The sequence below is a fragment of the Gemmatimonas sp. genome (assembly GCF_021298855.1).
In the GTDB taxonomy this organism is placed as follows: Bacteria; Gemmatimonadota; Gemmatimonadetes; order Gemmatimonadales; family Gemmatimonadaceae; genus Gemmatimonas.
Genome location: NZ_JAJTHI010000010.1, coordinates 172,037 through 287,379 on the forward strand (window position 1 = coordinate 172,037; position 115,343 = coordinate 287,379).

General features: G+C 68.2%; 89 protein-coding genes and 1 riboswitch (2 of these 90 running past the window's edge). Of the genes, 49 read left to right on the top strand and 40 right to left on the bottom strand.

Annotated elements, in window-relative coordinates:
- On the bottom strand, positions 1-290 hold the beginning of the coding sequence (locus tag LW840_RS04805; protein WP_291268154.1) for a polysaccharide biosynthesis tyrosine autokinase. The gene continues 2,149 nt to the left of window position 1, outside the view; 290 of the gene's 2,439 nt are visible here — the first part of the coding sequence; it begins with the start codon at positions 288-290; its stop codon lies off the left edge, out of view.
- A 386-nt stretch (positions 291-676) separates the two neighbouring features.
- Between LW840_RS04805 and LW840_RS04810 the strand changes: the two genes are divergently transcribed.
- The 4 genes from LW840_RS04810 to LW840_RS04825 all read left to right on the top strand — a co-directional run bounded on the left by LW840_RS04810 (position 677) and on the right by LW840_RS04825 (position 5,578).
- Positions 677-2,170 carry a sigma-54 dependent transcriptional regulator gene (locus LW840_RS04810; protein WP_291268153.1) on the top strand — a complete coding sequence of 498 codons (1,494 nt, stop codon included), beginning with the start codon at positions 677-679 and terminating at the stop codon, positions 2,168-2,170.
- Between the two features lie 116 nt (positions 2,171-2,286).
- Positions 2,287-3,018: a HAMP domain-containing sensor histidine kinase gene (locus LW840_RS04815; RefSeq protein WP_291276508.1), complete on the top strand. Its 732-nt coding sequence runs from the start codon at positions 2,287-2,289 to the stop codon at positions 3,016-3,018.
- Positions 3,019-3,098: 80 nt separating this feature from the next.
- Complete coding sequence (locus LW840_RS04820) at positions 3,099-4,496, top strand: MBOAT family O-acyltransferase (protein WP_291268152.1); 1,398 nt, start codon at positions 3,099-3,101, stop codon at positions 4,494-4,496.
- Positions 4,496-5,578, top strand: a complete 1,083-nt coding sequence (locus tag LW840_RS04825) for a hypothetical protein (protein ID WP_291268151.1) — start codon at positions 4,496-4,498, stop codon at positions 5,576-5,578. The genes LW840_RS04820 and LW840_RS04825 overlap by 1 nt, the downstream gene beginning before the upstream one ends.
- A 250-nt stretch (positions 5,579-5,828) precedes the next feature.
- On the opposite strand, the gene LW840_RS04830 is transcribed toward LW840_RS04825, so the two are convergent.
- Positions 5,829-7,691 carry an Ig-like domain-containing protein gene (locus LW840_RS04830; protein WP_291276509.1) on the bottom strand — a complete coding sequence of 621 codons (1,863 nt, stop codon included), beginning with the start codon at positions 7,689-7,691 and terminating at the stop codon, positions 5,829-5,831.
- A 25-nt stretch (positions 7,692-7,716) separates the two neighbouring features.
- Positions 7,717-7,805: riboswitch (cyclic di-GMP riboswitch) on the bottom strand.
- A 346-nt stretch (positions 7,806-8,151) separates the two neighbouring features.
- Here LW840_RS04830 and LW840_RS04835 point away from each other — a divergent pair.
- Entirely contained in the window at positions 8,152-10,500 is a 2,349-nt protein-coding gene (locus LW840_RS04835; protein WP_291276510.1) for a PQQ-binding-like beta-propeller repeat protein, read from the top strand.
- Here the strand turns inward: LW840_RS04835 and metH are convergent.
- A complete protein-coding gene (gene metH / locus LW840_RS04840) occupies positions 10,475-14,203 on the bottom strand; it encodes a methionine synthase (RefSeq protein ID WP_291276511.1) in 3,729 nt (1,242 codons plus the stop codon). The two genes, LW840_RS04835 and metH, sit on opposite strands and share 26 nt — an antisense overlap.
- Positions 14,204-14,252: 49 nt before the next feature.
- On the opposite strand from metH, the gene LW840_RS04845 reads away from it, so the two are divergent.
- The 3 genes from LW840_RS04845 (at position 14,253) to LW840_RS04855 (ending at position 18,423) form a co-directional block, all read left to right on the top strand.
- On the top strand, positions 14,253-15,419 hold the full coding sequence (locus tag LW840_RS04845) for a glycosyltransferase family 4 protein (protein WP_291276512.1): 1,167 nt from the start codon (positions 14,253-14,255) through the stop codon (positions 15,417-15,419).
- A gap of 52 nt (positions 15,420-15,471) precedes the next feature.
- On the top strand, positions 15,472-17,349 hold the full coding sequence (locus LW840_RS04850; RefSeq protein ID WP_291276513.1) for a bifunctional homocysteine S-methyltransferase/methylenetetrahydrofolate reductase: 1,878 nt from the start codon (positions 15,472-15,474) through the stop codon (positions 17,347-17,349).
- A gap of 72 nt (positions 17,350-17,421) precedes the next feature.
- Complete coding sequence (locus LW840_RS04855; protein ID WP_291276514.1) at positions 17,422-18,423, top strand: polysaccharide deacetylase family protein; 1,002 nt, start codon at positions 17,422-17,424, stop codon at positions 18,421-18,423.
- A 21-nt stretch (positions 18,424-18,444) separates the two neighbouring features.
- Here LW840_RS04855 and LW840_RS04860 read toward each other — a convergent pair whose 3' ends face one another.
- From LW840_RS04860 to LW840_RS04880, 5 genes are all read right to left on the bottom strand, one after another.
- A complete protein-coding gene (locus tag LW840_RS04860) occupies positions 18,445-19,326 on the bottom strand; it encodes a hypothetical protein (protein WP_291276515.1) in 882 nt (293 codons plus the stop codon).
- Between the two features lie 2 nt (positions 19,327-19,328).
- Positions 19,329-20,141 (bottom strand): alpha/beta fold hydrolase, encoded by an 813-nt coding sequence (locus tag LW840_RS04865; RefSeq protein WP_291276516.1) that lies wholly within the window; start codon positions 20,139-20,141, stop codon positions 19,329-19,331.
- Positions 20,138-25,891, bottom strand: coding sequence for a type I polyketide synthase (locus LW840_RS04870; protein WP_291276517.1), 5,754 nt, complete (start codon positions 25,889-25,891; stop codon positions 20,138-20,140). The genes LW840_RS04865 and LW840_RS04870 overlap by 4 nt, the downstream gene beginning before the upstream one ends.
- A gap of 37 nt (positions 25,892-25,928) precedes the next feature.
- The gene (locus LW840_RS04875) at positions 25,929-30,641 is read right to left on the bottom strand and encodes a MupA/Atu3671 family FMN-dependent luciferase-like monooxygenase (RefSeq protein WP_291276518.1); all 4,713 of its coding nucleotides are present in this window, start codon (positions 30,639-30,641) and stop codon (positions 25,929-25,931) included.
- Positions 30,642-30,807: 166 nt separating this feature from the next.
- Positions 30,808-32,691 (bottom strand): hypothetical protein, encoded by a 1,884-nt coding sequence (locus tag LW840_RS04880; protein WP_291276519.1) that lies wholly within the window; start codon positions 32,689-32,691, stop codon positions 30,808-30,810.
- 355 nt (positions 32,692-33,046) lie between these two features.
- Here LW840_RS04880 and LW840_RS04885 point away from each other — a divergent pair, with 355 nt between their 5' ends.
- The 4 genes from LW840_RS04885 (at position 33,047) to LW840_RS04900 (ending at position 37,632) form a co-directional block, all read left to right on the top strand.
- Positions 33,047-34,216: an acyl-CoA dehydrogenase family protein gene (locus LW840_RS04885; protein WP_291268007.1), complete on the top strand. Its 1,170-nt coding sequence runs from the start codon at positions 33,047-33,049 to the stop codon at positions 34,214-34,216.
- A 20-nt stretch (positions 34,217-34,236) separates the two neighbouring features.
- On the top strand, positions 34,237-35,508 hold the full coding sequence (locus LW840_RS04890; RefSeq protein ID WP_291276520.1) for a VanZ family protein: 1,272 nt from the start codon (positions 34,237-34,239) through the stop codon (positions 35,506-35,508).
- 42 nt (positions 35,509-35,550) lie between these two features.
- Positions 35,551-36,855: a UDP-glucose/GDP-mannose dehydrogenase family protein gene (locus LW840_RS04895; protein ID WP_291261417.1), complete on the top strand. Its 1,305-nt coding sequence runs from the start codon at positions 35,551-35,553 to the stop codon at positions 36,853-36,855.
- A gap of 180 nt (positions 36,856-37,035) precedes the next feature.
- Positions 37,036-37,632 carry a YggT family protein gene (locus LW840_RS04900; protein ID WP_291268005.1) on the top strand — a complete coding sequence of 199 codons (597 nt, stop codon included), beginning with the start codon at positions 37,036-37,038 and terminating at the stop codon, positions 37,630-37,632.
- 26 nt (positions 37,633-37,658) lie between these two features.
- Here LW840_RS04900 and LW840_RS04905 read toward each other — a convergent pair whose 3' ends face one another.
- The gene (locus tag LW840_RS04905; RefSeq protein ID WP_291276521.1) at positions 37,659-38,585 is read right to left on the bottom strand and encodes an endonuclease/exonuclease/phosphatase family protein; all 927 of its coding nucleotides are present in this window, start codon (positions 38,583-38,585) and stop codon (positions 37,659-37,661) included.
- 223 nt (positions 38,586-38,808) lie between these two features.
- Between LW840_RS04905 and LW840_RS04910 the strand changes: the two genes are divergently transcribed.
- Positions 38,809-39,297 carry a fasciclin domain-containing protein gene (locus tag LW840_RS04910; protein ID WP_291268003.1) on the top strand — a complete coding sequence of 163 codons (489 nt, stop codon included), beginning with the start codon at positions 38,809-38,811 and terminating at the stop codon, positions 39,295-39,297.
- 111 nt (positions 39,298-39,408) lie between these two features.
- Here LW840_RS04910 and LW840_RS04915 read toward each other — a convergent pair whose 3' ends face one another.
- Positions 39,409-40,158 carry a PEP-CTERM sorting domain-containing protein gene (locus LW840_RS04915; RefSeq protein ID WP_291268002.1) on the bottom strand — a complete coding sequence of 250 codons (750 nt, stop codon included), beginning with the start codon at positions 40,156-40,158 and terminating at the stop codon, positions 39,409-39,411.
- Between the two features lie 326 nt (positions 40,159-40,484).
- Between LW840_RS04915 and LW840_RS04920 the strand changes: the two genes are divergently transcribed.
- The 3 genes from LW840_RS04920 to LW840_RS04930 all read left to right on the top strand — a co-directional run bounded on the left by LW840_RS04920 (position 40,485) and on the right by LW840_RS04930 (position 44,179).
- Positions 40,485-42,188: an amidohydrolase gene (locus LW840_RS04920; RefSeq protein ID WP_291276522.1), complete on the top strand. Its 1,704-nt coding sequence runs from the start codon at positions 40,485-40,487 to the stop codon at positions 42,186-42,188.
- A gap of 163 nt (positions 42,189-42,351) precedes the next feature.
- Complete coding sequence (locus LW840_RS04925; protein WP_291276523.1) at positions 42,352-43,131, top strand: PEP-CTERM sorting domain-containing protein; 780 nt, start codon at positions 42,352-42,354, stop codon at positions 43,129-43,131.
- A 145-nt stretch (positions 43,132-43,276) separates the two neighbouring features.
- Entirely contained in the window at positions 43,277-44,179 is a 903-nt protein-coding gene (locus LW840_RS04930; RefSeq protein WP_291276524.1) for an ABC transporter substrate-binding protein, read from the top strand.
- A 152-nt stretch (positions 44,180-44,331) separates the two neighbouring features.
- Here the strand turns inward: LW840_RS04930 and LW840_RS04935 are convergent, their stop codons facing one another.
- Positions 44,332-44,688, bottom strand: a complete 357-nt coding sequence (locus tag LW840_RS04935) for a sulfite exporter TauE/SafE family protein (protein ID WP_291262251.1) — start codon at positions 44,686-44,688, stop codon at positions 44,332-44,334.
- 29 nt (positions 44,689-44,717) lie between these two features.
- Between LW840_RS04935 and LW840_RS04940 the strand changes: the two genes are divergently transcribed.
- Positions 44,718-45,791 (top strand): M42 family metallopeptidase, encoded by a 1,074-nt coding sequence (locus LW840_RS04940; RefSeq protein WP_291276525.1) that lies wholly within the window; start codon positions 44,718-44,720, stop codon positions 45,789-45,791.
- Between the two features lie 36 nt (positions 45,792-45,827).
- On the opposite strand, the gene LW840_RS04945 is transcribed toward LW840_RS04940, so the two are convergent.
- Positions 45,828-47,471: a HEAT repeat domain-containing protein gene (locus LW840_RS04945; protein WP_291268400.1), complete on the bottom strand. Its 1,644-nt coding sequence runs from the start codon at positions 47,469-47,471 to the stop codon at positions 45,828-45,830.
- Between the two features lie 65 nt (positions 47,472-47,536).
- On the opposite strand from LW840_RS04945, the gene LW840_RS04950 reads away from it, so the two are divergent.
- From LW840_RS04950 to LW840_RS04975, 6 genes are all read left to right on the top strand, one after another.
- Positions 47,537-48,400: an alpha/beta hydrolase gene (locus LW840_RS04950; RefSeq protein ID WP_291262254.1), complete on the top strand. Its 864-nt coding sequence runs from the start codon at positions 47,537-47,539 to the stop codon at positions 48,398-48,400.
- A 349-nt stretch (positions 48,401-48,749) separates the two neighbouring features.
- Complete coding sequence (locus tag LW840_RS04955; protein WP_291268399.1) at positions 48,750-50,504, top strand: PHP domain-containing protein; 1,755 nt, start codon at positions 48,750-48,752, stop codon at positions 50,502-50,504.
- 111 nt (positions 50,505-50,615) lie between these two features.
- Entirely contained in the window at positions 50,616-51,440 is an 825-nt protein-coding gene (gene nth, locus LW840_RS04960; protein WP_291268854.1) for an endonuclease III, read from the top strand.
- Positions 51,441-51,522: 82 nt separating this feature from the next.
- Entirely contained in the window at positions 51,523-51,984 is a 462-nt protein-coding gene (locus LW840_RS04965; RefSeq protein ID WP_291262257.1) for a peptidylprolyl isomerase, read from the top strand.
- Positions 51,985-52,099: 115 nt separating this feature from the next.
- Entirely contained in the window at positions 52,100-52,282 is a 183-nt protein-coding gene (locus tag LW840_RS04970; RefSeq protein WP_291262258.1) for a hypothetical protein, read from the top strand.
- A gap of 135 nt (positions 52,283-52,417) precedes the next feature.
- Positions 52,418-53,791 (top strand): TolC family protein, encoded by a 1,374-nt coding sequence (locus LW840_RS04975; protein WP_291276526.1) that lies wholly within the window; start codon positions 52,418-52,420, stop codon positions 53,789-53,791.
- A gap of 386 nt (positions 53,792-54,177) precedes the next feature.
- Here the strand turns inward: LW840_RS04975 and LW840_RS04980 are convergent, their stop codons facing one another.
- Positions 54,178-54,549, bottom strand: a complete 372-nt coding sequence (locus LW840_RS04980; protein WP_291268396.1) for a four helix bundle protein — start codon at positions 54,547-54,549, stop codon at positions 54,178-54,180.
- Between the two features lie 538 nt (positions 54,550-55,087).
- On the opposite strand from LW840_RS04980, the gene LW840_RS04985 reads away from it, so the two are divergent.
- From LW840_RS04985 to LW840_RS05010, 6 genes are all read left to right on the top strand, one after another.
- A complete protein-coding gene (locus LW840_RS04985) occupies positions 55,088-55,708 on the top strand; it encodes an HDIG domain-containing metalloprotein (protein ID WP_291276527.1) in 621 nt (206 codons plus the stop codon).
- A gap of 80 nt (positions 55,709-55,788) precedes the next feature.
- A complete protein-coding gene (locus LW840_RS04990) occupies positions 55,789-56,352 on the top strand; it encodes a sigma-70 family RNA polymerase sigma factor (protein WP_291262262.1) in 564 nt (187 codons plus the stop codon).
- Positions 56,349-56,786: a hypothetical protein gene (locus LW840_RS04995; protein ID WP_291262263.1), complete on the top strand. Its 438-nt coding sequence runs from the start codon at positions 56,349-56,351 to the stop codon at positions 56,784-56,786. Before LW840_RS04990 ends, LW840_RS04995 begins: the two co-directional genes overlap by 4 nt.
- Positions 56,787-56,797: 11 nt before the next feature.
- The gene (locus LW840_RS05000; RefSeq protein ID WP_291266291.1) at positions 56,798-57,193 is read left to right on the top strand and encodes a hypothetical protein; all 396 of its coding nucleotides are present in this window, start codon (positions 56,798-56,800) and stop codon (positions 57,191-57,193) included.
- Positions 57,194-57,201: 8 nt separating this feature from the next.
- Positions 57,202-58,593, top strand: a complete 1,392-nt coding sequence (locus tag LW840_RS05005; protein ID WP_291266292.1) for a TolC family protein — start codon at positions 57,202-57,204, stop codon at positions 58,591-58,593.
- Between the two features lie 131 nt (positions 58,594-58,724).
- On the top strand, positions 58,725-60,848 hold the full coding sequence (locus tag LW840_RS05010) for a KUP/HAK/KT family potassium transporter (protein WP_291276528.1): 2,124 nt from the start codon (positions 58,725-58,727) through the stop codon (positions 60,846-60,848).
- 24 nt (positions 60,849-60,872) lie between these two features.
- Here LW840_RS05010 and LW840_RS05015 read toward each other — a convergent pair whose 3' ends face one another.
- From LW840_RS05015 to LW840_RS05035, 5 genes are all read right to left on the bottom strand, one after another.
- Entirely contained in the window at positions 60,873-64,040 is a 3,168-nt protein-coding gene (locus tag LW840_RS05015) for an efflux RND transporter permease subunit (RefSeq protein ID WP_291266294.1), read from the bottom strand.
- On the bottom strand, positions 64,037-65,218 hold the full coding sequence (locus LW840_RS05020; RefSeq protein ID WP_291276529.1) for an efflux RND transporter periplasmic adaptor subunit: 1,182 nt from the start codon (positions 65,216-65,218) through the stop codon (positions 64,037-64,039). The genes LW840_RS05015 and LW840_RS05020 overlap by 4 nt, the downstream gene beginning before the upstream one ends.
- A 201-nt stretch (positions 65,219-65,419) precedes the next feature.
- A complete protein-coding gene (locus LW840_RS05025; RefSeq protein ID WP_291276530.1) occupies positions 65,420-66,562 on the bottom strand; it encodes a PDZ domain-containing protein in 1,143 nt (380 codons plus the stop codon).
- 102 nt (positions 66,563-66,664) lie between these two features.
- Positions 66,665-69,097, bottom strand: coding sequence for a leucine--tRNA ligase (gene leuS / locus LW840_RS05030; protein WP_291276531.1), 2,433 nt, complete (start codon positions 69,095-69,097; stop codon positions 66,665-66,667).
- 40 nt (positions 69,098-69,137) lie between these two features.
- Positions 69,138-70,175: a N(4)-(beta-N-acetylglucosaminyl)-L-asparaginase gene (locus LW840_RS05035; RefSeq protein ID WP_291263473.1), complete on the bottom strand. Its 1,038-nt coding sequence runs from the start codon at positions 70,173-70,175 to the stop codon at positions 69,138-69,140.
- A 157-nt stretch (positions 70,176-70,332) separates the two neighbouring features.
- On the opposite strand from LW840_RS05035, the gene LW840_RS05040 reads away from it, so the two are divergent.
- On the top strand, positions 70,333-72,234 hold the full coding sequence (locus LW840_RS05040; RefSeq protein ID WP_291263474.1) for an aspartate ammonia-lyase: 1,902 nt from the start codon (positions 70,333-70,335) through the stop codon (positions 72,232-72,234).
- A gap of 125 nt (positions 72,235-72,359) precedes the next feature.
- On the top strand, positions 72,360-76,103 hold the full coding sequence (locus tag LW840_RS05045; RefSeq protein WP_291276532.1) for an Ig-like domain-containing protein: 3,744 nt from the start codon (positions 72,360-72,362) through the stop codon (positions 76,101-76,103).
- Positions 76,104-76,125: 22 nt separating this feature from the next.
- On the opposite strand, the gene dacB is transcribed toward LW840_RS05045, so the two are convergent.
- From dacB to coxB, 9 genes are all read right to left on the bottom strand, one after another.
- Entirely contained in the window at positions 76,126-77,799 is a 1,674-nt protein-coding gene (dacB, locus tag LW840_RS05050; RefSeq protein ID WP_291263476.1) for a D-alanyl-D-alanine carboxypeptidase/D-alanyl-D-alanine-endopeptidase, read from the bottom strand.
- A 4-nt stretch (positions 77,800-77,803) separates the two neighbouring features.
- On the bottom strand, positions 77,804-79,087 hold the full coding sequence (locus tag LW840_RS05055; RefSeq protein WP_291266300.1) for a hypothetical protein: 1,284 nt from the start codon (positions 79,085-79,087) through the stop codon (positions 77,804-77,806).
- Positions 78,997-79,608, bottom strand: a complete 612-nt coding sequence (locus tag LW840_RS05060; RefSeq protein WP_291266301.1) for a hypothetical protein — start codon at positions 79,606-79,608, stop codon at positions 78,997-78,999. Before LW840_RS05060 ends, LW840_RS05055 begins: the two co-directional genes overlap by 91 nt.
- An 88-nt stretch (positions 79,609-79,696) precedes the next feature.
- Entirely contained in the window at positions 79,697-80,257 is a 561-nt protein-coding gene (locus LW840_RS05065) for a hypothetical protein (protein WP_291263479.1), read from the bottom strand.
- The gene (locus tag LW840_RS05070) at positions 80,254-81,156 is read right to left on the bottom strand and encodes a cytochrome c oxidase assembly protein (RefSeq protein WP_291266303.1); all 903 of its coding nucleotides are present in this window, start codon (positions 81,154-81,156) and stop codon (positions 80,254-80,256) included. The genes LW840_RS05065 and LW840_RS05070 overlap by 4 nt, the downstream gene beginning before the upstream one ends.
- 264 nt (positions 81,157-81,420) lie before the next feature.
- Positions 81,421-81,753, bottom strand: coding sequence for a cytochrome C oxidase subunit IV family protein (locus tag LW840_RS05075; protein ID WP_291263481.1), 333 nt, complete (start codon positions 81,751-81,753; stop codon positions 81,421-81,423).
- Between the two features lie 4 nt (positions 81,754-81,757).
- A complete protein-coding gene (locus tag LW840_RS05080; protein ID WP_291263482.1) occupies positions 81,758-82,450 on the bottom strand; it encodes a cytochrome c oxidase subunit 3 in 693 nt (230 codons plus the stop codon).
- A gap of 1 nt (position 82,451) precedes the next feature.
- Complete coding sequence (gene ctaD, locus LW840_RS05085) at positions 82,452-84,335, bottom strand: cytochrome c oxidase subunit I (RefSeq protein WP_291263483.1); 1,884 nt, start codon at positions 84,333-84,335, stop codon at positions 82,452-82,454.
- 38 nt (positions 84,336-84,373) lie between these two features.
- Positions 84,374-85,699: a cytochrome c oxidase subunit II gene (gene coxB / locus LW840_RS05090; RefSeq protein WP_291276533.1), complete on the bottom strand. Its 1,326-nt coding sequence runs from the start codon at positions 85,697-85,699 to the stop codon at positions 84,374-84,376.
- A gap of 472 nt (positions 85,700-86,171) precedes the next feature.
- Between coxB and LW840_RS05095 the strand changes: the two genes are divergently transcribed.
- Complete coding sequence (locus LW840_RS05095) at positions 86,172-87,254, top strand: branched-chain amino acid ABC transporter substrate-binding protein (protein ID WP_291276534.1); 1,083 nt, start codon at positions 86,172-86,174, stop codon at positions 87,252-87,254.
- On the top strand, positions 87,251-88,966 hold the full coding sequence (locus LW840_RS05100; protein ID WP_291266306.1) for a methyl-accepting chemotaxis protein: 1,716 nt from the start codon (positions 87,251-87,253) through the stop codon (positions 88,964-88,966). The genes LW840_RS05095 and LW840_RS05100 overlap by 4 nt, the downstream gene beginning before the upstream one ends.
- 60 nt (positions 88,967-89,026) lie before the next feature.
- Here the strand turns inward: LW840_RS05100 and LW840_RS05105 are convergent, their stop codons facing one another.
- Positions 89,027-90,175, bottom strand: coding sequence for a saccharopine dehydrogenase C-terminal domain-containing protein (locus LW840_RS05105; protein ID WP_291266307.1), 1,149 nt, complete (start codon positions 90,173-90,175; stop codon positions 89,027-89,029).
- Between the two features lie 39 nt (positions 90,176-90,214).
- Between LW840_RS05105 and LW840_RS05110 the strand changes: the two genes are divergently transcribed.
- A complete protein-coding gene (locus tag LW840_RS05110; protein ID WP_291263488.1) occupies positions 90,215-90,679 on the top strand; it encodes a CoA-binding protein in 465 nt (154 codons plus the stop codon).
- Here LW840_RS05110 and LW840_RS05115 read toward each other — a convergent pair whose 3' ends face one another.
- From LW840_RS05115 to LW840_RS05135, 5 genes are all read right to left on the bottom strand, one after another.
- Entirely contained in the window at positions 90,680-92,155 is a 1,476-nt protein-coding gene (locus LW840_RS05115; protein ID WP_291266309.1) for a diguanylate cyclase, read from the bottom strand.
- 114 nt (positions 92,156-92,269) lie between these two features.
- Positions 92,270-94,855, bottom strand: a complete 2,586-nt coding sequence (gyrA, locus tag LW840_RS05120; protein ID WP_291263490.1) for a DNA gyrase subunit A — start codon at positions 94,853-94,855, stop codon at positions 92,270-92,272.
- Between the two features lie 298 nt (positions 94,856-95,153).
- Positions 95,154-96,032, bottom strand: a complete 879-nt coding sequence (locus tag LW840_RS05125) for a hypothetical protein (RefSeq protein WP_291263491.1) — start codon at positions 96,030-96,032, stop codon at positions 95,154-95,156.
- Positions 96,033-96,074: 42 nt separating this feature from the next.
- Positions 96,075-96,371 (bottom strand): hypothetical protein, encoded by a 297-nt coding sequence (locus LW840_RS05130; protein WP_291266311.1) that lies wholly within the window; start codon positions 96,369-96,371, stop codon positions 96,075-96,077.
- A gap of 4 nt (positions 96,372-96,375) precedes the next feature.
- On the bottom strand, positions 96,376-97,446 hold the full coding sequence (locus LW840_RS05135; protein WP_291276535.1) for a zinc-binding dehydrogenase: 1,071 nt from the start codon (positions 97,444-97,446) through the stop codon (positions 96,376-96,378).
- A 301-nt stretch (positions 97,447-97,747) separates the two neighbouring features.
- Here LW840_RS05135 and odhB point away from each other — a divergent pair, with 301 nt between their 5' ends.
- The 3 genes from odhB (at position 97,748) to LW840_RS05150 (ending at position 101,226) form a co-directional block, all read left to right on the top strand.
- Entirely contained in the window at positions 97,748-98,986 is a 1,239-nt protein-coding gene (gene odhB, locus LW840_RS05140; protein WP_291276536.1) for a 2-oxoglutarate dehydrogenase complex dihydrolipoyllysine-residue succinyltransferase, read from the top strand.
- A gap of 386 nt (positions 98,987-99,372) precedes the next feature.
- The gene (lpdA, locus tag LW840_RS05145) at positions 99,373-100,785 is read left to right on the top strand and encodes a dihydrolipoyl dehydrogenase (RefSeq protein ID WP_291266313.1); all 1,413 of its coding nucleotides are present in this window, start codon (positions 99,373-99,375) and stop codon (positions 100,783-100,785) included.
- Between the two features lie 12 nt (positions 100,786-100,797).
- The gene (locus tag LW840_RS05150; RefSeq protein WP_291267817.1) at positions 100,798-101,226 is read left to right on the top strand and encodes a hypothetical protein; all 429 of its coding nucleotides are present in this window, start codon (positions 100,798-100,800) and stop codon (positions 101,224-101,226) included.
- A 125-nt stretch (positions 101,227-101,351) separates the two neighbouring features.
- On the opposite strand, the gene LW840_RS05155 is transcribed toward LW840_RS05150, so the two are convergent.
- From LW840_RS05155 to LW840_RS05185, 7 genes are all read right to left on the bottom strand, one after another.
- Entirely contained in the window at positions 101,352-102,023 is a 672-nt protein-coding gene (locus LW840_RS05155) for a hypothetical protein (RefSeq protein ID WP_291267816.1), read from the bottom strand.
- A 48-nt stretch (positions 102,024-102,071) separates the two neighbouring features.
- Positions 102,072-102,953, bottom strand: a complete 882-nt coding sequence (locus LW840_RS05160; RefSeq protein WP_291267815.1) for a hypothetical protein — start codon at positions 102,951-102,953, stop codon at positions 102,072-102,074.
- Positions 102,954-102,960: 7 nt separating this feature from the next.
- Positions 102,961-103,563, bottom strand: a complete 603-nt coding sequence (locus tag LW840_RS05165; RefSeq protein ID WP_291276537.1) for a hypothetical protein — start codon at positions 103,561-103,563, stop codon at positions 102,961-102,963.
- Between the two features lie 26 nt (positions 103,564-103,589).
- A complete protein-coding gene (locus LW840_RS05170) occupies positions 103,590-103,754 on the bottom strand; it encodes a hypothetical protein (protein WP_291276538.1) in 165 nt (54 codons plus the stop codon).
- Positions 103,755-103,905: 151 nt separating this feature from the next.
- Complete coding sequence (locus tag LW840_RS05175) at positions 103,906-104,247, bottom strand: hypothetical protein (RefSeq protein ID WP_291276539.1); 342 nt, start codon at positions 104,245-104,247, stop codon at positions 103,906-103,908.
- On the bottom strand, positions 104,247-104,807 hold the full coding sequence (locus LW840_RS05180) for a sigma-70 family RNA polymerase sigma factor (protein WP_291262871.1): 561 nt from the start codon (positions 104,805-104,807) through the stop codon (positions 104,247-104,249). Before LW840_RS05180 ends, LW840_RS05175 begins: the two co-directional genes overlap by 1 nt.
- Before the next feature lie 167 nt (positions 104,808-104,974).
- Positions 104,975-106,120 (bottom strand): CoA transferase, encoded by a 1,146-nt coding sequence (locus LW840_RS05185; protein ID WP_291262872.1) that lies wholly within the window; start codon positions 106,118-106,120, stop codon positions 104,975-104,977.
- Between the two features lie 285 nt (positions 106,121-106,405).
- Between LW840_RS05185 and LW840_RS05190 the strand changes: the two genes are divergently transcribed.
- The 12 genes from LW840_RS05190 to LW840_RS05245 form a co-directional block, all read left to right on the top strand.
- The gene (locus LW840_RS05190; RefSeq protein ID WP_291276540.1) at positions 106,406-107,254 is read left to right on the top strand and encodes a hypothetical protein; all 849 of its coding nucleotides are present in this window, start codon (positions 106,406-106,408) and stop codon (positions 107,252-107,254) included.
- Between the two features lie 6 nt (positions 107,255-107,260).
- The gene (locus LW840_RS05195; protein ID WP_291276541.1) at positions 107,261-108,190 is read left to right on the top strand and encodes a hypothetical protein; all 930 of its coding nucleotides are present in this window, start codon (positions 107,261-107,263) and stop codon (positions 108,188-108,190) included.
- A 32-nt stretch (positions 108,191-108,222) separates the two neighbouring features.
- A complete protein-coding gene (locus LW840_RS05200; RefSeq protein WP_291262875.1) occupies positions 108,223-109,362 on the top strand; it encodes an ArgE/DapE family deacylase in 1,140 nt (379 codons plus the stop codon).
- A gap of 61 nt (positions 109,363-109,423) precedes the next feature.
- A complete protein-coding gene (locus LW840_RS05205) occupies positions 109,424-109,639 on the top strand; it encodes a hypothetical protein (protein ID WP_291266321.1) in 216 nt (71 codons plus the stop codon).
- Positions 109,636-110,262, top strand: coding sequence for a ribonuclease H (locus LW840_RS05210; RefSeq protein ID WP_291262877.1), 627 nt, complete (start codon positions 109,636-109,638; stop codon positions 110,260-110,262). The genes LW840_RS05205 and LW840_RS05210 overlap by 4 nt, the downstream gene beginning before the upstream one ends.
- A 49-nt stretch (positions 110,263-110,311) precedes the next feature.
- A complete protein-coding gene (locus LW840_RS05215; protein ID WP_291266322.1) occupies positions 110,312-110,491 on the top strand; it encodes a hypothetical protein in 180 nt (59 codons plus the stop codon).
- Positions 110,488-111,198 carry a zinc ribbon domain-containing protein gene (locus LW840_RS05220; protein WP_291262879.1) on the top strand — a complete coding sequence of 237 codons (711 nt, stop codon included), beginning with the start codon at positions 110,488-110,490 and terminating at the stop codon, positions 111,196-111,198. Before LW840_RS05215 ends, LW840_RS05220 begins: the two co-directional genes overlap by 4 nt.
- A 93-nt stretch (positions 111,199-111,291) precedes the next feature.
- Positions 111,292-112,437 carry a hypothetical protein gene (locus tag LW840_RS05225; RefSeq protein WP_291276542.1) on the top strand — a complete coding sequence of 382 codons (1,146 nt, stop codon included), beginning with the start codon at positions 111,292-111,294 and terminating at the stop codon, positions 112,435-112,437.
- Between the two features lies 1 nt (position 112,438).
- The gene (locus LW840_RS05230; protein ID WP_291276543.1) at positions 112,439-113,260 is read left to right on the top strand and encodes a hypothetical protein; all 822 of its coding nucleotides are present in this window, start codon (positions 112,439-112,441) and stop codon (positions 113,258-113,260) included.
- A 179-nt stretch (positions 113,261-113,439) separates the two neighbouring features.
- A complete protein-coding gene (locus LW840_RS05235) occupies positions 113,440-114,015 on the top strand; it encodes a prepilin-type N-terminal cleavage/methylation domain-containing protein (protein ID WP_291266325.1) in 576 nt (191 codons plus the stop codon).
- A complete protein-coding gene (locus LW840_RS05240) occupies positions 114,012-114,407 on the top strand; it encodes a prepilin-type N-terminal cleavage/methylation domain-containing protein (RefSeq protein ID WP_291266326.1) in 396 nt (131 codons plus the stop codon). Before LW840_RS05235 ends, LW840_RS05240 begins: the two co-directional genes overlap by 4 nt.
- Positions 114,404-115,343: the 5' portion of a type II secretion system protein gene (locus tag LW840_RS05245; RefSeq protein ID WP_291276544.1), read on the top strand. Its footprint extends 260 nt past the window's final position; the window shows 940 of its 1,200 coding nt (coding positions 1-940); its start codon is at positions 114,404-114,406; its stop codon lies off the right edge, out of view. The genes LW840_RS05240 and LW840_RS05245 overlap by 4 nt, the downstream gene beginning before the upstream one ends.

Here is a 115,343-nt window from a genome sequence, read left to right on the forward strand (position 1 = left end):
TTCTGCCCGTTCACGGCCGTTCCCTGCTCCAGCAGGACGGTGGCCTGCACCTCGTACTCCGGCGTGATGAAGCGCGTCGCGGCCACACCCAGACCCGCCCCAAGAGCCGTCAACAGGAGGATGAGCCACTTGAAGCGGTTGATGGCCGCCAGATACCGCCCCAGCGAAGGCCCCTTGGGTTCGCTGGCGGACTCTTGCTCGCTCCCCCAATCAGCGGGAGGTGGCCCCTCCTGATAAGGGGCCGGCGCAAGGTCTCGCGATTCTACAGGCTGGATCTGCTGTCCGGACATTGAGATGACGGCGTAGGGATCTGGCGCAACAATCGTGCTAATGACGGCTCATGAATCTCGTCCGCAACACGGTGCTGCGTAAGCGCACGGGTAGCGCAGCGCTGAGGCAACAATTGCGTGACGTTTTGCCCAGTGTTGCAGTCACGACACGAAGACTGTTGAGGAAAAGCCACGGAAATGCATTGACGCGCGACGCGCGTCACCGTATTTCGCAGGCGTTGGCGCTCGCGAATACATGGACGGGCGCCACAGGTAGTCGCTGTATAGTAGTAAGGGCGCGACGTCATGTGTCGTACTGCTGCACCACTGTTCAAGCCACCAGCGGCGGCCCCAGCCATTGAGACCGCGCGCGACCTCGGTGACGGATGTAATCGATACCCTACGCAATGACCGATCCATTTCTCCCTGACTCCGGCGCTGCCGTCATTCCAGACAAAGGAACCGGTCTGCGCATTCTCGTGGTCGACGATGACCGTACGCTACGGGAAGGGTGTGTCTCCGTGTTGCAGATGGACGGACACAGCGTCGTCAGCACCGGGCGCGGTGACGAAGCCCTCGACTTCGTCCGGCGCCGTCGGTTCGACCTCGTTCTCGTGGACCTCTTCCTGAACAATGTCTCGGGAATGGAGGTCCTGAAGGCGGCCGTGGAGGCGCACAAGGGGATCATCGTGGTGGTGATGACCGGCAATCCGTCGGTACAGTCGAGTATCGAGGCGTTGCGAGCCGGTGCGTGGGATTATCTGCCCAAGCCGTTTTCGGCCAGCCACCTGCAGGTGCTGGTTGGCCGGGCCGCCCATGCGGCAGCCGCCACGCGCGAAACACGGGAGAGTATCAAACCCTCCGCCCTGATGACGCAGAACGGCGCGGGCGAGTCGATGGAACTTCTCGGCATCTCCCCCACCTTCCGCAAGGCCGTCGAACTGGCGCAGAAAGTCGCGGCCACCGATGCCAGCGTGATGATCAGCGGCGAGAGCGGTACCGGCAAGGAAATGATCGCGCAGTTCATTCACAAGCACAGCCGCCGCACGCAGCGCAAGCTGGTACCCGTGAACTGCGCGGCCCTGCCGGACAATCTTCTCGAGTCCGAGATGTTCGGATACCGCAAGGGCGCCTTCACGGGGGCCGATCGCGACAAGGCCGGACTGCTCGAAGTCGCCAACGGGGGTACGCTCTTCCTCGACGAACTCACCGAGATGACCATGCCGCTGCAGGCCAAGCTGTTGCGGGTGCTGCAGGATGGGGTCGTGCGTCGCCTTGGCAGCGAAACACAGGATGCCGTGGTCGACGTGCGTTTCATCAGCGCCACCAATCGCGATCCGCAGGAGAGCGTCCAACAGGGACTCCTGCGCGAGGACCTGTTCTATCGGCTGCGCGTGGTGCCCATCAAGTTGCCGCCCCTGCGCAAGCGGCTGGAGGACATCCCGCTGCTGGCCGACTTCTTCCTCAAGCGATCCTGGGAGCGCCACCGCGCCAGCGGGGCGCCGGCGCCGGTGTTCGAGGCGGAGACCATCGCCTTCCTGCAATCGCGTCCGTGGCGGGGCAATGTGCGTGAGTTGCAGAACGTCATCGAGCATCTCGCGGTGATTGCGGATGCGGGACGCAGCATCACGCCCGACGACATTCCGGTCTACGACGACCGCGCCGCGGAAGAGACGATGGAGCCGGGCCTCCCGACCGGGATCATGAACGAGGCCTTCCATATCGCCAAGGACAACCTCATCACCCACTTCGAGAGGGAGTACCTGCTGCGTCTGACGACGCGCGCCGGCGGCAACATGTCGAAGGCCGCGCGGCTCGCCGGCATCGATCGGACCACGCTCTATCGCCTGATGGAGAAGCACGGCTTCAAGCGTGATGCGCTCTCCGGTACCCACGAGTGACCTCTCGCCATCCCGCCGGCCTGCCTCCCGTACCACCACCGGCCCCCGCCGCCGCGTCCGTTCGTGAGGGCGCGGATGCAGACCTCGACACGAGCCCCGAAGCCGTCCACGCATTGATGGCGGCCGGCACCGCCGCCCTGCCATGGTCTCGCCGTGACGCCCCGCTCCCCGACGACAGCGATCATGATCTGCTGCTGCTCAGCCTGACGCACGATCTCAAGTCGCCGCTGGGTGGGCTCCTGCTCGCCCTCGATCAGCTGGATTCCGGCGTGGCGGGTCCGCTCACGCCAGCGCAGGAGCGCCTGTTGGGCCGCGCACGGAGTGCCGCGCACGGCATGGCGATTCTCATCGGCAGTACGGGAGAGGTGGCCGCACAGGGCCCGACGCTGGCCTCCGTCGATCGTGTCTTCTCGCTCCGCGACGTTCTCGAAGATGTACGGGCCGCCACGCGCCAGCTGATGGAAGACCGGCAGCTCTATCTGCGCGCGACCATCGACAGGGCGGATCACTGCCGAAGCAATCCGCTGATCTTTCACCGGGTCCTGCTCAATCTGGTCGTGAACGCCATCACGTTCACCGACGGGGGTGGCATCACCATTACGGTGGGTGATGACGGCAACGGGACACTCGTCACCGAGGTCATCGATACGGGCGTCGGACTGTCGGGCAGCCGCGATCTGCGGAACCGTCCGCGCGAGGATCGCGGCATCCCCGTCATGCCCTCGGGGATCGGGTTGGGCATCTGTGTACGCCTCCTCGATCTGGTTGGCGGCACCCTGTCGCTCCGGGGCAACGCCGGTGCCGGAACCACAGCGACCTTCCGTTTGCCGCTGCGCTGCATGTCCTAGGACGACGCTCAGGTCTCCTGTTCTCATGGCGGGATGTTCTCGCGTTCCCGGCCTTCCGTACTTCGCCCGGTTGAGACGGCGTGCTCTTCAACAGCATAGAATTCATCTTCGCGTTCCTCCCCATTGCGTACGTCGTCTTCTGGATGCTGCCGACGGCGTCGTGGCGGTACCGGTGGCTGACGCTGACCGGCTATGTGTTTTACGGGTGGTGGGATCCGCGATTCTGCCTGCTCATGGCCTTCTCGACGCTCGTGAGCTACGTGGCGGGCCTCGGCATGCTGCGATCGCCCGTGGGTTCGCGGGCGCGCACGATGTACCTCGTGGTTCCCATCGCCATTGACCTCAGTCTGCTGGCGTTCTTCAAGTACACGAATTTCGCCCTCGACACGGTCCGGTCGCTGTCGACCGCCGCCGGCGCGCCCATCGCGGTGCCGCATCTCGACATCATCCTGCCGATCGGCATCTCGTTCTACACGTTCCACACCATCAGCTACATCGTGGATGCGTACCGGGGCACCATCACCCCCACGCGCAACGTGTGGGAGTTCGCCACGTACGTGTCACTGTTCTCGCAACTGGTGGCGGGACCGATCGTGCGCTTTCGCCAGATCGAGGAGGATCTCGAGGCGCTGGGACGTAGCAGTCGCACGCGCTGGCTGACCAAGGGCATATCCTATTTCTGCATCGGTCTCGTCGAGAAGGTCCTTGTCGCCGACACGCTGGCCGCGCTGGTCGATCCCTCGTTCGCCAACTGGCGGGAACTCTCCTCGAGCGGGGCGTGGCTGGCGGTGATCGGCTACACCTTCCAGCTGCTGTTCGATTTCTCCGGCTACAGCACCATGGCCGTCGGTCTCGGGTTCCTGTTCGGCATACGCATTCCGCAGAACTTCAATTCGCCGTACAAGGCCCTCAATCCGTCCGACTTCTGGGAGCGCTGGCACATCTCGCTCTCCTCGTGCCTGCGCGATTACCTGTACATCCCCCTCGGCGGCAACCGGTTCGGCACGTTCAACACCTACCGGAACCTCATGCTCACCATGCTCTTCGGTGGGCTCTGGCATGGCGCGTCATGGACCTTCGTCTTCTGGGGCTTCTACCACGGGCTGCTCCTCTGCGTCTACCGGGTCTTCAAGGCGTCATGGGATGGGCTGCCACGACTCGTGCAACAGCTTGGCATGTTCGTGGCCGTGATGGTGGGATGGGTCTTCTTCCGCGCCACGTCGTTCGGGGAGGCCTTGCACATCCTCCGCCTGCTGGTCATTCCCACGGACGGGCTGCGCTTCACCGAGGTGAATCTCGGGCTGGCGCTGTTCACGATGGGGATGGCCGCGTGGTGGAGCATGGCGGGGCCGAATGCGTTCGAGATGCAGCATGAGTGGACCTGGCGCCGGCGGCTCGGTCTCGCCGCCGCCTTCGGGGCCGGTCTGGCGATGATCGTGACGGCCCGCCCCTCCCCATTCCTCTACTTCCAGTTCTGATGCGCGCCGTGCGTTCGCGGGTCGGGTCAGCGGTCGCGGCCAGTCTGGTTGCCGCCTCCGCACTCGAGTTTACCGTGCGCCTTGACGACTGGGCGCAGTTTGGCGTGCCCCTTGCCGCTCCTGCCGTGTCGATGGCTGAACTTGCCGTGCGTGACTCGCTGGGCTTTCATGCGCGGGCCGGCGTGCATTTCCGGCAGTATCGCATCAACCGCTGGGGGTTTCGCGGTGACGACGTCGATCCCCGCAGCGGACGCGGGCCGCTGGTGTTTGCGGCGGGGGCCTCGGAAACGTTCGGCCTGTACGAGTCACCCGGCCGCGACTGGCCGCAGCAGTTGCAGGACAGCCTGAGCCAGTGTGCAGGCCCGGTGCGCGTGCTGAACGCGGCCTTCGCGGGCATGTCACTGCCAACGGTACGGCAGGACTTCGTGCGCCGACTGCAGCCGCATGCGCCCACGGTGTGGGTGTACTACCCCACCCCCATGCAGTACCTCACGACGCCGCTTCCCACACCGGCGGAACCGCTGCCGGGTGCCATTCCCCCGTTATCACCGTGGCGCTCCCGGGCGCTGCCTCGCTTCCGGGATGCCATCAAGCGCGGCATCCCCGAACCGCTGCTCGACCTTGGCCGGACGCTCATGACGGCACGGGCGCGAAAGGCCGACGCAATCACGGCGCGCACGACGGTGGACCAGGATCGTCTCGACGCCTTTGAACGGGATTTGCGCGCCCTCGTGGGCACCGTGCGCGGCGCCGGCACAACCCCGGTGCTGGTGGTGCATGCCAATCGCTTTGCCGACACCACGTCAGCGGACGCCCGCCGCATGCTCACGGCCTGGGAGCGCTTCTATCCGGAGTTCACCGGCACGGCCATCGTGCGCTTCGATGCAGCGGCGGCCGAGCGCACGCGCACGGTGGCGGCCGACTCGGGCATCATGCTCGTGGATCCACGCCCGCGCCTGCGCACTCTGGGGACGTCAGCCTTCCGCGATTTCGGGCATTTCAACGATTCGGGCGCCGCCGCTGTTGCCGGCGAGACCGCCCGGGCGGTGTCCCCTCTCGTGTGCCGGAGCAGCGCCCGGTAACCGGCCTGTTGGAGCTCTCCGAGCGGCGTGAGTGCCACAGATCGTTGAGGATCGGGGAAGAGCGCAGCCTCCAACCGGGGCGCCTCATGGGCTCGCGTGTCCGAGGACTTTGGACGTTCAGGGTGACGTTGCCGGAGATGAGCCGCACGTTCGTCCGCTCGTCGCGGCGTCTGCGCTCGTGGAGACCGTGCCCCGAAAAGAACGGGCCGCCACATGTTCGTGGCGGCCCGTTTTCCCTGTGCACGTTGGGTCAGTTGCCTGAGTAGAACGCCAGCCGGTCCACGTCCACCCATTGCCCGCCAAGCGGCGTGAGAACCGTGGAGGGGCCGCCGCCACGTGTGAAGTCGAGACGCCCACGCAAGAACATCACTTGCGAGCCATGCACCACGAAACTCACGTTCCGACGGTCCAGTACCAAGCGCCCATCCACCCACACCCGCTGCTCGCCGTCCGACTGGCCCGGGCTGTTGAGGCGCGTGTAATACTCGATGTGGAACCATCGGCCGATGGGGATGACGCCGGCCGGTGATAGCGTGGCAACAAGCGGTGCAACCGGTCCGTTCATGGGGCCGTTGAATCCGGCAAGCTCCCCATTGCGCCCAACGTTGAGCAGCGGCGCCCCCGCGCCTGGCGCCACAAGCACCGGGTAGAGCAGCTTTTCGGTGTTCGTATGGAACTGGTAGTTCGCACTGTAGCGCAGTCGCACCGACATGTAGTGGGACCGGGTATTCATTTCGCCCGTCGTGATCGTCATCGGCCCGACGCCGTTCCCCGCGTGCCGCTCCGGGAACCATGCCCGCACTACGGAGCGCCCATCCACGTTCATCAGCGCCACGCCGTGCGTCGTGGGCGACTGCACCGTGTTGCGGTCCCAGTTGATGATTTCGATGCCGGGAACGGTCGGGCTGTCGAAATCGGAGTCACCCACCAGCCGCATGCCGCTCGGGAGGTTGGGGGTGAACGCGGTGGGGACTGGGGCGGGCGGCGGCGTCGTCGCCGTCACCGTCACCGTGGCCGTGTCGCGCAGCGAGCCGCCGGTGTGCGCCACGATCACACGGAATGTGCCGCTCGTGGCCGGGGCAACCCAGAGTCCCGTGCTGGCATTGATGCTCCCGCCATCAGGTGCCTGGTAGGTGACCGGCGGCAACGTGGTGGCACCCGTGGACCACGAGGCGGTCGCCGAGAACTGCACCGACGCGCCACCGGCCACCGAACTGGTGCGCGGCGCGATGCGCAGCGTGACCAGCTGAGCCGCGGCCACCGTGATGCTCGCCGTGTCGCGCACCGGCGTCGCCGTGCTGCTCACCACGACGCGGTAGCGACCAGCCGTGGCCGGCGCGACAAAGGCACCACTGGTCGCGTTGACCGTGCCCCCGTCAAGGGCGGCGTAGCTGATGGGGGGCAGCGTGGTGGCCCCATTCGACCAGCTGGCGGACGTGGACAGCTGCACGGTCGCACTTGCCGCCACGGACACGTCCTTCGGCGAGATCCGGAGCGCGGTGACGGTGGGTGCCGGTGCGGCCGTTTGGATGGCAACGGCCGACGTGTCCGCCACGCCGCAGGCGCAGGTAGCCACTACCATGAACGTGCCGGCAAGGCTGCCCGCCGTATACAATCCAGAAGAAGAAATGGTGCCTCCCGTTGCTGAATACGTCACCGGCGGCAATGCGGTGCTGCCATCGGACCAGCGGGCGGACACGGCAAACTGCTGCCTGCCGCCGGTGGAAAGTTGAGCAGTCCCGGGGCTCAGCGTAAGGCTTGTCACCGTGGGCGTCGCACTGGCCACCGAGACGGTGGTCCGTTCGAGTCCGTTCCCGCCGGACGCCGTGATGAGGGCCGTCCCCCCAGCCACGCCGACCACCATGCCGCTGCGGGAAACCCCCGCCACTCCAGGGTTGCTGCTGCTCCAGCGAACCGACCGCTTGAGGTTCACCGGCGTCAACTGAACCGAATCCCGGACGCGCAGGGACACCGCGCTGCCGGTTCGGGCCGTCACCAGGGACGCGCTGGGAATCCCGGTGACGAGTTCGCTGGTGGCTCGATCGCCGGCGCAGGCCGAGACGAGCAGGGTGGCGGCGAGGGCGCCGGTGAGACGCGCATAGCGGATGTGCACTGACTTCTCCTGATCCGGTCCCGGATTCGGTAGCCCAGCCGGCGTGGCGACCTTCGTCGCGGTAGCCCCGAGGCTTTGCGTCCCCGCCTTTCGGCGGGTATGCCGTTTCGTCGATGAGTCGGGTCGCGGTGTGCACCATCACACAACCTCGGCCTGAGGTCCGACTCGCATGAGCGACGATATGGATAAGCCGCCCGTCACCGCGTTTCAGTGACTCAAAACACAGAGGCCATCCGATGTGACAACTCGTGCCGTCACGCGCTCGCGGCATCACAATTCTGGCCGTTTTCCTCACGTTGGAAGTCGTATGTCCCATGGCAGCGTGGCGCCCACGAACACGCGCACTGGTGACTCCAAGGCGGCCTGAACCGTATTACGGGTGATGGGTTGGTTGGCTCCGTTCCGTAGCGATACCCCGCCATGGGCTGCCGTACCGCGGCGCCTCTCCGTTTCTTGATCAATGCCCCGAAGCCTTCTTCGACGCACCGTAATGCTGGCGGCGGTCGCCGCTGCGGTCGCCGTTCCCACCGCATGGATTGCGCGCCCCGATCTCGTGCAGAAAGCGCGTGCGCTGGGCGTGCGTCGTACCGTGGCCAAAGCGTGGGACCGCGTCCGGCGAGGCGGCATCACGGCCGTGGTCGGTGAAGCCCTGTCGGTCTCCACGGACTACATTCCGACGTCCGGGAGTACGCTGCAGTACTCCTTGGCCGATACCACGGGTGTGCCCCCGCGCGAGGATTCCGCAGCCCGTCGTTCCCTGCCGGAAATCGTCGATGTGCCCGGCGTCGACGTGGCGCTGCTGCCGCCAGGCAGCCCGCCGGAACCAACTGAACGCGGTTGGCATCGGAGTGGCGCCGATGCCGCGTCGACGAAGTACTCCGCGCTGGACCAGATCACGGTGCGCAACGTGCGGCAGCTCCAGGTGGCGTGGACCTACTCCCTGGGAACCGACGTTGGCGATTCCACCAAGACCGGCCCCACCGTCCAGACGAACCCGGTGGTCGTGGGCACCCACCTCTTTCTGACGAGCGTGGAGGGGGACCTCGTCGCCGTCCACGCGGCAACCGGCAAGGAGCTGTGGCGCACGCCGCTACCGGCACCGGTGGCCAAACGCGGCCTGGTGTGGGAGCCCAATGCGGACTTCGCGGCGTCACGGCTGTTCGTGCCCACCAGCCGCGGGGTGTACGCCGTCCGGGCCGCCGATGGCACCGTGATCACGGAGTTCGGCAAGGCCGGCGTGGTGGGCACCAGCAGCTCGTTGATTGCTCCCGTGATCGTCGGGGATCGCCTGATCATTGCCACGCTCGAGCCGGCCGTGGAGGCCTACGATCTGCGTACGGGCGCTCGCGTCTGGACGCGCTCCCTCCTGGAGAAGCCGGGAGGACAGCCGGCCGCACTCGGCGGGGCGTCCCCGTGGGGTGGCATGTCGGCAGATGTGCGGCGGGGCATGGCCTACGTGTCGACAGGCAATCCGCGACCCGCCATGATCGGGTCCAGCCGACCGGGCCGAAACGACTATTCGTGCAGCGTGGTGGCCATCGATACGAAAACCGGGGAGATTCGCTGGAGCTTTCAGGAAGTCGAACACGATCTGTGGGATCTCGATCTGCCGGCGGCCCCCGTGCTGACCAGCATCACACGAGCAGGGCGAAGGGTGGACGTCGTGGCCGTGCTGACCAAGCGCGGCAACACCCTGCTGCTCGATCGTGATGGCGGGCGGCCGATTTTCGGGTATCAGCGGCGACGCACCCCCGCGTCCACGATCCCGGGAGAACAGACGGCCGCCTACCAACCCGTATTCACGCTGCCCGAGCCGTTTTCGCGGCAGGAGTTCTCCCGCGACCAGATCACGGATGTTTCGGCAAGCGCCCGGCAAACGGCTGAGCGGAAGCTGCGGGACGCGCGTTTCGGATTCTTCGAACCGCCGGTGATCGGCGGCGCGATCGCGTTCTACGGCGTGCACGGTGGCGCCGAGTGGCCTGGTGGCGCCGTCGATCCCGGCAAGGGCATCCTGTACGTGCCGTCCTCCCAGGTGCCGTGGGTGATTCGCGTCCAGTACGCCGATGTGAAGGCCACCAGCAAGTCGGGAGCGGATCTCCCGGGTGACGCGCTCTACCAGTCCACCTGCGCCTCGTGCCACGGCGCCAGTCGGAGCGGGTCCTTCGAGTGGGAGGGAGCGGGCGACGGCTACGTACCCTCGCTCGTCGGAATCACCTTCCTTCGTCGCCGTGAGCAACTGGAGTCGGCCGCGTCGTTCGCCGAGCAGCACGAGGGAGCCGGCAACCGTCCTGCCGTTACGGCCACGCAGCTTCGGCAACTGTACGATTACTTTGCCGCGCTCGATCAACGCACGGACCGGCAACGCGCCTTTTCCCTGAGCGCTTTCTGGCAGCTGGTCCTCGACGATCGTGGCCACCCGGCCAGCCGCCCGCCCTGGGGGCAGCTGACCGCGCTGGATCTCAATAACGGACGCAAACTGTGGCAGATCCCGTTCGGACGGCTGGACGGTATTCGCGCTGACGGCAAACCGGTGCTGGGGTTGCAGAACATCGGCGGCGTAGCGGCGACGGCCGGCGGCCTGCTCTTTGCCACGGGCACGACCGACAACATGGTTCGTGCGTTCGACGCCGCCACCGGTGCCGAGCTCTGGGCACATCGGTTGCCCGCCGCCGGTTCCACCATTCCCACGGTGTACGACGTGAACGGCACGCAGTATCTGGTGGTGGTGGCGACCGGCGGGGTCTACAAGGGCTTCTCGGGGCGCTCCAATCGCGTCATCGCCTTCACGTTGCCGGCGTCGGCTCGCTGACACCGAGAGGAGCGCGCCCGCGCGTGGCGCGCTCGCCATAGTCCTGCTGCTGGTCCTCACCGACCGGCCCGACACCGAAGTAGCGGCTCTCCGGCCGCCAGAAGTACCACCCACTCACGCTGGCCGCCGGGTACATGGCGAAGCTCTCCGTGAGGGTCATGCCGGCGCGCGTCGGCACGTCGAGGAGCGTGAACAGGGTGCCCTTCTCCGCATGATCCGGGCACGCGGGATAACCCGGGGCCGGCCGGATACCCTGATAGCTCTCCTTGATGAGCCCTTCATTGTCGAGCGACTCCCCGGCCGCGTAGCCCCAGAACTCGGTGCGCACCCGCTGGTGCAGGCGTTCGGCGAACGCTTCGGCCAAACGGTCGGCCAGCGCCTGCACCATGATGGCCCCGTAGTCATCGTGCGCCGCACGCAACTGCGCCGCCAGCGCTTCCACGCCATGCCCGGTGGTGACGGCGAAGGCCCCGACATAATCGACGACCCCGCTCTCGCTGGGGGCCACGAAGTCGGCCAGGCAGAAGTTCGGCCGGCCGTCGCCCTTCTTGTCGAGCTGCTGCCGCAACATGTGCAGCGTCGCCACCCGCTCGGTTGCCGCAGCATCGGTGTACAGCGCGATGTCGTCCCCGATGGCCTGGGCCGGCCAGAAGCCGAACGCCGCGCGCGCTTCGATGCGACCGTCGGTGACCAGCCGATGCAACATGGCCTGCGCGTCTGCGAACAGCGTCCGGGCAGAGGGCCCCACCACCGGGTCATCGAGGATGTCCGGGTAGTGGCCCGCCAGCTCCCAGGTCTGGAAGAACGGCGTCCAATCGATGAACGGCACGAGCTCCTCGAGCGGATACGGCGCCAGCGTCCGTACGCCGGTGAACGTGGGCACGGGCACGGCGATGGACAGATCGATACGGGCCGGATTGGCGCGAGCCTCGGCCAACGGCACGAGACGCTCCGCGCCACCGCGCGCGCTGCGCGCCTCGCGGATGGCGGCGTACTCCCGTCGCACCTCCGCCACGTACGCCTCGCGCCGCTCGTCGCTCAGCAGGGTGCTGGTCACGCCCACCGCGCGCGAGGCATCAAGCACGTGGACCACCGGGCCGCGATACACCGGCTCGATCTTGAGCGCCGTATGGGCCTTGCTCGTGGTCGCGCCGCCGATGAGCAGCGGAATGGTGAACCCCTGTCGTTCCATTTCACCGGCCACGAAGCTCATCTCTTCAAGGCTTGGTGTGATGAGCCCGCTCAGGCCGATCACATCGGCATGCACTTCGCGCGCCTTGTCGAGGATGGCCGCACAGGGCTGCATGACGCCCATGTCCACCACCTCGTAGCCGTTGCACTGCAGCACCACGCCCACGATGTTCTTGCCGATATCGTGGACGTCGCCCTTCACGGTGGCCATGAGCACGCGCCCGACGGGCTTGGTGTTGGCGGTCTTGCGGGCCTCGATGAACGGAATGAGATGCGCCACCGCCTTCTTCATCACGCGGGCGCTCTTCACCACCTGCGGCAGAAACAGCTTGCCCGCGCCGAAGAGATCACCCACCACGTTCATGCCGCGCATGAGTGGCCCTTCGATCACTTCGATGGGGTGGTCCACGCCCTGACGCGCTTCCTCCGTGTCTTCCACCACGAACGCATCGATGCCGTGCACCAGCGCGTGCGTCAGGCGCTCCGTGACCTCCAGCTGCCGCCACGCCGCGGACTCGGTGACTCCCGCCCTGGCGGTGCCCTTCACCTGCTCGGCGATCTCCATGATGCGCTCGGTGGCATCGGGGCGGCGATTGAGGACCAAATCCTCCACACGCTCACGCAGCTCGAGCGGGATGTCCTCGTACGGCACGAGCGCGCCGGCATTCACGATGCCCATGTCCATGCCGGCCCGGATGCCGTGGTACAGGAACACTGCGTGAATGGCTTCCCGCAGCGGGTTGTTGCCGCGGAAGCTGAAACTCACGTTGCTCACGCCGCCGCTGACCTTGGCGTGCGGCAGCGTGGCCTTGATCTGCCTGGTGGCCTCGAAGAAGGCCACCGCATACCCGGCATGTTCCTCGATTCCGGTGCCGATCGCGAAGATGTTGGGATCGAAGATGATGTCCTGCGGCGGAAACCCCACCTGTTGCGTGAGCAGGTGGTAGGCGCGCGTGCAGATGGCCACCTTGCGCTCCACCGTGTCGGCCTGCCCCTGCTCATCGAAGGCCATGACGATCACGGCGGCGCCGTAGTGGCGCACGAGGCGCGCCTGGCGCAGGAATTCCGCTTCTCCCTCCTTGAGGGAGATGGAGTTCACGATGCCCTTCCCCTGCAGGCACTTCAGCCCGGCCTCGATCACGCTCCACTTGCTGGAGTCCACCATGATGGGAACGCGGGAGATGTCCGGTTCACTGGCTACCAGATTGAGGAACGTGACCATGGCGTGCTGCGCATCCAGCAGCCCTTCGTCCATGTTCACGTCGATGAGCTGCGCGCCGTTCTCCACCTGCTGGCGCGCCACCGCCAGCGCCTCGGCATAGTTGCCCTCGAGGATGAGTTTGGCGAAGCGCGCGGAGCCGGTCACGTTGGTGCGCTCGCCCACGTTCACGAAGTTCGTGGTGGGGCCCACCGTGAACGGCTCGAGCCCGCTGAGGCGGAGCAGCGGTTCCACCTGCGGCACGCGGCGCGGCGGCACGCCCGCCACCGCCTTGGCGATGGCGGCAATGAACTCGGGGCTGGTGCCGCAGCAGCCACCCACCACATTGAGCAGCCCGCTCCGTGCCCACTCGGCGATGTGCTCGGCCATCATCGCCGGCGTTTCGTCGTAGCCGCCGAAGGCGTTGGGGAGACCGGCGTTGGGGTGGGCGGAGATATGGCAGTCGGCGATGCGGCTGAGTTCCTGCACATAGCCGCGAAGCTGCGCCGCGCCGAGGGCACAATTGAGGCCGATGGACACCGGACGCACGTGTGCCATGGACGCCCAGAACGCTTCCGCCGTCTGCCCCGACAGCGTGCGGCCGGAGGCGTCGGTGATGGTGCCGGAGATCATCACCGGCAGCGTCATCCCCGTCTCCTGGAAGAACGTCTCGATCGCAAAGAGCGCGGCCTTGGCGTTGAGCGTGTCGAAGATGGTTTCCACCATCAGGATGTCGGCGCCGCCATCCACCAGCCCACGCGTCGCCTCCAGGTAGGCCGCCACCAGGTCATCGAAGGTGACATTGCGCGCCCCGGGGTTCTCCACCTCGGGGGAAATGGAGGCCGTGCGGTTCGTGGGACCAAGCACGCCGGCCACCCATCGCGGACGGGTGGGATCCTGCCGCTCGACGTCGTCGCACGCGCGCCGCGCCAGCGCCGCTCCCGCCACGTTCAGCTCGTAACTCAGTGCCTCCATGCCGTAGTCCGCCATGGAAATGGCGTTGGCATTGAAGGTATTGGTCTCGAGGATGTCGGCCCCGGCCGCGAGGTACTCCCGGTGCACACCGGCCACGATCTCCGGCTGGGTCAGGACCAGCAGGTCGTTGTTGCCCTTCAGGTCACGCGGCCAGTCGGCAAACCGGGCTGTTGTGCCACTCCCCCGATAATCGTCTTCGGTGAGCCGGTGGCGCTGCAGCATGGTGCCCATGGCGCCGTCCAGCACGAGGATTCGGGAGGCGAGCGCGGCCTCGAATGCGGCGCGACGATGCACGAGAGCCGTTCGATTCGGCGAGACGGGAGCAGCGAGGTTCGACATATCCTTAACTTATTCATACCGGGCGCATCCGAGCACCCGAGGGTCGGCCATGAGCGACGCGCACCAGGCGCTCGGGCTCGAGTATCGCCGGAGGGTGCAGGCCTTGAGTGAATCGATGCGTGTCGTGGTGGTGAACCAGAGTGGCGGGCTGTACGGCATCGAGCGCATGCTGCTCGCGCTGCTGCCGGCGCTGCAGGACCGCGGGGTCCGCGTGACCTTCCTGGCGTTGTGCCGGGCGGAGGACGAGGGCGGAGCGCTGGGGCGGTTGCTGCGCGAGCGGGGCATTCCCGTGCACTTCGTGCCGATCAGCCGGTTTGTGGGTCTCGCGCCCCTGCGCCGCATGGTCGCCACCCTGCGGGCGTGCGATCCGCAGGTCATACACGTGCATGGATACAAGGCCGCCACGGCGATCGGTCTCGCCCGCCTGTTCTGGCGCCGGCCGGTCCTCGCCACCGTGCACAGCGAATCGGTGTCGTCCACCGACATGCGTGCCGCGATGCTCGCGGAGACGACCTTCTGCAAGAGGTTCGAACGCGTCATCGCCGTGTCGCAGGGGGTGGCGCGCGATCTGGAGCAGCGTGGCATTCCGAGCGACCGGCTTGCCATCATTCAGAATGGCATCGTGGATCGATTTGCGCCGTGCGCCGCAGATCTGTTGAGCGCACGGGATCCCACGCGCATCGTCGTGGTCGGCCGCCTCGTTGCCGTCAAGCGCTTTGCCGCCGCCATCCAGTCCGTTGCCGCGCTCGTTCGTCAGGGACGCCGCTGTACCCTGCAGATCGTCGGGGACGGACCCCTGCGTCCGGAACTGGAGCGCCTTGTGAAGGAGCTGGGCGTGTCCGATCAGGTCCGATTCGCGGGATTCGTGGAGGACGTGACCCCGTTCCTCGCGGAGGCGTCGATCTTCGCCATGCCCTCGGCGACCGAAGGGGCACCGATTGCCCTGATCGAGGCCATGGCGGCCGGGTGCGCGATCGTGGCATCACGTGTGGGGGGCATTCCCGACATCGTCCGCGACGAGGTGGACGGGCTGCTCATCGAGCCGGCGCACGAAGGCGATCTGCCGAGGGCCCTCGAACGGCTGCTGGTTGATGAGTCGCTCCGTCACCGGCTGGCGGCGAGCGCTCGCCGTCGTTTCCTCGAGGAATTCGAGGTGCAGCGCATGACGGCCCGGTATCTGGAGGCCTACACCGCCATGGGCGCCGGCGACGCATAGGCGCAAGGCGACTATGTTTCGCGGAGCCATGCCCAGCCTGCCCCCTTCGACCGTGTCTGCCGCCTCGTCGGCCTCCTCCGCACGCGCCGCACTCCTGGCCCGTCTGCTGGCCCCCGATCAAGTCATCGTGTTCGACGGCGCCATGGGGACCATGCTGTACGCCAAGGGGGTGTTCATCAACCAGTGTTACGATGAACTCGTCCTGCGTGCCCCTGACATGGTCCGCGAGATCCACGCGGCCTACGTCAAGGCCGGCGCCGAGGTCATCGAGACCAATACCTTTGGCGCCAACCATGCCAAGCTGGCCCACTATGGCCTCGAATCGCGGGTGGCGGAGATCAACCGGCGGGCGGCTGCCGTAGCGCGTGAGGCTGCCGGCGCGGACCGCCTGGTGGCGGGCGCTGTGGGTCCGTTGGGGGTACGGCTCGAACCCTACGGTCCAACCAGTCGCGAAGAGGCACGCGCGATGTTTCGGGAGCAAATGGAGGCGCTCGCGGAAGGTGGCGCTGACTGCTTCATCCTCGAGACCTTCGCCGATCTCGAGGAGCTCGAACAGGCCATTGGTGCCGCGCGTGACGTGAACGCGTCGATGCCCGTGATTGCCCAGGCCACCGTCGGCCCCGAGCTGCGCACGGCGTACGGGGCGTCACCGGAAGATGTCGCGCGTGTGCTCGACAAGTGGGGGGTGGATGTCATCGGGCTGAACTGCTCCGTGGGCCCGCAGACGATACTGGAGGCCATCGAGCGCATGGCCGTCGTGACGAGCAAGAAGCTCAGCGCCCAGCCGAACGCCGGCATGCCGCGTGAGGTGGGCGGCCGCAGCATGTACATGGCCAGCCCCGAGTACATGGCGACCTACGCGCGTCATCTCATCCAGGCTGGCGCGAAGATCGTGGGCGGCTGCTGCGGCACCACCCCCGAGCACATCAAAGCCATGGTCGAGGGGGTGCGGCCGCTGGCACCACGGTCCCGCGTGACCGTCAGCGTGCAGACCGGCACAAGCACGACCGCGGCGGAGATCAGCGGCCGGTCGCCGGCGCCGCTCGCGGCGCGCTCGCGTCTTGGCGCCAAGCTGGCCGCGGGGACCTTCGTCACCAGCGTCGAGATCGTGCCCCCCCGCGGGGTGGACACGGCCAAGCTGGAGCTCGACGCCAGGGCCTTGGCGCAGGCGGGGGTCGACGCCATCAACGTGCCCGATGGTCCGCGCGCGCAGAGCCGCATGGGCGCCATCGCCACGAGCCTCATCATCGAGCGGCACGGAATCGAGGCGGTCACCCACTACGCGTGTCGTGACCGCAACCTGCTCGGCATGCTGAGCGACCTGCTGGGCGCCTCCGCCCTCGGCCTACGGAACCTGTTGCTCGTCACGGGCGACCCGCCGAAGATGGGCCCGTATCCCGATGCGACGGCCGTCTTCGACATTGACGCCATCGGCCTCACCAACCTTGTGAGCCAGTTGAACCGTGGCCTCGACCCGGGACGCAATCCCATTGGCGAACCGACCCGCTTCGTGATTGGCGTTGGCGTCAATCCAGCCGCCATCGATCCGGAGCATGAGCTGCGCCGGTTTCACTGGAAGGTGGAAGCCGGAGCGGAGTACGCGATTACGCAACCCGTGTTCGATCCGGCGCAGCTCGAGTCTTTCCTGCGCCGGGTCGAAGGGCTGCGCATCCCGGTGATTGCGGGCATCTGGCCGCTCGTGAGCGCGCGCAACGCCGAGTTTCTGGCCAACGAGGTGCCGGGTGTCACGGTACCCGACGCCGTACTTGATCGCATGCGGCGCGCGAGCGCCGTGAGCAAGGAACACGCAGTGGCGGAAGGGATCGCAATTGCGCGGGAAATGCTGGCCGGCGTGCGCCATTCGGTGCAGGGCGTCCAGGTCTCGGCACCATTCGGGAAAGCCGAACTCGCGGTGGACGTCCTTGCCTAGCCAGCCACCTACGAAACGGACGCCAACGCGCATGACCGAACAGCGGCGGTCTCCGCGGCGGTGTTGCGCGTAATGCTGCTGCCGCTGATCCGTTTTCTGGCCGAGGGTGTGTTCGCCTCATCGCTGGCGGGCCGGGCTATTGCGTCCGTCGCGGGCGCGCGCGGGGCGATCTTCTTTCTGCATCGCTTCGACTGCTTTCCCGGGCAGGAAGCCGGGCACGACGTGGCGTCCGTCCGCGCCATCCTCGATGCCGTGCGGCGCGTGGGCATCGACATTGTCTCCGTGGACGAGGCCGTGCGACTCGCCACCGGCGGGCCTGCAGACCCGCGGACGCGCCCCTTTGTCGCCTTTTCCGTGGATGACTGCTACTGGGACTTCACCGCCATCGCTCTGCCGGTGTTCCAGGAGTTCGACGCCCCGGTGACCGGCTTCGTCTGCCCGGGACTCCTCGAGCAGAACGACTGGTTCTGGTGGGACAAGCTCTGGTATCTCACGTCGCGGGCCCGTCGCAGTGCGTCCCTCGAAGTCGCCGGGATCCAGTTCCGCGTGCATCCGCTGTCGGCCGCCGAGGGCGTGGAGGCACTCAACCGGCTCCGCGAAGGGCTCAAGACCATCAGTCACGACCAGCGGCTGCGCGCGGTAGCGTCCCTCGCCATCGAACTCGATATCGAGCTTCCGGCCTCACCGCCCGACGAGTTCAAGCTGGCCTCGTTCGAGACGCTGCGCGCGGCCGAGTCGCCGTTGGTCCGCTTCGGCGCCCACACCATGACCCATCCGGTGCTCGCCACGTGCAGCGATGCGGACGCGCGCTGGCAGATCGAGGAGTCGATTCGCCGGATACGCGAGGCTTTCGTGGCGCCATCGAACGTCTTCTGCTATCCCAACGGCACGCCGGTCGACTTCGGACCGCGCGAGATGCACATCCTCGATGGCTGTGATGTGATGGGTGCCGTCACCACGCTCAGCGGAGGCCTTCTTCCCGGCAGTCATGCCCGGGCGCGGCACGCGGTTCCGCGCTTCGCGATCGGCGAAGAGGCGCCGTTTGCGGTGCGACGCATCCTGCTCGGCCGCTGACGGCCCGCTCGCCGGCTGTCCTCAGGCGTTGACCTGCTCCAACACCGGCACCGCCGGCTTGAGCGGAGTGCGGCGCGCCCATTCGAGATGCAGATCCACCGTCCGTTGCTGGTGCACCGGGTCCGTGAGGATATGGTCGGCCCCGCGCAGGTGACACTCCCGCATGCAGCTGCCGAAGGGCACATCACGGAACGCGCGTCGGTGCTGTCCCTCGTGATTGTAGAATCCCAATCCGTCGGTGAACACGTACAGCATTTGCACCTGACGCGTGGCGAGGATGCGGAGCTCGGCGGCCAGCGCATCACGCGGCGGTATTTCCCGCACGTAGGCGGGCAACTCGAAGGCGTCCTCATCCGGCAGCGTGTCGTCACTCGTGGCTGTCGCGGCCCGGCGCGCGAGGCGCCGGCGAATGAGTTCGGGCCATGTACCGGGCGCGAGCAGCTTGGGGGCGTAGTTGTGCCACCAGAATCCCGGCGTGAGGTGCGTGCGCGCATCGATGGACGCCATCGCCATGACACGGGCATCGACCACGGCCGTCATGTGCGCGACGTCGGCCCCTGAGCAGAGCCCGGCAAGCTGGAATGTGTCCCATCCGCGCAAGGTGGCCAGGTGATCCATGGCCTCCCGGGTTTCCGCCACGGCGCTCTCCTCGAATCCGAGCGCATCACGGCGCACATCACTGTCGCCGAGGCCGCTCAGGTCGAAGCGCAAGGTGGGCACCCCTGCCGCTGCAAGCCGCCGTGCCAGCGTCACGTACAGTCGGCATGCCCCCACCTTGTGGAGAATGCCGGAGTTCAGAAGAATCACCGGCGCCGCGACCGGTGCCTCCCGACCATCGCCTGGTTCCGTCAGAATACCGTTCAGCGCTGCCGCCGTGCCAAACCGCACTACCTGCTCGACCATCGTCATCGTGCCCGGTTCTGGATCCAGTCCACGATGAACCGGATCGCGTTCTGGGGGATCATTGCCGACCCCCAATTATCCACCTCATCCCACCGCCCGGAAACGGGCACTACCGCGCGTTCCGCGGAAGGCGCGCCGTCTCCCTGCCATGGTCTCATGACCTCGTCGGTGCCGGGGCCGTCATCGGGGAGGACCACCAGCGTCTGCCCCCCGTGACGAAGAGGCCCCGGCAAACGCAGGGACATCAGCTCCTCACGAAGTGCGGTGCCGACGGGAAATCCCATGGCGTGCACCGTGCCGGACGACGGCACGCCGGACGGCGACACGCCGGACGGCGCACGCGCCGTTGCCCCGGATTCGCCATGGTGCGCCGACCCGACCAGCGAGCCTGCGTACGACGGCCCATCGACGACGGGATCCCAGAGCACCAGATGGGACAGGTCGTCGGCCTCCTGCGCCGCGAGCGCGGCGACGGTGGCACCCAGGCGGAGCCCCACCAGGGTGATCTCGGAGACATCGGCGGTATCGCGCAACTCCTCCATGGCGAGCCCGGTGTCAGCGACCGCCCCCTCGAGCGTGAAGGCGTCGCCCTCTCCCCACGAATCACCCGTGCCCCGATAGTCGAAGCGGAAGACATGGTAGCCGGCCTTGGCGAGCATGAGGGCCAGTTGGCGGAAGGCGCGATGCGACCGCATGTACTCCTGCCCGAACGGCGCACAGAGCACGATGCCGGTGCGACGGCCGGAACGCGCCTTGGGGGGATGGTAGACGCCGTACAGCGGGGCGTCGGAGGAGCCGAAGAACAGCGCGTTCACGCGGGCACCCCCTCGGCGCGACGGGCGCACTCCGCCGCGAGCTGTTCGAGTGTCTGCAGCACCATGTTGGCCTGGTTCAGTCTCACGCCCACCGCGCGCTCGAGGCGCGTGATGGCGCGTACGGCGAGCAGCGAGTGTCCGCCGATGTCGAAGAAGTTGTCGTAGACACTGATCTGCTCGACGCCGAGCACATCCCGCCAGACGGCGGCGAGGGCCCGCTCCATGTCGGTGCGCGGCGGCACCACATCGTCGTCGGCACCGAAAGGGTCGGGGAGGGCGTCGCGCCGAACCGTCCCGTTGTCTTCCACGGGCATGGCGTCGAGCAGCAGGAACATGGAGGGCACGAGATGTGGCGGCAGCGTTTTCTTGAGGGCGCGACGCAATTCCGACACGGTAGCCCGCGCCCCTGCCGAGAGCTGGACATACGCCACCAGCCGCACGCTGCCGGTGCGATCGACCCGCGGCACGACGGCCTGCTGCGCGACAGCCGGATGCTCAGCGAGCGTTGCCTCGATGCGGTCCACGGGCACCTGCGGCGCCACCGCGGGCGTCACCTCTCGCGGTGCTCGACGCGCCGGGACCTCGCGCAGCCGATGCAGCAGCCCCTCGAGCGGGAAGGGCGACACCAGCAGGTGGGGATGCACCGTCCCCAGCGACACACCGTGCAGGAACGCCGCACCACCCTCGCGCGGGGCGATGGCCTCCGCATACCACGACGGCTCATCCGCCTCGGGCGCTGCCGCCACCTCCCGGTCGAGATCGAGCGTGCTGCGCCGGCGTCGGCGACGCGTGGCGTCCGGCGCCATGAGCTGCGCCTGATCGCGCACCCGCGTCATGAGAAAGTCGCTGATCTCCACCAGGACACGACCGTCAGCGTCGGCCACCAGCACGTCGAATGAGGCCAGATCCGGATCGGCACTGACATCGGAGCGGAGCGTGACATGACTCCACAGGTGCGCGGTGAGCGGCGCGTGGCATCGGATCACGCCGTAGGACAACGGCACGAAGAAGTCCTGCGTGGCGTCGAACTGGTCGATCAGGCACTGCGCCCCAGCCGTCGCCATGTCCATGAGTGCCGGATGCAGCAGATACTCCCGCAAGTCGCCAACGTACGGACTCGGCAGCGCGAGCTCGAGCAGTGCTTGCCCGCGACCGGTGTAGAGCGACCGCACATTGTGCCAGCGGGGTCCGAACCGAAGGTGCGGGTCGTAGGTCACGGTGCGCGGCGTGAGCGCGCCGTTCCGGCGCAAGGCCTCGGGATCGCACGGCGTCCGGTCCTCCGCCGGGACGCACCGCGCGCTTCCCATGACGTGCTCCTCCCACTGGCCGCCGTCCTCTCCCGGCTCTACCCGGCCCGCAATCACGAACTGCGCCCGATCGTCACGGGCATCGATGGCGACGCGCAGTTCGCGCGGTGCATCCTCCGGCAGCACGAACGGCGCGAAGAAAGCGACATCACGAAGCTCGAGCACACGGCCGGCGCTCCAGGAGGCGAGTGCGGCGCGGGCGATCTCCAGGTATCCCGTGCCCGGGATCAGGGAGGTGCCGTTCGCGAGGCGATGCTCGGCCATGATCCAGTGTTGCGCCGGATCGAGTACAACGGAAAAGAGCGCGTCGGAACCGGTGCGCAACGTGCGCCCGAGCAAGGGATGGGGCATGGACGCCGGACCGGTACCACGCGTGCGTGCCACCATGCCGGTATCGCGCCATGCACTCCAGGCGAGGGAGATCACCGGCCAGCTGACCCGCGCGGCCTCGCGCGTACACCACGCGTCGAGATAGGCATTGGCCGCCGCATAATCTACCTGCCCGGGGAGGCCGGCCATGGCGCTCACGGAACTGCAGCAGAGGAAGAAGTCCCGCGGTGTCGCCTCGGGCTGGGCCGCGAACGCTTCCGCGAGCACCGGCACGGCCCGAAGCTTCGGAGCCATGATGGCCTGCATGTCGGCGACACTCTTGAGCGCCAACAGCCCATCCGCCAGCACGCCGGCGGCATGAATGACTCCGTGCACGGCGCCGAACTGCGCGATGACCGCCTGCATGGCATCTCGCACCTGCACCGGATCGGCGCAATCCACTTGGCGTACCTCGACGGACGCCCCCAACGCTTCCAGCGCCTGCATCGCCTCACGGGCGGCAAGGTGGGGCGTGCCGTCATCCGTCAGGACCCGGCGCGACCAGAGGGACAGACGGACACGCGCCCCGGTGGCAAGTGTCTTGGCCAGGGTGAGGCCGATGCCACCCAATCCACCGGTGATGACGTAGCAGCCCCCCTCCCGGGCGACGAGCGGAGCCACCTCAGTCGTGGCGTGCACGGCACGGAAGCTCCGGGCCCAGCGACGGCCGTGCCGGTACGCCACCACGGTGGCCGCTGACACCGCAGCGACTTCCGCGGCGAGCGCGCGCGCCAGTACGGGCGAGCCGTTGAGGGCCGTTGCGGCGTCGAGATCAACCAGCCGCGCCCGCAGCCCCTCGATTTCCGCGGGCAAGCCGAGCACCGGACCCACCGCCAGTGCGCCCATGGGATCATCGAGGTCACCGCCCGTCACGGCCACCGCGCCCCGGGTCACCACCCGCAACTCCAGCGCCCCGCACTCGACGCGCGACAACGCCTGTCCCAGTGCCGCCAAGGTATCGAACGCCGCCGATTCCATGTCCAGACTGCCAGACGCACTCGCCCACACATGGAGCAGATGCGACGGAGCGGCCTGCTGGCGCAATGCCTCCGCCAGCAAGGCTTCCCAGGCGCCGGCGCTGGTGCTTGCCAACGATACCGTAGCCATGCCGGTGAGATCGGCGAAGGGCGCGGGCTCGCCATGGCGCACGCGCACGACCGGGGTGCCGCCGGCAACAAGCAGGGCAACCGCCGCCTCGACGGCGGGCGGGAGGACATCACCCAGCACCCACAAGCGGGAAACCGCAGCCGACGCCTCGAACGGGACACGTTCCCATATCGGCTCGTGGAACCACTGGCGCGTGTCCGTGGCACGCTCGCCAGGCGCTCGCGCCGGGTCGCCGGTCGGCAGAGTTGCCTCCGCCTCTGGTGTCGCCGGTGTCGCGGTCTGCTGATCGGGATCGGCAGTGACCCAGTAACGCTGGCGCTCCCACGGATACGTGGGCAGCGGGACACGGCACCCCTGCGCCTCCCCAAGCTGCACTGGCCACCGCACCTCCACACCGTGACACCACAGCGACCCGACCGCACTGAGCAGCGACGGCAGCGCCTCCGATACCTGTGGATCGCTGGTCCCCGGCTGGGTGCTCAGCAGCAGATGCCCAGCACCACGTCCGGGATGCTGCTGCACGAGGTGGGTCATGGACCGCCCGGGGCCCACCTCGAGGACGATGGCCTCGGGATCGCGCAGGATCACGTCCAGTCCGGCCGCGTAATTCACCGTCTCCCGGAGATGACGGACCCAATAGCGCGGCGACGTGGCGTCGGCGGTGCTCATCCAGTCACCGCTGCGGTTGGAGACGAAGCGGATCTCCGGCGCCCCGAAGGTCAGGGTGCGCAGAAACTGCTCGAATTCGTCGAGAATCGGATCGAGCAGCATCGAGTGGGCCGCCACCGCGATGCGCACCCGGCGATACTCGAGCTCCGCTTCCGTCAAGCGCTGCTCGAGCTGCGCCAACCCACTCACGGGCCCCGAAGCCACGCACAACTCGGGCGCGTTGACGGCGGCAATCGACACGCCCTCGGGCAGCAACGGTGCCAGCTGCGCCGCCGCGACCGGAACCGACAGCATGCCGCCCGGCCGGACCTGCTCGAACAACCGGCCGCGCAAGGCTACGAGACGCACGACATCGGGCAGCGAGAAGACGCCGGCGAGATGTGCCGCCGCATACTCGCCCATGCTGTGGCCGATCATCGCCGTCGGGGTCACGCCCCACTGCATGAGGCGGCGGGCCAGCGCAATCTGCGTGATGAGGAGCGCCGGCAGTCCCACCGAAGGACGCTCGAGCACGTCGGCGGCATCGGCCGGCGCCGTCGGCGCGAGCAGCACGTGGCGAAGCTCGTCGGCGACGCCACGATCCAGGCTCTGGAGGGCCTCGTCGAAGACCTCGCGGAAGAGCGCGTCGTCGCGATAGAGGGCGCGTGCCATATCCGGGTGCTGTGCACCGCCCCCGGCGAACTGGAAGACGAGGGTGCGCCGCCGCCCGCTGGCGTGGCCTTGCCCCCGCCAACTGCTCTCGGTGTCTTCGAGGTGCGTGGCGGCACTCGCGGTATCGCGTGCCAGCACGAATGCCCGGTGCGGATGCGCGATGCGACCGATCTGCAGCGTATGGGCGACATCGGCCAACGACACCTCAGGATGCTCACGAAGGTGGTCGGCCAGATTGATCGCCATGGTGTCGCAGGCACTGGCACTGCGCGCCGAAAGCGGCAGCAGGCGCCAGCCCGGCAGGTCGGCACGCGGTGCGCGGACGGGCGGCTCCTCCAGCACGACGTGCGCGTTGGTTCCGCCGACCCCCAGACTACTGACCCCTGCTCGCCGGGGATGCCCGCGACGAGCCCACGCCGTGCGATCCGCCACCACGCGAAACGGCGTCCGGGCGAAATCGATGAGCGGATTGGGCGTGCGAAAATGCAGGGTGGACGGCAACGTCCCATGCTGCATGGCCAGCAGCACCTTGAGTACACCGGCGACGCCGGCTGCCGTGTCGAGATGGCCGATGTTCGACTTGACCGACCCGAGGCCGCAAAACCCCGTGGCGTCGGTGCTGCGGCGAAACGCCTGCGTCAGCGCTTCCACCTCGATGGGGTCCCCGACCCGCGTGCCGGTGCCGTGCGCTTCGACGTAATCGATGGTCTCGGCGGGCACGCCGGCGATGGCGATCGCTTCGGCAATCGCGTCGGCCTGGCCGTCCACACTGGGCGCCAGATACCCGATCTTGCCCGCCCCATCGTTGTTGATGGCCGATCCGCGGATCACGCCGAGGATGTGATCCCCCTCGGCCAGCGCGTCCGGCAGCCGCCGCAGGACCACCACCCCGGCACCGCTGCCGAAGACCGTCCCCGCCGAGTCGGCATCGAACGGCCGGCAATGCCCATCCGGCGATAGAATCTCGTTCTCCTTGAACACGTACCCGGCGGTGTTCGGCAGCTCGATGGTCACGCCACCGGCGAGCGCCACGTCCGTCTCCCCGGCCAGCAGCGCCTGGGCCGCCATGTGCATCGCGACGAGTGAGGTCGAGCAGGCCGTCTGCACATTGACGCTGGGCCCGTGCAGGTCGAGTTCGTAGGACACCCGCGTCGACAGGAAGTCCTTGTCGTTGCCGGTGTGGCGCAGCAGAAAGAGTCCGACATCGTCGCACAAGGCGCGATTGCGCAGCAGAACCTGCTGGAACCAGCTGCCCATCCCCACGCCCGCGAATACACCGATCCGCCCAGGCGCCTGATCGGGGGCAATGCCGGCGTTCTCCAGCGCTTCGTACGCGCACTCGAGAAAGAGCCGATGCTGGGGATCCATGATTGACGCGTCCTTCGGGCTGAACCCCCAGAAGCGGGCGTCCCACCACCCGATGTCGTCGAGTACGGCGGCGCGCGGCACGAAGTTGGGGGCGGAGCGAACCGATGCCGGCACGCCGGCCGCATCCAGCTCGTCGTCACGAAGCAGTCGAATGGCCTCGCGTCCTTCATGGAGCAGCAACCAGAACTCCTCGAGCGAGCGCGCGCCGGGAAGCCTCCCCGCCGCACCCACGATGGCAATCTCGGTTCCCTGCCAGGTCGCGTTCGTCAGATCGTTCATCGAATGTGGGCGCTGGCGCCCGGCATCAGTGGAGAAATCATCGGCCACGGCGCCCCAGACGCGTCTGGGCGAGTGCCAGGCGGCGCGCCGCGCGACTCTCAGCGGACCGTGCGCTGGCCTCTGCGCTGTCGTCGCCGGTGCCGTCGGCAGCCTCAGCCGCCGGCGCCTCGGGGACACGCGACGCCGTCTGCGCAGCGAGGGGAGCGAGGTGCGCCGCGATGGTGTGGACGGTGGCAAACCGGAACAGGTCCGTGACCGGGAACGACTGCCCCAGATGCGCCTGCAACCGCTGGTGCACCTGGACCACCAGCAGGGAGTGGCCGCCCAGATCGAAGAAGTTGTCATGCATGCCCGTGACCGGCAATCGCAGCACATCCTGCCAGACCCCGGCAATCGCCTGCTCGAGCTGCCGCACCGTGTCCGCAGAGACCGCGACGGCGGCCGCGCGAGGCGGGAGGCTCCGTGCCGCCGGCGTGCTGCTCGCCGCAGGCGCCGGGCGCGCCGTCGTTACCCCTTCGTCGGCCCGCGGAGCACTCGACAGCGCGGCGCGGTCGATCTTGAGATTCGGGGTCCGCGGCATGTCACGCAGCACCACGAACCGGGTGGGCACCATGAAGTCGGGCAGCACCTGCAACAGACGCCGCCGCAGCGCACCCGTGTCGATCGGGACCAGTTCGCGACGCGTCAGATACGCCACCAGGCGCGGATCGCCTTCGGCAACCTGTTCCGCGACCACTACCACCTCCTGCACCGCCGCGTCGTCGGCCAGCCGGGATTCAATCTCCCCGAGCTCGATCCGATACCCGCGAATCTTCACCTGATGGTCGAGCCGCCCGAGGAAGTACAACGCCCCGTCACGCCACTCCGCCAGATCTCCCGTCCGGTACCACCGCGTGCCGTCCGCATCGGAGACGAAGCGCTCCGTGGTGAGGTCTGGCCGGTCGAGATAGCCACGCGTCACGCCGCTGCCGCCAATCCACAGTTCACCCGGCACGCCCCGAGGGAGCAGGTGCCCCGTGCGTGGGTCGACGATTCGCAGCAGCGTATTCGCGATGGGGTGGCCGAGCGCGACCGGTCCGGTGTTGCTGGTCACCTGACCGACCGCCGACCAGACGGTGGTTTCGGTGGGACCGTACATGTTGAACACGGCCCGCGGGCCCGCCGCCAGCAAGTCCCTCGCCAGTGCTGGCGAGAGCGCTTCGCCACCCACACACAGCACCTCCAACCGCCCGAGCGCCTCCCGGTGCCCCGGCGTCTCCAGCATGAGGCGCGCCATGGACGGGGTGCACTGGAAGTGGGTCACGCCGTGCCGCGCAATGAGCGTGGCCAGGTCGCTCTCCGGTGCAGTCTGGCGCGTCGTTCCCGGGAATTGGCGGACCGCCTGCGTCTTCAACGCCGCGAGATGCCTGAGGTGTTCAAGGACCAGATCCGTCGGTAGCCCGAAATCCACCAGACAGGCGATTTCGTCCACGTCGCAGCCTCGAATGCGTCCCACCATGGCCATGGCACTCTCGGCGGTACCGAACAGCGCGCTGGTGGTGAAGTACCGCTCGAACGAGAACTCGAGCAGCGCGTTCATTTCCTCGTCGTTGAGTGCCGCGAAGTCCACATCGCTCCCGTCGGAGCCGGGTCGCTGTCGCAGGGTGGGGAACACGCCCGCATACTGCTTGATGAGATTCACTGAGGTGCGCAGGTAGGCGATCATGGAATCGCGTACGGTTTCGCGCACCTGCTCTTCGTCGTCACCGATGAACGTGTGCACCATGAGCGTGACGCGCCCCACCCCCGCATGACCTGCCGCCCGCCAGGCCGCGCGATAGGCCGCAATCTTGGGGGCGAGTTCCTCCAGCGACTGCCCAAGCAGATGCGTCAGCAGGTTGGCACCGGCGCGACCCGCCTGCGCGAAGGTCTCGGGGTTGCCGGCGGTCGTCACCCACAGCGGCAGTCGCGGTTGCACCGGCCGCGGCAGCGTGCGGACTTCCACCGGGCCGCGCGGCCCCGGAAAAGTGACCGCTTCACCACGCCACAGCCGCTGCACCAGCTCGATGTCGCGAAACATGTTCTGCTTCGCGTCGGCATACGCCTCGGGACGAAACACGAAATCGTTGGGCTGCCACCCCGGGGCAATCGACACCCCGACGCGCCCACCCGACAGGTTGTCCACGACCGCCCAGTCTTCGGCAACACGCGCGGGATGATGCAACGGCAGTACACAGCTCCCCGCGCGAATCCCCACCTGCGTGGTGATGGCCGCAATGGCGGCACTCGTGACGACCGGATTCGGGTAGAGCCCGCCAAAGGCGTGAAAATGCCGTTCCGGCGTCCACACGGCTTCGAACCCATTGGCGTCGGCGAACCGCGCCCCGTCCATGAGCAGCCGGTACTTCTCACGACCGTCACCCTGTTCATCGGCCGAAAAGTAGAACAGGGAGAACCCGAGACCGCCGGCAATGGCAGGCGTGGCCGCGGCCGCACCAGGGCGGTCGGGAGCCACGACCACGGTGAAGCCACGCGACAGGGTCCAGAACAGTTCGAGGACCGAGATGTCGAAGGACACACTGGTGACCGCGAGCCACACCCCCGGCGCGGTCCGCAACGCGCGATCCATTCCCGCGAAGAAGTTGCTCACCTGCCGGTGCTCGACCATGACGCCCTTGGGGCGACCGGTGGATCCCGACGTGTAGATCACATAGGCGAGGTGCTCGGGGCGCACGTCATCGCGCAGGACGGCCCCAGGCAATGGGCCGAGCGCCTCCACATGGAGGCGCGTCAGCGACGACAGCTCACCGGGCAGCGTCAACTCGGCCTGCGTCAGGAGAATGCGAGCGCCGCAATCCTCCAGCATGAGCCGACGTCGCTCGGCCGGATAGTGCGGATCGATCGGCACGTACGCGGCACCGGCGCGCAGGACGCCGAGCAGCGCCACCACCAGATCCATCGAACGTTCGGCCATCACGGCCACGCGCTCATCCGGGCGCACACCACGCGCCTGCAGATGGCACGCCACGATATCGGCACGCGCCTGCAACTCGGCAAACGTGAGAGACTGGTCACCGAAGTGGAGCGCCACGCGATCCGGGGACTGCGTTACCTGTTGGCGAATGGCGTCGGCGATCGTGCAAGGCTCGGCCTCGTCCGTCGGGCCGCGTCCCCAGGCGTTGATCTGGTTGCGCTCGCGTTCGGTGAGAATGGACAGCTCGCCGACGGGGGCACTCGCGTCGCCGCGCCACTGCCCAGCCAACGCCACCAGCCGGTCGTGCCACTGCAGGAGATCGTCCACGGACCAGTAGCCCGTCGGTGACGCCCAGCGGGCGGCCGAGCCATCGGCGGCAACCTGGACCACGAGGCTGGCCCCTGCCGGCGGTGTCGGCCACTCGCCGTCTGCAAGGCGTTGCACCACCACGTCACAGGACCGCTCGCTGCCGCCAAGCGCGGGGTAGCGGGCAAAGATCGACCGCTGATGCGGGCCGATCCGCTCCGCGCGCGCGCACCGTGCCATGAGGGAGGCGAGAGCGTCGGAGACCGACAGCGTGCCATCCACACCAATCTCAAGCGGCACCGTGGGCGCGAGCAGGTCGATACCGGCGCGCGCATCATGCGCCAGCGTCGTGGACGTGTATCCGAGCCAGCTTCCCGACGTCGCCCCGCGTGCCAGCAGGAGCATGACCATGGCCACGAGCTGCTCATCAGCCGCCGGAAGCCCCAGTACGGCAGTTTCCGTGGCCTGCTGCGTGCCGTGCCCGCCGGACAGCGCCACTGGCTGATACGCTTCCCAACTCCGCACCCAGTCCGCCTCGTGCATCGCACTTCGCGCAAACACGGCCGGGGTGGCGGGCAACGCCGGAACTGGGGGCAGCAGATCGCCCGCCGCCAGCCCGGCCTCGGCGCACCACGCATCTGCGCGGATGGCACGACCGTCGAGATGATGCAGATCCGACAACATCACGGCACGGTCGGCCACGCGCAGCACCAGCGAAGCGCCGTGCACCGCCACGATCTGCCCGGGCACGCTGTCCGCCTCGGTGGCCACCGGCTGCACGGCCTTCACCATGACCGGCGCGCCCAGCCAGACCCACGGCAAGACGAATGGATTCGGATACGCCCCTGTATCCGCCGCCCGCAGCGCCCGCTCCCAATCCCCTGCCGACTGCTCCGGGCGCAAGCGACCCAGATCCTGCGGCCGATCGGCGCGTCCGTGATGCGTGACGGGATCCGGGACTTCCGCCGGGGACGCGTCGGCCGCGCCCTGTTCAAGCCGCGTCACGAGCTCGGCGAAGGCATCCAGCGCTGCGGCCCAGCAGCGTGCGTTGAGCGTGAGCGCCGTGTCGGTCTCCTCAATGGGGAAGTCGCGACGCACGAGCACCGCTCCACCATCGAGCACCGCGGTCATCCGGTGCCACACCACCCCGTGGGTACGCTCGCCGTTGTGGAGGGCCCACGCCGCCGCCTGCAATCCGCCGTATCGGGGGAGCGGACCATCGTGGAAGTTCACGGCGCCACAGGCAGCTCGGCCAAGAACGCGCTCCGGAATGGGCTGCAGGTGCGTGATGGAGAGCAGCCAATCGAAGGCGAGCGTTTCGGACGCGGTCTCCAGATCCGCCACGGCGAACACCGGGAGGCCAATCTTGCCCGCCCACGCGCGCACGGCCGCAGCGTCGCTGACCACACCCGACACGTGCCAGTGTCGCGCCCGCAGGGCTTCGCCGCATTGAATGACCAACGATTCGCTGCCGATCAGCAGAGCACGCATGGATGGGATCGGTGTGTTTCAGGCAAAGCAGCCCAGGGGTCCTGGCCCCGCCGGACATCGGGCAGGGGCACGCAGTAAGACGAATGAACCCATCCGAAGCATACAAGCACGCCCCCCCTCACGTCCTGCCCCCCGGGGGCGGACCATCCCGGCACTGCTGGTGCGGTTATTCGATGCGGGTCACGCGCAACCGGGTGGTGCTGCGCGCGTCCGTCTGCAGCATCGCCCGCTGCGTCCCCACGCCCACGCCGTCGAGTACGGCGAACGCCGCGGAGAAGCCCCGCACCGTCCCGGCATATTCCCAGGTGCCCGCCTCGAGAACGGTCGTGCGCAGCGGTGCACCGCGGAACACGGTGGGGAACATGGCGGCCAACCCCTCCCAGACACTCCCGCTGTCCCAACTGCGCAGCGCGGCCGCCCCGCGGCGCGTGTCCGCGTCGACCTGATCAGCCATCCACTGGTCGAGCATATCGGCGGGAGACTTCCCGGAAAGACTGGCGAGCGCCCCAAGGCCCAGGCCGGCATCTCCTCGCACCAGGGCGCGGATGAGACGGCTTTCGTCCCCGTGCGTCGCGTCCAGCACCGAACGCACGAGTGACCATCCACTGGCATAGGGGGTGGCATCGCTGGGGGACACCGATCCGAGCGGCGACAGGGCTGCGGGATTGCGCAGAAACTGGTGCAGGACGGCGAAATGCTTGTACATCACCAGCGGGCGGTCGTCACACCAGACGAGTTCGCAGTGCACACTCGAGGCAAAGGAGGTACGCCCCAGCCACTGGCCCCCGCCGCGGAAGGTGCGCGAGTACAGTTCTTCCGCCAGACGGGCCGTGGCTTCTTCCAGCCATGGCTCTTCGAAGTCCCGACCGCGGGACAGACGCTCCGCAAAGCTGGCCAGGTGCTTCGTTTCGTGGACCAGCGTGGAGCGCAGGGCGCGCAGCCAGTCCGCCGGGGATTCCCCGTTGCCGGGCACCCGGATGTACATCACTTCATCGGCGCTGCTGCCGCTCATGATGCTGCGCGGGTACAGGTTGCACGCGTTCACGAATGCCGCGGTGCCCGGCATGACCGTATTCACCACCGGGGTGAAGAGCAGGGTCACGCGGCCATCGCCGTCGAGCAGGGCGTTCCGCGCCAAGGGGTTGCCCAGGTGCTGCTGCACCAGCGGCAGCATCACGCGCTCGTACTCTTCGCCAAGGCGTGCGAACCAGCCGTCCATGTGCCCCGCCGTTGGCGCCGCGACATCTTCCAACAGCACGGCACTGGCACCTGCGTACACCACGCGCGCCTGTACGGGCCGGGAGGCGGCGCAGCTCCCCGTCGCCACGCGCTGATTCGCGACATCACCCACCTGCCAGCGCACTGCGGAACGTGCCGCCGTACCCTGGGAAGCGGTGCCGACAGGGGGCGCGGCGAGCGACGGCTGCGTGGCCATGCGCGCCAGGAACGCCTGTGCATCCAGCCTCGCCAGATGCTGCGCCACGGCTTCATGCTCGACAGGCGCGTATCCCCAAGGGCGGGCAGACGCCGCGGCGGGCGCCGGATCAGCGGGACGGGCGGTTGCCGCGCGCATGCGCTGTACGGAGCCATCCGCGATGACGGCCCCCCGGCGTTCGGCGAGTGCCCCTCGCCCGACGCCGGCAAGCGTGAAGCCCGACAGGTGCTCGACGTTGGCGACCGTGTTCATGACCGTGAAAACGAATCGTGCCGAGTCATCTGCCGACCCGACCAGATCGAGACACTGCGCGTCGCCAACCGACGGGGCCACGATGGAACCGCCAACAGGGAGCTCCACGCGAAGAGCGGGGGCCACGGCGACATTGCCGTGGAATGCCCACCCCGGCCCCTTCACCGTGATCGCTGCCGTCGACACTCGACAGGAGGCCGACGTGCTGGGCATCCGCATCCACACGCGGTCGCCCGCGATGGAGTCCACCGGGACTGGCGCCCCGTCAATGGTGGCCCGGAACGCTGCAGCCGTGGACAGCAGTCGCTCGCCACGAAACGCCAAGACCGCTCCGAACTGCACGCTGTCGGTTGCCAGCTGCAACGATCGAACACCGCCTGCCGGTGTTGCCGGTTCCTCGGTTGGCGCCTGTAGAGTGTTATCGTTGCACCCCTGCAACACCCCCAAGAGCGATGCCAGCAACGCGATCCGGGAGAGTGGGAGCCCCCGACCGGCGTATCGGCGATAAACGCTTGTGGTGAAGTGACTTGGCATGTCTTCCGGCGACCGTTACCGACGTGGCGTGTTCGTCACACGGCGGTATCGAGGGGCAACTCGCGTGCCGGTATCGGCCATGCCCGTCGCCGAAGAGCGGTCACCTTTCTCCCGCCTCATCACCACCTTAGATCATTAGGGTGCACCGTCTCGTGCGTCCTCCCCGCCCATTCCGTCACCCCCCATGAGTCCCACCGCCGCCGAATCCGCCCATCTCCCGCTGACCATCCTGTCCGAAGAGGAGGAGCTCTTCCGTGCCGCCGTGGCCGAGCTGGCGCACTCTGACGTCGCGCCGCGCGTACGGGCCATGGAAGAGGCAGGCAAGGTCGATCCCGCACTGACCGCCAAGTTCTTCGAGCTCGGACTCATGGGCATCGCACTGCCCGAGCAGTACGGCGGCGCTGGCGGGTCGCTCATGATGGTCACCCTCGCCGTGGAAGAGCTGAGCAAGGTGGACGCTTCGGCGGCGATTCAGGTGGATGTCCAGAACACGCTCGTCAACTATCCGCTGCACCGGTACGGCAATGCGGAGCAGCGCGCGCGCATCCTGCCGCGCATGACGGCCGACACGATCGGCGCCTACGCCCTCTCCGAACCCGGCTCGGGCTCGGACGCGTTTGGCCTCGCGACCCGCGCCACGCGGGCCGACGGCGGATGGACGCTCGATGGCAGCAAGGCGTGGATCACCAATGGTGGGGAAGCCAGCGTGTTCGTCGTGTTTGCCAACACCCGCCCCGATATGGGCTACAAGGGCATCACGGCGTTCATCGTGGAGAAGGGCACGCCCGGCTTTTCGGTGGGCAAGAAGGAAGACAAGCTCGGCATTCGCGCCTCCAGCACCACGAGCCTGCACTTCGAGAACGTCTTCGTATCCGACGCGAACGTGCTTGGCGAGGTCGGTGCGGGGTACAAGATCGCCATCGAAACGCTCAACGAGGGGCGCATCGGCATCGGAGCGCAGATGCTGGGGGTGGCCCAGGGCGCCCTGCAGGCGGCCATCGCGCATTTGAAGGAACGCAAACAGTTCGGCAAGGCGCTGGCGGAGTTCCAGGGGATCCAGTTCCAGGTCGCGCAGGCCGCCACCGAACTCGAAGCCGCGCGCCTCATGGTCTACAACGCGGCACGCCTCAAGGACGCGGGCCGCGACATCGCGCGCGAGGGCGCCATGGCCAAGCTGTACGCCTCCCAGATGTGTGAGCGCGTGACGAGCCTCTGCGTGGAGCTGTTCGGTGGCTACGGCTACACGCGCGAGTACCCGGCGGAAAAGTTCTACCGCGACGCCAAGATCGGCACCATTTACGAAGGCACGAGCAACATGCAGCTGCAGACCATCGCCAAGGCCGTCCTGCGGTAGCCGGCGTCGGCCGTTTCGCCATGCGTTCACGCCAGGCATCGGCGGCGCTGCTGCTTGGCGCCGTTGGTGTGATCGCCATGGCCACGCTGGTACCGGCCGGTGGTGTGCCCGCGACGCGCGTGCCACCTGCGTGGTGTCTGGTGTGCGGCCCCGCGTGGCTCGCTGACGCCGTCGCGAACGTTGTCCTGTTCCTGCCGCTGGGCGCCGCCATGTACGTGGGACGGCGGGGGGTCCGCGCCGCAGGGGTCGTTGGTCTGACCGTCTCGCTGGCCGTCGAGCTGGTGCAATGGAGCGGTTGGCTCGGGTCGCGCTCACCAGCCATCGCCGACGTGGCGACGAACACCATCGGTACCCTCGTCGGGTGGGCCACGATGCCCGCGGCGCGCGCCGTTCGCGGGTCGGCTGGCGCATCGGCCCGCCGTCTCGCCAATGCCTGGGGCGGCATGGTGGTGCTCGTGCTCGTTGGCACGAGCCTGTTGCTGCAGCCCGCCGTTCCCCGGAACGCCGCCGGCGAGACGATCACGCGCCCCAGCCGGTTCAGCTACTCGCCGGCGTTCGGCTATTTCGGCGGCGAGATCCGCGCGGTCTCGTTCAACGGCCAACCCATCCCGCATCCGGGCTACGGTCCGCTGGTGCGGGAGGCCATGGCCCTCGGCGACACGTTCCGTCTCGAGCTGCAGCTTCGCCGACTCGAGCCCACCATGACGCGGCGATCGATCGTGTTCGTGCACGCGGCCGGCGACAGCACGCCCGTGCTGATGCTGGCGCAACATGGCTCACGCGTGGAACTGCGGCAGCGGACCAACGCCGAGGCAGCCGGATTCACCCCCCTCGTGCTGGTCCACGAAACCGGCGTATGGAGTCCCGACGAGCCGGTGCGCATCGCGGCGACGAGTTCGTCACGAACGATGGCGATCACGACGCTGCGGAATGGTCGCGCCACCTCGAGCCAATGGTCAGTGACCCCGCTGGTGGGGTGGGCCCTGTGGCAATCCATGATCGGTCCGGGGCACGGCGGCGCGCGCCTCGTGCACGGAGGTTGGATCGTCGTGCTCTTCCTGCCTTTGGGGTGGCTGGTCACGGGGACCCGACCGGGACGCCCCGTGATCGGCTTCGACAGCTCGCTGCTCTGGCCCACCACACTGGCCCTGACGCTGCTGCTGCTGCCGGTCGCCTTCGGCAATCCTCCCGTGCGTCTCGTCGACTGGCTGCTGGTGATCGGGTCTTACGGCACCGGGACGTTACTTCGTCGCGACAACGCGACCCGCCAGTCCGCCGGTCAGGCCGCATAGATTTGCTCCGGGTCATCCACTTCGCTTCCTGGGGTCATTGCCATGCGCATTGCCATGATCGGCACCGGCTACGTCGGCCTTGTGTCCGGTGCCTGCTTCGCCGAGTTCGGTTCGACGGTCACCTGCGTGGACAGGAACGCGGAGAAGATCGAGCAGCTGCGCCGTGGCGAGATCCCCATGTACGAGCCAGGCCTCGAGGATCTGGTGGAGCGGGGCATGCGCAGTGGGCGCCTGCGCTTCACCACCGACCTCCCCGGTGCGGTGGCCGATGCCGATGCGGTGTTCCTGGCCGTGGGCACCCCCAGCCGGCGTGGCGATGGACACGCCGACCTGCGCTACGTGGAGGCCGCCGCCATGGACGTGGCGCGCGCGCTGCGCGGCTATACGGTCATCGTCACCAAGAGCACGGTACCGGTGGGCACGGGACGCCGTGTGGCGGCGCTCGTGCGCGAAACGAATCCCGACGCGGCGTTCGATGTGGCGTCGAACCCCGAGTTTCTGCGCGAAGGGTCGGCCATTGGCGATTTCATGCGCCCCGACCGGGTCGTGATCGGCTGCGAAACCGATCGCGCCCGTGACGTGCTGCGCGAACTCTACCGTCCGCTCTTCCTCATGGAAACGCCCATCGTGATGACGAGTCTCGAGACGGCGGAGCTCACCAAGTACGCGGCGAATGCGTTTCTCGCCACCAAGATCACCTTCATCAACGAAATTGCCGACCTGTGCGAGAAGCTCGGCGCCGATGTGCAAGACGTGGCCCGCGGCATGGGCCTCGACGGTCGCATCGGCAAGAAGTTTCTGCACGCCGGGCCGGGCTATGGGGGCAGCTGTTTCCCCAAGGACACCTTGGCGCTCGCACGTACGGCACAGGATGTGGGTTCACCGGTCCGCCTGGTGGAGACCGTGGTGCAGATCAACGACCGTCGCAAGGGGGCCATGGCCGGCCGCATCATGAGCGCGTGCGGAGGCACGGTGCGGGGCAAGACGATTGCGGTGCTAGGGGTCGCGTTCAAGCCCAATACCGACGACATGCGTGACGCGCCGAGCCTGTCGATCATTCCGGCACTCCAGGACGCCGGCGCGCACGTCAAGGCGTTCGACCCGGCAGCGATGCCCGAGGGCGAGCCGCTGTTGCCGGGGGTGGAGTGGTGCACCGACCCGTATGCGACAGCAACCGGGGCCCACGCCGTGGCGCTGCTGACCGAGTGGAACGAGTTCCGCGGGCTCGACCTTGAACGGCTGGGGAGCGCGATGGCGCAGCGGATCTTCGTCGACCTGCGCAACGTGTATCGGCCGGAGGCGGTGAGAGCGCAGGGGTTCACGTATACGAGCGTTGGCAGAGCGTGAGACGGGGGGAACGGTAACGGCGAAAAGGTGGAGGGGCGTAAAGAGTGGCCTCCTGACAGCACCGCGGTAGCGGGCCACCGCCGAGTGCTGGCGCCATGCAGCTTGGAGGCAACGCGTAACGCCGTCCAACTTCACGCCTTTCCGCGGCACCGCAGGTGCCGCCCCCGGGTATAATTCGCCATGCTCGAATCCGTTGCGGGTCTCCTCAACACCGTGCTGGCGTTGCTCCGTCCCCTGGTCTTTGCCGCCGGCTTGGTGGCAGGCGTCGGGGCGATTACCTCGTGGGGCGTGCGGACGCGGCGCATTTCCCCGTTTTCCCCGGTGGCGCGATTCGTCCGGGAACGGATCGACCCGGTACTCATCGCGCCCATGGAGCGTCGCCTGCTGCGGGCCGGGGGCACACCATACGCGGCCCCGTGGTGGGCGCTGGCGGCGGTCATTCTGGGAGGCCTGCTCCTGCTCTCCGGCCTCCAGTTCCTGCGCGACCAGTTCATCCTCATGGCGTACGCCAGCCAGAGCGGTGGCGGCATGCTCCTGCTGCTGGTGAAGTGGACGTTCAGCGTGCTGCGCATTGCCCTCTTCGCCCGCGTGATCGCCAGTTGGGTGGGCGGCGGCCCGTACTCCACGTGGTGGCGCTGGAGCTTCGTGCTCACGGAGTGGTTCCTGGCCCCACTGCGCAATGTGATTCCCACCATCGGCATGATCGACATCAGCGTGCTCGTGGCGTATTTCGGCCTGGGCATCGTGGAAACGGTGGTGCTCAGCGCGCTGCGCTGAGCACGGCGCCCGACCGCTGGCGGGAATCAGTCCGGCCAGGCGAGGTCGACCACCACAGGCTGATGCTCGCTGGGGTACCCGGACAGCACGGTGGCGCTGACGGGGCGCAGTGTGGGCGGTACCAGCACGTGGTCAATGCGCACCGGGAAGATCCCCGCCTGCATGGTGTGGCCGAAACCGACCCCTGCGGCGGCGAAGGCGTTGGTGAGGTCACCCCAGTCTCGGCGGAGAATGGCACTGCCGAAGGGCAGGTTGAAATCACCGGCCACGATGAAGGGCCGGTCGCGCCGCGCAACCATCGAGGAGACGAAGGCGGACGCGCGTCCGCGTTCGTCCAGCGAGGCGCGCAGCCGGGGAACCAGTTCGCCTGGCTGCGGCCATCTCGCGGCCCCGAGCGCATGGCGCGGACTGGGCAGGTGCACTGCGTAGACCAGCAGGTCACCCTTGGGCGTGCGGATACGCAGCCGGATGGCAGGAGGCGCAGCCGTGGTTCCTCGCGACGCGGGGGGTGTAAGGGGCACCACGTCGACGATGGGCCAGCGGGAGGCAAAGCAGTAAGACCCCAGCGAGCCCGCTTCGCGGACCGCCAGGCGCAGCGTCTGGGCGAGTACGACCTTGCAGTCCTGCAGCAGCACGATGTCGGCGTCCCAGCGACGCAGATCGGCGCGCAACTGCGCGGCCAGCGGCAGACTGAAGTCGGTATTGTAGGTGACGACGCGAAGTGCACGGGGCGGGGCGCCGGCGGCGCCACGCGGGAGTTCGAACCGGGCGATGCCGAAGACGGCGGCCAGCGTGCCGCCAACGGCGACCAGCGCCGTGGGGGCGCCCGCGAGGGCCCCCAGGGGAAGCAGCAGGAGCCACGGGAACACCACCCACCACCGGGGGGCGAAGCCCAGCAGCATGCCGAACGGGCTGGCATCGTTCACGGCGGCCAGGAGGAGCCAACCGATCACCGAGACGGTGCTGGAGAGCCACACCGTCGCGCGAACGAGCCGGGTGACCTGGCCAGGCCGCGAGGGGGCTCGCCCGGCCTTACCCACAGGTTTCGGACTCAGGTGCTCGGACTGTCACAGAAACTGGAGCAGAGGAACAGGGTACGGGAACGGGGTATTCACCTGCTGTTAGGACCGGTCGGTCCTACATGTACTGGAACCCGACGACATGGAGTTGTCACCGATGCGCACGCTTTCCCTGATCGCTACGGCCGCCGTGCTGGCCTTTGCTGCCCCCACCGTTGCCCAGGCGCAGGATAAGGATATCGTCGAGACCGCCGTGGCGGCGGGCTCGTTCAAGACGCTCGCCAAGCTGCTTGGCGATGCCGGCCTGATCGAAACGCTGAAGGGCCCGGGCCCGTTCACCGTGTTCGCCCCGACCGACGAAGCGTTCGCCAAGGTCCCCGCGGCGACGCTCGAAGCGCTGGGCAAGGACAAGGCGAAGCTCAAGAGCGTCCTGCTGTACCACGTCGTGGCTGGCAAGGTCATGGCGGCCGATGCGCTCAAGCTCGCCGGCAAGGGTGCCAAGACGGTCGAAGGCTCCGAGGCCAAGATCTCCGTCATGGGCGGCACGCCGATGATCAACAACGCGCACATCGTGAAGACCGATATCGCCGCCAAGAACGGCGTGATTCACGTGATCGACGCCGTCATCCTGCCGCCGAGCAAGTAAGGCGGGGATGGGCGCGTTGCCGCTCTGAACGGCAACCGCAGACAAAAAAACGCCACCCGATTCGGGTGGCGTTTTTTTGCGTGGCGGCGTTCCGGGTGCCGCGCACGCGCGTCAGGCGATGTGGCGACGGCGACGGGATGCCCAGGCAAGCGCCACCAGCCCCACACCCGTCAGCGCGAACGAACCAGGCTCCGGCACTTGCGCCAGGAAGACCTGCCGATCGGTGCGGAAGACCCCCTGCCCGTCAACCGGCGCGAGAATGCGGAAGTTGCTGGCGTCGTAGGTGGCATTCTGCACGGCCATGTCGAACCAGTACTGCGCGTTCGGATCACCGGTACCCGACTGGAACGTGAGATCGGGGAGGGTGGGCGATCCCACACCGGCATCCCAGAACAGGCGCCAGAGCGCCACGTGCATCTCGTTCCACTGCGCCTGATTGGCCATGGTCATCTGGGTGGTGAGCCATGCGGCCGAATTGAGCTTGGCGGTCGTCAAACCACCTGCCGTACCCTCCGGATCGTCGGCAAACTTGAGACGCAGTGCCGTCGGCACCGGCGCCATGGACGAGACGGCGTCGGAGAAGGTCAGGATCTGAATGTCACTGTCGCCGGCACGGCCGAGCCAGTCGAAGCAGTAGACAGCGAATTCGTTGGCCCCCATGGCGCCGCCGGTGGGCTGGAATTTCGCCCGGTACGGCCCGGTGATGATGTTGTTGGCGATGGGAGCACCGGCGTAGCTGCCGACGAAATCCAGATAGCCACTCGTGGCCGTCGGCGACGGCGCCTGAGCGTGCGCCGAACCCGCTGTCACGGTGGCGGCAACGAACGCGAGTCGAAGCGAGCGAGAGAAGGTGCGAGACATGGGTCGGGAGGAAGGGGTGGATGCGGCGTGCACGAAGGGGGGAGACTCATGTTCCGTGCCACGATCACCCCCTCTGGCGCGGCCGCATCGATCGTGCGCCGTGTAGCGGAGGTGCCACACCCTGTGCATCGCCATCGCCGCACCTCCGCCCGCCGGTGCCTGATCGGGGCGCGTCGGCGTCGGCAAGCGGGAGCGTTACAGCACGGGCAAGCGGGCGCGTGTCCGCCGCCGATTCCTCCGGTATCGGGACGTGGCGCCGCGCGTCCGTCCGACGCGCGCCGTGGAACCGCCGCTGCGGAAAGACAGCGGCAGGCGCAGATTTCGCGATGCCCACTTTCACTGTTTCGTGCAGCGTACTGGTCGCGCTGCTCCTGACCAGCGCGCCACATGCCGCCGCGGCGCAGCCGTCGGCTGGCATGCCCCAGCCCCCGGCCGACCTCATCGTCACCAACGGCCGCATCTATACCGCCGACCCGGCCCGTCCGCTGGTGGACGCCTTTGCCGTGCGGGGTGGCCGGGTGGTCTTCACCGGATCCGCGCGCGAAGCCAAGGCGCTCGCCGGGCCGGCCACGACGGTCGTGGACGCCGACGGGCGCACCGTGATTCCGGGTATGGTGGACGGCCACGCCCACTTCTCCGGGCTCGCCCAGAAGCTCCGCAGTGTGGACCTCGTGGGCACCAGGAGCCTGGACGAGGTGATCGCCCGCGTGGTGGAGCGCGCCCGGCGGACCCCCAAAGGCACTTGGATCGTTGGCCGTGGCTGGGACCAAAATGCGTGGGGCCACACCGCCTTCCCCACCCACGAGGCGCTGAGTGCGGCCACCCCCGATCATCCGGTCCTGCTGGAACGGGTGGACGGTCACGCCGCCTACGTGAACGCCGCCGCGATGCAGCGGGCCGGGCTCACCGCCGCCACCAAGGATCCAAGCGGCGGCAGGATCGTTCGCGACACGAAGGGCAATCCCACCGGCGTGCTGATCGACCGCGCGAGCAGCCTGGTGGAACGGCAGGTGCCGCCGCTCTCGCGCCAGGAGATGCGCGCCGCGCTCAGGGACGCCGTGGCGCGGATGCACTCGCTGGGGCTCGTGGGCATGCACGATGCGGGCGCGAGCCGCGAGCAGATCGAACTCTTCGCGGACATGGCGCAGCAGGGGGAACTCAATCTGCGTGTGTACGTGATGATCGCTGACGACGCGACTGCGCTCGATCATTACTTCCAGGTGGGCCCACGCTCCGCGCTCTACGATGGCCAGCTGTGGGTGCGCGCGGTCAAGCTCTACGCCGACGGGGCCATGGGCTCGCGCGGTGCCGCACTGCTGGAGCCGTACAGCGACGACCCGAACAACAGCGGGCTCCTGTTGAGTGCCCCGGCGCACATCGAGGACGTGGCCCGCCGGGGCCTCGCCGCCGGCTTTCAGGTCAACACCCACGCCATTGGGGATCGCGGCAATCGGGTCGTGCTCGACGCCTACGAAAAGGCGCTCGATGCCCGCCCCACCGCCGACCACCGTTTTCGCGTGGAGCACGCGCAGATCCTGCACCAGGACGACATTCCGCGCTTCGCCCAGCTGGGGGTGATTCCCAGCATGCAGGCCAGCCACCAGACCAGCGACATGTACTGGATTGGCAAGCGTCTGGGCCCCACGCGCCTGTATGGTGCCTATGCCTGGCAGTCGCTGCTGCAGACCGGCGTGGTGATCCCCAACGGGTCGGACTTCCCGGTCGAGGAGGTGAACCCGCTCATCAGCTTCCACGCCAGCATTGCCCGCCAGGATGCGCGTGACTGGCCTGCCGGTGGCTGGTACCCCGAGCAGCGCCTGTCGCGCGAAGACGCGCTGCGCAGCATGACGCTCTGGCCGGCGTATGCGGGCTTCCAGGAGCAGCTCATGGGCTCGATCACGCCGGGCAAGTACGCCGACTTCGTGGTGCTCGATCAGGACATCATGCGCATCCCAGCGGACCTGGTATTGCGGACACGCGTGCTGAGCACCTGGCTGGCTGGCAGACTCGTCTATAAGACCCCACACTGAGCAGGCGAAGACGCCACATTCCGATGCGTGCTCGCCACACTTCATGGGACATGGAGTAGCAAGCAGGGACGAAAACACAACGAGTTAGCTGCGCGGGGACGCGCGGCACATGTCTTGAAGTGAACGCGAGTGTTCCTACTTTCCCCCCTTTCCCCAAGTTGCCATGCGCAATCTGTTCCTCTCGGCAGCCGCCGCCGTCGCCGTGGCCCTCCCGAGCACCGCAAGCGCCCAGCTTGCCTCACCCAACGGGGCCCTGCCGTCCGGCGTGAGCGTGATCGGCGGTGTCGTGGCCGACCTCATCGGCACGAACGGCACGCGGCTCGTGTCGCAGCTGTCGGCCTCGTCGCTGTACCGTGGCTTCTCGAACAATCCGGAGAATCCGGTCCCCGGTACGGCGAGTGGCAATCCGCTGACCATCGGCACCCAGACCGGCTTCACCGCCGGCAACCTGCTGCTGCTGGGTGGCGGCCTCTCCAGCGCGTCGTTCCGCTTCACCCTGTATGACGGCGACACGGGCGCGGGCAACTTCGACGAAAACGACAACACCCTGCTGGTGAACGGTGCCACCATCGGCAACTGGTCGAGCGTGTCGACCAGCCAAACCAATTCCACCGGCGGGACGATTGGCTCCGCCACGCTTGGCTTCCTGGACGACCAACTCTATACGGGCTGGTTCACCACGACCGATCTGACGGCATTGGGTACGATCTGGAGCGCGCTGAACACCAATCTGAGCCTGGTCTTCCAGCTGCAGGACGTCGATCCCGCCGACAACTTCTTCGACTTCACGCAGGGCATCAACAGCAGCCTCATCGACGTGGGCACGGGCCCCGTGGTGCAGCCGCCAACGGGCAATGCGGTGCCGGAGCCGGCGTCGCTGGCGCTGGTGATCGGCGGCGCAATGGCGATGGGCGCGGCCGCCCGTCGTCGCCGCAAGGCCTGATCGCAGCAGCTGAGGTGGAGGGGGCGGAGCGACTCATGTCGCTCCGCCCCCTTTTTTTTTCGCCATAACTCGCCAGGTCGCGCGCACGAGCGCAGCATTGGACAGAGCGCCACGCTCCCCCGTGTGTCTCCCTGCCTCCCCCGTCATGCGCATCGTTTCCCTGCTCCCCGCCGCCACCGAGATCGTCGCGCTCCTTGGCGCCACCGACCATCTGGTCGGCATTACGCACGAGTGCGACTACCCCGACGTGGTGCGCTCGCGCGCCCGCGTCACCCGCAGCGCCCTCCCCCACGCCCACGATCCGTCGGCCATCGATGCGGCGGTGCGTGATGCCCACGCCGACGGCGTGGCGCTCTTCACCCTCGACGCAAAGACCATCACGGCACTCCACCCGACGGCGATTCTCACCCAGGCGCTGTGCGAGGTGTGCGCCGTACGCGAGGCGGACGTCCGGGCGCTCGCCGCCCGCCTTGCGCCGCCGCCGGCGGTAGTGACGCTGGGCGGCACCTCACTGGACGGCATCTATGCGGATATCCGGGCCGTAGCCCGGGCCATCGGCACCGACGACGAGGCCGACGAACTGCTCGCGGGGCTGCGGGATCGCGTGGAGCATGTGCACCGCACGCTCAAGGCGGCGCAGGCACCGCGCCCTCGGGTTGCCCTGGTGGAGTGGACCGACCCGCTCTACGTCGCCGGGCACTGGGGACCCGAGCAGATCGCCCGTGCCGGCGGCATCGATGTGCTGGGCGTGGCGGCAGCGCATAGCGTCCCGGTAGCCATGGACGCCCTGCGCAAGGCCGACCCGGAGATCGTGTTGTTTGCCCCCTGCGGCTACACGCTCGAGCAGGCGACCGCGGAGGGGAGGCGGTGTCTTGCCCTGCCGCAGTGGCAATGGCTCGAGGGGCGGCAGGTCTGGGCGCTCGACGCCAACGGCCTCATCTCACGGCCCGGGCCGCGGGTGGTGGAAGGCATCGAGGCCATGGCCAGCATCATCGCGCCCACGCTGTTCAGCGAGATCGAGCCCTGGCATGCGGTGCGGCTGCAGTAACACGCACGCACAACTCTCAACCCTCGACCCGTAACCCTGAACGGGCGCGCCATCAGCTACCCACGCGATCTTGCGGATCGGGGCGGCGAGTGACAACACGCGCGTTCAGGGTGGAGGGTCGCGCGTTCTGGGTTGTGGGTGGGTGCGAGCCCTCAGCCCACCCACATTTTTGCCGCCATCAGCACCATCAGCACCGCAAATCCTTTCCGCAGCACATCCCCATCCATGTGCGTGGCAATCCAACTCCCGCCGAATGCGCCCACCGCCATGCCCACCGCAATGAGCAGCGCGTCGCGCGGCTGCAGATGGCCGGCCCGGTAGTAGGTCAGCGCACCGACCGCCGCCCCGAGCGGCAGCACCAGCGCGGCCAGCGACGTGCCGGCCGCCTGCTGCGGGGGCATTTTCGCGAGATACACCAGCGCCGGCACGATCACGATGCCGCCGCCGATGCCGAAGACGCCCGACAGAATGCCGGCGCCCAGGCCGATGGCAAGAAGCAGGAGGGTCATGCCTCCACAATAGCACCTATATTCCTCCCATGCTTTCCGACTCCTCCCTCGCCTTTCTCAAGCGCCTGCTCGACACCCCTGGGCCGTCGGGGTTCGAAGGCGCACCGGCGCGTGTGTGGCGCGCCGAAGCGGCCACCTTTGCGGCCGACATCCGCGCCGACGTCGTCGGCAACTCGCTGGCCACCGCCGAGGGGGATGGCACCGGCCCCACCATTCTGCTGGCGGGCCATATCGACGAGATCGGCATCATCGTCACCCACATTGACGACAAGGGGTACGTCTACGTCGAGCCCATCGGCGGGTGGGACCCGCAGGTCCTCGTGGCGCAGCGTATCCGCTTTCTCGGGCGCCATGGCGATGTCGTTGGCGTGATCGGGAAGAAGCCCATTCACCTCATGAAGCCGGACGAGCGCGAGAAGGCCTCCAAGATCACCGATCTGTGGGTGGATATCGGCGTCACGACCAAGGCGGAAGCGCTCGAACTGCTGGAGGTGGGTGACGCAGGGGTCATCGACTCGCGCACCCTCGACCTGCCCAACAACCGCCTCGTGAGCCGCAGTATCGACAACCGCATTGGCGCGTTCGTGGTGCTGGAGGCGCTGCGTCGCTACGCGGCACGCCCCGGGGCGGCGCGCGTCGTGGCGGCCGCGACGGCGCAGGAGGAGATCGGCTACAGCGGCGGTGGGGCGCGTGTAGCGGCGCAGGGCGTGGAGGCCAGCATGGCCATCGCGGTGGACGTGACCTTCGCCACCGACCATCCCGGCATGAAGAAAGAAGAGCTGGGCGAGCATAGCGTCGGGGGCGGCCCCGTGCTCACGCGCGGCAGTGTGACCAGCCCGGTCGTGTATCGGCTGCTGGCCGACACGGCGCAGGCGCTGTCGATCCCGTACAGCATCCACGCCGCCGGACGCTTCACGAGCACGGACGCGGACGCCATGCAGCTCGCCCGCACGGGTGTGGCCACGGCGCTGGTGAGCATCCCCAACCGGTACATGCACTCCCCCAACGAGATGGTGTCGCTCGACGATCTCGATCGCGCCGCCGAACTCATTGCGGAAACGTGTCGTCGGGTAACGGCGTCCACCGACTTCACGGCGCGCTGACCGCCCCTGACGCGGCGGACGCCGCTATCCCGGGCGTCAGCCGCGCAGTCGGAGGGCTGCCTGCGCCACTTCCGGGTCGGCGTCGTTCGTGAGGGTTTCCACGTGGGGCATGATGGCGCTGCCGCGTGCCTTCACCAGCGCTTCGAGCGCGGCGATGCGCAGCCACGCTTCACGCGACGCCTCACCCGTGTCACCCGCCGACTGTTGCGGCATCGCCAGCCGGAACAGCCGTTGTACGGCGTCGGCGCCACCCAGCTTGCCCAGCGATGCCACCATCTCGAGCGCCACATCCTCATCGGTTTCCTTCTCGAGGGCCATGGCGAGACGCACTGCCGGGGGGCGCACCATGCCGCTGGTGCCTGGCGTCAGTCCGTAGCTCACCGCCGCGATGCGTCGCACCTCGGCGCTCGCATCGTCAATGGCCGCGTGCAGCCCCTGCAGCGCCTTGACCGTGCCCAGCCGCACCAGCGAACGCGCCGCCGCCACCCGGATGCGGTCATCGGCATGTTGCAGCAACGGCAGCATGGCAAGATCGGCCTGCTCGACGCCCATCTCGCCCAGCAGTGCCACCGCATTGCGCACCACGAACCAGCGGGAATCGCGAACGAGATCGAACAGCATGGGGCCGGCGATGTCGAGTTGGACGATGCTGTCGAAATAGACGCGCCGCGCGGCGCCATCCTCGGCCTGCAGCAGCTGTTTGACCAGGATGTCCACGGCGGTCTCGCCGGCCCGGGCCAGCAGTTCCAGCAGCATCGTGCGGTCTTCCACGTACGGAAGTCGCCCCGCCAGCAGCTCGAGGCTGCTGCGGTGCTGCAGCCGGCGCATCACCCGTTCGAGCGCCAACCGACCGCCCCCTCCAGCAACGACGTGCGCCTGACGCGCCGCCGCGACGGCGACCTGCTCCAACAGCCGGGCGTCTCCACGGAACTCTGCCTGATCGATGAGCGGCACCAGCGCGTCCACCACGCGACTGCCCGCCGTATCATCGGTGGCGGCCGCCAGCCGCACCAGCGTGGGACCGGCCCCCCGCAATGCCGCGGCCGAGATACCAGTGTCAGCGTCCGACGGCATCGATGACGTCCCTGCCGCCAGGCCCCCGGCGCCATCCAGGGGAGTGGCGAGGCGATGCCCGCCCGGTTGATCCGCCGGCGTGACGAGGACGCTCCAGGACCGCAGCAGTTCGCGCGGTTGCTGTTCGGCCACGGCACTCATCGAGGTGGGCGTATCGTTCGTGACCGGCGTATCGTCCGCCGCGCGCCGCCGCGCCAGCAGCGTCGCCAGCGTCAGCAGTTCGGCCGGCGCCGCACCCTGCCGTACGGTGATGCCACCCACGCCCAGCGACAGGCAGCGGACGAGCAAGGTGCTCAGCAGGGGATCGTCACGCGTGAGCCCCCGATCCACCGGCTCGCCGTCGAGCACGAACTGCTGCTCCTGGATCCGGCACTGCACGGGTGCTTCACGCACCCGGGCGGTCACTTGACGCATCGCATCCCGCACCGCGGTTGCTGCGCTCCCCCCCTGTGCACCGTCGGGGGACGAGCCAAGCGTAGCCAGGCGATCGACGAGCAGCGCGAGCGAACGGAGGGTGCCACGCGCCGCACGCCCGTCGGGGCCTGCGTGCTGCACGACGGATTCGCCCGCGGCGACCACGGTACGGCGATAGCCAAGAGGGGGCATGCCACAAAGATAGGCCACAAGCCGCACCGGGTGAACGGTGCCGCATCGACCGCTAGCTTTGGACCATGTCTACCGGTTTCACGCGCACGACCGCCGTCCCCCTCTTCTATCGCGTTGACGGTCACGGTGACCCGCTGCTGCTCCTGCACGGCGGACCCGGGGCGCATCACGACTACCTCTACCCGCAGATGCTGGCCCTCGCCGAGCGCCACCGGGTGGTGACCTACGACCAGCGCGGCGGAGGGCAGTCGAAAACGGACGATCCCGCCCCGATTACCTGGCAGACCCAGGTGGACGATCTGGCACAGGTGCTCGCTGAACTCGGAGTGGCGCCGCCTGGCAGCGGGGGCGCCACGGTGGTGGGGTATTCGTGGGGCGCCCTGCTCGCCATGCTCTACGCGGTGCAGGCGACCGCACAGGCGACCATGCCCCCGGTCGCGCGCCTGGTGCTGGTGTCGCCGGCGCCGATTTCGCGGGCGTGGCGCGACGAGTTCGAGACCACCCTTGCCGTGCGGGGACGCAGCGACACCATCCGGGCCATGCGCGACACGCTGGCGGCTTCCGGCCTGCGGGAATCGGACCCGGCCGCCTTCCGCCAGCGCAGCTTCGAGCTGAGCGTGGCGGGGTACTTCGCCGACCCGGCACGAGCCACCGCCCTCACCCCGTTCCGGGTAACGGGCAAGGTGCAGCAATCGGTGTGGCAGTCGCTCGGCGACTTCGATCTGCGCCAATCGCTTCGTGCCGTGCGTGTACCCACGCTCGTGATTCACGGGCGGCAGGATCCCATTCCGCTCGCCTCCGCGACGGCGGCCGCGGAGGCGCTCGGTGGCGAGTGTGTCGTGCTCGAGGCGTGTGGGCATGTGCCGTACGTTGAGCGTCCCGACGCGTTGTTCCCGGCCATCGAGCGCTTCCTGACGGCCACCCGCTAGCGCCTGGTCCCGCGCGGTCCCGTCACGATCTCACCGCTGCGCCGTGACGGTGGACGAGCGCGACCTCCGTGTCAGCCTCCACGCGGCGCACGACGGCATCGAATTCGCGGCCCCCTCGCCTTGGCGGAACGCGACTGGACCATGGGCGCCCTCCGTGATGGCGGCACGCGTTCCGGGGGTACGCCGGCTGGAGTGCTCGACCAGGCGCACCGGCTGCGCGAGGAGGAGCGGACGCCGCCCGTGCGCCGTGCCAACGCCGAGCAGCGGCGCTGCCACGGACATGGAAGGTTGGCGGCGGGCCTGACCCGGGGGCTCACCGGGCCCGCCAGACGGTGGCTAGATTGCTCGCATGAACTGCCGTGACGCCGCGCAGGCCCTTGCCCAGATCGCCGTGCTGCTCGAGCTGCACGATGGGGACCGCGACGTCGTGCGGGGAATGCAGGGCGCGGCGCGCACAGTCGCCGGTCACGGTGAACGTGACGTGCGCGAGGTGGTGGCCGGCATGGCCGATGAGATCGTCGCCCTCAATGGCGAGGCTCTCGACGTGCTGCGCGATCTGGCGGAAAGCAACGGCTCCGCCATGCTGGAGCGCCTGCAGGAGGAAACGCCGGAAGGGCTGATGGAGATGCTGCGCGTCCCGGGGCTGGGGCCGGCGCGCATCCGCTCCATTCACGAGCACCTGCACGTGGACACGCTCCTCGAGCTGGAGCTGGCCGCCCGGGATGGCCGGCTGGCCGCGCTCCCGAAGTTTGGTGCCAAGACGGCCGACAAGGTGCTCAAGGGCATTGCCGACCTGCGCGCCACGGGGGCGTACGTGCTGTGGCAGCATGGGCGCGCCGAGGCCGAGCGCATTGCCGAGGCGATGCGCGCCCACCCCGACGTGCTGACACTGGAAATCGCGGGTTCGATTCGGCGTCGTGCCGAGATCGTGCGGGATGTGGATCTCGTGGCGGCAGTGCGCGGGTCCCCCAGTGTCGTAGCGGCCTCATTGGCGCAGCGTGGTGACGTTCGCGAGGTGCTCGGCGGGGGCGGTCGGTCACTGTCACTGCGGCTCGCCGATGGCGTTCGGGTGGATCTCGCCTGCGTGCGCCCGGAACAGTTGGCCATGGCCCTGTGGAGAGCCACCGGCAGTGCCCTCCACGTGCAGCAGGTCACGATGCACGCGGCCCGGTTGGGGTTCACGATGGCCAATGACGAGCTGCGCGACGCCAGCGGAACGCCAATCCCCATCGCCAGCGAGATGGCGTTGTACGAGCAGCTGGGGCTGGCGTGGGTGCCCCCCGAGCAACGCGAAGGGCACGGCGAGGTGGACGCCGCGGCGCGCGGGACCCTGCCGGTCGGGGTGCGCGAAGAGGATCTGCGCGGGGCACTGCACTGCCACTCGCAGTACAGTGACGGCGGTGCCACGGTGGAGCAGATGGCCCGGGCGGCGATGGCGCGCGGCCTGCGCTATCTGGGGGTGAGCGACCACTCGCAGTCGAACACCTACGCCGGCGGCCTCTCGCGTGATCGCATCGTCGAGCAGCACGCGGAAATCGATGCGCTCAACGCGAGGTTCGCGGAGGAGGGGGTCGACTTCCGGGTGCTCAAGGGGATCGAAGCCGACATCCTGCCGTGCGGCCGGGTGGATTACGACGCCGCGTTCCTCGATCGCTTCGATTTCGTGATTGGCAGCGTGCACACGCGGTATGGCATGAACGCGGAGCAGATGACGAACCGCGTGCTCAAGGCCCTCGACGATCCACACCTCACCATCCTGGGGCATCCCACCGGTCGGCTGCTGCTGACGCGGGAGCCGTACGCCATCGACCTCGCGGCGATCATCGAGAAGGCGGGGCGCGTGGGCGTGGCGATTGAACTCAATGCCGACCCGCACCGTCTCGACATCGACTGGAAGGCCTGTCGCATGGCCGCCGAGAACGGCACGATGGTGAGCATCGGCCCCGACGCGCATTCCCCGCAGGGCTTCGACAATCTCGCGCTGGGCACGGCCATTGCCCGCAAGGGATGGCTGGAGCCGCGGCATGTGCTGAACACGCGCAGCGCGGAGGAAGTGCTGGCGTTTGCGCGCGCGCGGCGTGTGGCGGCGGGATCCGGTGTGTGAACCTGCTCGGGGGAGGCGCGGAGCCGCGGAGACCCGGAGCAAGACCATGCCTTCGTCGTTCTCTGCGCCTCCGCGTCTCCTCCGCGCAGTGTTCCCCCCTTTGCTGACCCAATGATGGCCCGTGGATCGAACAGCCCCCGTCAGCCGCTGAGCGTGAAGCAGCCGGCCAAGGCAGCGAAGCAGGCCTCCGCTCCCGCCAAGCCGGCCGCGGCACCGAAGGCGCGGAAGACGAGCAAGACGTTCGGCCTCAAGCCCAGCCAGCGCGCGGCGCCGGTGGCGAAGAGCCCGAAGACCAAGGCCGACAAGCAGCGGGTTGCCGCCGTGGTGCTCGAGCGCCTCAAGGCCGAGTATCCCGATGCCCACTGCGAGCTCGATCACACGAATGCATTCGAGCTGTTGTGCGCCACGATTCTGTCCGCGCAGTGCACCGACGTGCGGGTGAACATGGTGACACCGGCGCTGTTCAAGGCGTACCCCACCGCCGAAGCGCTGAGCACTGCGAAGCTCGAGGACGTGGAGGAGATCGTGCGTACGACCGGGTTCTTCCGGGCCAAGGCCAAGAGCCTTGTGGGCATGGCGAATCGGCTGGTGGAACGCCACGGCGGGGAGGTGCCCCGCACCATCGCCGAGCTCGTGCCACTTCCCGGGGTGGGGCGGAAGACGGCCAACGTGATCCTCGGCAACGCCTTCGACATCAACGAGGGCATCGTGGTGGACACCCACGTGCAGCGGCTGTCACGGCGGCTGGGACTTACGCGAGAGCCAGATCCGATCGGGATCGAGCGGGCGCTCATGCCCCTCTTTCCACAGGCCGACTGGGCGCTGCTCAGCCATCTGCTGATCTTCCATGGCCGCCGCACCTGCTTTGCCCGCAAGCCGGCGTGCGAGCGCTGCGTCGTGCAGGAGGTCTGTCCGAGCGCCGGGGGCGCCGAGTGAATCGGGCAGACCACCGGGGTGGACAGTGGGGGCAGCCGTTTAGATTTCCGGAGTCGTTGTCTACCCCTATCCCGAGACTCCTGTGACCAAGCTGGCCACATTCGAAACGAACAAGGGCACCATCGTCGCCGAACTGTTTCCCGGCGAGGCGCCGATCACCGTGGAAAACTTCGAGAAGCTCGCCAACAGCGGCTTCTACGATGGCATCAAGTTCCATCGCGTCATTGCCGATTTTGTGGTGCAGGGCGGCTGCCCGCACACGAAGGACGGCAAGGGTCCGGTCGGTACGGGCGGCCCCGGCTGGCGCATCAAGTGCGAAACGGCGGGCAATCCGCACAAGCACAAGGCGGGTGCCCTCTCCATGGCCCATGCCGGCAAGGACACCGGCGGCAGCCAGTTCTTCATCGTGCTGAGCGAGCCGAACACGCGTCACCTCAATGGCGTGCATACGGTATTCGGTCAGGTGACGCAGGGGCTGGAGATCCTGCCGTCCATCGCGCAGAATGATCACATGGTGTCGGTGCGGGTGGCCGACGCGGGCTGACGCTCCGTCGCCCGCCAGCGACTCGCAGACGGCAGACGGCAGGAACCACAGACGGCAGTGCGGGAGGCTCCTCGCCTCCCGCACCGTTCTCCCACCCACTCCCCTGGGATGACCTATGGCAGGACACAAGCACGACACGAACCCCGACATGGGCGCGGCATTTGCCGGTCTCATCGGCGGGATGATCTTCCTCGGCGCGATTCTCTATGGCGTCGTGCTCTGGACGAACAAGCAGTTCGAGGGGCATGGCGCCGAGAAGAAGGCGGCGATCGCCGTGGAAGCGCCGGTGCGCACCTGATTCTCAAGCCTGGAACGCTCATCACGGGTCCGACCGCACGGTCGGGCCCGTGGTGTTTCTGCCGGTGCCCCGATCCACACGCCCACCTCGGCTTCGCCATCAAGGAGTCGCCGTGTCGCTGAGACCGCGCCCCTCATGACACGTCCCTGCGCCTCGGGCGCTGCCGCTCGCGCGAACGGCTCGTCGCTCGTGCTGGCCCTCGCTGTGCTGGTCGTCCCCCTGGGGCAGCCGCTCCTGGCCCAGCGGCTTTCCCTTGGCGACGCGGCGCGCCTGGCGGCGCGGCAGTTCGGCGCGGTCGACGTGGCGCGCGCCCGAGCGGCGCAGGCCGAGGCCCGGGTGACCCAGCGCCGCAGCGCCCTGCTGCCCGACCTGTCGGCGGGGGTGCAGCAAGCGGAGCGCACTCTCAACTCCGCAACCTTCGGCTTTTCCTTCAGCAATCCCGTTACCGGCCGCCCATTGCTGCGCCCCGATGGGGAGTTGCTCGGGCCCATTCCCACGCTCGACCTGCGGTATCGCGTGCAGACCCCGTTGCTCGATCTCGGTCGGTATCAGGGGTGGCGTGCGGCGCAGGCGACGGCGACCGCGGCCTCACTGGAGGTCGAAGCGCAGGCCGAGGGCGCCGCGGCATCGGCGGCGACGGCGTACGTGCGGGCTGCCCGGGCGGAGGCGCAACTGGGCGCGCGTCGCGCCGACAGTACGCTCGCCGCAGAGCTGGCACGCATGGCCCGGGATCAGCTCCAGGCGGGCGTGGGCATTGCCCTCGACGTCACGCGGGCAGAGTCGCAGCTGGCAGCGGTCCGCGCGCAGATCATTGCGGCCCGCACCGATCGCGATCGTACCCTCCTGGAGCTGAAACGCCTCACCGGCATGCCGCTCGATGCCGCGATTGAGCTGGCGGATTCACTGGGCGCCCTGCCGATGGACGCCACGCGCCCCGGCGAGCGGGAGGCCCTCTCCGCCGCCCTGAATGCGCGCCCCGACGTGCAGGCGCTGCGTGCCCAGGAGTTTGCCCAGCAGCAGGCGGCCAAAGCCATTCGCTGGGAGCGGACCCCGCAGCTGTCGGCGCTGGTCGAGCAGGGGGTAATCGGTCGCAACGCCGAACGCCTGTTACCCACGTACCTGTGGGGCGTGCAGCTCTCGGTGGGACTCTTCGACGGGTACCGCCGCGAATCGCGACTCGAGGAACAGCTCGCGGTAGCGCGGGAGACCGAGGTGCGCCTCAAGGAGGTGCGGGCGCAGGGCGAGCTGGAAGTGCGTTCTGCGCTGCTCGAGCTCACGGCCGCGGCCGAGCAGGTGGAGGCTGCGCGGGAGCGCCTCGGTCTTGCCGAGCAGGAAGTGGCGCAGGCGCAGGAACGGTTCCGCGCGGGCGTGGCCGGCAACGGCGATGTCATCAGTGCGCTGCTTTCGCTCAATCAGGCCCGTACACTCCGCAACGATGCGCTGGCGCTCTACCATGGTGCCCGCGTGTCTCTCGCACGCGCAACGGGAACGGTGCGGCGCCTGCCGTGACGCGCGCGCGGGGGAACGACGCGGGGGAACGACGCGGGGGAACAACGCGCGATCGACTACGCGCTGGAAGAAACGCGTTGGCACTTACGCGTTGGCAGCTACGCGTTGGCAGGAACGCATAGGGACGCGGGCAACCACGCGCGCACCGACGCCGGGCCACTACGCGGGCGACGGCGCTGCGCTGGTCGCACCGACGCCGGGCCACTACGCGGGCGACGGCGCTGCGCTGGTCGCACCGACGCCGGGCCACCACGCGGGCGACGGCGCTGCGCTGGTCGCCACGACGCCGGGCCACTACGCGGGCAACCACGCGGGCCACCACGCGGGCAACCACGCGGGCAACCACGCGACGCAGGTCGCGGGACAGGCGGAGGGGCATCAGCGGACTAGGGCCGGGGGTGCCTCTCTTGTTCAAGTCGCTGAATCAAGCGCTGCAGCATGGTCTTCACGACTTGTCGCGTACCCTGACACGCGGTGTATCTGCGGGCTGACAGTGCCCCCGCATCTGCCGCCGTTTCAAGATGCGCCCCTACCTCGTCGGCAGAGCCGAGCGCCACGCGCAGGAAGTTGAGCGCCTGTGCGTCGCTGGTCTGTTGTTCTGCCTCGGCAATGTTCGCCGGTACCGACACCGCGGCGCGTAGCAGCTGGTGGCGCAGACCGGGCGAGCGACGTGCCACCAGCTCGTCGGCGGCCGTGTGCACGGCAAGGGACAGGGCTCGCGCCGCCGAACGCGAGCGATGGAAGGAGCGTTTGGGCATGTGCCAGCATGCCACAACCACGGGCGATCTGTGTCATCAATCGTTCGCGCGTCGGTGCATTTGAACGCGGCGGGCCGGTAACCCAGTCGCCGTGGCGAAACGGCGGCCGGAAGACGTGGCGACCAGCGCAGCGCCGTCGCCCGCGTGGTGGCCCGGCGTCGTGGCGACCAGCGCAGCGCCGTCGCCCGCGTAGTGGCCCGGCGTCGTGGCGACCAGCGCAGCGCCGTCGCCCGCGTAGTGGCCCGGCGTCGGTGCGCGCGTGGTTGCCCGCGTCCCTATGCGTTCCTGCCAACGCGTAGCTGCCAACGCGTAGCTGCCAACGCGTAGCTGCCAACGCGTAGCTGCCAACGCGTAAGTGCCAACGCGTAAGTGCCAACGCGTAAGTGCCAACGCGTAAGTGCCAACGCGTTCCTTCCAGCGCGTAGTCGATCGCGCGTGGTCCCCCACGTCGTTCCCACGTCGTTCCCACGTCGTTCCCGCGTCGTTCCCACGTCGTTCGCCCCTACCGGGATGCGCGGACAGTCGCCAGAATCCCCCCATGCCCCCCCGTGCGGAAGCCTTTGCCCTCGTCTGCGAGTGGACCCAGTCCGAGTCCCTCCGCAAGCACATGCTGGCGGTGGAAACCGCCATGCGCGCGTACGCCCGACGGCTCGGGCAGGACGAGGAGGCGTGGGGCGTGGCAGGGCTCATCCACGACTTCGACTACGAGCGTTTCCCCAACGACGCGCAGGCACCCGACGCCGAGCATCCGGCGGAGGGAGTGCGACACCTTCGCGGTCTGGGCTGGCCTGAGGAGATCCTCGAGGCGGTCCTGGGGCATGCACACTATACCGGGGTACCGCGGACCACCCCCATGGCCAAGGCCCTGTTTGCGGTGGACGAACTGACCGGGCTCATCACGGCCTGTGCCCTCGTGAAGCCGTCCCGGGCGGTGCGCGACGTCGACGTCGCCGGGGTGCGGAAAAAGACGAAGGACAAGGCGTTCGCCCGGGGCGTCAACCGGGACGATATCGTGCAGGGGGCGGACGCGCTGGGGGTCCCGCTCGACGAGCATATCGGGCTGGTCCTGGCGGCCATGCAGGACAATGCCGCCGCGCTGGGACTCGCGGGCGTCCCCCAGCCCCACTCCGCTTCAACGGCGATTTCCAGCGATGCGTAATTCGGGTGTCCCAACCCGATCACGTGACCGCCATCCCGCTTCCCACGCCAATTCTGGTTCCCGCAACGGGGACCCGTTGCATGGGCCCTGAGCGACCGCTCTCGGCCGAGGCGGTGGCGGAGCGCGAGCTGGTGTTGGCCGCGCAGGCTGGAGACAGTGCAGCCTTTGCCGGACTCGTGCGCCGTCATCAGCGTCGCGCTTACGCCGTGGCGCGGGCAATCGTCCTGTCACACGACGACGCCGAGGATGCGGTGCAGGAGGGTTTCCTGCATGCCTTCCGTGCCCTCGAGCGTTTTCGGCCGGAGCAGGCGTTCGGGGCCTGGTTGCACCGCATTGTCGCGAATGCGGCCTTGGACATCGCGCGGCGTCGCAAGGTGCGCGATGCCGACGAGTTGCCGGAAACCCTGTCGAGTCCGCATCGGGACCCGGCAGAGTCCGATGAGTTGCGAGCGCGCCTCACCAGCGCGTTGGACACCCTGGGTGAGCGGCAGCGGGCGGTGATCGTGCTGCACGACGTCGAGGGATACAAGCACGCGGAGATCGGGGCACTTCTCGGAATTCCCGAGGGCACGGCCCGGTCGGACCTGCATCATGCTCGGGCGCACCTGCGGCGCCAACTGAGCAATCTTCGGAGTGAAACATGACTGTCACGCGGAACGACAACGGGCAGAGCCCGGGTGCGGATCCCCAGGTGACCGCGGTGTTGCGGGCCCATTACGAGGCGCCCGCTGCCGACGCGTATTGGGCGGGACTCGAACAGTCGATCATGCAGCGGCTGGCCACCGCGACGAGTGGCGTGGTGCGGGAACTGCGCCCCTCGTGGTGGAGCGGCTTCGCCGAGCTGCGCGGCGCCGACATGCGGGCCGTGGCTTCCGTGGCCGCCACGATTGCGCTGCTCGCCGCCGGCGCAGCCTTCGTGCGCGGACAGGCGGCCAGCGCCCGCGCTCGCGAGCTGGCGGCACGTGCCGCCGTTGAAACCGCCATGCCGCTCCCTATCGACGGGAGCACGCTCACCGGGGGCCGTCGGCACCTGCCCAAGGACGCCCCCGAGCGCTATCTGAACCCGCTCGACTACTGAGCCGGCTACCCGTGTCCACGTCTCCCCGCCCCAAGTCGCTCGCGATGATGTTCCTGCTCGGCGCCTTCCTCACCGGAGGTGCCGTGGGCTTCGCCGCCGAGCGGGCCGTGAGCAAGCCGGTGGTCATGCTCAACGACGAGAAGTCGATGCGGGAAGAACTTGCCCGTGAACTCCGGCTGACCGCCGAACAGAAGGTCGTCCTGGACTCGGCGTGGGAGTGGCGTCGGGCGCGTTCCCGCGAAATCATGGCCGCCGTCCGCCCAGCCCTCGACTCGGTGCGCGACAGCGCCCGCGTTCGCATGATGATCGTTCTCGATGAGGGGCAAAAGGAGTCCTTCCGGCGCCTCATCGAGCGTAACCAGCGTCTTGCCGATAGCGCAGAACGCGCACGCGGCGCATCCAAGTGACTCATTCCGTGACACCGCGGGCTACCGATCGCTGGCGCCGGATGGTGCTGACCATGGGGGCGGTCCTGCTGGCCGCCCCGTTGTCGTCCAAGGCCCAGTCTGCCGGGGCGCCGGCGCGCGCGCCCCAACGCGATGGCGGGCGCGGCGACGAGGCGGCACGTCCAATTCGTTTGCGGGAGGCCGTGGAACAGGCGCAGCGCAATGCCCCCGCGGCCGTGGCCGCGCGCGGGCTGGAGCGAAACGCCGCCGCCGCCAACCGCAGTGCGCTCGCGGCCTACATCCCGGCGCTCACCCTCAACGCCGGCAGCGCCCGCACCCAGGGTGTGCAGTTCTTCCAGGGCGCGCTGGTGCCGCTGCGCGGCGATCCGTGGAACTACAACAACGGACTCGCTGCCTCGCTGCAGCTGTTCGACGGCAACCAGCGGTGGCACGAGCTCTCCCGCAGCCGCGCCGTGGCCGATGCGGCCGACGCGGCGATCGTGCAGGCCCGGTTCGACGCCTCGCTGCAGACCAAGCAGCAGTTCTATGCGGCACTTGCCGCGCGCGAATCGGAAGCGGCCGCGCGCGCCTTGCTGACGGAAGCCGAGCAGCAGCTCAAGGCCTCCACGGCGCGCTTCGTGGCCGGTGTGGCGACCAAGTCCGACTCCCTCCGCTCCGCCATTCAGCTGGGCAACGCCCGACTGGCCGTGCTGACCGCCGAGAATGACCGGCGTGTGGCCAATGCCGCGCTCACGCGGGTGATCGGCTCGCCGGTGCTGGTGACTCCCGCACTCGACGACACGGTGGATGCCACGGAGCCGCTGCCGTCGGAGCAGGAGCTCGAGCAGCTCATCGCGCGCAGCCCGACGGTCATGCAAGCCGAGGCGAACCTCATGGCGGCCCGGGCCAGCCGCAAGTCGCAGCGCTCGGCCTACCTGCCGTCGCTGACCATGTCGTACAACTACGCGTACACGCAGACCAGCCGCACCTTCTCCAGCAGCGACCTCTGGCTGTTCTCGGGCGGCAATCCCAACCGGCAGCAGCTGAACTTCAACTTCAGCTACCCCCTGTTCAACGGCCTCGTCCGCGAGCAGCAATCGGTGCAGACCGATGTCGCCCTGCGCAACGCGGAAGCACAACTGCGGGATGCGCGCCTGGGCGCGCGCCAGACGCTGACCCAGCAGCTGCGCGCCCTCGACAACGCCGAAGCGCGCGCGGGGGTGCAGGTGGCCGCCATCGCCGCGGCCGAGGAGGATCTGCGTGTGCAGCAGCAGCGCTATGCCCTGGGTGCCAGTACCCTGCTCGATCTGCTCACCTCGCAGACGCAGCTCAACCAGGCGCGGCAGGCGCTCATTCAGGCGCGCTTCGACGGTCGGATCGCCCGTGCGCAGTTGAGCGCGCTGATCGGCCGGGAGATGTAGCAGGGGCGGAGGGGATCCGGGGCGTGCGGCGCGGAAGGCGCCGCCTGCTCGGGGCCCCGGCACGACGGACCAGGCAGTCCGTATACCGCGCGTACCCGGCTGTATACATTTCGGATTCCCGCATCAACTCCATGCCCAACGAACAGCATCCTGCGGCCTCGGCGGACCACGCCGAGGCCGTTCCCGAACGATCAGCCGACGGCACGACGGAGCCGCCGTCCACCGCAGACGGCTCCCTGCGCCACCCGCGCTCACCGGCCACCCAGTCCGGCGCCTCGAATGCCTTCGAGGCACAGCCGGGAGAGGAAGTGCGCTCCAACACCGGCATGTTTCCGGTGCAGTCCCACGGTGCGCACCACCGGGACACCAATCCCACCGGCAAGCGCCTCGCCATTCTCACCCTCACCGCGCTCGGCGTGGTGTACGGCGACATCGGCACCAGCCCGCTGTATTCCGTCAAGGAAATCTTCGGCCACCTGTACGGCCTGCAGCCCACCCGTGACAACGTCTTCGGCGTCCTGTCACTCATCGTCTGGGCGCTCACGCTGGTCATCAGCGTCAAGTATGTGAGCTTCGTGCTCCGCGCCGACAATCGCGGCGAAGGTGGTCAGTTCGCCCTGCTCGCGCTGATCTTCCCGCGCGGTACCCCGCAGGGGTTCACCAAGGGCGGGATCTTCGTGGCGCTCGCCCTGTTCGGCACGGCCCTCCTGTACGGCGACGGCATCATCACGCCCGCCATGAGCGTGCTGGGGGCCATGGAAGGGCTCGAGTTCGCCGTCCCCTCGCTGGCGCAGTACATCGTCCCCATCACCGTGGTGATCCTCGCCACGCTCTTCTTCGTGCAGCGGTTCGGCACCGACCTCGTGGGCAAGGCCTTCGGTCCCATCACGCTGGTGTGGTTCGTCACGATTGCCACGCTCGGGGCGGTGGAGATCGCGCAGCAGCCGTCCATTCTCGCCGCCGTGAACCCACGGTACGCCGTGCAGTTCGTGCAGGCCAACGGGTCCTTGTCCTTTTTCGTGCTGGGCTCGGTGGTCCTCGTCATCACCGGCGGCGAAGCGCTGTACGCCGACATGGGGCACTTCGGGCGCAAGCCGATCCGGCTGGCCTGGGTGGTCCTGGTCTTCCCGGCACTGTTGCTCAACTACTTCGGCCAGGGCGCACTGCTGCTCGAGAACCCCGCGGCCGCCGAGAATCCGTTCTTCCTGCTGGCGCCCAAGTGGTTTCTCGTGCCGCTGCTCTTCATTGCCACCCTCGCGGCCATCGTGGCCTCACAGGCCATGATCTCCGGTGCGTTCTCCACCACGCGCCAGGGGATCGCCCTCGGCTTCATCCCACGGCTCGAGATCCGGCACACGTCCACGCAGGAAGAAGGGCAGATCTACATCCCCGAGGTGAACTGGTTCATCGCCGTCGGCTGCCTGATCGTCGTGCTGACGTTCCGCAACACCTCCAATCTGGGCGCGGCGTACGGCATCGCCGTGACCGGCACGATGCTCATCACGAGCGTGCTGTTCTACATCGTTGCGCGCATCCGCTTTCGTTGGGAACCCTGGCAGGCGTTGCTGGTGGCGGCGCTCTTCATCACCGTGGATCTCGCGTTCTTCAGCGCCAACGTGGTGAAGCTGATGCACGGCGGCTGGGTCCCGATGGCGCTGGGCCTCGTGCTGTTCATGCTCATGCTCACCTGGAAGCGCGGCCGGTTGCTGCTCATGCAGCGCCTCACCGATGGCACCATGCCCATCGATCTCTTTCTCGACGGGGTGGAGAAGTCGAAGGTGCACCGCGTTGCCGGCACTGCGGTGTTCATGACCGGGAGCGACGACGGCGTCCCGCCCGTGCTGCTGCACCACCTCAAGCACAACAAGGTCCTGCACGAGCGCGTGCTGCTCGTGTCGGTCAAGACGGCAGACGTACCGGAAACCAGCGCGGCGGAACGTGTGCGCGTGACGGCGCTTGGCCACGGCTTCTGGCGCGTGGTGGCCGCCTACGGCTTCATGCAGACTCCCAACGTGCCGCAGGTCCTCGAGGTCGTGGACCAGATGGGCATTCGCTGCAAACCGATGGAGACGAGCTACTTCCTCGGGCGCGAACGCCTCATCCCGGTGGCCACGAGGGCCGGTGACAAGATCGTGCTCTCCCGGTGGCGCAAGTTCGTCTTTGCCCTCATGGCGCGGAACGCGCGATCCGCGACCGAATTCTTCTGCATCCCACCCAATCGGGTGGTGGAGCTCGGTACCCAGATCGAGTTCTGACGCGCCGGGTGGTCCGCCGGCGCGTCAGTCACCGCCCACCGGCATGGGCTCGAGGCCTGCCGCCGGAGCCACGGTGCCCTGCTTCGACCGGCGTCGCCGCACCATCTGGTCGAGCAGGGTGTACACCACCGGCGTGACATACAGAGTCACCAGCTGCGAGAAGGCGAGCCCCCCAACGACCGCGAGACCAAGGGGCTGCCGTGATTCGGCGCCGGCGCCGAACCCCACCGCGATGGGCAACGTGCCCATGAGTGCGGCCATCGTGGTCATCATGATGGGGCGGAAGCGGACTCGCGCCGCCTCCAGGATGGCGTCGCGCGGGGTCATGCCGTCGTTCCGTTCGGCTTCGATGGCGAAGTCGATCATCATGATCGCGTTCTTCTTCACGAGACCGATGAGCATGATGACGCCCACGTACGCGTACACACTGAGATCCTTGCCGAAGATCAGCAGGGTGGCGAGCGCCCCCACGGCGGCGAAGGGCAACCCGGAGAGAATCGTGATGGGGTGGATGTAGCTTTCGTAGAGAATGCCGAGCACCACGTAGATCACGAAGATCGCCACGACCAGCAGCGCCAGGAGCCCGCTCTGCGCCTGCGCGAACGCCTGGGTGTCGCCACTGAGCGCACTCGTGACACCCACGGGCAACACGGCCGCTGCCTCACGTTGCACGGCGTCCACCGCCGTCCCGAGCGCCACGCCGGGGCGCGTGTTGAACGAAATGGACACGGCTGGCTGCTGCCCGTTGTGCTGCACGGACACCGGCCCCACGCCCTTGCTGAAGGTGGCCACCGAGCCGAGGGCCACCAGGCTGCCCGTGTTGGAGCGAATGAACAACTGACTGAGCGCCGCCGGGTCCTTCTGGTACTCTTCCTTCAGCTCGAGGATGACCTGGTACTGGTTGGTCTGCGTGTAGATCGTGCTGACCTGCCGCGACCCATAGGCATTGTACAGCGCGTTCTCGATCTGGCTGGCGGTCACGCCGAGGGCGGAGGCCCGTTCGCGATCGATCACGATGCCGACCTGCGGGTTGCCCACCTGCAGGTCGCTCGAGATGTTCTCGAGCTCCGGCAACTCGCGCATACGTTGCTCGAGCGCCCGCGCGCTGGTGTACAGCTCCGCAATGTCGGCCCCCTGCAGCGACACCTGATACGCGCTGTTGCCCCGGCGGCCGCCGATGTTGATGGGCGGCGGATTGCGGAGGAACACCTGCACGCCGGGCACGTTGGCCGTGGCCCGCGTGATTTCCCGCATGACCTGGTCCACGTGGGGACGCGTATCGCGCGGCTTGAGCGTGAGCATGAGGCGGGCGCTGTTGCTGCCGCCCCCCGGGCCGCCGCCGATCGACACGCTCACGCGCTCCACATACGGGCTCTGCTCGATGATCTTGCCGACTTCACGCCCCTTCGCCGCCAGCGCCTCGTAGCCGATGCCCTCGGGCCCTTCCACGGAGCCCTGCACGCGACCGGTATCCTCGGAGGGGAGGAAGCCCTTGGGAATGTAGACGAACAGCCCCACCGTGGCGGCCAGGGTGAAGGCGCTGAAGAGCATGGTAAGCCCGCGGTGCCGCATGACCCAGTGCAGCGAATTCACGTAGGCGCGTTCGCCGCCCTGATACAGCCGCTCCACCGACCGCCAGACCCCCGTGGGCTCCTCATGCCCTTCCCCGCCCTTGAGGAACTTGGCGGCGAGCATGGGCGTGAGCGTGAGCGACACGAAGCCGGACACGAGAATGGACACGCCAATGGTGACCGCGAACTCGCGGAACAGCCGCCCCACGATGCCGGGCATGAACAGCAGCGGAATGAACACGGCCACCAGCGACAGCGTCATGGAGAGAATGGTGAAGCTGATCTCCTTGCTGCCGTCGAGCGCCGCCCGCATGGGCGACTTTCCCATCTCCATGTGCCGCACGATGTTCTCGAGCATCACGATGGCGTCGTCCACAACAAAGCCCACGGCGAGCGTGAGCGCCATGAGCGTGAGGTTGTTGAGGCTGTAGTCCAGCGCCCACATCACGATGCAGGTGCCGATGATCGAGAAGGGCAGCGCCAGCGACGGAATGATCGTGGCCCGGGCGTTCCGCAGGAACAGGAAGATCACCATGACGACGAGCGCCACGGTGAGGGCCAGCGTGAACTGCACGTCCCACACCGCTTCTTCGATGGCCTCGGCGCGATTGAACACCGTGAAGGCGCGCACGCCGGGGGGCAGCTGCTCGATGAGCTGCGCCATTTCGTGCTCCACGGCCTTGGCGGTGGCCACGGTGTTCACGCCGGGCTGCCGGATGATGGCCAGCGAGATGTTGCTCACGCCATTGATCTCGCTGAAGCCGCGCAGATTCTGCAGGCCGTCGTACACGGTACCCAGATCGCCGAGACGCACGGGCAGGCCGTTGCGATTCGCCACGACCAGTTGGCGGAACTCGGCCGCGTTCTTCAGCTGTCCGGTGGCCTGCAGCGTGAACGACTGGTTGGGCCCCATGAGCACGCCGGCCGGGGAATTCGAGTTCCCCTGGTTGATGGCCTGCTGCACTTCGTCAATGCCGATGCCGCGCTGCGCAAGGGCGCCGGGATCGAGTTGCACGCGCACGGCATACTTGGCCGAGCCGTAGATCTGCACCTGCGCGACGCCGGTGACGGTGCTGAGCTTCTGCCCGATGAACGTTTCGGCGTACTCGTTCAGCTCCGCGCGTGACATGACGTCGGAGGTGAGCGAGAACATCATGATGGGGGCGTCGGCCGCGTTGGCCTTGTTGTACGATGGCGGATTGATCCCCTGCGGCAGCTGGCGCAGCGTCTTGGAGATGGCCGACTGCACATCGGCCGCCGCCTTGTCGATGTCCCGATCGAGGTTGAACTGGATCGTGACGTTGGTGTTCCCCTGCGAGCTCGACGACGTGATGTTGTCGATGCCGGAGATGGTCGCGAACTGCTGTTCGAGCGGCGTGGCCACCGAGGTGGCCATCACCTCGGGACTGGCGCCCGGCAGTCCCGCCGACACCGTGATGGTAGGGTAGTCGATGGTGGGCAGGTCGCTCACGGCCAGCCGTTGATATGCCACCGCTCCGAAAATCAGGATCGCCGTCATGACCAGCGTGGTCATGATGGGACGGCGGATCCAGATCTCGCTGAGATTGGCGTTGCCCGTGACTTCAGGCGGCACGTCGTTCACCGGGTGCTGCTGACTCATCGTGTGGGTCCTCCCTGGCCTCCCGAACCACCGGGCGCCTGTCCGTTCGCGCCCTGACTGCGGGCCGAGCCGTTGCGAGCGCGGCCGCCGCCCGCGCCCGCCGCGCCGGCCGGCTTGCGCAGCTGAACCGGCGCCCCGTCGCGGAGCCGGGCCTGTCCCTCCGTGATGACCGTTTCGCCACCCGTGAGCCCGCTGTCGATTTTGACCAGCGCACCGGCGGCGCGTCCCACCTTGACGGTCTGGCGCTTGGCCTTGCCCTCCTCGAGCAGATACACGAAGGTGCTCGTGCCGGAGGTAACCACCGCCTCCGACGGCAGGGTAATGGCGTTCTCGTCCACACTGAGCTGCAGCTGGACCGTCACGAACTGCCCGGGCCAGAGGCTGCGATCGGCATTCGGCACGCTGGCTTTCAGCAACACCGAGCCTGTGGACCGGTCCACCTGATTATCGATGAACGTGAGCTGCCCCGTGATGCTGCGCGTGCTGTCAGCGCCGCCCGGAAGGACGCGCACGGCGAGGGCCCGGTCGAGCCCCGCCCGGCGGCGCAGCTCCTCGAAGTCGCGCTCGGGAACCGGGAAGCGCACGAGGACCGGCCGCAGTTCGTTGATGGTGACGAGCTGATCGGCGGAGGCTCGCACGAGCGAGCCGCCCTTGAACAGCAACTGGCCCGTACGCCCGGAGATGGGGGCGCGCACCGTCGTGTTCTCGAGGTCGAGGCGTGCCCGCTCGAGCGACGCGCGACCGGCCGCCACGGTGGCCGCCAGCGCCGAGGCTTCGGCAAAGGCCTGGTCAAGCTGCTGCTTGGTGACGTACCCGTCCTTGGCCAGGGTGGCGAACCGCACGGAGTCGCTGCGCGCGCGCGCCAGGGTGGCGTCGTCCCGCGCCACCGTGCTCTCCAGCCGGTCCACCTCAGCGCGGAAGGGGCGCGGATCGATCTGGAAGAGCACCTGCCCTTCGCGCACCTCATCCCCCTCCGCGATGGCAACACGCGTGAGCTGCCCCGACACCAGCGACTGAACCGCGACCGTGCGATTGGGCTCCACCTGCCCGCTGGCCGTGACCACGTAGGGGAGGGGGGCGGCCTTGGTCGTCGTCACCGAGACCGTGGGAACAGGCCGCTGCGGCCGCGCCGGCTCCTTGCAGGCCGCCAGCGAACTGAGCAGGAGCACCGTCGCCACGGTGGCGACGGCGTGACGACGCGGGAGGGAGCGCTGCCGGACCGAAGCCCTCAGCGTGACAATTGCGGACATTCGCGGGGCGAACGGCAGGAGAAGGGCGCGCGGCCCCCCGCCCTCGGACGGGGTGCGCGTGTATGGACTGCTGATTCTACGTCAGCACAGTCTCCAGCGTTGCCGCACCGGGCCCAGCCGTCTCGTCCGTCAGAGCACCACCGTGCGGGTGAGCCGCTCCCGGGGCGCGAAACGCCCCACGCCCGATCGGGCGGGAAGCCCCCGCAGGTCGCGCACTTCGATCTCCACCTCGCGCAGGCGCTCCTGCAGACGCCGCCCCATTTCCTCCAAGGCGCGCGGCATGGCGTCGCCGTCGAACTCGAGCTGGCGGCCATTGAGGCGCACGCGTGCTCGCGCCCCATCGCGCTCGAACTCGAACCATTGCGGCTCGCCCGTGCGCGGGGCATCGCTGATCGCCTCCACGGTCACGGTGACGTCGCGTAGCCGTCCGGCCGACCATACCCGCAGCGCGACGGTCTTCCCCGGCTCGACCTGCTGCACGGTGCGCACGAAGCGGTCAACGCGGGCCGACGCGGCCGGCACGTCGTCGACATCCTCACGCGGCACCCGGACATCCACGCCGTTCACGAACGCGATGCGTTCCCCTTCGACGAGGCCGGCCTTGTCGGCTCCGCTGCCGCCGGTGACGCTGCTGACGAAGAGCCCGAGGGTATCGCGAGCATGCCCCGTCCCGCCGATCCGCACACCGATCATGCCGCGCGGCCCACTGCGCGGACGCGTCTCGGTGTGCTCACCCGACGCACGCGCGCGCCGCGGCGCTTCGCCCCCGGGCGCGTTGGCACGCTCCAGCTGGGCCACCGACGTGGCCTTGACCGTCAGCGCGCGCGTGGCGGAGCCCTGACGCACCCGGAGACGCACGTCGTCGCCCGGCTTCACGGTGGCCATGGTACGCTGCAGCCGACGCTGGGCGAGCCCCGCGAGCGCCGGATCCTCGAGGTCAATCGATGAGACCCGCAGACTGACGCCATTGATCTCGGTGATTTGATCGCCAGCCACGAGCCCCGCGGTCTCGGCCGGACTGTTGGGCTCGACCGATTCCACGCGCACCCCCAGGCTGTCGGCGCGGCTGCTGGCGGCAAGCACCACGCCCAGGACGGCGCGGTTCACCACCGGACCGCGCATGACGGTAACGACCCCGGGCCCACGCAGGATGCGCACGTCGCGCTCCTCGGGTTCCTGCGCCTGGCAGGGACGGGTCAGGGTCACGGTGAGTGCGCCGGCGGCGACCACGGCCGCCGCGGCGCAGGCGCGCGCAGAGAAGGGAAGGAGCATCGGCAGAGCCTCGGTAAGGTGTTCGCGAGGTCTGACACCCCCGTTGTCGGCAGGGTTTCCGCAGCAGGCGGGGACGCCGGTGCGGCGGCGTTCCCCACCCGCCTACACGACGAGGTTGAGGAGTCGCTTGGGCACGAACACCACCTTCTTCGGTTCCCCCGTCACGAACTTGGCGACGGCCTCGTCCGCGCGGGCGAGCGCCAGGGCCTCCGCCTGCCCAATCGCCGCCGGCACCCGCAGCTTGCCCCGGACCTTGCCGTTCACCTGCACGACCAGATCGACCTCGTCGTCCACGAGCAACGCCGGATCGTAGGTCGGCCAGCCCCCGTCGAACACACTCGTGGAGTGCCCGAGGGCCTCCCAGCACTCCTCGGCCAGGTGCGGCGCAAAGGGCGCCGCGAGTTGCACGAGCGGCCGCACCTCGTCGCGGTGCGGCGTGCGTTCGCCACGACGCACCGCGTTCAGGTACTCCATCATCGCCGCGATGGCCGTGTTGTAGCCCAGGTTCGCCGTATCCTCGCCCACCTTCTTGATGGTGCGGTGCAGCTTGCGCCGCACCTCGACGTCGGGCGTGCCCTCGCCGGAGGCATCGCGCGCCGACGCCCACAGGCGATCGAGGAAGCGACGCACACCGCTGATCCCCTGATCGCGGAAATCGCCGCCTTCCTCGTAGGGCCCGAGGAACATGAGATACATGCGGAACGCATCGGCGCCCCACTCCTCCATGTACACGTCGGGGTTGATCACGTTGCCCTTGGACTTGGACATCTTCGCGCCTTCGCGGATGATCATGCCGTGCGCGCGGAAGCGCGTGAACGGCTCCTCGAAGTCGATGTGCCCCCCGTCCTTCATCACCATCGTGATGAAGCGCGAGTAGAGCAGATGCAGGACGGCGTGCTCGTTGCCGCCGATGTACGAGTTCACGGGCAGCCACGTCGTCGTGCGCTCACGATCGAACGGCACATCGTCGCGCGTGGCGCTCGGATACCGCAGGAAATACCAGGCGCTGTCGAGGAAGGTGTCGCTCACGTCGGTTTCGCGACGCGCCGGCCGGCCGCACGTGGGGCACGGCACGCGATACCACTCCTCGTGCCGGGCCAGCGGCGAGATGCCGCTGTCGTCGGGCTTGAAGTCGGCGATGAACGGCAGCTCGACGGGCAGCTGGTCCTCCGGCACGGGCACCGCGCCGCAGTCATCGCAGTAGATGATCGGAATGGGCGGACCCCAGTAGCGCTGCCGCGAGATGCACCAGTCGTGCAGGCGATAGTTGGTGACCGGCGTGGCGTGCCCCTGTTCGGCCAGCCACGCGGTGACCGCGCGCCTGGCGTCCTGCACCGGGAGGCCGTCGAACGCCCCCGAGTTCACGAGACGACCATGGTCATCGTCGGTGTAGGCGGCGTCACCCAGCGGCGTGTCGGCCTGATCGTCGGGGCCGGCGACCACGCGCACGATCGGCAGGGTGAACCGCTGCGCGAACTCGAAGTCACGTTCGTCGTGTCCGGGCACGGCCATGATCGCGCCGGTGCCGTACTCCATGAGCACGTAATCGGCGATCCAGACGGGGATCTGCTGCCCCGTGGCGGGGTTGACGGCGTACGCCCCGGTGAACACCCCGGTCTTGTCCTTCGTGCTCTTGCGGGAGATGAGGTCCTGCTTCTTGGTCGCCTCCTGGTACGCACGCACGGCGTCACGCTGCATATCGCGCGTGAGTGTGGCCACCAGGGGATGCTCGGGCGCGAGCACGAGATAGGTGGCGCCGTAGATCGTGTCGGCGCGCGTGGTGAACACCGTCACGCGCTCGTCGTGACCGGCCAGGGCGAAGGTGAGCTGCGCGCCCTCCGACTTGCCGATCCAGTTGCGCTGCGCCTGCTTGGTGATGGCCGACCAGTCGAGCCAGTCGAGGTTGGCCAGCAATCGCGGCGCATACTCGGAGATCTTGAAGAACCACTGCTCGAGGAAGCGCTGCTCCACGGTGGTCCCGCAGCGCTCACACTGGCCGTCCTCCACCTGCTCGTTGGCGAGCACGGTCTTGCACGACGGGCACCAGTTCACGGCGGCGGCCTTCTTGTACGCAAGCCCCTGCTTGTGGAGCTGGAGGAAGACCCACTGCGTCCACTTGTAGTAATCGGGACGCGAGGTGTCGACCTTCTGGTTCCAATCCACCATGAAGCCGGCGCGCCCGAGCTGTCGCGTGAAGTTGGCGACGTTCTTCGGCGTGAGCTCCATGGGGTGCGCCCCGATCTTGAGCGCGTAATTCTCGGAGTGGATGCCGAAGGCATCGAAGCCGAGGGGCTGGAACACGTCGTGTCCCATGAGCCGATGGAAGCGCGCGGAGATGTCGCTGCCGGTGAAGGCGAAGAGGTTCCCCACGTGCAGCCCTTCGGCGCTCGGGTAGGGGAACATCATCAGCGCGTAGAACGGGCGCGTGGGGTTCTCGAGGTGCGCGGTGTTGGTGCCGCGTTCGGCCCACCGCTGCTGCCACTTCGATTCGACGGTGGCGGGAACGTATGGAGTCGGGGCGTCGTGTTCGGACATGCCGATAAACTAATGGGTGCAGGAGCGAGCGACGCCGCGACTAGCGGCGGAACAGCGAGGCCGCCGCTTCGAGCCGCGCCCCGCGCTCGTCGCACACCGCGAACCGGCCGCCGGAGTACAGCGTCGCGCCGCCGAAGTCGCCGGCCTTGGTTACGGCGTAGAACTCGAGGTCGAAGCGCGGGCGCCCCCCGGGGCCCAGGAGGCGCGCTTCCGTCATGGCCACCACGCGCTCCAGTGCCTTGAGGCACGCCTGCTGCGGCGGCGCCCCCTGTCGCATGAACTCCACCACGAGGAACGCGCCACAGGTCTTGATGTTCGCCTCACCGCGACCCGTGCTGCCGGCCGCGCCGACGGTGTTGTCGCAGTACTGCCCGGCACCCACGATCGGCGAGTCGCCGATCCGCCCGGGCACCTTCCACGCCATGCCGCTGGTGGTCGTGACCGATCCGATGTCCCCGGCGGCGTTCACGGCATTCATGTTGATCGTGCCGGTCGTGAACTTGATGCGGATGTCGTCGCTGTGGTCCAGCCACGCATCGTTGGGGTTGAGCCGTGACTTCCACCGCATCCAGTCCTGCCGCGACTTGTCGGTGAGCAGGTTCTGCTCCTTGAACCCCATCGCCCGGGCGAACCGCCCGGCGCCCTCGCCCACCAGCATCACGTGGTCGGTATAGTCCATCACGGCCTTGGCCACGAGCGACGGGGTGGCAATCCCTTCCAGGCAGGCCACCGCACCGGCGCGCCGCGTCGGTCCGTGCATGCAGGAGGCGTCGAGTTGCACAACCCCTTCCTCATTGGGCAGCCCGCCCAGTCCGACCGACTGGTCGTCGGGATCGAGCTCCTGGATGTTGACCCCGGCAATGGCGGCGTCGAGCGGGTCCTCACCGGCCACCATCCGATCGTAGGCTACCTGGACGCCACGAATCCCGTTGGACGACGAGACCACACACGGACGCCCGCGGAACGGCGTGCCAGCGACGGGCGCCGGGGCCTCCCAGGCGCCCGGCAGCCGGGGAAGAAACCCAGCCGCAGACAGCGCAGCCGAACGCTCGAGGAATTCACGGCGGGACCAGGACATGGCGAGGCTCCGGAACAGGGGCGGCATGCAGCGTGGTATGTACCCTGCCGACGTTAGTCGAATCGGGTGGCCGAGGCGAGAGTCGATCGCCTCCGTCTGCGTCCCGACGGCCGGGGCCCACCGCCCCGCCACTCTCACCGCCCCACCCCCAGCCGCCATGCCCACACCGGCCGAAATCGCCGATCAGCTGCGCGCCACCGCCTTTCTCGACGGCCTCAGCGACGCCCACCTCTGGAAGCTCTCCCGCCACGTGACGCCAACGGTTCTCGACGCCGACGCCACGATCTTCAACGAAGGGGAGCCGCGGCAGCGGTTTGCCGTGCTGTTGAGCGGTGCCGTGGCCATCGAAAAGGCGGCCGATGGGCGGACCATTCGCCTGGTGACCCTCGGTGCAGGCGAAGCGGTGGGGGAAGGGCTGCTGCTCGATGACAGCAATCATGGCACGTCGGCCCGCGTGATCATGCCGGGCCACGGCGTCATGATCACGCGGGCCCAGCTGGACGAGATCACCCGCGAAGCCCCCCAGTTGTACGCCGCGCTGGTCGCACGGGCGGCACGGGCCATCTCCGCCCGCCTCCGGCGCGCGGACGCCACGCTGGTGGGTCGCGGCCGCACGCTGGGTTTCGGCGGCAATCGCACGCGGGTGGAGCACGACCTGCTGGGCGAGCGGGAGGTCCCATTCGAAGCACTTTACGGCGTACAGACCCTGCGGGCGCTGGAGAACTTCCCCATCACGGGGATTCCGCTGCGGGAGTTTCCGGTGCTCATCGAGGCGCTGGCGGCGGTCAAGGAGGCCGCCGCGCAGACCAATCGCGAACTGGGACTGCTGGATGACATGACGGCAGATCTGATCGTGCGTGCGGCGCGCGAGATCCGGGCCGGCCGCCATCACGAGCACTTTCTCGTGGACATGATCCAGGGCGGCGCCGGCACGAGCACCAACATGAACGCCAACGAAGTCATCGCCAACCGCGCGCTCGAACTGCGCAACGAGGCGCGGGGCAGCTATCACGTGGTCAGTCCCAACGACCACGTGAACCTCTCGCAGTCCACCAATGACGTGTACCCCACGGCCGTGCGCCTCGCCCTGCACCGCAGCCTGGCAAGCTTCCGCGACGAGTTGGGGCGGCTGGCCGACGCCTTCGCCGAGAAGGGGCGTGAGTTCGCGCCGCTGCTGAAGATGGGGCGCACCCAGATGCAGGATGCCGTGCCGATGACGTTGGGGCAGGAGTTCATGGCCTTTGCGACCACGCTGCGCGAGGATGTCGACCGGTTGGCCGAAGCGCAGGGACTCATCCGCGAGATCAACCTCGGTGCCACCGCCATCGGCACCGGCATCAATGCCCCACCCGGGTACGCCGAACTCGTGGCCGCGCACCTCACCGCCGTGTCCGGGGTGGCGGTCATCACGGCACCCGATCTCGTGGAGGCCACCAGCGACACGGGCGCGTTCGTGCAGCTGTCGGGCGTCATGAAGCGCACGGCGACCAAGCTCTCGAAGATCTGCAATGACTTGCGCCTGCTCTCCTCGGGGCCACGGGCCGGGTTTGGCGAGATCAACCTGCCGGCGATGCAACCGGGATCATCGATCATGCCGGGCAAGGTCAACCCCGTGATCCCCGAGGTCGTGAATCAGGTGTGTTTCGACGTGATCGGCGGTGATGTGACCGTGACCATGGCGGCGGAAGCCGGGCAGTTGCAGCTCAACGCCTTCGAACCGGTGATCGCGTATCGGCTGCTCCGCGGCATCGACATGCTGCGCAACGCCTGCGCGGTGCTTCGCGAGCGATGCGTGACCGGCATCACGCCGAACGCCGATCGGATGCGGCATTTTGTGGAGCACTCCATCGGTATCGTGACGGCCTTGGTGCCCGTGATCGGATACGAGCAGGCAACCGACGTGGCCCGCCATGCGCTCGCCAGCGGGCGGGGCGTGTTCGAGATTGTCCTCGAGCGCGCCCTCCTCTCGAGAGCGCAGCTCGACGCGATTCTCGACCCCGACGCCATGACGGCACCGCGTTTCACGCAGGAGTTTGCGGCGGTTCGTCCCTCGCCGTGAACGGTGGCGGCGCGGTGATGCGGGGAACGTGAGCGGCGTCACCGATCCGGTGTGCGATGGCTGTGGCTGCAACGTGGTTGGCTCGTCCTTGAGCAAACATCACGTGTCCCTCCAGACCTGATTCGATGCGCACGATTCCCGCCCGCTCCGCCGCTGTTCGTTCGTTCGCCAACCGCGCGTGGCTGCGCGGCCCCGCGATGCTGGCCCTCGTCGTCATCGCGTCGTGCACCGCACCGGCCGATGTGACGGGGGTCTCCGGCAACGGAACAGGAGGCGGCACGCCTCCCGCGGTGGCAACGCGCATCGACCTGTCGGCCGCAACGGTGGGGCTGGGTGCGGTCGGGGCAACCGAGAACGTCACCGCCGTGGTGCGCGATGCGGCCGGCACGATGTTGCCGAACGCCGCCGTGAACTGGAGCAGCGACGACATCACCGTGGCCGACGTCTCGGGGGCCGGGCGCACCGCCATCATCACGGCGCGCGCACCGGGCCGTACCACCATTCGGGCCACGAGCGGTGCCGCCACACAGGAGCTGGTCGTGCAGGTCAGCATCGTGCGCGGCATCGCCTTGCCGGCCACCGTGCAGCTGCGGACCGGGTCCAGCGCCACGCTCACCCCCACGCTCGACGCCGATGCCGGGGCCACCACGGCCATCCGGTGGGAAAGCGCCGACCCCACCATCGCCTCCGTCTCCGCTGGCGTGCTGACGGGAATCCGGACCGGCATCGTGACCGTGCGCGCCATCGCCATTGGCGATCCGCGTGTGTCGGCAAGCACGCAGGTCACCGTGACGGCCCCGCGCAGTGTGGCCATTCGGGACATGCCGGCCGATCTGGCGATCGGCGAGGAGCGGCAGCTGACCGCGCTGGTGGACGTGGACGAGAACGAATCCCGGGCCGTGGAGTGGAGTTCGGCCACGCCCACCATTGCCACGGTGACCTCCTCCGGTCGCCTGGTGGCGGTGGGCCTCGGCACCGCGCGCATTCGTGTGCGGACACTCGCGTTCGATGGGGTGCGGGATTCGGCCACGGTGATCGTGCGCATGCCCCGCACGGTGTCGGTGTCCCCCGGCACCACCACGCTGGCGCCGGGAGAGACCCGGCAGTTGGTGGCCGCGGTGCAGATCGACGACGGCATGAGCACCGCTGTGACCTGGCGCGTGTCCGACCCGGCGGTGGCGATGGTCGCGTCGACCGGGCTCGTGACTGGTGTAGCGCCCGGCATCACCACCGTGACCGCCGTCTCGGTGGCCGACACCACCCGTCGCGGCAGTGCCACCATCACGGTGCAGGCGGGCGTCCGCAGTGTGTCGGTGTCACCAGCGGTCGCCTCGATCGTGTCAGGCGGGACGCGCCAGTTCACCGCCACCGTGACGGGCGACCTCGGGGTGTCCACGGCCGTCACCTGGCGGACTGCCCATCCGGCCATCGCGCAGGTGGCCGCCAACGGTCTCGTCACCGCGCTCGCACAGGGCACCACGACGATTACCGCCGTCGCCGTGGCCGACACCATGATCCGGAGCAGCGCCACGGTGACGGTCGTCCCGGTCGTCCGTGACCTCACCGTCGAACCGGCGGCCGCCTCCATCAGCGTGGGGGAGACGCGCCAGCTGGTTGCGGCCGTGTCGGCCGATCCCGGTGCCAATACCGCCGTGACGTGGCGCAGTGCGAATGCTGCCGTGGCCACGGTGAGTGCGTCCGGCGTCGTGACCGGCGTCAGCACCGGCGCGGCCATCATGACCGCCGTGTCCACGGCCGACACGACCCGTCAGGCCACGTCGCTCATCACGGTGCGTACCGCGCAGACGGTGCTCGGCGTGACCGTCACCCCAGCCGCCTCGGTGGTGCAGGCCGGGCAAAGCCTGCAGCTGGTCCCCGCGGTCCAGGTCAGTGGCGGCGCGTCCACGGCGGTCACCTACCGCAGCGACAACCCTGCCGTGGCGAGCGTCAACTTCGCGGGGCTCGTCACGGCGCTCACCAGCGGCACGGCCACGGTGACGGTCGCCGCTGTCGCGGATCCGACCCGCTTTGCCACGGCGTCGATCACCGTGACGGCGCCACCAACGCAGCTCGCTGCCAGCTGGAGCAGCGGTCGACTGGGTGGCGCCCTGTATGAGGACGTGGTGTCGGTGGACGCCGCCGACGCGACCAGCGCCTTCGCCGTGAATTCCCGCGGCGATGTCTTCCGGTTGAGCGGCGGGACGTGGTCGCTGGCCACCCGCGGCAGTGCGCACGGTACGCAGTTCCTGGCCGTCAGCACGACGGGTCCATCGAGCGCCGTGGCCGTTGGCACCAACGGCGTGATCGTGCAGTTCAATGGCTCCAGCTGGCTGCGCATGGTCTCCGGGACACAGCAGGCACTCCACGGCGTGCATCTCGAAGACGAGGCCAGTGGTTTTGCCGTGGGGGCCGGTGGCCTCGTGCTGCGCCTGGACGGATCGGGGTGGACCAGCATGCCGTCGGGCTCGACCCAGACGCTGTACAGTGTCTGGTCGCTGGGGAACACCGGCTTCATCGCCGGCACCAACGGTGAGCTGCTGCGATGGAACGGGACCACGTGGAGCCGCCAGAGCTCCGGCGTCACGGAAACGCTCTATGGGGTACACGGGGTCAACGCCAACAATGCGGTGGCCGTGGGCGCCTCGGGTGTGGTGCTGCGCTGGAATGGCGTGTCGTGGGTGCGCGTGACCAGTGGCGTGACCTCCGACCTGTACAGCGTGGCCGGGAGCGCGGCCAACAACGGCCGCTTCTACATCACGAGTGACGACGGGCTCTATGCCCTGAACGGCAGCACGCTGTCGGTGGCCGGCACACCGTATGCCCCGCGCCTCTTCGGCGCGTCCATCGATCCCGCCGGCAACGTGTGGACGAGCGGCCAGCGGGGGAGTGTCATGCGCTTGAGTGGCTCCGCCTGGGAAACGGTGAGCCTGGCGCCCGACCTGATCGATGTGTGGACCACCTCGCCGTCCAACGCATGGGCGGTGGGCGAGTTCGGCTTCGTGTACGGATGGAACGGCTCCGTGTGGACGCGACAAACGACGCCCACCACGGCCACCCTCAATGCCGTCTGGGGCGTGAGCGCATCCGACGCCTTCGCGGGCGGCGATGAGGGAACGATGCTGCGCTGGAACGGCTCGTCGTGGAACGCCATGAGCTTCCCGTCCACCGCACACGTGTACGGCGTGTGGGGCAGCGACGCGAGCAACGTGTACGCGGTGACCTCGAACGGGGAGGTACTGCGCTTCAACGGCAGCAGCTGGTCGCTCGTGGTGACGACGGCGAGTCCGCTCTGGATCGTGCATGGCGCAGCGGCCAACGACGTGTACGTCGCGGGCGAGAACGGCACGGCGATGCGCTTCAACGGCACGGCGTGGACCGACGTCCGGGTTCCCACGACGGGCACCGTGACCGGCATCTGGGCTGGCGGCGGGGCCAACGTGCTGGCCGTGGGATCCGGCAACACCGGGCTCACCGGCGTCTCCTTCCGCATGGCCGGCAACACGTGGAACAGCATCGCCTTGCCTACCGCATCGGTGCTGACCTCGGTGTGGGGGCCCACCGCCCATGACGTGTACGCCACCGGTGAAGGCGGCGTGATCCTGCGCTGGAACGGCAGTGGCTGGACCAGCATGAACAGCGGTACCACCGATCCGCTGTGGTCCGTGAGCGGCTCCCCGAACGGAACCGGCGGCGCCTTCGCCGTGGGGTACAACAGCACGGTCGTGGCAGGGGGCAGCAGCGGTGCCATGCTGCGAGCCGGCGTGCGGGTCGCCACGGGGGCACGCACGGGGTCACTCGCACCGCGCGTCGGGGCCAAGCTTGTGCGTGGACCGCTCCCGGTCGGCGTGGCGCGCCGCCACCGTCGCTAGCGCCTACCGCGAGTGCGCGGCGTCAGTCACGGGTGAAGGCCGCCAGCGTCGGACCCATCGCGTCGATGGTCTCGCGGGCATGCCACCGATCCCTGCCGTTGTAGAGAAACGCAAAGGCCAGGATCTCACCGTTCTCGGCGGTGACGTAGCCGGAGAGGCCAATGACCTCGTTGGTGGTGCCGGTCTTGGCGTGCAGGTTGCCCTGCGCGGGCGTGGCGCGCATGCGATGGCGCAGCAGTTCCGACTCCCCCGCCACCGGCAACGAGGCGTGGAAGGCGCTGCCCCACGGGGCGCGATGCGCATGATCGAGCAGCTGCACCAGAGCGCGCGGGGTGACCCGGTCGAGCACCGACAGGCCACTGCCGTCGGTCGCCGTCACGGCATCCGGCGCGGTACCCACCTGGCGCGTGAGAAAGTCGCGCAACGTGAACCCGGCCGTCTCGGCAGAGCCCACCGCACGTCGCTCAGGGCCGCGAGCGGCGTTGCGATACAGGAGCTCGGCGAAGATGTTGATGCTCTCGCGGTTCATCACACTCACGAGCCGCGCCAGGGGTGGTGACGGAAGACTCGTGATGAGTCCTGCCTGCTCCGGCGTGCGCCCGCTCCGCAGTCCCCCATCGACGCGTACGCCCTGCGCCAGCAGAGCCGCCTTGAACGCGCCAGCCGTGAAGGTCACCGGGTCCCCCACGACCAGCTGATAGCGCGCCGTGCCCGCCCGGGCGCCCACGGTACCGCTGACCACCACGCGATCGTCGCCCACGCGGCGGGCGCTGATGCGGGTTCCACTGCCGGCCACCGTGCGCACGGTATTGGTGATCGTCAGGCCGTGCGTCTCGGGCTCGAGAAACACGGACGCCATGCTCCCCGCCTTTCCCGGTGTGACCCCGACGATCACGATATTCTCGTTGAGCGACAGTGCGGAAAACGGCGCGGCATAGCCGGCACCGGCGTATCGCGACAACCAGCCTTCCGGGATCCGGCGGCTTTCGAGGCCGCTGGCATCGGCGATCACGTCGCCCGTGACGTGCTTGATGCCGGCACCGGCGACCAGTTGGGCCAGCAGCGTCATGGAGGCCCCCGGTCCACCGCGCACGAAGCGCGGCGACAGCGACGGATCGCCGTCACCACGCAGCACGAGATTGCCCCGCAGGGTCCCGTCGGCGGTGACGGTCCCATCGCGCAGCACATCGGTGCTGAACGTGTGCTCAGCGCCGAGCCGGTCGAGCGCGATGGCGGCGGTGAACAGCTTCATCGTGCTCGCCGGCACGAGCCGCGTGCCGGCGCCATGGGCGAACAGCGTGTCGCCGCGCGTGAGGCTCACCACCATGGCGCCCCAGTCGCCATGGCGGGTGCGGCTGCCAAGCAAGGTGGCCAGGTCGGCGGTGAGGGCACCTGTCCCGCGCGGCGTCGTGTGGCGCAGGACCGGCACCACGGGGACCCGGGCGCGCCGCGCCGACTTGCCGGTCGCCCGTTTGGAGCGACCGCTGGGCGTCTTCTTGCTGGCCTTGCGCGGCGGCTGGCGTGTTCGCGCCTGAGCGGGTGAGGCCGGTGCCGCCAGCGCCGAAAACACCGGCGCGGAGGGCATCGCCTCGAGCGTGCGTCCGGATACGGTGGGCACCACCAGCACCAAGGCCAGCAGCAGTCCGCCGGTCGTGCGTCGCGACCGACGGACGAGCGAGCGTACACAACGGATCATGACTTCACACCTTGAGGACGAAACCGCGCTTCGCCGCACCGCGCAGGACGAGGTACCAGAACGCCACGAAGGCGACGGCGTACGCGAACGACGCTTCCCGCGGCGGAAGCCACGAGGCGAACGCCGTGTGGAATACAAACCCCTGAGCCGACATGCGCGTTCCGTCGCCCGTGTCCCACGTCCAGATGGAGGCCAGACCGCGCGCCATGAGCCCCGAGCCGAGGAAGGCCAGCATCGGGTTGATGCCGTAGACGAGGAAGGGCGATGTCCAGTGCCGCCACTGCCGCACCTCGATGAGCCAGATGCAGGTGGCGAGCGTGACCGACGCCATGCCGGCGGTGAACACCACGTACGAACTGCTCCAGATGTTCTTGTTGATGGGGAACACCCAGTGCCACATCGCGCCGATCATCATGGCGAGTGCGCCCACGGCGAACAACCCCGCGAGGCGTTCGGTCAATGACCGCGCGCTCATGCCGATCCATTTGCCGGCGAAGGTGCCACAGATCACGGTGCCAACCGCGGGCAGCGTGCTGAGGATGCCCTCGGGATCCCAGGTCTTGCCACCGCTCCAGAGATGCGCGGTGCCCAGCAGCTGCCGATCGAGCCACGCACTGAGCAGCTGGTCGGGCTGGTCGAGCACGTGGCGACCGGCCACGCCGGTATCGGGTACCGGCACCAGCGTCATCAGCGCCCAATACCCCAGGAGTATGGCGGCAAGCAGGACGACCTGCTGTCGGATGGTCGTCCGCCAGGTGAGCAGCCCGCCCAGCAGATACGCGATGCCGATGCGCTGCAACACTCCCATGATGCGCCAGTGTTCGACGCGGTGCCCCACGCGTTCGAGGAAGGTCGCCCCCTCGAGGGCGGGCGGCCACGTGAAGAACGGGAAGCCCGAGAGCAGGAAGCCGAAGAGGAAGATCAGGGCGCCGCGGCGGAACAGCTGGCGGAGAATGGCGCGCTCATCGTCGCCCCGCGCGCGGCGCGCGCGCAGGGAGAGTTCGGTCGTGATGCCGACGATGAAAAGAAAGAACGGAAAGATGAGGTCGGTGGGTGTCCAACCGTGCCATGGCGCGTGCTGCAATGGCGGATAGATGGCCGACCACGACCCGGGATTGTTCACCAGCAGCATGCCGGCCACGGTCATGCCGCGGAAGACATCGAGCGAGGGCAGCCGCTCGGCCTTCACGTTGGCGGTCACGTACGGGGCGCGGCCGCGGTGGGCGCCGCGGTGGGCGCCGCGGTCGGCGGCACCGCCGCCTTCGGGATTGACGCGGGCAGACGCCACCCCGTGGAATCGCAACGCACGGCGATCGCTCGTACCGGAGCCACCCGGCCTTCGAACGCGCCACCCACGTAATGGCCACCAAGCGTGACGGTCACGGTCTGGCCGTTGTCCGTCTCCGCCCTGCCCTTGTACACGACGAGCATGGTGGTGTAGGGACCGGCGACCTCGAGCCTGGCGCGGACCTGCGCCTGATTCTTCGGATTGTCGTTGTAGTAGTACGTCGGGCCCGTGTCCTGGAGCGACCGGAAGCCGTCTTCCGGCAACGCGGAGTCCGTGCCGAAGGCACTCAGAAACCGCTGCGGGCGCGGATCGGCCGTGGTGATGTAGTGGAGCACGGCGACACGCAGCGCCGTGGTGTCGCGGCCGGCGCACGGGGACTGGGCGGTGGCCGCGGTGGCGGTGCGCTGGCGGCCCGTATCGCGGGCGTTCGCCCCCCCATCGCCGCAGGCGCCCAGGAGCAGCGCCGCGACAGGCGGGCTCTGCACGAGCCACCGGGAAAGAACGGGACGAAAGGACGTCATGTCGGAGTGTCGCGAAAGTGGGCCACGTTGTCGAGGGCGGAAACGGAAGTCCTGTTCCGCGCGGTACCGCGCTGCCCGGACGAGCGCGTCAATCCCAGCTGCTGTCCAGTTGATCCTGCAGCGCGGCCAGGGCGTGTGCCCACCGCTCGTGCAGGACGCGCTCGTCGGTGCCAGCCGGCAGGCCGGTGAGTTCCACGCTCACGGTGCAGCGGGCGTTGCCCTGCCGCGTGACCGTGATCGCCACCAGCGTCCCGTCGGGAAAGGCGAGCCGGATGAAGCGTGGGGCCAGCAGGCTGACGACACGATAGAGCGACTGCGGCGCCCACCCGCGACGATCGGGGTCGTTGATGGCCCGGATGACGGCGCTGGCGGGCACATTGAGCGTGCGTTGCACGGTCACCGCGCTGCGCGCCGCCGTCTGAGGAGCGGCAGCGGGGGGTGCTGCGCCCCGAGCGGGCGGGAGCGTGTCCCGGCTGGAGCGGCCGCCGAACTGTTGCTTGGAGGCGCCGCGTGGCGGACGTGCGCCGGTCGCCTGCCCGTCGCCACGTGGCGTGCCGCCGGTGGGCTTTCCGCCGCGCGCCGGCGCACCGCTGCGTCCGCCGGGGCGCCCACCACGGCGTCCGCCGCCGCCCTGCTTGCCGCCCTTCATGACGACGCCGTGGGCACCCACCCCACCTGCGCACTGGCTTCCGTGTCCTCGCCGCGATGGGACCACTTGAAGAAGACGACCGTCATGACGGCATAGAAGAAGACACCACCGGGAATCCACATGATGAGCCCCCCGTACTGCTGGTCCTGCATGGGGGTGATGCCCAGGATGCGCGGCGCCGCCGCGTAGGCGGGATACAGCAGCGTATCGGCCATCGCGATGTAGATCGAGATGATCGACATGGGGATGACCATGAGGAAGCAGTACAGCATCTGCGCCGGATACGCCGCGCGGGGCAGCTCCGGCAACGGCGACATGAGTGGCCACCACATGAGCACCGACGCGGCGATGAACATGAGGTGCTGCGCGATGTGCACGCCGTGGGTGGCCAGCGCGAGGTTGTAGAGGGGCGGCAGATGCCAGAACGCCAGCACCACATTGAAGATCACGAAGCACCAGGTGATGCCGGTGAGCTTGCGGGCCGCCACGAAGAGCGCGGGGCGGCGCAGCAAAGGCCGCAGCATCCACCCGGGGGTGCCCGCGATCATGAGCGGCGGCACGACCAGGGTCAGGAGGAGGTGCTGCACCATGTGGCCGCTGAACAGGTAGAAGTCGCTCAGATCGTGCAGCGGCCCGTTCAACGTGAGGAAGAGCAGCGCCAGCGACGTGAAGTACGCCAGTCGCTGCGCGGGCGTGGGGCCCTGTGGCGCCGCGGCCATGTCGAGCTGCCCCGCATCCGCCGTGGCGGCATTCACGGTGACCGGCACGCGGTCCGCTGCCGACGGACCCTGTTTCGCGCGCCAGATGTAGGCGGCGGCGAAGATCGCGATACCGATGGTCGTGCTCGGGTGAACCGAGAACTCGGACAGCGAGAGACGGGCGACGGGATGCAGCAGCATACGGGGAATCTAGCGGAGTACTGCGAGAGGGGAGACCCGAGCGGGGAGATGGAGAGTTGAGACGGTGAGGCGGAGAGTCGAGCCGGGATCGCGGTGAGAGTGGAGTGGTCTCGCGGTGAGCGTCGAGGGGGAAAGCGGAAAGGGGCGCCCGAGGGCGCCCCTTTCAACTCTCACTGCGAGAACCCTCGTGCTCACTGCGATCCGGGCTCAACTCCCAGCCTCTCAGCCTCGCAACTCTCGAGGCTCAGCTCTCAGTTCTGCTGGTCAGGTGAGGAGGCCGAGCCGGATCACCAGCTTGCTGAACAGGAACAGCAGCCCGATCAGCGTGAGCCCCGCCACCATGAGCGGGCCCGAAAAGAGCGCCTTGAACAGCTTGTGGTCGTACTTGAGGTGCATGTAGTACGCGACCACGAGGAAGAACTTGACCGCCGACATGGTCAGCATGCTCGGCACGTAGATCGCGCTCTCTTCCCACGGCTTGTAATAGTAGGCCGACACCTCGGCGATCGTGATGACCGTGAGGATCAGCGCGATGATGCCGTACGTGGCGGGGCCCGGATGCTCGTGGGCGTGTGCGTCGGAATGGCTGGCCATCATCGCCTCACTTGATCAGGTAGATGAGCGGGAAGATCACGATCCACACCACGTCGACGAAGTGCCAGTAGAGCGCCGAGATGTCGACCAGCAGGGCATCCTTGGGCTCGAGGCCGCGCTTGTAGTCGATCGCGAGCAACGTGAACAGCCAGAGCACCCCCACGGTCACGTGCGCACCGTGGAAGCCGGTGAGCGTGAAGAAGCTCGAGCCGAACAGGTTGGTGCGAATGGTGAGCCCTTCGTGCACGAACGAGGTGAACTCGTAGGCCTGGAACATGAGGAAGATCGTGCCGAGCAGCGCCGTGGCCCACAGCCACAGCTTCGACGACCCCTTGATCTTGTCCCACGTGGTGATCTTGGGCTGATGCTTGGTCTGCACGGCGTTGAGCGCCATCACCATGGCCACCGACGACATGAGCAGCACGAAGGTGGAAGCGCTCGTGACCGGGATGTCGAGAATGGGCTTCATGACTTCGCCCGTCGAGGGATTCGTCCACGCCTCGTGCGGATACGGCCCCTGCGGACTGCGTCCCTTGTACACGAGGTAGGTGGAGATCAGCGAGGCGAAGAGCATGCATTCGGACCCGATGAAGGTCCAAATGGCGATCTTGCGGTTGTCGAGGCCCAGCGAGGTGTGGTGGTGACCGCCGCCATGGGCGTGGCCATCACCATGGGCGAGGGGAGCAGTAGTCGCAGTCATCTCAGTGGTGATCCTCGAGCGGCGTCAGCAGCCACTTGTAGAGCGAGCCGACCCACCAGACGGTGCCGAGCAGCATGATGCCGACACCGGTGGCCGTACTCTTTTCCAGGAACATGAGGCCGCAGAACATCACGAGGATGCCTGCCGCGGTGATGAGGGGCCAGATCGACGGGTTGGGCATGGTGATGCCCAGCTCCTGCGACGTGGGGATGTGGCGCCCCCGCTCTTCCGCGTAGGTCGTCTCGTGCACCAGTTCCGCGCCTTCCTTCTGGTTCCACATCGGATAGCGCGACTTGATCTGCGGCAGCTCGGCGAAGTTGTAGTCGGGCGGCGGCGAGGGAATGGACCACTCGATGGTGGCGGCCCCCCACGGGTTGCTCGACGCCATCTCGCCGCCCTTCCAGCTCTTCCAGATGTTGATGAGCCCGAAGAGCGTGCCGATCATGAGGATCAGCGTGCCGACGGTGGACATCATGTTGAAGAGCTCGAAGCCCTGCCCCGCATCGTACTGGTAGTAGCGACGCGGCATGCCGAGGAGCCCGCTGAAATGCATCGGGAAGAACGTGAGGTTCATGCCGATGAGCGAGATCCAGAAGTGCCAGTTGCCGAGCTTCTCCGAGAGGAAGCGGCCCGTGATCTTGGGGAAGTAGTAGTACGTGCCGGCGAAGATGCCGAAGACCGAACCGCCGTAGAGCACATAATGGAAGTGCGCCACGATGAAATAGGTGTCGGTCTGCTGCAGGTCGGCCGGGGGCGAGGAGTGCATGACGCCCGAGATGCCGCCGATGGTGAAGAGCCCCACGAGCGCGACGGCGAACTTCATGGCCACCGTGAAGCGGATCTGGCCGCCCCACATCGTGGCCATCCAGTTGAAGATCTTCACGCCGGTGGGAATGGCGATGAGCATCGTCGCCAGCGAGAACACCGAGTCGGCGATCGGCCCCATGCCCACGGAGAACATGTGGTGGGCCCACACGCCGAAGCCGAGGAAGCCGATGAGGATCCCCGAGTACACCATGACCGGGTAGCCGAAGAGCGGCTTGCGCGAGAACGTCGGCAGGACCTCCGACACGAGGCCGAAGGCGGGCAGAATGAGGATGTAGACCTCAGGGTGCCCGAACACCCAGAACAGGTGCTGCCAGAGGAGCGGGTCAGCGCCCTTGGCGATGGTGTAGAAGTTCGTGCCGAAGAAGCGGTCGAACTGCAGGAAGACGAGGGCGACGGTGATCACCGGGAACGCCAGCACCACCAGGAACTGCACCACGAACGACATCCACGTGAAGATCGGCATGCGCATGAGCGTCATGCCGGGCGCCCGCATGTTGATGATCGTGGTGATGAAGTTGAAGCCGGCGGCGAGCGACGAGATGCCGAGGATCTGCAACCCCAGCACCCAGAAGTCCATGTTGATCTGCGGCGAGTACGCCTTCGTGCTCAGCGGCGCGTAGCCGAACCAGCCGCCATCGGGCGCGACCGAGAAGAAGATCGGCACCGTGATGAAGATGCCGCCGAGCAGGTAGATCCAGTACGAGAACGCATTGAGGCGCGGAAACGCCACGTCTCGCGCCCCGACCTGCAGCGGGATGAGGAAATTGAAGAAGGCCGCCGAAAGCGGCATGACGGCGAGGAAGATCATCGTCGTGCCGTGCATCGTGAACAGCTGGTTGTACATGTCGGCAGATACGAGCGTGCCGTTGGGTACCGCCAGTTGCGCCCGGATGACGGCGGCCTCGAGGCCGCCGACGACGAAGAAGAACAGCCCCGTGATGAGATAGAGCGCCCCGATGCGCTTGTGGTCCACCGTGGTGAGCCACGACCACAGCCCGGTATCAGCGGGTGCGGCCTTGGCCTGGGTGTACGGGGGCGCGGCAGCGATGGTAGCCATCGTGTCGAAAGTCAGTCAGCGTGAGTCGGTGACGGCGTCTACTTGAGCGCCTGCAGGTACGCCACGATATCCGCGATGTCGGCGTCGGTCAGCCCGCCAACGTTCACGACCATCTTCGTCTTCGGATCGGTAAGTCCCTTGCCGAGCGTCGGCATGAGGCTGCCGGGCTTCAGCGCCGGCGCGTTCTTGATCCAGTAGGCGAGATGCTTCGCGTCGTTCGGATAGAGACCACCGGCGATCGTGTAGCGCGTCCCGACGTGCGTCAGGTTCGGGCCCACGGCCGCCATGTTGAACGGCGTGCCCGCAATCGCGTGACAGCCGATGCAGCTCGACTTGTTGTACAGATCCTTGCCCCGGGCCGCATCGCCCTTGGCCAGCAGCGACTCGTCGAAACGCTCACTGACCGGGATCTTCGCCGTGGGGATCGTGTACGCGAACTCCTTCTCGAGCTTTTCGCGCGGGAAGGCCCACACCGGCACCGGGGCCGGCGCCGCGGCCGCCATGCCGGTATCGGCGGGCATGGCGCCCTGCGCCGACGCCAGCAGCATCGGTGCCGCCCCCGTACCCGACGGGACCGGCGCCACACCGGACGGGACCGGTGCCGCCGGCGGCGCCGCCACGGCCGGGAAGATCGCCGGCTGCTTCTGGTGCGCGGCCCACTGATCGAATTCCGCCGGGGTGACCGTGTACAGGCGGAACTTCATGTTCGCGTGCGACGGCCCGCAGAACTCGGCGCAGAACCCGTTCCACGCCGACGTGGGCAGGTCCTTGTTGGGCGTAAACCAGAGGTAATTGGTCCGGTTCGAGATCAGGTCGCGCTTGCCGCCCATCTGGGGAATCCAGAAGGAATGCAGCACATCGACCGTCTTGAGCTGGAAATTGACCGTGCGCCCATTCGGCAGGTACAGCTCATTGGCCGTCGTGATGCCGAGCTGCGGATACTTGAACTCCCACCACCACTGATGGCCGATCACTTCGACCTGCAGGGCATCGGGCGCCGCCTTCGCCTGCGTCTTGAAGATCGTGCGCACCGTGGGGATGGCGATGAAGATCAGAATGACGGCCGGAATGGCCGTCCACGTGATCTCCAGCGCGGTGTTGCCATGCACCTGCTTCGGCGTCGCGCCGCCGGGGCGGCGACGGAAGCGGAAGATGGTGTAGACGAGGGCAGCCTCAACGCCGACGAAGACAATCGTGCCCCAGAACAGGAGCTTGTCCCACAACGCGTCGATGTCCGCGTTGAAGTCGGTGTTGTGATTGAACGTCGAGTTCGGATACTCGCCGCCGCAGGCTGCGAGCCCGAGGGCCAGAGCGCCCAGCAGCGCAGCGGAAGCCAGCCGCCGCGGGCGGAACGTGCCAACCATGCCTGTTCCTGAGGGAGTGTGGGATCCGTCCGCCCCGTGCGCGGGGTGGAAACCCGGCACGAGGCAGAAGGTGGGGTGGTGGGACTGCTGTGCGAAGCTAAACCGGCGTTTCAAAACCTCGCAAGCAAGTCCCTCCGGGTTTTCGGGGATTCTCGGACTTTTCTTGAGCTCGTAACCATTGAACACACTTTTCACTGGTTTTTCAGTCCGAAAGCGGTCCTAACGACCGGGTCAGAAATGCCGCGAATCCGCCGCGCGGGGTGACGTTTCGTGGCCGTCAGCCAGTCGTCTTTCCCACGTGATCAACACTGCCGCTCCGGCCTCCGTCACTCCGGCAATCGCAGCCCTTCCCGTGCGCCCGCGCGGCCGCAGCCAAGCTCGACTGTTGGCCGCGTTGACATGGGGCGGATCGCTGCTCGTGCCCGCGCTGACCGGATGCCGACGCGACGAGCAGGCCGCCGCATCATCCACCGTGGCGATCGGTGTCGGCGCCATTCCGGGTGCGCCCAATTACGCGCAGGTCGTGCACGGCGTCGAGCTGGCCGTGGCGCGGCTCAACGAGACCGCCGGTGGGCCCCGCTTCCGCGTGCGCCTTCCCGACAGCAGTGCCAGCAGCGCCGTCCAGGTCGCCCAGCAACTCCGCAACGACCCCGCCGTCATTGCCGTCGTGGGCCACCCGGAGAGCGGGAGTACCCTCGAGGCAATCCCGATCTACGCCGACGCGGAACATGACGGCGCCAACGGCGTGGTGGCCGTCTCGCCAACCTCCTCGTCGCCACGCCTGAGCGGCATCAGCCCGTGGTTCTTCCGGGTTGCACCGTCGGATGCGGACGCCGCCGGCTTTACCGCACGCTGGGTCCTCGACTCACTGCGTGCGCGGCGCGCCGCCATCGTGTACCGCAACGACTCGTACGGCCGTGACTGGGCGGAGACGTTCGCCGCCGGCTTCGTGCGGGGGGGCGGTCAGGTGCTGTCGCGCAATCCCTATCTCACCGGCATCGTGGAGTGGGACGCCTACGCGGCGCTGCTGGCCGCCGAACAGCCCGATGTGCTGCTCTTCCCCGGCGATGGAGCCGATGCCCTGGCGCTGCGGCGGGCGCTGCGGGTCCGCGGTGTGCGCGTTCCCTTCGTTGGCGGCGACGGCGCCGAAGGGATGAAGGCCGATCCCGAGGCGGCGGGGGCCTACTACGTCGCCTTCTTCGACGAGCGCCACGCCTCGAGTGCGGAGGCGGCGGCGTTCATTCCTGCCTACCGCGGACGACACGGGCGGGCCCCGGACATGTTCGCGGCGCTGTCGTATGACGCGGCCATGGTCATCGGGCGTACCGTGGCCGCCGGCGCGCGCACCCGCGCCGCCCTGCGCCTGGCGCTGTCCCGCATCGGCAACGGCGCCCCCTCGGTGGACGGCGTCGCCGGTCGCATCGCCTTCGAGGAGGACCACGACATCAAGGGCCGCACGGTGGTCGTCACCCGCATACCCGGAGTCGCGCCGCTCGACGACGAAATGACCGTGCCCGGTGCGGCTGCCCCGCCGGCGACACGAGGGCGTCGATGAACGCCGTGTGGCGTCTCACCACGATCCGCGCGCGACTCGTGGCCGGCTTCGGGATCTCCATCACGCTGCTGCTCGCCGCCGGCCTGCTGGGGTGGTACGGACTCTCGCGCAGCAATCGGGACGCCGAACAGACGGTGCGCGCGCTCGCGGAACGCTCCGAGTTCATCGAGCGCACCACGAACACCGTGCTGCGCGAACTGGTGGCGGGGCTGCGCTATCTCAGCACCGGCCGCAGCGACGATGAGCAGGGCTACCGGGGTCTCGTGGCCCAGGCGGAGCAGCTGCGCACGGACATCCTGGGACGCGGCGCGCTCGCCGCCGCAGAACGCCGTCACCTCGAGCGCCTCGGTCAGCTGCAGGCCGCCCTCGAAGTCCGCATCGCCGTCACGCGCGCGTGGCAGGTCGCCGGCAACGCGGCGGGCGCCGAGCGCGTGCTGGCGCAAACGACGCGCGACATCGAGCTCATCGAAGACGAACTGCAGGCGCTGCGCAACGGGGCACGCCAGAGCGCCGATGCCAGCATGGAGCGCATGCGCCATGCCCTGTTCACGTCGGAGGCGAGCCTCGTGGTGGTGGTCGCCCTGGCCTTCGGCGTGGCCGCCTTCTTCGGCCTGTCCACGGCCCGGGCCGTCGCCGATCCGCTCGTCCAGCTGCGCGACGAGATGATGGCCATTGGCGCCGGCGACCTGCGTGATCCCGCCGTCGACCTGCGGCATGGTGGCGTGGCGCAGGAGTACGCCGAACTCATCGACGCCATGCAGCAGGCGCGTGAGCGGCTGCGCCTGCTGCTTTCGCGCGTGCAGGAGGAGGCCGACCAGGTCACCCTCGCCGCTAGTGAGCTCTCCGCATCGGCCGCGTCGGCGGCCGCGTCATCGCAGCATGTCACCACGGCGGTCATGGACATCTCCCACGGCGCCGGCGTGCAGCTGTCGGCGCTCAAGCACGCCGGCGAAACGGTGAAGGCGCTGGCGGAGGCCGGGGCCACGATTGGCGAGGCGGCAGACGAAACCAATCGGGTGGGGCGCGAGATCCGCACCACCACCAACAGCGCCCGCGACCAGGTGCAGGTGGCCGTGGATACGTTGTTCAACGCGCGTGAAGTCGTGGCGGCCTCGCGTCAGGAGATGACTTCCCTGCGCGATGCCACGGGCGTCATCGACGATTTCGTGAGCGTCATTTCCGAGATCGCGACGCAGACCAACCTGCTGGCGCTCAACGCGGCCATCGAGGCGGCACGCGCCGGCAGCGCCGGACGCGGCTTCGCGGTGGTGGCGCAGGAGGTGCGCGCCCTCGCGGAACAGAGCGCCAACGCGGCGAACGAAGTCACCGAGAACGTGAAGCGCTTCCGGGCGCGCATTGCGAGTGCGTCGAGCGCCGTGGAGTCGGGTGCGACGCGGCTCAAGGATGTGGAGACCGTCGCCGAAGCCGTGGGCAGCGCCCTGGCGCGCATCGAGCACGCCGTGGCGCAGGTGGATGGCGCCACGGCGCGCGTGGTGAACGCCGTGGAGACCAACCGACAGTCGCTCGGGCAAGTGCAGCGATCACTCACGTCGGCACGCGATACCGCCGAAGGACACGCGGCCGCCGCCGAACAGGTGGCCGCCAGCACCGAGCAGACCTCGGCGTCCGCGCAGCAAGTCAGTGCGACCGCCGAGCTGCTGCAGACGGCCTCCTTGAGAGTCCGCGGACTCACCACTGAGTTCCGTGTCTGAGACCTGAGCCGTCAGCCGTACGAGCCGACCGAGAGCCTTGCACCGCCGCCACGCTCCAGCTCACCGTGCCACACGCACCTCTCGTACAACGATGCCGCGGCGCCCGAGCATGTCGAAGTACGGCGCCGCCGGAATGCACTCGTCCGGCGTGTGCACGCCGGCCGCGATCGCCCCGCCGGCCTGCAGCTGCCCCGTGATGGACAGGGTGTAGCCCGTCGTCCGCATCATGGCCGAGAGGCCATGCTCGGCGTCGTAGCGGTCGACCACCTCCCACGCGCGGCTCAGACGCTGCCCCTGCGATGTCCCGGTCGCCACCACCCGCAGCGCAACGAGATCGGGCTTCCCGCGGCGCAGCTGGTCGCCGGCCACCTTCACGAACACGTCGCGCGGGGCCACCGTCGTGCCCTTCACGTTCACCGGGGTGGTGCCAAGCAACCCGAGATCACGAATGGCGGCCATGATGGCCGCGTGCCCGGGGTAGCGCAGCGTCTTGTACTCCATCACGGGAATGCGGCCGGCGTAGCGATAGACCATGGTGGAAAGCCCGCCAGCGGTGTGAAACGCCTCGAGCGTCCCGATCTCGCCGGCGAAATCCACCGACTCCAGCTCGGAAAGCGCCGTGACGGTGGTGGGCTGCCCGTCGCGGACGACCAGCGAGGGGGTGGTGTAGTAGTCCACCATGCCCTCGATCGAGTAGGCGATCTGGTATCCCAACGGGGGCTCGGGATGCTGCGGCAGCCCGCCCACGAACATCTTGACCGATTCCACCGTCTCGAACTGATCAATCGCATGCTGCGCGATCACGTTCACCATGCCGGGGGCCAGCCCGGTGTCGGGGACCACGCTCACGCCACGGGCGACGGCGGCGTCGTGCAGCTGGCGCTGCTCCTGCACGATCTGGGTATTGCCCCCGAGATCGGTGAAGTGCACGCCGGCCTCGACGGCCAGACGGGCGAGTGCGGCGTTGAAGTAGTACGGGATGGCGCTCATGACCGCGTCGCACCGGCTGAACGCCTCGCGCACGGCGGCCTCATCACGCACGTCCAGCACGACCGGCATCAGTCGTGAATCGGCCGACCGTTGCAGAAAGGGCGGCAGGGCGGCACCCTGCATATCGGCGAGCTGCACCGAGGTGACGGCGGGTTCACGCAGCAGATCGAAGGCACAGGCGGAGCCTTGCAGCCCGGCGCCGAGCACCAGCATTCGCATCGGGATTACTCCAGTGGGGATTATCCGGGGAGGGGTTTGGTGACAGAAAAGCTAACGACGGCCGTCCCCGCATGGCGGGCGCATCTGCTCGAACGCCAGGCCGACGTGCGGCGGACCCTGGAGGAGGTGCGGCGGGTCGCGGTGATCGGGATCAAGCCCGACGTGGTGGGAGGGCCCGCGTTCTCCGTGCCCGACCATCTGCAGCGGGCGGGATACGAGATCGTGCCGGTGCCGGTCTATTACCCGGAGGTCCGGGAGATACTGGGCGTCCCGGTGCACCGGTCACTGGCCACGGTCACGCCACCGGTGGACATGGTCCTGCTCTTCCGCCGGCCAGCCGACGTGCCGCGCCATCTGGAGGACATCCTGGCGCACCGCCCGCGGGCGGTCTGGATGCAGCTCGGCATTCGGCATGACGAGGTGGCCGAAACGCTGGCGCGGGCCGGGATCGATGTCATTCAGGATCGCTGCGTCCAGGTGGAGCTGGACGGCATGCGGCGGTAGCTACAGGCGCACCCGGTTGCGCCCGTCGGCCTTGGCGCGGTAGAGCGCCGCGTCGGCTCGGGCGAACAGGTCTTCGACGCTTTCGATGCGCGCCGCCGGATAGACCGCCACCCCGATCGAGGCGGTGAGGCGCAGGGGCTCGGGGAGGGAGTCGCTGGCGAAGGGGTGGGTCTCGATGGCCCTGCGGATGCGATCCGCGAACGATTCGGCACCCGCGTCATCGGTTTCGGGGAGGAGCACCAGGAACTCCTCCCCGCCGTAGCGCGCCACGATGTCGGCCGTGCGGATGGTGTCGCTCAGCAGCGGGGCCACGTCGCGGAGCACGTCGTCTCCCACGAGGTGGCCATAGGTGTCGTTGACGCGCTTGAAGTGGTCGAGATCGATCATCAGCAGCGCCATCGTGCTGTCGTAGCGCAGGGTGCGCTCCATCTCCGCCGCGATGCGCTCGGTGAGCGCCCGGCGGTTGAGCAACTGCGTGAGCGGATCGGTTTGGGCCAGCTGTTCGAGGCGCGCGTTGTCGGCCATGGTGCTCTCGACCATCTGCGCGCGCTGGATCACCGCGACCGCCGCCGTGATCACGGCCTGGGCGAACTCGAGGTCGGCCGGGCCGAAGCGTTCCTGATCCCGCGTCCGGCGAACCAGAAACACGCCGTACTGCCCCCGGTCGATGGAAAACGGCAAGGCAATGACGGAGCGAATCGGCACCTCGAGCCCTTCGATGCCCCACACGTGCCGCACCCCCTCGTAGAGCGGATGGGTGTCGAGGTCTTCCACGAGCACAGGCTGCCCGCTGTCGAGGGCCGCCTTGAGCTCGGGGTAGCGCTCGAGCTGCACCGGGAGATGCTGCAACCCGGGGTTCTCGAAGGCCGCCACCACGGTGGCCTGGGGTTCGCCCGGTCGGGCCAGCACGACGGAGCAATGGGACACCCCCAGGGCTCGAGCCGCGCGCCGCACCAGCAGGTGGAAGAGCTCGGAGACCGACAGGTCGCCGGTGACTTCGTGGAGGATGTCCACGAGCTTGCGCCGGCTATCCGCATCCTGCTGGGCCCGCACCAGCTGCTCCTCGGTACGCATGAGCGCCGCGCGCGTGGAGCGCAGCAGGGCCCCCATACGCAGCTGCGCCTGGACCCGCGCCAGCAATTCCTTGGGGCGATACGGCTTCCGGATGAAGTCGGCCGCGCCCAGCCCCAACGACTTCACGGAGGCTTCCTCGGGTGGCTGAGCCGAGAGCATGAGCACCGGCAGGTCGCGCCACCGATCGTCACCCTTGATGCGCTCGAGCAGCTGACAGCCGTCGGCGTCGGGCATGAGGATGTCGAGCAGGATCAGGTCGGGGGCGCGCTTCTCCAGCTGCTCGATGCAGGACACGCCGCCATTGGCAGGCACGACATCGTAGCCGTTCTCCTGGAGCAACCAGGCCACGGACTCGAGTACTGCCTCGTCGTCATCGGCCACCAGGATGCGCGACGTCGCCATTATCCCTCACCAAGGCCATCGAGTGCGCCCCGCGCGGACTCGCACTGCCATACCGTCCGGGAGCGCGGCGGCCGCACGGCCGCCGTCTCCCCGTTGCACAAGGACGAGTGCGTCCTACTCACCGTCACCAGCGCCATTGCCGCCGTCGGGTTCCGGCTCGGCTCCGTCGGCGCCCGCGTCGGCCACAGCCGAGAGGACATCGGCCGCCCCCCGCACGACCGCCCCGGTCTCGGCGGCGGCGGCGTCCTTGTCCTCGGGGATGACCCGCGCCACCGCGGAGACGAGATCCTGGTCGTCGAGGGCCACCAGCCGCACCCCCTGGGAAACCCGTCCCACGACGCGAATGTCGCTGACCTTGAGCCGCAAGGCAATGCCCCCCTTGGTCATGATCATGAGCTCGTCGTCGGCGATGACTTCCATGAGCGCCACCACGTGACCGGTGCGCTGCGTGAGATCGAGCGTCTTGATGCCCTTGCCGCCGCGCCCCTGCACCCGGTACTGCCCGATATCGGAGCACTTGCCGAGCCCGCGCTCGGTGACCACCAGCAACGTGGCCTCGCGACAGATGACCACCATGCCCACGACGTGATCATCGGGGCGCAGCTCGATGCCCTTGACCCCGGTGGTATCGCGCCCCATCGACCGCACATCGGACTCGGGGAACCGGATGGACATGCCGTTGCGGGTGGCCAGCACCACGTCGTTCCCCGTGGCGGTCACCTGCACGTCCATCAGCTCGTCGCCATCCTCGATCTTGATGGCCTTGATGCCGTTGGTCCGCGGATTGGAGTACTGCGACAGCGCCGTCTTCTTGACCGTGCCATTCCTGGTGCAGAAGAGCAGCGACTCGTCGTCGCGGAACTCCTTGGTGAGCACGATGGCGCGGACGCGGGTGTTGGGCGCCACGTTGATGAGATTCACGATGGGCTTGCCGCGCGTGTTGCGCGCGCCCTGCGGCAACTCGTGCACCTTGAGCCAGAAACAGCGGCCGTCATCGGTGAAGATGAGCATGTACGTGTGCGTACTCGCCACGTAGAACCGCTCGATGAAGTCGTCTTCCTTCAGATCGGCGGCCGCCTTGCCGCGGCCGCCACGCCCCTGCTGCTTGTATTCGGAGAGCGGGGTGCGCTTGACGTAGCCGCCGTGCGTGACGGTGACCACCATTTCCTCCTCGGCGATCAGGTCTTCGATGGAGAACTCCCCATCGTCGAACAGGATCTCGGTCCGCCGCTCGTCGCCGTAGCTCTCGGCCAGCTTGAGCAGCTCCCCCTTGAGGATCTCCATGCGCCGCGGCTTCGACTCGAGAATGCCCCGCAGGTCGGCAATGGTGAGGCGCACTTCCGCCAGCTCGGCTTCCAGTTTGTCCCGCTCGAGGCCGGTGAGCTTGGCCAGGCGCAGGTTGAGAATGGCTTCGGCCTGCCGCTCCGACAGCCCGAACCGGGTCTGCAGCTGCGTGCTGGCGGTGGGGGTGTCCTCGGCGGCGCGAATGAGCGCGATGACCTCGTCGATGTTGTCGACGGCGATCTTGAGCCCCTCGAGGATGTGCTCACGCTCCAGCGCCTTGTCGAGGTCGAACTGCGTGCGGCGCACGATGACTTCGTGCCGGTGCTCGATGTAGTGCACGAGGCACTCCTTGAGCGTGAGCACCCGCGGCACGAGCTGACGCGTATTGGGGTCGGGCACCAGCGCCAGCATGATCACGCCGAACGTGCTCTGCATGGCCGTGTGCTTGTACAGCTGGTTGAGCACCACGCGCGGAATCGCGTCGCGCTTGAGCTCGATCACCACGCGCATGCCCTCGCGGTCGGACTCGTCGCGCAGGGCGCTGATGCCGGTGAGCTTCTGCTCACGCACGAGCTCCGCAATGTCCTGCACCAGCCGCGCCTTGTTGACCTGATAGGGCAGCTCGGTGATGACGATCTGCGACTTGCCCCCCTTCTCGTTCTCCTCGATCGCGGCGCGGGCGCGCATGACGATGCGGCCGCGCCCGGTATCCTGATAGTCGGTAATGCCGGACCGGCCGTAGATGAAGCCACCGGTGGGGAAGTCCGGCCCCTTCACGATGCGGCGCAGGTCGGCCGCCTCGAGGTCGGGGGTGTCGACCAGGGCCACCACCGCGGCAATGATCTCGCGCAGATTATGCGGCGGGATATTCGTGGCCATGCCCACGGCAATGCCGGACGACCCGTTCACCAGCAGGTTGGGGAAACCGCTGGGCAGCACCCGCGGCTCTTCGAGCCGGTCATCGAAATTGGGGGCGAAATCGACGGTGTTCTTGTCGATGTCGGTGAGCATCTCGACCGCCATGCGGGTAAGACGCGCTTCGGTGTACCGATAGGCGGCCGCGCTGTCGCCGTCGACCGACCCGAAGTTCCCCTGGCCATCCACCAGCGGATAGCGAAGTGAAAAGTCCTGCACCATGCGCACGAGCGCGTCGTAGACGCTGCTGTCGCCATGCGGGTGGTACTTGCCCAGCACATCACCCACCACCGTGGCCGACTTCTTGTACGGCCGCCCCGGCAACAGTCCGAGCTCGTTCATCGCGTACAGCACGCGGCGATGCACGGGCTTGAGCCCGTCTCGCACGTCCGGCAGGGCGCGCGACACGATGACGCTCATGGAGTAGTTGATGAACGATTCCTTGATTTCCTCGTCGATGAGACGCGGCAGGATGCGTTCGCGGGCGTTTGGTACGGTCATGAGGCGGCGGGGAATGGGTCCGACACGACGTCCGACACGGGGCTCGGCGCGACGGGGCGCCAACCCGTGAAATCTACCCGGTGCCCACCCCTAATCACAGGGGCGGGGAACGGCCCTAAATCGTTTGTGGGCCTTGATTTTCGGATCGTCTACCAGCACCGGAAACACGGAACGCGAAACGCGAAACTCCCCGCGGGCAGCAGGGAGTTTGTGGCGGTAACGCCGTTCGCTGTGAACGGCACGGAGTTTCGGGTTCCGAGTAGCGGGTACGGGTGGCGTGAGGTCGGGGGCTTCCGCCCTACGCCGTCACCCGCCCCTCGACCTGCTGCTGGGCCGCGATGGCGGCGTCTTCGGCGGCGTCGTCAGATCGCTCCTCCGCCATCTCCTCGGCCTCCTCAGCGGCGGCCTCGGCGTCGATGGCACGCTGTTCGGCGCGGTAGCGGTCGTACCATTGCCGGGTGATTTCGCCGGCCAAGTCGCGGTTCCCCAGACCGAACGAGAGCGCCAGCGCCAGCGCGACGGCGCCGAACAGGATGGCGAAGGCCGTCGTCACGATGTCGGTGGCGATCCCGAGCTCCTGCAGGGCCATGAACACCGCCAGCACGATCACCCCCCCACGCCCGATGCGCGCCAGCCAGGGACCGCCGTGCAACCCACCCGCCGAAGCCATGATGAGGCCGCCCACGAATCCCCCCAGCACGATGCCCAGGATGATGATCACGATGGCCGCGATCACACTGGGGATATAGCTCATCAGCTCGGTGAACACATTGGCCAGCGAATCGAGGCCGATGGCACTGGCGGCAATCAGCAGCACGGCAAACATCACCACCCAGAAGAGCAGGTTGGCGATGACCTTGGCCGGGTTGAGGTGAGACCCCGAACGCTCCACGGCCTGCAGCACCCCGCCGCGCTCGAGGAGCTGGTTGAAGCGCAGGCGGCGCAGCAGGCGTGCCGTTCCCTTCTCGACCACCTTCGCCACGAGATAGCCGGCGAAGAGAATGACCAGCGCACCGAACAGCGCCGGCACGAACTCGCCCAGCAAGGCGAAGCTCTGCTCGAGGCGCTCCTGAAACGTGCGGGTCACGGTGCCGGTCACGTCGGCGTCCTGCGCGGCACTGGCAATCATGAGGGAATCGGGGAACGACGACGAATCCTGCGGAAGCGGCACAGACACGGAGTTGAGAGAGAGGCGTTGGTACAACGGTAACATGGCGACCTACAGCCGTGTCCCGCGCCGGACGTCGAAGATGGCGCTGCGCCGACACGAAGGACAGAGCAGCCATTCGCGCTGCCGGTGGTAGCCCAGGCCGAACGATCCGCCACCGAGAGGGCGACGGGTCATGCGCACCGCGCAGCGAGGACAGGAGGGCAGCGTCCCGTCGAGCACCGCGGCGCGCATCTGCTGCTCTTCCTCGGTCGTAAAACGAGCCCCGTCACCGGCAGGTTTCGCCAGCGCCGCGCGCCGGCCGCCCGCCGGGGGCGTCGTCTCATCGGGCGGTCCGGCGTCAGCCATGGCCTCAGCTCCACGGCACGAGTTGCACCACGACCTTGCCGAACTGCTGGCCGCTCTGGAGGCGCGCGTAGGCTTCGGGGGCCTGCGCCAGAGGCCAGACGCTGTCCACCGGCGGCTGCAGCGATCCATGACGGAAGAACTCGGTAATGGCATCGAATTCGGCGTCGTTGCCCATGGTACTGCCCATGAGGGTCCACTGGTTCCAGAACATGCGCCGGAGATCGACCTGGACCATGGGGCCGCTCGTGCCCCCGCAGCTGACCAACCGACCGCGGCGCCCGAGGGCCACCAGCGATTGCGGCCAGGTGGCCTCGCCGACACTGTCAATGACCACGTCGACCCCGCGCTTGTCGGTCATGGCGCGGATGGTCTTGCCGAGATCCGGTTGCCGATGGTCAAGCCGCTGGTCGGCGCCCAGGAGCGTGGCCCGTTCGAGCTTGTCGGGGGTGCCGGACGTGACCCAGCAGGTGGCGCCGATGTGCTTGCAGATCTGCAGGGCGGCGAGCGCCACGCCCCCGCCGATGCCCCAGATGAGCACCTGTTCACCGGCGCGGACCCTGGCGCGGGTCACGATCATGCGCCAGGCCGTGAGCGTGGCCAGCGGGAAGGCGGCCGCCACGTCCCAGGGCAACCAGTCGGGGATGGTGCGCACGTTGGCTTCGGGCACCACGACGTAGTCGGCCAGGGTCCCCGGGTGGTGCTCGCCCAGCACGCCGTAACCGAGGCAGAGCGGCTGGTCGCCATCGCGGCAGTATTCACAGCGGCAGCTGCGGTCGACCACGCCGGGATTGATGATGACCCGGTCACCCACCTGCACCGACGTGACCTTGCTGCCCACCGCGTCCACGATCCCGGCGCCGTCGGAGCCGAGGGGCCACCCGGGCTTGACCTTGGACCCCGGGATGCCCTGGAGGACCCACAGGTCGAGGCGGTTCAGCGCGGCGGCGTGAATGCGCACCCGCACGCCGTCCGTCGCATGCACGCCGGGCACCGGCAGATCGTCGCGCACAACGAGCTGTTCGGGACCGCCATGGGCGGTGAAGGTGAGGGCGCGCATGGTGTGGAAGAGGCTCATGACGACGGACGCTCGGAAAGCGGGAGCTCGAACGGTGAAGATGGGAGTGCGGCTGAACAGCAGACGGCAAACGGCAGGAACTACAGGGCGCAGACGCGAGGCATGTGGGAAAACAAACGGGGGCGGGCGCTTTGCGCCGCCCCCGATTTCCGAATTCCTGCGCACTGCGGACTGTGGTTCCTGCCGTCTGCCCTCTGCATTTGCCACCGGCGCGGCGCGATGTGTGCCCCACCCCCCACCACCTGCCCCGCGCACCTGCCTATATTGCGACCCAACTCCCAAGTCCCAACACCAAGCCCATATGTCGTCCATCAAGGTTCCCCCCCTCGGCGAATCGATCGTCGAAGCGACCGTCTCGCGCTGGCTGAAGAAGGAAGGCGACGCCGTCGCCGTTGGTGATTCGCTCGTCGAGCTCGAGACGGACAAGATCACGGTGGAGGTGCCGGCGCTGGAGGCGGGCACCCTCACGTCGCGTGCCAAGGGCGAAGGGGACGTGGTTGCGGTCGGGGACGTGCTGGGAGAGATCGCGGCTGGGGCGGCGGGCGCCGGGGCGGCCACCGCCGCGGCGGCCCCGGCGGCGGCCGTTGCCGCAGCCCCGGCGGCCGGTTCCGCGGGCGCCGGACAGGCGGCGGGTACCGACCCCAAGGTGTCGCCAGCGGCGGCACGGCTCGCGACCGAGACGGGAATCGATCCGGCCGCCGTACCGGGGAGCGGCCGCGGTGGGGTGGTCAGCAAGGCCGATGTGATGGGGGCCGTGGCGGCGGGATCGGCGGCGGCACCAGCTCCCGCGCCGGCCGCAGCCCCCGTCTCGCCCCCGACCGCGCCGGCCCCCGCCGCTGCCTCAGGACGCGAAACGCGGGAAAAGATGACCACGCGTCGCAAGCGCATCGCCGAAAACCTGCTGCAATCGCAGCACGCCACGGCGCACCTCACGACGTTCAACGAAATCGACATGACGGCGATCACGGCCCTCCGTGAACGCCTCAAGGAGCGCGTGGAGAAGGAGCAGGGCGTGAAGCTGTCCTTCATGCCCTTCTTCGCGAAGGCCGCCGCGCTGGCGCTCAAGGCGTACCCGGTCGTGAACGCCCAGATCGACGGCGACACCATCGTGTACAAGCACTACGTCAACATGGGTATCGCCGTGGCCAGCGACGCCGGGCTCGTGGTGCCCAACGTGAAGGACTGCGACCAGAAGAGCGTCGTGCAGATCGGCAAGGACATCGGAGCCGTGGCCAAGCGGGCGCGCGATGGCAAGCTGAGCATGGACGACCTCACCGGCGGCACGTTCACCATCACCAACGGGGGCGTGTTCGGTTCGCTCATCTCCACGCCGATCATCAACTACCCGCAGGTGGGCATCCTGGGGCTGCACAAGACGCAGGATCGCCCCGTGGCGATCGACGGCCAGGTGGAGATCCGGCCCATGATGTACGTGGCCCTCAGCTACGACCACCGCATCATCGACGGCCAGCAGGCGGTGCTCTTCCTGGTTCGGGTGAAGGAACTCATGGAAGATCCGGCGGCGATGCTGGTGTATTGAGGCGCACTCGCGACCCGAGACACGAAACCCGAAACGCCCCGTGAACCGCCGGGAGTTTCGGGTTTCGCGTTCCGGGTGGCGGGTCGCCCGATGTCCGAGCGATCGCGCTGCCGCACAGAAGTCCCCCAAATGCACCACGACGCCCCTGGCGTTTCCGCCGGGACGTCGGGCTTCGTCAGCAAACGTTTTCAACGCGAGGGTTGGGACCGCCGCTGACGATCATGTGGGCAATGGCCCGTTACTGCGAATAACGTGCCGTCGTGTGAAAGACGGCACAAGCGGGGTGGGGTAACAAACTGGTACCCGCGACCAGGAGGAAGGCATTTCATCGTTAGCCGGTTATTCCACCAATCGCCGCCGGCCACCCTGGGATTAGCTTTCGCGCCATGACCTCCCCATCCATCCAATCCGCCGATGTGCTGGTCCTCGGCGGGGGCCCGGGCGGCTACGTGGCCGCCATTCGCGCCGCGCAGCTCGGATTCTCCGTGGTCTGCATTGAAGCGGACAAGACGCTGGGCGGCACTTGTGTCACCGTCGGGTGCATCCCCTCCAAGGCGCTCCTGCAGTCCAGCGAGCATTACGAGTGGCTGCGGCTGCATGCGGCCGAACACGGGGTGAAGGTGGACGGGGCGTCCGTCGACCTGCCCACCATGATGGCGCGCAAGACCGAGGTGGTCGCGCAGAACACCAAGGGGATCGAGTTCCTCTTCCGGAAGAACAAGGTCACGTGGGCCAAGGGCTTCGGCACGCTCAAGCCGAACAACGTGATCGACGTGCAGGGTGCCGACGGCACGGTCACGTCGTGGCAGGGGACACACGTCATTCTCGCCACGGGCTCCGTGCCGGTGCAGTTGCCGTTCCTGCCGTTCGACGAACGCCGCGTGCTCTCGAACGTGGGTGCCCTGCAGATCCCGGAGGTGCCGAAGCATCTCATCGTGATTGGCGGGGGCGTGATCGGCCTCGAACTCGGCTCCGTCTGGCGACGGCTCGGGGCGAAGGTCACGGTGGTGGAGTACGCGCCCACCATTCTCCCCGGCAACGACGACGATGTGGTGAAGGAAGCCGACCGCATTTTCCGCAAGCAGGGGCTCGAGATTCACACCGGTACCAAGGTGACCGGCGGTGACGTGCGCGACGACGGGGTGACGATTCACGTGGAGAAGGACGGCGCGGCGTCGCGCCTCGAGGGCGACTATGTGCTGGTGAGTGTGGGGCGCCGGCCGTCGCTGAGCGGCGTGGACGCGGCCGCGCTCGGACTGCAGCTCGGGGCGCGCGGCGAGATCGTGGTGAACGACCAGATGCGCACGAACCTGCCCAACGTGTTTGCCATTGGCGACGTGGTGGGGGGCAAGCTCCTTGCGCACAAGGCCGAGGACGAGGGGGTGATCGCCGCCGAGGTGATTGCCGGCAAGCCGGTGCACATGCACTACCGCACCATGCCCGGCGTGGTGTACACCTGGCCGGAAATCGCCACCGTGGGACTCACCGAGCAGGAGGTCAAGGCCAGCGGCCGCGCCTATCGCGTGGGCAAGTTCCCCTTCAGCGCCAACGGCCGCGCGCGCACGATGGGCGAGACGCAGGGCTTCGTGAAGTTCGTGGTAGACGCCGCCACCGACGAGATTCTCGGCTGCCACATGATCGGCCCCCACGTGGCCGACAACCTGGCGCAGGTGGTGCTGGCCATGGAGTACCGCGGCAGCGCCGAGGATATTGCGATCACCGTGCACTCACACCCGACGCTCAGCGAAACCGTGAAGGAAGCGGCGTTGAGTGCGTTGGGGCGGGCCATTCACATGTGACGCTGTTCCGCCGTGTCCCGTGCCCTGATGGGCGCCATCGGCGCCGTCACGATGCTCTCGCCCGCCGTCGTGGAGGCGCAGAGCGGCAAGTGGGTGGGCACGGTGAGTACCCTCCGTTCCGCCGGTGGCTCGGCGGACATTACCATCGAGCCTCGCGGCGAGAAGCAGTCCCGCGTACGTCTCACGGTACGCAACGTGAACCGCGACATGCGCATTGCGTGGGACATCGTGGCCGGGCAGTGCCGCGATAACGGCGCACCCATTGCGCCCCAGGCGGCCTTCACTCAGTTGCAGAGCCGAATGGATGGCGGCGGGTCGGCCACGGCCAATGTCCCCAAGCTCACGTCGGGGCAGCCGTACTACGTGCGCGTTTTCGATCCGCAGCTGTCCCCCACCGACGACAATGTCTGGGGGTGCGCGAACCTGGCTGAGAAGCCCTGATTGCCGGATCAACGACTTTGACCCCTTGATCGGATCTGCTTGCTGGCATCACCCCTGATGCACGAAGGCGCCGGCCTCCATTGACGGGAGACCGGCGCCTTGTCCTTCCGCCCCGCGCAGCCCGCTCAGGGACGCATGGCGTTCGGGAGCTGGGCGGAGTTCCGAGTGTCCTCGAGCCCGCCGAAGGTGAACCACGGGAAGCCACGCGTAATCAGCTCACGCCCGACCACCGGGATGTGGAGCGGCGTTCCTGGCAGGAGCCGCCCCCAGCCGCGGGCGTCGAGGTAGTGCGTGTAGCCATCGTACGGGAAGAGCTCCATGCGCTTCTCGTACTGGATGGCGTCGAAGAGCCAGCCACAGCTGCCGTCGTCACGGCGCGGCACGCAGTCGCGTCCCGGCGGCGGGCCGTTGGCGTCCACGGGGCGAAGCCCGGCCGCGACGCGTGTGGGATTGATGATTGCGGCTGCCTCGGCGAAGCGTCCGAGCCGCCAGAGCGCCTCGGCGCGGATGAACTGCATTTCCTGCACCGAGATGATCGGTACGAAGGTCCGGCTCCCCGAGTCGGCCGCCGCGTTGAGGTAGCGCACGTGCCGATACTGCGAGGTGAGATACGCTCCGTTCGCCGCGCTGCCTATGGTGGACGTGACCCGGTTGATGCGGCCCACGCCCGTGATCGGGATGGTGAGGGTGGTGTTGCTGATGCGCCGATCGGGGGTGAAGATCTGGATCGAACTGCGCGTCGCCACCGTGCCATTCAGCCACTGCTGGTAGGCCCCCGACGTATCGGCCGGTCCCACATAGCGGGTGGAGAGGCGCAGGGTGCTCTGGGCGAACGAGTTGGTGATTTAGGTTGACGCCGTGCCCGCGATGGCCGGGTCGGCGATCAACCCGAAGTCGCGGGTGACCGTGGAATCGAGACGGGCCAGCACGGCCGCCCAGTTCACGGCGGCCCGCTGCTGCGGCGTGCGCGGGGAATACACGTCGGCGCGCACCAGATACGACTGCATCACGCGAATGAGTTCGTCGCGGGTGGTGGGGCGTCCGTTGATGAAGAGCGTGGGCAGGGTGAAGTCGGCGGTCCGACGCGCCTCCGCGATGGCCGCCTGCAGCTGCGCTCTGGCATTGGAGAGCACCTCGGGCCACGGGGTGAAATCCTGCACGATGGCGTTGAAGCCCGGGGTGATGGTGTCCGTCACGTATGCCTTGTCGTGCAACAGCGCCAGCTGCAGCTGAGACACCGCGATCACGAAGCGCGCGAAGATCTTGCGGGAGTCCGTGTCGCGCCCCCGGGGGAACTGGGCAGATTGCGGGCCGAAGACGAGCTTGTTGTCGCGGATGCCGATGAAGGCTTCGCGCGCTCCGGCCGCCGCCTCGTAGTGCTGGTTGAAGATGTACCGCGACAGACAGTTGAGGTTGTCGCGGTTGTTGATCCCGATACGCGGTTCCTGCGAGAACTCGAGGTAGGTGGCGCTCGTCGTGGTCTGCACGTTGGCATAGACCTCGAGCGGGAGCGTGGGACAGGTGCCGCGCGAAGTCAGCGTGAAGGCCTTGAAGGCCCCGATGAGCGCCGCCTCGGTATTCGACGCGTTGGTGAACACCGTGGTGATACCGAGCGCGTTCGGGTCGTTGACGTCGAGGCTCATGCAGCTGGTGAGCCCGGTGGCCAGCGCGGCGCCGAGAGCCAGCCCGGTCAGTGCCCGGTGGGGGCGGAGTCGGATGGTGCGCATGGGCGCCTCAGAAGGTGAGCGTCACGACGCCCGTCAACGTACGGGTCATCGGGTAGGTGGCGTCGTCGAAGCGGACCGTGGGCGAGCCGGCCATCACGTTGAGGCCCGTGTAGCCCGTCAAGGTCCGCAAGTTCCGGCCGATCAGGTCGATGTTCATCCGGCTGAAGCCGGAGCGCTCGAGGAAGCGCCACTTCTTCGAGTCGAGCGAGTAGCCGAACAGGAACTCGGCGATCGTGAGGTGCGTGCCGCTCTCCACGAACCGCTTGAGGTAGAGGTTGTTGTTGTTGGAGACGGCGTTGTAGTAGCTCACGGGCTTCTTGAGCTCGTCCGGCTTGCCGGCCTGCACCACATCCGGGTGGTCGCCGGACGCATAGTAGGTCTGGTTGCTGTTGGCGTACACACTGCCGCCGAACTGACCGGTGGTCTGGATGAACAGGCGGAAGTCGCGATAGCGGAAGTTGTTCTGCCAGCCGAAGCGGAGCCCGGGGTTGGAGTCGCCGATCCGGCCGTACCAGAGCACGCCGTCGTCGGTGCGCCGCGGGATGGGGTGCCCCCAGCGGTAGTGCACGCCATCGATGTTGAGCGTGGTGCCCCACAGGTTCCTGGCCACCCCGTCGTGCCACGTGTTGCCAATACCTACGGGGACGAGGTAGCCGTCATCATGGCATCGACCACGGTCCCCACGAGCATGTCGGGGCGGTCGTCGGGGCTCGCGGTCCGGGGGCTGGGCTGGGCCTCGGCCAACGTGGCGCCCACCAGCAGGCACAGCGACGCACGGTGCAGGGGCATCGGGCGGGACATGCGAGCAAGGTGCGTCGGAGTCCACGTGGCGACCAGTCCCACCGCGAGCCGCACCTGCCGGTTGGTACGAAAAACGCCGCCCGGCATGCTCCGGGCGGCGTCTTCAGTGTTGCGGGCCGCGGGTCAACCGGCCACGATCCGGCGGGGCAAGTCAGTCCGCGAGCGGGGCGTTGACCACCGGCGGCGTGGCGGGCAGCGCCGCCATGATGTTGGCCGTGAGGTGGGCCGGAGCCTTGGCCTCACGCATCACGCCGGCGTCGGCGTGGACGCGCATCCAGAAGGCCACCGCGTGGTCGTTCTCGGCGCGTGCCTCGGCCTCCGTGGCTTCACCATCGAGCCACAGCTGCACGGCACCGGCGGTCTGATCCGCCGCCGAGACGCCCGGGAGCGGCACCTCGCGATCTGGCACGGGGCGCTCGGCCGGAGCCGCCGCCTCACGCGGATCGCGGACCTTCTGATTCAGGTTGTCGTGCGCTTCGTGTCGATCGAGCATCACGCGTATTTCTCCTCGAGCAGGGCCTGAAGTGCTTCACGTGCCCGATGCACGCGCATCTTCAGGGCGCCGACTGTGGTACCCAGGAGGTCCGCCATTTCTTCGTAGGAACGCCCTTCCACATGCTTCATGATGAAGGCTTCCCGAAGGCTTGGCGCCAGCTGCGCGAGTGCTGCATCGAGATCCTGCCGCAGTTCAGTGCGGTCGAGGTCCTCATCGGGGCTCGCGTAGCCGGAGGGCTGATCGTCTTCGTCGTAGCTGAGGTGCGTGCGCCGAATGTTCTTCAGCCAGTCCTTGCACCCGTTGGCAACGATCCGGAACAGCCAGGCATCGAATCGTCCGCGGACTTCACCGAGATGGTGATAGGCCTTGATGAACGATGTCTGCAGAATGTCCTCGGCGACGTCGGGACTGCCCGTCATGCCGAGTGCATGTCGATACAGCGGATCACTGTAGCGACCGATCAGCAACGCGAACGCGTCGCGCTCTCCCGCGAGTACCCGGGAGATGACGTCCTGATCGTGGTCGACGTCGCTCGGTGGGATATCGGATTCCGTCATGGTCACGGCGCTAGGATAACGCCGAGGTGACGGGTTTGATACCCCTGCCGCACAACCGCCGCCGGAAACCCTCCCCCGGACGATCACCACGCCTGCCGCTCGTCTCGCCAGAAAGACGAAGTTCGCATGCGGAGGTCACGATTGGATCACGAAAATGGTGTGCCCTATCACTCGACGCGCGCGAAGGCGAGCCACCCGTTTTCCCGCACCGTAACGCTGTGTTCGCCATGATGCGGCGGCGCAAAGCGAACTCGGCCGTTCCACAGCGGCGGCAAGCCGGTGCGAGCCGCCTCGGTAACGCTGAGGTCGTGCTCGCGCAGCTGCTCCAGCACCGCGTCCCGCGCCGATCGCACCACGCCACACGGCACCCCGGCTGCCGTCAACGCCACAATCCAGTGCTCCACAGGCCGGGTCGCGAAGTGGTCGGCAAGCCACGTCACCACCGCGGTGCGGTGCTGCAGACGCCCGGCGTTGGTGCGCAACGCCGGATCATCTGCCAGCTCCGGCCGTCCCACGGCCCGCATGGCGGCCACCCATTGCGAATCACTGCCGACGGCCAGAACGAAGGGGCGGTCGGCCGCGCGAAACAGTTGATAGGGCACGAGGTTCGCGTGGGCGTTTCCCCACCGCTCGGCCTCACGACCGCTCACGAGCGTGTTCTGGGCCACGTTGACCAACGCCGCCACCGCGCTCGACTGCAGGGTCACCTGGACCCGCCGGCGCTCCGGCGGCAGCGCCCTGCCCCCGGCCCGCTCCCGCGCCGCCAAAAGGGCCAGGATGCCGATTGCCGCGTCCTTGCCGGTGGTCACATCGACCATGGCAACCCCGGACTTGATGGGATCACCTTGTGGTTCGCCGGCAATGGCCATCCAGCCCGACTCCGCCTGGACCACGAAGTCGTACCCCGGGCGCAGGCTATCGGCTCCGAATCCGGAAATGGTACACCAGATGAGTTGAGGATATGCGGCCAGCAAGGCGTCAGCATCGATACCGCTTCGGTCGAGTGCCCCGGGCAGAAAGTTGTCCACCACGATATCGGCGTCGGCAATGAGCGACAGGACGAGGTCGCGGTCTTCGCGGACCGCGAAGTCGGCCGTCAGCGACAGCTTGTTGCGATTGACACTCCGGAAGTAGGCAGACTGGCCATCGTCGGCGAACGGTGGCCCCCAACCACGCGTGTCATCCCCCAGCCCGGGGCGCTCGACCTTGATGACGGAGGCACCAAGATCGCCGAGCATCATGGTGCAGAGCGGACCGGCGAGTACGCGCGATAGATCGAGCACGCGAATCCCCGCGAGCGGAAGTGGCTCCATGATGCCTCATTTATGGCGTTGTTAAGCTGCGATTTACTTGGCTTTACCGCCCGAGTACTGCGGCATTTGTGGCCGCGCGCGGACCGGGGCAGTGCCGGACCGACGCCAATAATATGCAGGCCAACGCCCTAAAGCACGCCCGGATACCTTGCATAGATCACTGGAAATCATATAGTTACCCGCGTTCCGGTGGACGTGGGACACTCGGCGGCAACGGCATCATCGTCCTCCGAGTTTTCGCGACCACCTTTTTTTCATGCATGGCGGAAGGAGTGCGCTCCACCTATGGCCGATTTGCCGCAGGCTGACGACGATACGCTCACGGAAGGCGATGCGCCTCCAACCGCTCCCGCGCCGCGCCGGGGTCCGGGACACCGGGCTGCCGATGCGCGCGACACGGCCGCCGAAATGGCGGCCCGGGCGCACGAGATCAGCCTCGAAGCCGGAAGCCGCATGGCTGGCGCCATGCGGGACGTGGTGGGAGCGGCCGCCGGGCTGAGCGCCTTCGTCATCGAGAGTGCGCGCGACCTCATTCATTACATGGTGCGACGCGGCCAGATGAATCAGGACGAAGCCGATTCGCTCATTGCCCAGGCCGAAGCGGCGTACATCGCCAAGCACGGGGCACTTCCCGCGCCGCAGCCCAAGGCCGCCCCGCCCAAGCCGGTACCGCTGGGACAGATGCCCAAGGCCGTGCAGGCGCCGGCAGCTGCTGCCGAAGCGGCCCTCGAAGCACGCGCAGCCATGCGCATTGAGCCGCAGAAGCCGTCCGACAAGGTGACGTTTGCTCCTCTGCCGCCCAAGCCGGCACCCAAGCCCAAGGCGGAAGCCAAGCCCGAACCCAAGCCAGAAGCAAAGCCCGAATCGAAGCCGGCCAAGCCGGTAGCCAAGGCCGAGCCCAAGAGCGACAGCAAGCCGGTTACCAAGAAGGACGCGGCGCCGGCCAAGCCCGCCGCCAAACCCGCCGCCAAACCGGCCGCCAAGCCCGCCAAGCCCGCCGCCAAGGCGCCAGCGAAGCCGGCAACCAAGGCGCCGGCCAAGCCGGCTCCCAAGGCCCCGGCGAAAGCGGCAAAGGCTCCTGCCAAGGCGCCCGCCAAGGCTCCCGCCAAGAAGGCCGCCGGCAAGAAGAAGTAACGCCGCGTGATCGTTGCGTCGGCGCCAACCCGCCTCGACTTCGGCGGAGGGTGGACAGATGTCCCTCCCTTCCCCGAAGAGCGAGGCGGTTTCGTATGCAATCTGGCCATCGAACGCCGCGCCACGGTCCACCTCGAAGCCGAGGGGGCCGATGCCCCCTACCCCGACGATCCCCTCGTGGCGATCGCGTTGCGCCGCGCCGGGTTGCCGCACGCTCGCGTTCAGCTGACCAGCGACTTCCCCGTAGGCGCCGGCCTGGGTGGCTCCTCAGCCGCCGGGGTCGCGCTGCAGGCAGCCATTGCCGCGGCTCGTGGCGACGCCGTTCGCCCGTACCAGTTGGCCGAGGACAGTCGGAGCACCGAGGTAGACGGTCTCGCCATTGCCGGGGGATATCAGGACCACTATGCGGCGGCCTATGGCGGGGCGCTCGGCCTGACGCTGACGCACCGGCGACATGTGGAGCAGCTGCCGCTCACCGCCAGCGCCGTGGCGTCGCTGGAATCGCGGGTCTGCGTCATCTACACCGGCGAATCCCGCATCTCGGCGGAAACGATTACCGCCGTGCTCGATGCCTACCGCACGCGTGTCCCCACCGTCGTGACGGCGCTCGAGCGCATGCGCGACCTCGCACGGGGCATGGCCGAGGCGTTGCAGGCAGGGAACGTGAGCGAGTTGGCCGGCCTGGTCGACGAACATTGGCATTACCAGCAATCGTTGCATCCGGCGATCACGACCCCTCGCATGGCCGCCATCGAAGCCGCCGTGCGGGCGGCCGGAGCCGAAGGATTCAAGGCGCTGGGGGCGAGCGGGGGCGGCTGTGTGGTGGCACTCGCCCGCGTCGGACAGATGGAGGCGGTACGCGCGGCGGCATCACCACTGGGCACGGTGCTGCCCTGGCGGGTGGCCACGCAGGGCGTGGTCGTCGCGCGGCACTGACCTCGCCACGGCGGCATCGCTAGACTGAGCACGTGGCCTTTCCGCTTTCTCCCGTCGCGTTGACCAGAGCGCTGGTCGCGGTCGACTCCCGCAATCCGAGCCTGGTACCCGATGGCCCAGGGGAGCGGGAGGTGGCGCTGCTGCTGGCGAATATCCTCGAGGAGTGGGGCTTCGCCGTACACGTGGCGGACGTGGCCCCCGGGCGCAGCAACGTGGTGGCGCGCATCGGGCCAACGGGTGTGGCGCCGTTGGTGCTGAACGGGCATCTCGATGTCGTCGGCACCGATGGCATGAGTCACGCCCCCTTCACCCCCGAGCTGCGCGACGGCAACCTGTATGCCCGCGGCGCGACGGACATGAAGGGCGGCATTGCGGCCATGTGTGTTGCGGCGGCGCGCGCGGCGGCCGCCGGACCGTTGACGCGCGAAGTCGTGATCGCGGCCGTGTGCGACGAGGAGTTTGCCAGTATTGGCACGCGCGCCCTGCTGGCCGATGGCCTGACGGCCGCGGCCGCCATCATCACCGAGCCCACACGCCTCGCCGTGGTTCCGGCCCACAAGGGATTTGCCTGGATCACGGTGCACGTGCAGGGGCGGGCGGCGCACGGCAGCCGCTACGATGTGGGAATCGATGCCAACCGGCTGGCCGCGCGTTTTCTCGTGGCCCTCGATGCCTTCGAAAAGGAGGAGCTCGCCCGCCGCACCCATCCGCTGCTGGGCCGCGCATCGGTGCACGCGCCCCTTGTTTCCGGCGGCACAGGGTGGAGCACCTATGCAGACGAGTGCACCGTGAAGCTGGAACGGCGCACCCTGCCGGGTGAGCAGCCGGAGGCAGTACTGCGCGAAGTGCAGGCGCTGCTGGACATGTTGCACGCGGCGGACCCCGCGTTCCGCGCCACCTGTACGTTGGGGGGAGCCCAGCCGCCTCTCGAAACACCGGCGTCGCACCCCCTCGTCACGTCGGTCGTGCAGGCGTGCCGTGCGCACGGGCTCGCCGGCACCATCGACGGGCTGTCCTGCTGGACCGACGCGGCGCTCTTTGCCGAGGCCGGCATTCCGGCGCTCTGCTTCGGCCCCGGCGACATTGCCCGTGCGCATTCGTCCACCGAATGGGTGGAACTCGCGCAGCTCGAGCAGGCGGCGGACATCCTGCACACGGTGATCAGCGCCTGACCGTCGGTCGTTCCGCCTTCCTTGCTCGTTGTCTTCCTTTCTGCCGCAGAACGTTCCTCCCATGCAACCGACGACCGCGCAATACGACCTGCTCGAGCGGGCCATCATCGATGGGTCGCGCCTCACCATCATGCGGCGCGGGACGGAGTACGTCGTGATCCCCGAGCGCCTGCGCGTGGACAGTGGCCGCGAGGTGATCGTGGCACGGCATCCGAGCACCGGGCATCGGCTGGAGCTGATCGTGGACGAGATCGATTCCCTCGAGGCGGTGCGATGACGGCGCGCTATCCGCTGGTGGCGGTCTACGCCGACGAATCGTGCCTGGGCAATGGCCAGAGCGGAGCCACCCCCGGCGGTCTCGGGGCCCTCGTGGAGTTTCGCAAGGCCGACGGTACCGTGGCCCGCTTCGACCTGTGGGCGTCGGAGCCCACCACCACCAACAACCGCATGGCGCTGCGGTCGGTGATCGACAGCTACGCTGCCATGTCACGGAAGGGGAACCGCCTGTCGGTGCAGTTCACGACCGATTCCCGCTACATCGTGGATGGCATGACCAGTTGGGTGCGCGGCTGGATGGCGCGCGGATGGAAGCGCAAAGATGGCGCGGTGGAGAATGTGGAGCTGTGGCAGGACGCTGTGGACGCCATCGCCCTGCACGAGACGCAATGGTGCTGGGTGAAGGGGCATGCCGGGCATCCGCAGAACGAATACGCCAACCATCTGGCGACGCGGGCGGCAGCGGCGCAGGATGCTTCGGACGGGCTCGTGGCGTCGCAGTTCGACGCCTGGCTGCAGGCCCAGGGGCCCAAGGTGCGGGCGCAGTCATTGTCGCCGTTTCCCGTGGTGGAACGGTTCGTTCCGGCACCGCCGTTACCGGCGCGTTCCACGGTGCGTCCATGAGGTGACACGCATCCCGGCGCTGGGGCGCCGGGACTCACCTTGGGTGCCCATGTACAAGTATCTCTTCGCTCTGACCACCGGCATTGCCATTGGGTACGGCTACGGCTGGCACGACGCGCAGGAGCACGACAAGGCCGTGGCCGAGCGCGTGATCGAGCGTATCGGCACGGCCGTGCGTGAGCGCATGGGCAACACCGTGGACCCCCAGCCCGGAACCGGCGGCAAGTGAGCACCGTTGCCCGCTCGCTCGACGATCTCGATCGTCTGGCGTTCCGCCTGTCCCGCACCATCCGCACTCAGCATCCGCAGCTGCTCGCGCTCGGCTTCACCTTGAGTGATCTCGAGGAGCGGCTGCTGCCGTTCCGCGAGGTCCGCCGCGAGATGGCCAACGGTGGTGCCGATGCCTTTGAATCGGCGCTGTTGCGTCTGGTCGCCGGCGAGCGGAATTACGTGATGGCCGATCCGGCACTCCAGCGCGCCTGCCGTCAGGCACTGGCGTTTCCGTCGCCCACCCTGTCCATGGTACGGGCCTGGGCCACGAGCACGCTGCAGCTCAATCAGCCGGCGCGCGCGGCGACCGGCAGCGGCGCCGGCGCCGGCGCCGAGGCTCCCGTCGTCCGCCGCAGCGGCTCCGGAGCGGTACGGGCACACCCCGCCTACGACCCGGCGGACGATCTGTTTCCGGCGCCCGGAGAAGGGACGGCCGTGGCCGGCCGAGCGCAGCTCGCTGGAACGGTGGGTCACCACACGACGGAGCGGGCCACGTACGCCGACAGTCATTGCTGCCGCTTCTGCGACAACACGCTGCCGCAGGGGCGCGCCGTGACCTACTGCCCGTACTGTGGCATGGATCTGACCAAGCGCCACTGTGCGGCGTGCAGTACGGAACTCGATGTGCACTGGCGCTACTGCGTGACCTGCGGCCGGCAGGGATAGCCGCAGCCCGCTGGGCGACGCTGGCGCCTGGCGTCGGCGGCGCGACAGCCGATGGGATTGAATCCCGTGACCCGGTCGGCGTGTATTCAGAGCATGACTCTCCGCGTTTCCGTCGTGGTCGGCACGGCCCTGCTGCTGGGCTGTGCGTCGGCACCTGCCCGGTCAGGGGCCCCAACCGACGCGGGCCCCGCTGCCCTCCCGGCCGGCGGGGCCGGCGGGGCCGGCGGGGCCAGCGCGGCAACGGCGGCGGTGGCGCCACCGCCGCTGCGGTGGCCCGTTCGCACCGTCCCGCACGTGGACCTGTGGCTGCACGCCTTCGCCATGCTGAGCGACGATACGGCGTCGGTGCCGCTCTACCGCCGTGGCTATCGCGATTCCATCACGGTTCTCAAGAATCAGCGCAATCTGCTCACCGCGCTCGACGGCAACCGCGAGGCGCTGCGGCGCGGGCTGCAGCGGGGCAGCTACCTGGATGCGCAGTTTCTCCCCTTTGCCTACGGGTCGTGGGACGAGCTGCGGGCCACGGCCGAGCACTATCTCCAGCTCGGCGGCGACGTGCGACGCGCGCCAAGCCGCGACGTCGCGTTTCGCCTGCAGCCGTTCGCGGCGCTCTTTCCGGGGAGCAGCGACCGGGAATGGCTGCGGCTGTTCCTCACCGGCGTGGACGACGAGGGCGCGCGTTTCCTGCTCGCCGAACATCAGCGGCAGCTGCGCGAGCGTGCCCCCACGATCACGGCGGTGGACAGCCTGTGGCAGCAGGTCTATCGCGACAAGTTCGAGCGGTTCCTGAACAACACCGGACAGCGGCAGGGCGACCTGGTGCTGTCGTTGCCGATCGGCGGTGAGGGACGCACCGGGCCTGGGTACACGGGACGCGTCATGGTGGCGGTGACGTATCCCGCGCGACCTGCCGATGCCGCAGAGGTGCTGTATGTGTTCGCCCACGAGGCGACGGGCGCGCTGGTGGGTCCGGCCGTGAGCGACAACACCACGCCGGCGCAGCAGCGCGCCGGGGTGGCCGCGCAGTTCATTTCGTCGGGGCAGGTTCAGGCCGGGGCCATGCTGCTGACCCGCATCGCCCCCGAATTGCTCGACGGGTACCAGCGCTACTATTTGACGCAGAGCGGACAACGCGTGACCGGAGACGTGCGCGCCCTCTTCGATCGTACCTTCACGGTGCCGGCCATCATTCGCGAGGCGCTGGCACGGCAAATCGACATCGTGCTCAGTGGCATCTGACATGCGTGACCTTCCACGTACGGCACTCGAGCGCGTGCTCGCCCGCGCCTCTGAATTGCAGAACACCGAGCCCGGTGAGCCTGGCGACACCATCAGCGAAGCCCGGCTGGTGGAGATCGCCAGGGAAGTGGGGTTGGACGTGCAGCATGTGCGACAGGCCATCGCGGAGGAGCGTGCCCAGGTCACGTTGCCGGTCACGGGCAGCAGCGGCCTGCTCGCGAGCATCGGCCCGGCCGTCGTAAGTGCGCAGCGCACCGTCCCCGGGACGCCGGAGCAGCTGCTGCGCGACCTCGATGCGTTTCTGCCGCGTCATGAGTACATGGTGGCGGTACGCCGTACGGCCGATCGCGTGGTCTGGGAGCCGCGACGTGATCCGTTGGGGAACTTCTTCCGCTCGCTGGGCTCGGGGGGCCGGCGCTTCGACCTGGTGCGCGTGGATCAGCTCGTGGTGAGTGCCACCCGCGTGGACGACGCGCGCTCGGTGCTGCGATTCGACGCCGTGGTGGATGGGGCACGTCGGTCGGTGCGTACGGCCACGCTGGGGGCGGCCGGCGCGGCGCTGCTGGTCCTGGGCGTTGCGGCCGTGCCACTGCTGTTCCTGACGATGATGCCGCAGGTGGTGGTGGTCATCATGGCCCTGCTGGCGGCGATCGCCGTTGGCGTGACGTGGCTGTGCTGGCGCACCATGGCCCGCACGTTCCGCACGATGGTGGGGCGGGCGCAGCAGCGTATCGAGTCGCTGCTCGACGAGGCACAGCATGGCCGCCTGCAGGCGTCGCCCACGCTGCTGGAAAAGATGCTGCAGGGGCCGAGCCCGTTTTAGCGGTCGGCGCCGGTCCCCCGCGGTGCCGTTCCGTTCCCACCCGGACCGCAGCGCGCCGCCGTTTCCGTGCGGGCACGGCTGTCAGGTCGTGATGGTCGTGACACCACACGTGATGCTTATGTGACGGCTGCCCGGGACGTTGCGTCTTTCGGTGTCATTCATCGGGAGAGAACCGCGCCATGTCCCCTGTCCGTCCACACCGCCGTGGTTTCAGCATGATCGAGCTCCTGCTCGTGATTGCGATCATCGGCATCACGGCCACGTTCGTGCTGCCACGGGTGCGCTTCGACAACACGCGCGTGGACACCGCCGCGCGCACCATCGATCTGGTCCTCATGGCCGCTCAGCGCGATGCGGTGAGCCGTCAGCACAATGTCCTGGTGGTGTTCGACACGTCCGCGGGAATGCTGCGGACCGTGTGGGACGCGAACCAGAACCAGAGTGCGGAGGACACGGAGCGTGAGCGGTTGACCCCACTGCCCGACCAGATCGTGGTGGCGCGGCCGCCCGGGGTGAGTGCGCTGGCGGGCGACAGCACATCGGCGCTGGCGGGGGTACCGGATACGCGAGGCCCCATGCTGCTCGTGCAGCGCTCCGGATCGACGGACCGCGCCGCCACGTTCTACCTCACCACCGTCCGCAGCATGCTGCCCGATGAAGAGGTCCGGGAGGCGCGCGCCGTGCAGGTGTCGCGCGCGACGGGCCGCTCGGCCTGGTACTCATGGACTGGCAGTCAGTGGAAGCGCGCCCCATGACCCCCTCAACGGTCCACCGTCCCCGTGGCGGTTTCACGCTCGTCGAGGTGCTGGTGGCGATGGCGCTGTTGGCGACGCTCGTCATCGGGCTCTCCATGAGCACCGTGCTGTTCTCGCGTTCCGTGGTGGACAGCAGCGGCCGCGCCCGCGCGCAGGCAATCGCCGACATGCAGATCAATCGGGCGCTCGTCTGGCCCAGTTACGGAACGCTCACCTCGCTCACGGGCGACGCCTACAACGGCAGCTTCGACGGCTACTCGCTCTCCACGTCGGTAAGCGTTGACAGCCTGAGCGGCCGCAATCGCACGGTCGTTACCGTCAACGTGACGTCGTCGGTGCCCGGGCGGTTGCCCGTGCCCGTGAAGCGGTCCATCACCATCGCCGCCCCATGACCACACCATCTTTACGCCGCCGCCGTGGGTTCACGCTGGCCGAAGTCATGATCGCCCTGGTGCTGTTCGGGGTGGTCAGCGGTGCCGCCGTCGCCTTCCTGCTGTCCCAGACGCAGGGCTATCGCGCCATTGCGAGCCAGCAGACCGAAGTCCAGAGCGGGCGCTTCACGCGGGACCTCTTGCGCATGGAGCTGCGCACCGCGGGCACGAACGTGACGGACGTGCAGCCCATCCTGGTGGCGGCGAACGACAGCGTCATTGCCTTCAATACCGACCTGCTGACCAACGATCTCGACTCCTCGTCGTTCACGGGCTCCGTATACGTGGACACCTACGCCAGTTCCGCCGACGTCGGTGCCCTTCCGGTCTCCTCCGCCATCACCATTCCCGGCACCAGCCCCGGGGTGACGTATCCGCTGCAGGACTACACGGCCGTCGAAGGCACGGTCGGACCGGCGGAGTTGGTGATCTTCCGGTTCGTGCGCGATACCACCTCGACGAACGCGAGCGACGTGATGATCACCCGCCAGGTGAACAATCGCCCGCCGGAGATCATCGCCACCGGGCTCCGGCGAGCGGGGACGACCCCGTTCCTGCGCTACTGGTACGATCCGAACCGGTACTTCAGCACCACCGTGGGGCTCGACACCGTACCCCGGGCCTGGCTGCCGCTGGCCAAGACGGTAGCGGAGCGGGGCGTGGCTCCCGATACGGGGGTGGCCGTCACGGCACGCATCGATCAGGTGCGCGCGGTGGAGGTGAATTATCGGCTCGGGCGCGGGGACGGCGAGGGTTCGCAAACCGAGCCGGTGCGCTACCTGGTCGCCATGCCCAATACGGCGGCCCCGCGTCAGTCACGCGCCTGTGGCCGCCCCCCAATCGCCCCCGCCAGCATCACGGCCACCTGGAACGCAGACAGCAGTGCCGTGTTCCTCT

What these genes read in the sequence shown, in the direction of transcription:
- LW840_RS04810 (WP_291268153.1), top strand. Translation starts at nt 677, where the DNA reads ATGACCGATCCATTTCTCCCTGACTCCGGCGCTGCCGTCATTCCAGAC.
- LW840_RS04815 (WP_291276508.1), top strand. Translation starts at nt 2,287, where the DNA reads ATGGCGGCCGGCACCGCCGCCCTGCCATGGTCTCGCCGTGACGCCCCG.
- LW840_RS04825 (WP_291268151.1), top strand. Translation starts at nt 4,496, where the DNA reads ATGCGCGCCGTGCGTTCGCGGGTCGGGTCAGCGGTCGCGGCCAGTCTG.
- LW840_RS04835 (WP_291276510.1), top strand. Translation starts at nt 8,152, where the DNA reads ATGCCCCGAAGCCTTCTTCGACGCACCGTAATGCTGGCGGCGGTCGCC.
- metH (WP_291276511.1), bottom strand. Translation starts at nt 14,203, where the DNA reads ATGTCGAACCTCGCTGCTCCCGTCTCGCCGAATCGAACGGCTCTCGTG.
- LW840_RS04845 (WP_291276512.1), top strand. Translation starts at nt 14,253, where the DNA reads ATGAGCGACGCGCACCAGGCGCTCGGGCTCGAGTATCGCCGGAGGGTG.
- LW840_RS04855 (WP_291276514.1), top strand. Translation starts at nt 17,422, where the DNA reads ATGCTGCTGCCGCTGATCCGTTTTCTGGCCGAGGGTGTGTTCGCCTCA.
- LW840_RS04860 (WP_291276515.1), bottom strand. Translation starts at nt 19,326, where the DNA reads ATGGTCGAGCAGGTAGTGCGGTTTGGCACGGCGGCAGCGCTGAACGGT.
- LW840_RS04870 (WP_291276517.1), bottom strand. Translation starts at nt 25,891, where the DNA reads ATGAACGATCTGACGAACGCGACCTGGCAGGGAACCGAGATTGCCATC.
- LW840_RS04875 (WP_291276518.1), bottom strand. Translation starts at nt 30,641, where the DNA reads ATGCGTGCTCTGCTGATCGGCAGCGAATCGTTGGTCATTCAATGCGGC.
- LW840_RS04885 (WP_291268007.1), top strand. Translation starts at nt 33,047, where the DNA reads ATGAGTCCCACCGCCGCCGAATCCGCCCATCTCCCGCTGACCATCCTG.
- LW840_RS04890 (WP_291276520.1), top strand. Translation starts at nt 34,237, where the DNA reads ATGCGTTCACGCCAGGCATCGGCGGCGCTGCTGCTTGGCGCCGTTGGT.
- LW840_RS04895 (WP_291261417.1), top strand. Translation starts at nt 35,551, where the DNA reads ATGCGCATTGCCATGATCGGCACCGGCTACGTCGGCCTTGTGTCCGGT.
- LW840_RS04900 (WP_291268005.1), top strand. Translation starts at nt 37,036, where the DNA reads ATGCTCGAATCCGTTGCGGGTCTCCTCAACACCGTGCTGGCGTTGCTC.
- LW840_RS04910 (WP_291268003.1), top strand. Translation starts at nt 38,809, where the DNA reads ATGCGCACGCTTTCCCTGATCGCTACGGCCGCCGTGCTGGCCTTTGCT.
- LW840_RS04915 (WP_291268002.1), bottom strand. Translation starts at nt 40,158, where the DNA reads ATGTCTCGCACCTTCTCTCGCTCGCTTCGACTCGCGTTCGTTGCCGCC.
- LW840_RS04920 (WP_291276522.1), top strand. Translation starts at nt 40,485, where the DNA reads ATGCCCACTTTCACTGTTTCGTGCAGCGTACTGGTCGCGCTGCTCCTG.
- LW840_RS04925 (WP_291276523.1), top strand. Translation starts at nt 42,352, where the DNA reads ATGCGCAATCTGTTCCTCTCGGCAGCCGCCGCCGTCGCCGTGGCCCTC.
- LW840_RS04930 (WP_291276524.1), top strand. Translation starts at nt 43,277, where the DNA reads ATGCGCATCGTTTCCCTGCTCCCCGCCGCCACCGAGATCGTCGCGCTC.
- LW840_RS04935 (WP_291262251.1), bottom strand. Translation starts at nt 44,688, where the DNA reads ATGACCCTCCTGCTTCTTGCCATCGGCCTGGGCGCCGGCATTCTGTCG.
- LW840_RS04940 (WP_291276525.1), top strand. Translation starts at nt 44,718, where the DNA reads ATGCTTTCCGACTCCTCCCTCGCCTTTCTCAAGCGCCTGCTCGACACC.
- LW840_RS04945 (WP_291268400.1), bottom strand. Translation starts at nt 47,471, where the DNA reads ATGCCCCCTCTTGGCTATCGCCGTACCGTGGTCGCCGCGGGCGAATCC.
- LW840_RS04950 (WP_291262254.1), top strand. Translation starts at nt 47,537, where the DNA reads ATGTCTACCGGTTTCACGCGCACGACCGCCGTCCCCCTCTTCTATCGC.
- LW840_RS04955 (WP_291268399.1), top strand. Translation starts at nt 48,750, where the DNA reads ATGAACTGCCGTGACGCCGCGCAGGCCCTTGCCCAGATCGCCGTGCTG.
- nth (WP_291268854.1), top strand. Translation starts at nt 50,616, where the DNA reads ATGATGGCCCGTGGATCGAACAGCCCCCGTCAGCCGCTGAGCGTGAAG.
- LW840_RS04970 (WP_291262258.1), top strand. Translation starts at nt 52,100, where the DNA reads ATGGCAGGACACAAGCACGACACGAACCCCGACATGGGCGCGGCATTT.
- LW840_RS04975 (WP_291276526.1), top strand. Translation starts at nt 52,418, where the DNA reads ATGACACGTCCCTGCGCCTCGGGCGCTGCCGCTCGCGCGAACGGCTCG.
- LW840_RS04980 (WP_291268396.1), bottom strand. Translation starts at nt 54,549, where the DNA reads ATGCCCAAACGCTCCTTCCATCGCTCGCGTTCGGCGGCGCGAGCCCTG.
- LW840_RS04985 (WP_291276527.1), top strand. Translation starts at nt 55,088, where the DNA reads ATGCCCCCCCGTGCGGAAGCCTTTGCCCTCGTCTGCGAGTGGACCCAG.
- LW840_RS04990 (WP_291262262.1), top strand. Translation starts at nt 55,789, where the DNA reads ATGGGCCCTGAGCGACCGCTCTCGGCCGAGGCGGTGGCGGAGCGCGAG.
- LW840_RS04995 (WP_291262263.1), top strand. Translation starts at nt 56,349, where the DNA reads ATGACTGTCACGCGGAACGACAACGGGCAGAGCCCGGGTGCGGATCCC.
- LW840_RS05010 (WP_291276528.1), top strand. Translation starts at nt 58,725, where the DNA reads ATGCCCAACGAACAGCATCCTGCGGCCTCGGCGGACCACGCCGAGGCC.
- LW840_RS05015 (WP_291266294.1), bottom strand. Translation starts at nt 64,040, where the DNA reads ATGAGTCAGCAGCACCCGGTGAACGACGTGCCGCCTGAAGTCACGGGC.
- LW840_RS05025 (WP_291276530.1), bottom strand. Translation starts at nt 66,562, where the DNA reads ATGCTCCTTCCCTTCTCTGCGCGCGCCTGCGCCGCGGCGGCCGTGGTC.
- leuS (WP_291276531.1), bottom strand. Translation starts at nt 69,097, where the DNA reads ATGTCCGAACACGACGCCCCGACTCCATACGTTCCCGCCACCGTCGAA.
- LW840_RS05035 (WP_291263473.1), bottom strand. Translation starts at nt 70,175, where the DNA reads ATGTCCTGGTCCCGCCGTGAATTCCTCGAGCGTTCGGCTGCGCTGTCT.
- LW840_RS05040 (WP_291263474.1), top strand. Translation starts at nt 70,333, where the DNA reads ATGCCCACACCGGCCGAAATCGCCGATCAGCTGCGCGCCACCGCCTTT.
- LW840_RS05045 (WP_291276532.1), top strand. Translation starts at nt 72,360, where the DNA reads ATGCGCACGATTCCCGCCCGCTCCGCCGCTGTTCGTTCGTTCGCCAAC.
- dacB (WP_291263476.1), bottom strand. Translation starts at nt 77,799, where the DNA reads ATGATCCGTTGTGTACGCTCGCTCGTCCGTCGGTCGCGACGCACGACC.
- LW840_RS05060 (WP_291266301.1), bottom strand. Translation starts at nt 79,608, where the DNA reads ATGACGTCCTTTCGTCCCGTTCTTTCCCGGTGGCTCGTGCAGAGCCCG.
- LW840_RS05065 (WP_291263479.1), bottom strand. Translation starts at nt 80,257, where the DNA reads ATGAAGGGCGGCAAGCAGGGCGGCGGCGGACGCCGTGGTGGGCGCCCC.
- LW840_RS05070 (WP_291266303.1), bottom strand. Translation starts at nt 81,156, where the DNA reads ATGCTGCTGCATCCCGTCGCCCGTCTCTCGCTGTCCGAGTTCTCGGTT.
- LW840_RS05075 (WP_291263481.1), bottom strand. Translation starts at nt 81,753, where the DNA reads ATGATGGCCAGCCATTCCGACGCACACGCCCACGAGCATCCGGGCCCC.
- LW840_RS05080 (WP_291263482.1), bottom strand. Translation starts at nt 82,450, where the DNA reads ATGACTGCGACTACTGCTCCCCTCGCCCATGGTGATGGCCACGCCCAT.
- ctaD (WP_291263483.1), bottom strand. Translation starts at nt 84,335, where the DNA reads ATGGCTACCATCGCTGCCGCGCCCCCGTACACCCAGGCCAAGGCCGCA.
- coxB (WP_291276533.1), bottom strand. Translation starts at nt 85,699, where the DNA reads ATGGTTGGCACGTTCCGCCCGCGGCGGCTGGCTTCCGCTGCGCTGCTG.
- LW840_RS05100 (WP_291266306.1), top strand. Translation starts at nt 87,251, where the DNA reads ATGAACGCCGTGTGGCGTCTCACCACGATCCGCGCGCGACTCGTGGCC.
- LW840_RS05105 (WP_291266307.1), bottom strand. Translation starts at nt 90,175, where the DNA reads ATGCGAATGCTGGTGCTCGGCGCCGGGCTGCAAGGCTCCGCCTGTGCC.
- LW840_RS05115 (WP_291266309.1), bottom strand. Translation starts at nt 92,155, where the DNA reads ATGGCGACGTCGCGCATCCTGGTGGCCGATGACGACGAGGCAGTACTC.
- gyrA (WP_291263490.1), bottom strand. Translation starts at nt 94,855, where the DNA reads ATGACCGTACCAAACGCCCGCGAACGCATCCTGCCGCGTCTCATCGAC.
- LW840_RS05130 (WP_291266311.1), bottom strand. Translation starts at nt 96,371, where the DNA reads ATGGCTGACGCCGGACCGCCCGATGAGACGACGCCCCCGGCGGGCGGC.
- LW840_RS05135 (WP_291276535.1), bottom strand. Translation starts at nt 97,446, where the DNA reads ATGAGCCTCTTCCACACCATGCGCGCCCTCACCTTCACCGCCCATGGC.
- odhB (WP_291276536.1), top strand. Translation starts at nt 97,748, where the DNA reads ATGTCGTCCATCAAGGTTCCCCCCCTCGGCGAATCGATCGTCGAAGCG.
- lpdA (WP_291266313.1), top strand. Translation starts at nt 99,373, where the DNA reads ATGACCTCCCCATCCATCCAATCCGCCGATGTGCTGGTCCTCGGCGGG.
- LW840_RS05160 (WP_291267815.1), bottom strand. Translation starts at nt 102,953, where the DNA reads ATGCGCACCATCCGACTCCGCCCCCACCGGGCACTGACCGGGCTGGCT.
- LW840_RS05170 (WP_291276538.1), bottom strand. Translation starts at nt 103,754, where the DNA reads ATGTCCCGCCCGATGCCCCTGCACCGTGCGTCGCTGTGCCTGCTGGTG.
- LW840_RS05175 (WP_291276539.1), bottom strand. Translation starts at nt 104,247, where the DNA reads ATGCTCGATCGACACGAAGCGCACGACAACCTGAATCAGAAGGTCCGC.
- LW840_RS05180 (WP_291262871.1), bottom strand. Translation starts at nt 104,807, where the DNA reads ATGACGGAATCCGATATCCCACCGAGCGACGTCGACCACGATCAGGAC.
- LW840_RS05185 (WP_291262872.1), bottom strand. Translation starts at nt 106,120, where the DNA reads ATGGAGCCACTTCCGCTCGCGGGGATTCGCGTGCTCGATCTATCGCGC.
- LW840_RS05190 (WP_291276540.1), top strand. Translation starts at nt 106,406, where the DNA reads ATGGCCGATTTGCCGCAGGCTGACGACGATACGCTCACGGAAGGCGAT.
- LW840_RS05205 (WP_291266321.1), top strand. Translation starts at nt 109,424, where the DNA reads ATGCAACCGACGACCGCGCAATACGACCTGCTCGAGCGGGCCATCATC.
- LW840_RS05210 (WP_291262877.1), top strand. Translation starts at nt 109,636, where the DNA reads ATGACGGCGCGCTATCCGCTGGTGGCGGTCTACGCCGACGAATCGTGC.
- LW840_RS05215 (WP_291266322.1), top strand. Translation starts at nt 110,312, where the DNA reads ATGTACAAGTATCTCTTCGCTCTGACCACCGGCATTGCCATTGGGTAC.
- LW840_RS05225 (WP_291276542.1), top strand. Translation starts at nt 111,292, where the DNA reads ATGACTCTCCGCGTTTCCGTCGTGGTCGGCACGGCCCTGCTGCTGGGC.
- LW840_RS05230 (WP_291276543.1), top strand. Translation starts at nt 112,439, where the DNA reads ATGCGTGACCTTCCACGTACGGCACTCGAGCGCGTGCTCGCCCGCGCC.
- LW840_RS05235 (WP_291266325.1), top strand. Translation starts at nt 113,440, where the DNA reads ATGTCCCCTGTCCGTCCACACCGCCGTGGTTTCAGCATGATCGAGCTC.
- LW840_RS05240 (WP_291266326.1), top strand. Translation starts at nt 114,012, where the DNA reads ATGACCCCCTCAACGGTCCACCGTCCCCGTGGCGGTTTCACGCTCGTC.